The sequence below is a fragment of the Pseudomonas sp. PS1(2021) genome, assembly GCF_020405165.1.
Classification (GTDB): domain Bacteria; phylum Pseudomonadota; class Gammaproteobacteria; order Pseudomonadales; family Pseudomonadaceae; genus Pseudomonas; species Pseudomonas aeruginosa.
This window is the reverse complement of the sequence record NZ_CP084484.1, coordinates 4,922,310-5,034,073: the sequence shown is the minus strand read 5'-3', so window position 1 is coordinate 5,034,073 and position 111,764 is coordinate 4,922,310. Positions and strand designations below refer to the sequence as shown.

The window sequence follows — 111,764 nt, the reverse complement described above, 5'->3', positions numbered from 1 at the left end:
TATCTGGAGGTTCCAGGGTTTCAGCCAGAGGAGTCAGTCATGGCCAGCGGGTGGGCGAACGACGGTGCGGTGCAGGAACAGATCGACAGCACGATCGAGGATGCCATCGCTCGTGCGCGCAGCCAGTTGCCTCGTGGCGAGAGCCTGACCCATTGCGAAGAGTGCGACGCGACTATCCCCGAAGCGCGGCGCCGAGCGATTCCCGGCGTGCGCCTGTGCGTCAACTGCCAGGCCGAGCACGACAGGGAACAGGCGAAGTTCAGCGGCTACAACCGCCGCGGCAGCAAGGACAGCCAGTTGCGCTGAAGGCCTGCCTCAGTTTTCCCGATAGCGTTCCTTCACCCATTGCTCCACCGGCGACAGGGTGCGCATTCCCACGCCCAGCGGATCGTCCATGTCATGCTGGCTGGAGGCGGTCCAGCGCGGGTCGATGAAGGACCAGGCCAGGCCCGCCGGGCCCTGGTCGCGGTAGGTACCGAAAACGTCGTTGAGGCCCAGCGGCTCCGCGTTGCGCAGCCATTGCCCGTTGAAGCCGTCGCCGTTGATGGTGCGGTCCGAGATCCAGCGACCGTCGTCGTAATGGAAAGCCATCACTCGCCAGCGATGCTCGCACCAGTGGCAGGCGTCGTCGTCGACGTAGAAGGCTTCGACGAAGATTTTCTTCCCGCCGATGTCGAGGAAGGTCGAGTAATCGTCGGTATGGCGCGGGGCCAGGCTCAGTCGGCTGCCGTCGCCGAGGTCGATGAAGCGATCGGGGGCGTAGGGCGAGCGCGGCGAAAGGCTCATCAGGACCCTGGCGTAGTCGTCCCGCTGCGGCGGGTCGGCGACCAGTGCCTGGCGCTCCGCGGCGGTCAGCGCGAAGCGCTCGCTGCCTCGGCCGACCACGTCTTCCAGCTGACGCTGGTCGCGTGGCAGGGTGCCGTCGAGGCCGGCGTACAGGTTGACCGCCTGGATGAACCGGGCGACGTCGATGTCGAGCATTTCCGGATAGCCGGAATGGGCGGTCAGCGCGCCGTCCTTCAGGTCGTAGATCACCGACCAGCGCGTCCCTCCCGAACCGCCGGCGTAGGACAGGTAGCCCAGGCGCAGTTCGTCGCGGCCGTCGCCGTCGTAGTCGGCGACTTCCAGTTGGCTGAGGCTGAACAGCTGGGGGAAGGCATAATCGGTTTCGAACTGCTCGCGCGGTTTCCGCTTCGCGTCCGGATCGAAGGGGACCAACTGGATCTTCCGGTATTCCCGGAGGCTCAGCTCGACCATGTTCTTCTGGATATCCAGGAACGGGGAAAGGTTGAGCAGCGAGGAGAGGAGGCCGGGTTCGGCGATGTAGAACACCTTCACCAGCGGCAGGTTGGTCCGTCCCTGGTTCCGCTCCAGGCGCTCGATGACCTGGTCGTCCATGGCGAAGGCCTTGCCGACGAAGCGCCGATTGCCGTAGGCGACCAGGAATTTCTCGCCGAAGCCGAGCAGGTCGGCGCCCTTGATCTCCACCTCGTAGTCCGCCGGAAAGCGCGCGAGGATGGCTTGGCGCAGCATCACGTCCTTCTTGCTGATGGGAATCTCGCCGTACTGGTAGAGCTGGTAGGTCCAGTAGAGGAAGTAGCTCACCACGACGATGGCCGTTGCCTGGAAGGCCTTGGCCAGATACGGGGTGGAAGCGTTGCGGGACGATTGGCGGGAGGACATGGACGGACTGCCGGCGGCTACGGGTAGGCGCCATTGTCGCCGCTAGCGCCGACAAGCCAAGCTGTCCGAACGGAGCGGTCGACGTCCCGGCGTGGCGCCGGGACCCGTCGCGTGGGAATCAGAACAGGAAATAGCGCTGCGCCATCGGCAGCACGTCCGCCGGTTCGCACCAGAGCAACTGGCCGTCGGCGCGTACCTGGTAGTTCTGTGCGTCGACCTCGATGGTCGGCAGGTAGCCGTTGTGGATCAGGTCGGTCTTCTGCACACCGCGACAGCCGCTGACCACGCCGATGGCCTTGCGCAGGCCGAGCTGCTGCGGTACGCCGGCGGCGAAGGCGGCCTGGCTGACGAAGGTCAGGCTGGTCGCGTGACGGCTGCCGGCGTAGCTGGCGAACATCGGTCGGTAGTGCACCGGCTGCGGCGTGGGGATCGAGCCGTTGATGTCGCCCATCAGGCTGGCGGCGATGGCACCGCCCTTGAGGATCAGGCTCGGCTTGACGCCGAAGAAGGCCGGGCGCCAGAGCACCAGGTCGGCCCACTTGCCGGCTTCGACGGAGCCCACTTCATGGCTGATGCCGTGGGTGATCGCCGGGTTGATGGTGTACTTGGCGATGTAGCGCCTGGCGCGGAAGTTGTCGTTGCGCGCACCGTCGCCGTCGAGGCGGCCGCGCTGGCGCTTCATCTTGTCGGCGGTCTGCCAGGTGCGCGTGATCACTTCGCCGACCCGGCCCATGGCCTGGCTGTCGGAGCTGATCATGCTGAACGCGCCGAGGTCGTGGAGGATGTCCTCGGCGGCGATGGTCTCGCGGCGGATGCGCGACTCGGCGAAGGCCACGTCCTCGGCGATGGCCGGGTCGAGGTGGTGGCAGACCATCAGCATGTCCAGGTGCTCGTCGATGGTATTGCGGGTGAACGGCCGTGTCGGGTTGGTCGAGCTGGGCAGCACGTTGGCGAAGCCGCAGGCCTTGATGATGTCCGGTGCGTGGCCGCCACCGGCGCCCTCGGTGTGGTAGGTGTGGATGGTGCGGCCCTTGAAGGCGCCGAGGGTGGTCTCGACGAAGCCGGATTCGTTGAGGGTGTCGGTGTGGATCGCCACCTGGATGTCGTGGCGCTCGGCGACCTCCAGGCAGTTGTCGATCGCCGCCGGGGTGCTGCCCCAGTCCTCGTGCAGCTTCAGGCCGATGGCGCCGGCGAGCACCTGCTCCTCCAGCGGCAGCGGCAGGCTGGCGTTGCCCTTGCCGGTGAAGCCGATGTTCATCGGGAAGGCGTCGGCGGCCTGGAGCATCCGCGCCATGTGCCAGGGACCGGAGGTGCAGGTGGTGGCGTTGGTCCCGGCGGCGGGGCCGGTGCCGCCGCCGATCATGGTGGTGACCCCGCTCATCAGCGCCTCTTCGATCTGCTGCGGGCAGATGAAGTGGATGTGCGTGTCGATGCCGCCGGCGGTGAGGATCATGCCCTCGCCGGCGATCACCTCGGTGCCGGCGCCGATGGCGATGTTCACCCCGGGCTGGATGTCCGGGTTGCCGGCCTTGCCGATGGCCTGGATGCGCCCGTCCTTGAGACCGACGTCGGCCTTGACCACGCCCCAGTGGTCGAGGATCAGCGCATTGGTGATCACCGTGTCGACCACCTGCGCCGCGCCCAGCTGGCTCTGGCCCATGCCGTCGCGGATGACCTTGCCGCCGCCGAACTTCACTTCCTCGCCATAGACGGTGAAGTCCCGTTCCACCTCGATCCACAGGTCGGTGTCGGCCAGGCGCACGCGGTCGCCGACGGTGGGGCCGAACATGTCGGCGTAGGCTTGTCTGCTGATTTTCATCGAACGCTCCTTTGGCGATCGTCGGTGTTCGCTGTCTTTGGTCGAACCTGGCCAGTGGGGCCCTAGAGGTCCCCCATCACCCGCCCGGCAAAGCCGTATACCCGCCGTCCGCCGCCGATTTCCACCAGCTCCACCTCGCGGCTCTGCCCCGGTTCGAAGCGCACCGCGGTGCCGGCGGCGATGTTCAGGCGCATGCCACGGGTGGCCGGACGGTCGAAGGCGAGGGCGTCGTTGACCTCGAAGAAGTGGTAGTGCGAGCCGACCTGGATCGGCCGGTCGCCGGTGTTCGCCACGCTCAGGGCGAGGGTGCGGCGGCCGGCGTTGAGTTCGATATCGCCGGGCTGGATGTCGTATTCACCGGGGATCATGGGGGCTCCTTGGGGCTCAGGGCGCGCTGCGCGTCGGGTCGAGGTTCAGTTGCATGAAGGTCAGGTCGAGCCAGCGGCCGAACTTCTGGCCCACCTGCGGCATCTGCCCGCTGATCTCGAAGCCGAGGCGCCGGTGCAGGCCGATCGAGGCGGCATTGCCGCTTTCGATGGCGGCCACCATGACGTGCAGGCCCTGGGCCCGCGCACGTTCGATCAGCGCCTGCAGCAGTTGCACGCCGAGGCCTTTGCCGCGCTGGTCGTCGCGCACGTAGACGGAGTGTTCGACGGTGCCGCGGAAGCCCTCGAAGGGTCGCCAGTCGCCGTAGGAGGCGTAGCCGAGCACTTCGCCGGCGGCGTCGCTTGCCACCAGGATCGGGTAGCCCTGGCGGGCGCGGGTGTCGAACCAGGCCTGGCGGTTGGCCAGGTCCACCGGGGTTTCGTTCCAGATCGCCGTGGTATTGCCCACGGCGTCGTTGTAGATGGCGAGGATGCCGGGCAGGTCGGCGACGCCGGCGTCGCGGATCGAAGCGCTCATGGCCGGCCTCAGGCGATGGGCTGGTGGACGGTCACCAGCTTGGTGCCGTCGGGGAAGGTGGCCTCCACCTGGATGTCCGGGATCATCTCCGGCACGCCCTCCATCACCTGCTCGCGGTTCAGCAGGGTGGTGCCGTAGTGCATCAGCTCGGCGACGCTGCGGCCGTCGCGCGCGCCCTCCAGCAGGGCGGCGGAGATCAGCGCCACCGCCTCCGGGTAGTTCAGCTTGAGACCGCGTGCCAGCCGGCGCTCGGCGAGCAGGCCGGCGGTGAAGATCAGCAGCTTGTCTTTCTCGCGGGGGGACAAGTCCATCTCAGGTACTCCAGATGCGTGGGGGAACGGCCTCGCGGCCGAGCAGCGCCGGCCGCAGCAGGCGCCAGAGTTCGATCAGCCAGGCTCGCGCGTGCAGCGCCTCGTCGGCCAGGCAGCGCGCCACCAGCAGGCCGCCGGGCAACTGGCTGAGGTTGCCGCGGCCGGCGCAGGGGAGCGCGCGGCAGCGTTGCAGCAGGTCGGTGTCGATCTCGCCGCTGGCGACCAGGGTCGCCAGCACCGGATGCCCGGCGAGGCCGATCGGCGAGTCGAGCAGGCGGTCGCCGCCGTCGATGCGCTGGCGCTCGTGCCAGAGCAGGCGGTCGTCGCGACGGATGTCCAGGGCCGCGACGAAGTGGCCGCTGGCGAAGCGCTCGCCGCTGGCCGGGCGGCCGAGCGCGACCATGTCCCAGTAGAACAGGCGGGCGTCGCCGCGCAGCTGGATACGGGTTTCCAGTTCGGCCTGGGCGCCGGCGAAGACGATGCTTTCCTGCGGCAGCCATTCCAGGGTGGCGCCGGGCTCCAGGTGGATCTCCAGGGTCTGCCGCGACGGGCAGGCGGCGCGGTACCACTTGGCCGCGCCGGGGCTGGTGAGCTGGGCCCAGGCGCGTTCGCCGAGGCGCACGTCGAAGGCCAGGCTGTCGCCGCCGGCGATGCCGCCGGGCGGATGCACGAGGATGTGCTGGCAGACTTCCGGGCCTTCGGCGTAGAGGTGCTTCTGCACCCGCAGCGGTCCGGCGTGGCGCCGCGTCACCGGGCGGGTGGCGTCGCCGGCGCGGGCGTAGGCCAGCTCCAGTTGGGCGTGCCAGGCGGGGTGGAAGCTCAGGTCGGGGAGGGCGGCGGTCATCGGTCGGGTCAGGCCAGGGCCTTGCGCATGAACACGCGGCGGAATCCCTCTTCCTGGCGGCGTTCGTATTCGAGGTAGCCGACCCTGGCGTAGAGCTCGATGTTTTCCGTCATCCGCTCATTGGTGTAGAGGTACAGCGAGCGGTAGCCGAGGCTCGTTGCGTCGCGCTCGGCACGCTCCAGCAGTTGTCGGCCGATGCCCTGGCCCTTGCATTCGGGAAGCACGGCGAGGTTGTCGACGAGGAAGCCGTCGGCGGTTTCCCGCGTCACCAGCAGGCCGACCGGCTGGCCGTCGTGCTCGGCGATGAGGACCCGGTCGCTGGCGATCACCTCGTGGTAGTCCTGGGTCATCGGCCAGGGCTTGCGGCCGATCACCGCGATCCACGGGGCATAGGCGGCGGCGACGCAGAGCGCGGCGAAGCCCGCGTCGGCCTGGACGGCCGGGCGCAGAGTGACGGTCATTTCGACCTCCTGCGGAAAGACGAGGGCATAGAGATTGCCAGCGCAGGCCCCGGTTGCGCCAGCGGCAGTGTGTCCCAGTCCGTTCAAATCGCCACCAGCCCGCGCACGCCCTCGCTCTCCATGTCGCGGCCGCGGCCCTGCTGGACGATCTCGCCGCGCGCCATCACCAGGTATTGGTCGGCCAGTTCGGCGGCGAAGTCGTAGAACTGCTCGACCAGCAGGATCGCCATGTCGCCGCGCGCCGCCAGGCTGCGGACGACCGCGCCGATCTCCTTGATCACCGAAGGCTGGATGCCTTCCGTGGGTTCGTCGAGGATCAGCAGTCGCGGCTGGCTGGCCAGGGCGCGGCCGATCGCCAGTTGCTGCTGCTGGCCGCCGGAGAGGTCGCCGCCGCGGCGCTGTTTCATTTCGCGCAGGACCGGGAACAGCTCGTAGATGAAGTCCGGCACCGCCCGGGCGTCCCTGGCGCTGAAACGGGACAGTCCCATCAGCAGGTTCTCTTCCACCGTCAGCCGGGGGAAGATTTCCCGTCCCTGCGGCACGTAGGCGATCCCGGCGCGGACCCGCTGGTGCGGCCTGAGTCCGGTGAGCGAGCGGCCTTCCCAGGCGACCTGGCCCTCGCGGGCCGGGACCAGGCCCATCAGGCAGCGCAGCAGGGTGGTCTTGCCCACCCCGTTGCGACCGAGCAGGCAGGTCACCTCGCCCACCTTCGCCTCGAAGCTCAGGCCACGGAGGATATGGCTACCGCCGTAGTACTGGTGGAGCTTGTCGACTTGCAGCATGGTTCTCTTCCATTTGTCCCGTGATGGTTCTTCACTGCGATTCCCAACCTGGCTCGGCGGATAACCGCGAGCGGTCATTCGCCCTACGCGACGGGCGCCACTTGGCAGGCGCTACCCGCCGAGCGGATGGCTGGCGTCAGCGACCGAGGTAGACCTCGATCACCTGTTCGTCGGCCTGTACCTCCGCCAGCGAGCCTTCGGCCAGCACGTGGCCCTGGTGCAGCACGGTGACATGGTCGGCGATGCTGCCGACGAAACCCATGTCGTGCTCCACCACCATCAGCGAGTGCTTGCGCGCCAGGGACTTGAACAGCTCGGCGGTGAATTCGGTCTCGGCATCGGTCATGCCCGCCACCGGCTCGTCGAGCAGCAGCAACTGCGGTTCCTGCACCAGCAGCATGCCGATCTCGAGGAACTGCTTCTGGCCGTGGGACAGCAAACCCGCCGGACGCTGCCGCGACTCCAGCAGGCGGATGGTGGCGAGCACCTCCTCGATGCGTTCCCTCTGCGTGCCGTCGAGCCGCGCGCGCAGGCTGGCCCACACCGACTTGTCGGCCCTCTGCGCCAGTTCGAGGTTCTCGAACACGCTCAGGGCCTCGAACACCGTGGGCTTCTGGAACTTGCGGCCGATCCCGGCCTGGGCGATCTGCACCTCGCTCATGCGGGTCAGGTCGAGGGTGTCGCCGAAATACGCGGTACCGCTCTGCGGGCGGGTCTTGCCGGTGATCACGTCCATCAGGGTGGTCTTGCCGGCGCCGTTGGGGCCGATGATGCAGCGCAATTCGCCGACGCCGATGTACAGGGTCAGGTCGCGCAGGGCCTTGAAGCCGTCGAAGCTGACGTTGATGTCTTCCAGGCTGAGGATGGTGCCGTGGCGCGCGTCCAGCCGGCCGCTGGTGGCGGCGCCCAGGCCGATGGCGTCGCGGCCGCTGCCGGCGGTATCGAGGCCGGGGTGGAAGGCCGGTTCGAGCATCAGGTGCGGGGTGGTCCTCATTGCTCCTTCTCCTTGCGCAGCAGGCCGAGCAGGCCGCGCGGCAGGTACAGGGTGACGACGATGAACAGCGCGCCGAGGAAGAACAGCCAGTATTCCGGGAAGGCCACGGTGAACCAGCTCTTCGCGCCGTTCACCACGCCGGCGCCGAGCAGCGGGCCGAGCAGGGTGCCGCGTCCGCCGAGGGCGACCCAGACGGCGGCCTCGATGGAGTTGGTCGGCGACATCTCGCTGGGGTTGATGATCCCCACCTGCGGCACGAACAGCGCGCCGGCGAGGCCGCAGAGCACCGCGCTCAGGGTCCAGACGAAGAGCTTGTAGCCGCGCGGGTCGTAGCCGCAGAACATCAGGCGGTTCTCGGCGTCGCGCAGCGCGGTGAGGACCCGGCCGAACTTGCTTCGCGCCAGGCGCCAGCCGAGCAGCAGGCTGGCCGCGAGCAGCGCGACGGTGGCGAGGAACAGGGCGGCGCGGGTGCCCGGCGCGGTGATCGGGAAGCCGAGGATGCTGCGGAAGTCGGTGAAGCCGTTGTTGCCGCCGAAACCGGTCTCGTTGCGGAAGAACAGCAGCATGCCGGCGAAGGTCAGGGCCTGGGTCATGATCGAGAAGTACACGCCGCGGATCCGCGAGCGGAAGGCGAAGTAGCCGAAGGCGAAGGCCAGCGCGCCGGGCACCAGCACCACCAGGCACAGCGCCCAGAGGAAGTGCTGGGTGCCGGCCCAGTACCAGGGCAGTTCGTTCCAGGAAAGGAAGGTCATGAACGCCGGCAGGCTGTCGCCGGAGGCCTGGCGCATCAGGTACATGCCCATGGCGTAGCCGCCGAGGGCGAAGAACAGCCCGTGGCCGAGGGACAGCAGGCCGGCGTAGCCCCAGACCAGGTCGAGGGCGAGGGCGACGATGGCGTAGCAGAGGATCTTGCCGGTCAGGGTCAGGCTGTAGGCCGAGAGGTGCAGCGCGCTGTCCGCCGGCAGCAGGTGCAGCAGCGGCATGACCAGCAGCGTGGCGAAGGCTGCGCCGAGCGCGATAGCGGTGACGCGGCCGCCGGCCCGGCGGGCGAGGGTGACGGTGAGTGGCTGGTTCAATCGATGACCCTCCCTTTCAGGGCGAACAGTCCCTGCGGGCGTTTCTGGATGAACAGGACGATCAGCGCGAGGATCAGGATCTTGCCCAGCACCGCGCCGATCTGCGGTTCGAGGATCTTGTTCGCCACGCCGAGGCCGAAGGCGGCGAGGACGCTGCCGGCGAGCTGGCCGACGCCGCCGAGCACCACCACCAGGAAGGAGTCGATGATGTAGCCCTGGCCGAGGTCCGGGCCGACGTTGCCGACCTGCGACAGGGCTACCCCGCCGAGCCCGGCGATGCCCGAGCCGAGACCGAAGGCGAGCATGTCCACGCGCCCTGTGGGCACCCCGCAGCAGGCCGCCATGTTGCGGTTCTGGGTCACCGCGCGGACGTTCAGGCCGAGCCGCGTGCGGTTCAGCAGCAGCCAGGTGAGGAGCAGCACGAACAGGGCGAAGCCGATGATGACGATGCGGTTCCACGGCAGCACCAGGTTCGGCAGCACCTGGATGCCGCCGGACAGCCAGGCCGGGTTGGCTACCTCGACGTTCTGCGCGCCGAACAGCATCCGCACCAGTTGGATCAGCACCAGGCTGATGCCCCAGGTGGCGAGCAGGGTTTCCAGCGGCCGGCCGTAGAGATGGCGGATCACCGTGCGCTCCAGGGCCATGCCGATGGCGGCGCTGACGCAGAACGCCACCGGTAGCGCCAGCAACGGGTAGAGCGCCAGCCATTCCGGCGCCAGGCGCTGGAACAGCAGTTGCACCACGTAGGTGGAGTAGGCGCCGAGCATGAGCATTTCGCCGTGGGCCATGTTGATCACCCCGAGCAGGCCGTAGGTGATCGCCAGGCCGAGCGCCGCGAGCAGCAGGATCGAGCCCAGCGACAGGCCACTGAAGGCCTGGCCGAGCAGGTCGCCGACCAGCAGCCGGCGCTTGACCTGGGCCAGGCTGGTGGCGGCGGCGATGCGCACGCCTTCCTCCGGTTCCACCGCCGGGTCGAGCAGGTTCTCCAGGCGGGTTCGCGCCAGCGGATCGCCGGACTCGCCGAGCAGGCGCACGGCGGAAAGGCGTAGCGCCGGGTCGGGATCGCCGAGTTGCAGGTTGGCCAGGGCCAGGCCGAGGGCTTCCTTCACGCCAGCGTCGCTCTCGATCCGCAGGCGCGCTTCGAGCAGCGGCCGTTGCGCGGCCTTGGCGGTTTTCTGCAACTGCTGCGCGGCGGCCTGCCGCAGCGGCACTTCGTTGGCCACCAACTGGTGGCTGGCCAGGGCGGTGTTGAGCAGGCCGCGCAGGCGATTGTTCAGGCGCAGCGGCTTCGGCTCGCCGTCCGGCAGGGCATCGCCTTCGGCGGCCTGGAAACGCTGGTCGGCGCCGAGGATGAATGGCTGCTGGCGGCTGTCCAGCGCAATGCGGTTGTGGCGCAGCGCTTCGAGAAAGGCCAGGCGACCGGCGTCGGGCGTCGCCGCCCAGTGTTCGAGCAGGTGGGCGCGACCGCCGTTGTCGGCAGCGGCGAAGTCCTGCGCCGGTCCGGCGTAGGCCGTCACCGCGAGAAGGGCGGCCAGGACCAGGACACAGGCCTGGAGCGGGCGGGTGAGGAGGGCAAGGGGCATGCTGGGGTTCCTGGGCGACGTGCGGTATGGCCGGTCCCCCGCCCTCTCCCTGAAGGACGAGGGGGCCGTTAGGCGCGCGACCGGGGCGTTCCCGTTCCGTTCAGGGGAACGCCTGGTCAGGGGGGCAGGGTTCTTCACGGCAGAACTCAGTTGCTCTTCAGCGCATGCTCCGGCTTCTTCTCGTTGCCCGGGATGAACGGGCTCCAGGGTTGCGCGCGAAGCGGCTCGGGGGTCTTCCAGACCACTTCGAACTGGCCGTCGTCCTGGATCTCGCCGATCATCACCGGCTTGTGCAGGTGGTGGTTGCTCTTGTCCATGACCAGCGTGTAGCCGGATGGCGCCTTGAAGCTTTGCCCGGCCATCGCCTCGCGAACCTTGTCGACCTCGGTGCTGCCGGCCTTTTCCACGGCCTGCGCCCACATGTGGATGCCGACGTAGGTGGCTTCCATGGGGTCGTTGGTCACCGCGGTGCCGTAGTTCGGCAGGTTCTTCGCCTTGGCGTAGGCTTTCCAGTCGGCGACGAACTTCTCGTTGACCGGATTGCTCACCGACTCGAAGTAGTTCCATGCCGCGAGGTTGCCGACCAGCGGCTTGGTGTCGATGCCGCGCAGTTCTTCCTCGCCTACGGAGAAGGCCACCACCGGCACCTCGGTGGCTTCCAGGCCCTGGTTGGCCAGTTCCTTGTAGAAGGGCACGTTGGAGTCGCCATTGACGGTGGAGACCACCGCGGTCTTGCCGCCTGCGGCGAACTTCTTGATGTCGGCGACGATGGTCTGGTAGTCGCTGTGGCCGAACGGCGTGTAGACCTCCTGGATGTCCTTGTCGTCCACGCCCTTGCTGTGCAGGAAGGCGCGCAGGATCTTGTTGGTGGTGCGCGGGTAGACATAGTCGGTGCCGAGCAGGAAGAAGCGCCTGGCGCCGCCGCCGTCCTCGCTCATCAGGTACTCCACCGCCGGGATCGCCTGCTGGTTCGGCGCCGCGCCGGTATAGAAGACGTTCGGCGAGAGTTCCTCGCCCTCGTACTGGACCGGGTAGAACAGCAATCCGTTGAGTTCCTCGAACACCGGCAACACCGATTTGCGCGACACCGAGGTCCAGCAACCGAAGACCACCGCGACCTTGTCCTGGGTCAGCAACTGGCGGGCCTTTTCCGCGAACAGCGGCCAGTTCGACGCGGGATCGACCACCACCGCCTCCAGCTTCCTGCCGTTGACCCCGCCCTTGGCGTTGATCTCGTCGATGGTCATCAGGGCCATGTCCTTCAGCGAGGTCTCGGAGATCGCCATGGTCCCGGACAGCGAGTGGAGGATGCCGACCTTGATGGTTTCGGCGGCCTGGATGGACCAGGACAGGCCCATGGAAGCGATGGACGCGGACAGCGTGAAGGCCTTGAGCAGACTGCGACGTTTCATTGGTGTTGTTCTCCATTCACCAGCGGTCGGGGCGGCAGTTTTCAGGAGGCGTCGTGCTTGTCGTCGGGCATCCGTCCGGTGGACGGCGGGGTGCGCACTGCGGCCTGGATCTCTTCGTCGAGGCTCCAGAGCAAAGGCTGTGCCTCTTCTTGGCGCTGGCCGGTATCGGTCGGCGAAAAGGCGCCGCGAGTCGCCGGGGAAGCATGCCGAGCAGGCCTGGTTGTGCCGGGGAAGGCGGCGTTTTCAACGGGTTTTCGCCGGATATCGAGGGAGAAGGCGCCGTGGGCACCGGAAGGGGATGCGTCGCGCTGACCTCTCTCCTTGCCGTCGGCGGAGCGTCCATGGGAACGCCGTCGCTCCGTCCTGGCACCACCGCGGTGCGTCAGGGCGCGGCATCCAGGGCGTCCGCCTCAGGCTGGTGCGCTCAGCCTGGGAACAGCGAACCCTTCAGGCCGGTGACGATGATCTGCGCCGCCAGTGCGCAGACGAACAGGCCCATCAGGCGACTGACGATCTGTAGCCCCTGGTCGCCAAGCAGGCGTTCGATGCGGTCGGAAAGATAGAGCGTGGTGCCGAGGGTCAGGCAGGCGAGGAAGATCGCCACCAGGGAGATCAGCTTGGCCTCCCAGCCCTGGCCGACGCCCATCACCAGCAGCGCGCCGATGGTGCCGGGGCCGACGGTGAGAGGAATGGTCAGCGGGACGATGGTCACGTCCTGCTGCACGTTGTCGCTCTGCACCGCCGCGCGCCCCTGGGCCATGCCCAGCGCGGAGATGAACAGCACGCTGCCGGCGCCGATGCGGAAGGCGTCGGCGGTGATACCGAAGAGGATGAAGATGTAGCGGCCGAACAGGTACAGCGCGACGCTGGCGATCAGCGCCGCCAGGGCCACCCGCCAGGCCATGCGCTTGCGGTCGCGCGGGCCGAAGCCGCGGCTGAGGCTGATGAAGCAGGACAGCACGAAGAAGGGGCTATAGAGCACCAGCATCTTCAGGTAGACGCTGAACAGCAAATGCATGGAGGCGCTTCCGGTCCGGGTGTGGGCATGAGCATAGCGTGCGACGGGCCGGCGCGATGTCCGGCGGGTTGGCAATATGCCGGTTCGCGTGGCATGTGACAACGAGGCCGGATGTCGGCGGATTACGCCGTTGGCGTCATGCGCCCTACGGGAGCCGGGACCACCGGGGCGTAGGGCGAATAACCGCGTGCGGATATCCGCCGTGGCGGAAATGGCGGTGTCGGCGGATAACGCCGTTGGCGTTATCCGCCCTACGGGAGGCGGGACCACCGGGGCGTAGGGCGAATAACCGCGTGCGGTTATCCGCCGTGGCGGAGGCCGGGTGCAGCGCCGGAGCACGTCGCTGCCCTCAGGAGGGCAGGGCGTCGCCCTGGCGGCGGCGATCGCGTTCGCCGACCCAGTAGGCGATCAGCTCACGCAATTGCGACAGCTCCACCGGCTTGGCCATGTGCCCGTCCATGCCGACCAGCCGCGCGCGTTCCTTGTGTTCGCTGAGGATGTGCGCGGTGAGCGCCACCACCGGGGTATGCGGGCGCTGTTCGTGGGCTTCCCAGGCGCGGAGCTGCTCGGTGGCGGAGAAGCCGTCCAGAACCGGCATCTCGCAGTCCATCAGCACCAGGTCGTACTGGGTCGCCTTCATCGCGCTGAGCGCCTCCTGGCCGTTGCTGGCGGTGTCCGGCTGGAGGTTGAGCTTGTTCAACATGCCGCGGATGACCTTGGTGGAGATGCTGTTGTCCTCGGCGACGAGGATCCGGAAGTCGCTCGGCAGGCTCGGCGCCTGCGCTTCCTTGGCCGGTTGCAGGTAGTTGGTGACGCCGCTGACGCCGCGCTGGGCGAGTTCGTCGGCGAGGGTCGCCTTCAGCGTGTAGCCGGCCACCGGCTTGGCCAGGATGCGCTTGATCCCGGCGTTGCGGGCGATGATCTTGCTCGGCGCGTTGCTGATCCCGGTGAGCATGATCAGCAGGATGTCGTGGTTGAGGTTGGGGTCTTCCTTGATCTTCGCCGCCAGTTGCATGCCGGTCATGCCGGGCATGTCCTGGTCGAGCAGGACCACGTCGAAGTACTCGCGCAGGTGCGCCTTGGTGCGCAACTGGGCCAGCGCCTCCTTGCCGGACGACACCGCGCTGACGTTCAGGCCCCAGCCGCTGCACTGCTGCACCAGCACCTTGCGGCAGGTTTCGTTGTCGTCCACCACCAGCAGCCGGGCGCCCTGCAGCGGGCCGTCGAGGTCGGCGGTGGGGTTCTCCAGCTGCTGCGGGTCGAGCGGCAGGGTCAGCGACAGGGTGGTGCCCTGGCTGCTGCCGGACTGGATGCCGAACTCCCCGCCCATCAGCCGCACCAGTTGGCGGGCGATGATCAGGCCGAGGTGGCTGCCGAGCTTGCTGGCGGAAAGGAAGTCGCCGCTGTGCAGCTCGGCGGTGAGCAGCGCCTCGCGCTCCTTGGCGTCGAACGGGTGGCCGCTGTCCTGCACGGCGATGCGCAGGCGTGGCGTCTCGCCCTGGTCGTCGAGGGCCACCACCAGCAGGATCTCGCCTTCCTCGGTCTGCTTGAACGCGTTGTCCAGCAGGCTCAGGACCACCTGGCGCAGGCGCGTCGGATCGCCGCCGATGACCCGCGGCACCTGCGGCTGGGTGAAGCTGATCAGCTCGATGCGCTGCTGCTCGGCCTTGACCCGGAAGATATCCAGGCAGTCCTCGATCAACGCGTTGAGGTCGAACTGCACTTCGTCCAGCTCGATCTGCCCGGACTCCAGCTTGGAGATGTCGAGTATCTCGTTGATCAGCGTGAGCAGCTCGTTGCCGGCGCTGTGGATGGTCTGCACGTAGTCGCGCTGCTTCGCCGACAACGGGGTGCCGAGGAGCAGTTCGGTCATCCCCAGCACGCCGTTCATGGGCGTGCGGATCTCGTGGCTGATCTTGGCCAGGAACTCGGCCTTGGTCTGCAATTCCGCGGTGTGCGCCGCCTCGCTGGTGCGCTGTTGCAGGTTGAGCTGCTGGATCAGCCGCTGGCGTTCGGTGAGCGAGACGCTCAGGACCAGCCCGGCGAGGGTGGCGAAGCTGAACACGCCGAGCACCAGCCAGCCCGGATCGAGTTGCTTGGTGCCGAACAGTACCGGCAGGAACACCATGAAGCCGGCGTTGAACACGATCATCCCGGCAACGATCAGGCGCGCCGGCTGGTAGCCGCGATACCAGTGCCAGGCCGCGATCAGCGGGACGCTGAGCGAACTGAGGATCACCAGCAGGTAGATCAGCCAGCTGAACCAGAGTTGCTGGGTGAAGGCGATGATCGCGCCGACCGCCAGGATCAACAGCGCCTCGCCTTGCAGGAGGCGGTTCAGGCGGCTTTCCGCAGTGCCGCGGAAGAAGCTGCAGGCGAACCACAGCAGGCTCACCGCGGCGCCGAGGGCGCCGAGGTCGGCGGTCAGCGACTGGTTGAACTTGAGTCCCGGCAGCCAGAACGCCACCAGCCCCAGGTTCGCCGCGGCGCAGACCGCCAGCGCCGCGTGCACCGCCGCCAGCCACAGGCTGCTGGCGCTGCGCGAGTAGGCGAAGCGGATCAGGTTGTACATCAGCAGCAGGAGCATGCCGCCGAGCAGCATGCCGAAGGCGTAGGCGGGCTTCTCCAGGCCGACCAGGCCGGCTTCGTCGATCTGGTCGAACCAGGCCATCAGCGGATGGTTGGAGGTCATCCGCACGTACAGGGTCATCGGCTTGCCGTCGACCGGCAGCGAGAACAGGTAGGAGCGCGAGGGCAGCGGGCGCTCCTGGAACGGTCGCGACTCGCCGGTGTGCTGGTCCCGCACCAGTTGGCCGTCCTGCACCAGGTAGTAGTCCAGGTACTGCACCCGCGGGGCGAAGATCCACAGCCAGCTCGGCACCTTCTGCGCGGGAAGCTGGACCTGCAGCCAGACCGCCTGGGGGCTAGCGGGGAAGATGAAGGAGCGCTTGGCCAGCGGGCGGAACTGCTCCTTGCGCTGGAGGACGTCGGCGATCCGCAGTTGCGCGCTCTCGTCGCGCAGCAGGCGCCAGTTCTGGTTGACGCTGGGGGTGGTGGCGGTGGTTTGCAGGGGAACGCTGGAAACGCCGGCGTCGTCCGCGACCGCCGGCGACATCGGACCGAGCAGAAGCAGCAGGAAGCTGACGAGTAGTCCTATGGCGATCCGAAGCCGTACCACGGCGAAGTCCCTTCGAAGGTGAATGGCCGGATTATAGCCAAGTGGCCGTGGCAACGGCATAGGCCGCGGAAGCGCCGTGCGGCGCCCGCGGCTTCGGGCCCGGTCAGGACTCGCCGCGCTCGCGGGCGATGGCACGGTAGCCGATGTCCTTGCGGTAGAAGCAGCCGTTCCAGCGGATCTTCTCGGCCAGGCGATAGGCCTGTTGCTGGGCGGCGGACACGCTCTCGCCGATGGCGGTGGCACAGAGCACGCGGCCGCCGGAGGTGACCACCTGGCCATCCTTCAGCGCGGTGCCGGCGTGGAACACCTTGCCGTCCAGCGCGGCGGCCTCGGCCAGGCCTTCGATGACCTCGCCCTTGGCGTAGTCGCCCGGATAGCCGCCGGCGGCCAGTACCACGCCCACGGTCGGACGCGGGTCCCAGGTCGCCTCGACCTTGTCCAGCGCCTTGGCCAGGGCGGCCTCGACCAGCAGGACCAGGGAGGACTCCAGGCGGACCATGATCGGCTGGGTTTCCGGATCGCCGAAGCGGCAGTTGAATTCGATGACCTTGGGCGCGCCGCTCTTGTCGATCATCAGGCCGGCATAGAGGAAGCCGGTATAGACGTTGCCTTCCTCGGCCATGCCGCGCACGGTCGGGTAGATCACTTCGTCCAGCACCCGCTGGTGGACCTCGGCGGTGACCACCGGGGCCGGCGAGTAGGCGCCCATGCCGCCGGTGTTCGGCCCGCTGTCGCCATCGCCGACGCGCTTGTGGTCCTGGCTGGTGGCCATCGGCAGCACGTTCTGGCCGTCGACCATGACGATGAAGCTGGCCTCCTCGCCATCAAGGAACTCCTCGATCACCACGCGCGAGCCGGCGTCGCCGAAGGCATTGCCGGCGAGCATGTCGCGCACGGCGGCTTCGGCTTCGTCCAGGTTCATGGCGACGATCACGCCCTTGCCCGCGGCCAGGCCATCGGCCTTGATGACGATGGGCGCGCCCTGCTCGTGCAGGTAGGCCAGGGCCGGCTCGACCTCGGTGAAGTTGCGATAGGCGGCGGTGGGGATCCGGTGGCGGGCGAGGAAGTCCTTGGTGAAGGCCTTCGAGCCTTCCAGCTGGGCGGCGCCGGCGGTCGGGCCGAAGATATCCAGGCCGCGCTCGCGGAACAGGTCGACCACGCCTGCCACCAGCGGCGCCTCGGGACCGACGATGGTCAACTGGACGTTCTTCGCGGCGAAGTCGGCCAGTTGCTCCAGGGCCAGCACGTCGATGGCGACGTTCTCGCACTTGGCTTCGGTGGCGGTGCCGGCGTTGCCCGGGGCGACGAAGACCTTCGCCACGCGCGGGTCCTGGGCGACTTTCCAGGCCAGGGCATGTTCACGACCGCCGCTGCCGATGATGAGTACGTTCATGGGGTTCTCCTGGCGCAACGGCGGGTAACGCGCCGCGTTATCCGCCCTGCGTGAAATTCGTGGGTAGGGCGGCTGGCCGCATCGCGCTCAGCCGCCGTGATACTCAATGGCGGAAATGGCGCATGCCAGTGAACACCATCGCGATATCCGCCTCGTCGGCCGCCGCGATCACTTCGTTGTCGCGCATCGAGCCGCCCGGCTGGATCACCGCGGTGATGCCGGCCTTGGCCGCGTTGTCGATGCCGTCGCGGAACGGGAAGAAGGCGTCGGAAGCCATCACCGCGCCTTTCACTTCCAGGCCGGCGTGCTCGGCCTTGATCGCGGCGATCCGTGCGGAGTTGACCCGGCTCATCTGGCCGGCGCCGACGCCGACGGTCTGGCGGTTCCTGGCGTAGACGATGGCGTTGGACTTGACGAACTTGGCCACCTTCCAGGCGAAGATCAGGTCGTGGATCTCCTGCTCGGTGGGCGCGCGGCGAGTGACGATCTTCAGGTCCTCGGCCTTGATCATGCCGATGTCGCGGCTCTGTACCAGCAGGCCGCCGTTGACCCGCTTGAAGTCCCAGCCCGGGGCGCGCTCGGCTGGCCATTCGCCGCATTCGAGCAGGCGTACGTTGGCCTTGGCGGCGACCACCTCGCGGGCGGCGGCGGAAATCTTCGGCGCGATGATCACCTCGACGAACTGGCGCTCGACGATGGCCTTGGCGGTTTCGCCGTCCAGCTCGCGGTTGAAGGCGATGATGCCGCCGAACGCCGATTCGCTATCGGTGGCGTAGGCCAGGTCGTAGGCCTTGCGGATGCCGCCTTCGTCTTCCGGCACCACGGCGACGCCGCAGGGGTTGGCATGCTTGACGATCACGCAGGCCGGCTTGAGGAAGCTCTTCACGCATTCCAGGGCGGCGTCGGTGTCGGCGACGTTGTTGAACGACAGTTCCTTGCCCTGCAACTGGATGGCGGTGGAGACGCTGGCCTCGCCTTTCTTCGCCTCGACGTAGAACGCCGCGCTCTGGTGCGGGTTCTCGCCGTAGCGCATTTCCTGGGCCTTGACGAACTGACTGTTGAAGGTGCGCGGGAAGGCGCCGCGGTCGGCGGTGCCTAGGGTATCGCGGGTCTGGTCGATGGTACCCAGGTAGTTGGCGATCATGCCGTCGTAGGCGGAGGTGTGCTCGAACGCCTTGAGGGCCAGGTCGAAACGCTGGGCGTAGGTCAGGCCGCCGGCCTTGAGGGATTCGATCACGGCGGCGTAGTCGCCGGCATTGACCACGATGGCGACATCCTTGTGGTTCTTCGCCGCCGAACGGACCATGGTCGGCCCGCCGATATCGATGTTCTCGATGGCGGTAGGCAGGTCGCAGTCGGGCCTGGCCACCGTGGCCTCGAAGGGATACAGGTTGACCGCCACCAGGTCGATCGGCTTGATGCCGTGCTGCTCCATGACCGCGCCGTCCAGGTCGCGGCGACCGAGGATACCGCCATGCACCTTCGGGTGCAGGGTCTTCACCCGACCGTCCATCATTTCCGGGAAGCCGGTGTAGTCGGCCACTTCCACGGCAGAGATGCCGTTGTCCCGGAGCAGCTTGTAGGTGCCGCCGGTGGAAAGGATTTCCACGCCGAGGGCGACCAGCTCACGGGCGAAGTCGACGACGCCGGTCTTGTCGGAAACGCTGATCAGCGCGCGGCGGATGGGCAGGCGGGTGGTTTGGTCGGTCATTGCAAGGGTCCTGAGGGCTGGCTTCCGGCCGCGGGTGCCGGCCGGGACGCGCGCCCTTGGCCGGAGCCCGCCGCCGCTCTTAAAGAAGATCGTATTGCTTGAGTTTCTTGCGCAGGGTCCCGCGGTTCAGGCCGAGTAGCTCGGAGGCCTTGGTCTGGTTCCCCTTGACGTGGTTCATGACGGTTTCCAGCAGCGGCGCTTCGACTTCGCAGAGCACCATGTTGTAAACGTCCGTGACCGGCTGCCCTTCGAGGTGGGCGAAGTAGTTGTGCAATGCCTTCTCCACGCTGTCGCGCAGGGTCTGCCCTTCTTGCGTCGGCGTGGTGAGGTGCTGTTTCAGGTTGGCGTTGTCGCTCACGGGCGTTGTTCCACTCACTAAAGTCTCGGTCGTCATCGTTGTCATGCGGCCACCCCTGTTCCGTTGTTCTGGCGCTCGGCGAAGAACTGCCTGACGCTGGCGCACTGCGCATCCGTGTCCTGCAAACGATTGAACTGGGCGCGGAATTCCCTTGCGCCCGGCAGAGTCGCGAGATACCACCCCACATGCTTGCGGGCGATCCGCACACCCATTTCTTCCCCATAAAAAAGGTGCAGCTCCGCGAGGTGTTCGAGCAGGATGCTCTGCACTTCGGGAAGCGGCGCCGCCGGCAGGTGCTCGCCGGTCCGCAGGTAATGGTCGATCTCGCGGAAAATCCACGGTCTTCCCTGGGCGGCCCGACCGATCAGCAGGGCATCCACCCCGGTCTGCTCGATGACTTTCCTGGCCTTTTCCGGCGAATCGATGTCGCCATTGGCGAACACCGGTATCGACACGGCCTGCTTGATCGCCGCGATGGTCTCGTACTCCGCCTCCCCGGTGTACAGGTCGGCGCGGGTCCGGCCATGCACCGCAAGAGCCTGGATCCCCGCCTGTTCGGCGAGCTTCGCGACGGTGACGCCGTTACGGTTGTCCCGGTCCCAGCCGGTCCGGATCTTCAGGGTGACCGGTACGTCGACCGCCCTGACCACGGCATCGAGGATCTCGGCGACCAGCGCCTCGTCCCGCAGCAGGGCGGACCCCGCTGCCTTGTTGCATACCTTCTTCGCCGGGCAGCCCATGTTGATGTCGATGATCTGCGCACCGAGTTCCACATTGCGCTGCGCGGCCTCGGCCAGCATGGCCGGATCGCCACCGGCGATCTGCACCGAGCGCGGCTCGTCCTCGCCATCGTGGATCAGGCGCAGGCGCGACTTGCGGCTGTTCCACAGGCGGACGTCGCTGGTCACCATCTCCGATACCACCATCCCGGCGCCAAGGCGACGGCAAAGCTGACGGAACGGACGATCGGTCACCCCGGCCATCGGCGCGAGGATCAGTCTGTTGGGCAGTGTATATGGGCCGATGCGTACCACCGACATGGGGCTTCCCTGTCTTGCGGTGCTGCGAAAAAAGGGAGGGCATGATACCCGCTCTGGATGACCGGATAAAGGCTGTTTTGGATAAATTCTGAACAGCCGATTCCTTAGTTCTTACAGTTGGAAGACGAGCGGCACTTGCGCCTGGCGCTCCGCGCGAGCGGGTGGGCGTAGCGGCCCGGCGGCGACCGGCGAGGTCTTTCCGGTCACTCCGGGGAATGGAAGCTCAGGCTGTAGTTCACCGCCTTCGGACCCGGGTCGAGGATGTCCAGCGACACGTGGATCGGTACCTGCGGTGGCATTTCCGTTCGTCCGGCCAGCTCGCCGCCGAGGTACTCGCCGGGCTTGAAGCGGCGATTGGCGATGAGGTGGCCGTTGAGGTCGGCGAAGCGCAGTTCCAGCAGCGGGAACGGCTGCGAGAAGCTGGCGCGATTGTAGATGATCGCGTCGACCACCAGCGCGCCGCTGAATTCGGGATGGCTGCGGACCACCAGGTTGCTGCTCCTGATCTGCTCCACGTCGACCTTGGAGGGAAGGGTGCAGCCGATTTCCGGGCAGAGCTGGGCGAACCAGGGGCGATAGGCGTCCTGGCGCGCCAGTTCGTCGAAATGGTAGGCGATGTACTGAGCGGCGAGACCGCCCAGCGCCAGCAGGATCAGCAGCAGCCAGCCGAGACGCCGCGGCCATTGGCGCCGGGGCTTCTCCCAGGCCAGTTGCAGCGGCTCGTCGCGCAACTGGTCGAGACTCTCGACCGGCGCCTCGTCCGGTTTGCGGGCGCTGCCCAGGGGCGCGACGGACTGTTCCTCGGCGCTTTCCTCGTCGTCTTCATCCAGGGCGCTCAGGCCGTGGCGGCGCTTGCCGAGGCTGGGCTCGTCGTCATCGTCGTCATCGAGGCTGAGGCGAAGTTCCGGCGGATCCTCGGCGCGGCGCAGCGGCACGAAGGATACCCGCTCTTCCGCCAGCGGTTCGCCGAGGCTCGGTTCCTGGCGCGGATTGCCGCGCGCCGGCTGGGCCGGTTCGGCATCGGCGATCAGCGCCTCGGCCCAGCGTTCGTCATGTGGATCGCGTTCGTCGTCGCGGCGCGCCAGCAGGCTTTCCGCCGGTCGCGGGGCCTTCTCGATGCTGGAGAATTCCTGGTTCAGCTCGAATTCGTCGAGCTTGGCCAGTTCCTCGTCGAGGTTGAGGCTGTCCAGGTCGAGGTCGTCATGGATCCACAGGGTTTCGTCGCGCGGGCGCGCTGCCGGGGGCGCGGCCGAGGTGGCGGCCGCGACGCTGGGCGCGGGTGGCGGAGCGGCGGCCGGCTTCGCTTCGGCTGCCGAAGGAGCGTTCGCGCGCGGCGCGCCACCGACCTGGTGTTGCAGGGCGTTGAAGACTTTCAGGCAGGTGCCGCAGCGGACCGCGCCATTGGCGGCGCCCAGTTGCGCGTCGTTGACGCGGAAACTGGTGCTGCAATGGGGACATTGGGTGATGACGCTTTCGCTCATGCGGCGATCCGTAGGGAAAATCCGGCGGCTAGTCTACCCCAAGCTTCTTGCACGAAGGCAGTGGGGCGGGATCAGTGGTGGCTGGCGGCGCGCCATCAATCGGCGCGGCGGCGGCCGCTGATGCGGATCCAGCCTTCGCGCTCGGCGGTCGGGTCGAGATCGAAGTGTGCGGAGTAGGCCGCGCGGACCTCCGCGGCCTGCTCGGCGAGGATGCCGGACAACGCCAGCAGGCCGCCGGGACGTACCAGGCCGGTCAGTTGCGGGGCGAGGGAAACCAGCGGGCCGGCGAGGATATTGGCGACCAGCACGTCGGCCTGTCGCTGCGGCAGGTCCGCCGGCAGGTAGACCGGGAACCGCGCGGGCTCGATACCGTTGCGCGAGGCATTGTCGCGCGAGGCTTCCAGGGCCTGTGGATCGATGTCGGTGCCGACCGCCCGTTCGGCGCCGAGCAGCAGCGCGGCGATGGCGAGGATTCCCGAGCCGCAGCCGAAGTCGAGCACCTGCCGGCCGGCCAGTTCCTGGCCGTCGAGCCATTCCAGGCACAGCGCGGTGGTCGGGTGGGTGCCGGTGCCGAAGGCCAGGCCCGGATCGAGCAGCAGGTTGACCGCGTCCGGCTCGGGGGCGGCGTGCCAGCTCGGCACGATCCACAGGCGGCGGCCGAAACGCATCGGCTGGAAGTTGTCCATCCAGCTGCGTTCCCAATCCTGGTCGGCGATTTCCTCGACATGGTGCTCGGGCAGGTCGCCGCCGGTAAGCAAGGCGAGGTGGGCGAGCAGGGCGGTCTCATCGGTGTCCGCTTCGAACAGCGCCAGCAGGTGGGTGCGCGACCACAGCGGGGTGGTGCCGAGGTCCGGCTCGAAGATCGGCTGGTCTTCGGCGTCCATGAAGGTCACGGAGACGGCGCCGACTTCGAGCAGGGCGTCTTCGTAGGTTTCGGCCTGTTCCGGGGTGATGGCCAGGCGAACTTGTAACCAGGGCATGGGGCGACCTCTGTTGCGGCTGTAAACGAAACGGGCCGCCCAGGGGCGACCCGTTTTCCACCGCGCAAGCTTACTTGAGGCTAGCCGGCGCTGCCACTCTCTGCCGTGGCCTCGCCGCGCAGTTGCGCCAGGCCGCGATTGGCCAGGTGGCAGGTACCGCCGCCGAGCACCGCCGGCAGCAGCAGGTTGAGCAGCGGCACCAGCGCCAGGAGCAGTATCAGCAGGCCGAACAGCAACAGGCTGCCGCGGCGAGCACGAAGCACGGCGAGCTGCTCGCCGGCATCGGCCAGCCCGGCCAGCGTGGCGGGCAGCAGGAAGCGGATGTTCAGGTAGGCCAGCGCCAGCAGCAGGAGTACACCGTTGTAGAGCGGAACCAGCAGGCCGACCAGGATCGATCCGGAAACGCCCAGCCAGGGTGCCAGGCGGAAGCCGGTGGCACGCCACAGCGAGATCCTTTCGCCGGAGGCAGGTGCCAGTCGCGGGTAGCGTTGGCGGACCTGTTCCTTCAGTTGTCCGAGCAGGCCGATGCGTAGGCCCAGGCGGATGCCGAAGACGATGCTGGCGGCGTACAGGGCGACGAAGAACAGCGCGGCATAGCCGACGAAATAGAACGCCAGTTGCGCCAGTCCCGCCAGGCCGTTGAAGGCCGCCAGCGGATCGAAGTACGGGCCACCGCTGCCGGCCTCGATTAGCGAGCTGCTGGGGATCAGGGCGAAGTTGGCCACGCTGAATGCCGTGTACAGCGCGGCCCAGCCGCAGAGGCGGATGATCGGTTCGAAGAAATGCACGAACAGCCAGGTGCACAGCACGCTGACGAGAATGCACAGGCTCGCGGAGCGGAAGAGTGCGGCGGGTTGCAGGCTTTCCCTGAAACCCAGGGCGAAGCAGGTCGCGGCCTCGGTCGCGGCGGCCAGCGATTGGCGGTACCAGCGGCGGATGCGTTCCATGCAGGAGTCCGGTGGTGGAGGGGCGACGAGGATAGCACCGTTGGGGCGGCCGGCAGGCGGAAACGACAAGGGCCGCCCGGAGGCAGCCCTTGTGCGCAGCGACTGACGGATCAGTGCTTGTCCATACCCAGTTTCTTCTCCAGGTAATGGATGTTCACCCCGCCCTTGCAGAAGGCGGCGTCGCGCACCAGGTCCTTGTGCAGTTCGGTATTGGTCTTGATACCGTCGACGATCAACTCGTCCAGGGCATTGCGCATCCGCGCCAGCGCCTCGTCGCGGTCGGCACCGTAGGTGATGACCTTGCCGACCAGCGAGTCGTAGTTCGGCGGCACGCTGTAGCCGCTGTAGAGGTGCGAGTCGACGCGCACGCCGTTGCCGCCGGGGGCGTGGAAGTGCTTGACCTTGCCCGGGCTGGGCATGAAGGTCTTCGGGTCTTCGGCGTTGATCCGGCATTCCAGCGCATGGCCGCGGATGACCACGTCCTCCTGGCGGATCGAGAGCTTCTCGCCGGAGGCGATGCGCAGCATCTCCTTGACGATGTCGACACCGGTGACCATCTCAGATACCGGGTGCTCCACCTGCACGCGAGTGTTCATCTCGATGAAGTAGAAACGGCCGTTCTCGTAGAGGAACTCGAAGGTGCCGGCGCCGCGGTAGCCGATCTCGATGCAGGCCTGGACGCAGCGGGCGAAGACTTCCTGGCGAGCCTTCTCGTCGATGCCGGGGGCCGGCGCCTCTTCGATCACCTTCTGGTGGCGGCGCTGCAGGGAGCAGTCGCGGTCGCCGAGGTGGATGGCGTTGCCCTGGCCGTCGGAAAGCACCTGGACTTCCACGTGGCGCGGGTTGGTCAGGAACTTCTCCAGGTAGACCATCGGGTTGCCGAACGCCGCGCCGGCCTCGGTGCGGGTCAGCTTGGCCGACTTGATCAGCTCGGATTCGTCGTAGACCACGCGCATGCCGCGCCCGCCGCCGCCGCCGGCGGCCTTGATGATCACCGGGTAGCCGACCTCGCGGGCGATCGCCAGGGCGGTTTCTTCATCTTCCGGCAGCGGGCCGTCGGAGCCCGGCACGGTGGGGACGCCGGCGCGCTTCATGGCGTCCTTGGCCGAGACCTTGTCGCCCATCAGGCGGATCACCTCGGCGGTCGGGCCGACGAAGGTGAAGCCGGAGCGTTCGATCTGCTCGGCGAAGTCGGCGTTCTCGGCGAGGAAGCCGTAGCCGGGGTGGATCGCGGTGGCGCCGGTGACCTCGGCCGCGGCGATGATCGCCGGGATCTGCAGGTACGACTGGGTGGCCGGGGCCGGACCGATGCACACCGATTCGTCGGCGAGCGACAGGTGCATCAACTCGCGGTCGGCGGTGGAGTGTACCGCCACCGTCTTGATCCCCAGCTCCTTGCATGCGCGAAGGATGCGCAAGGCGATTTCGCCGCGGTTGGCGATCAGCACTTTTTCCAACATCGCAGGTTCCCCGCGGCTTAGACGATGGTGAACAGCGGCTGGTCGAACTCAACCGGCTGGCCGTTCTCCACCAGGATCGACTCGATGGTGCCGCTAACTTCGGCTTCGATGTGGTTCATCATCTTCATGGCTTCGACGATGCACAGGATGTCGCCTTTCTTCACGCTCTGGCCGACTTCGACGAAGTTGGCCGAGGTCGGCGAGGCGGCGCGGTAGAAGGTGCCGACCATCGGCGAGCGAACCACGTTGCCGTTCAGCTTCGGCGCGGCCGGGGCGCTTTCCGCGGCAGCGGCGGCCGGAGCGGCGGCTGCCGGCGCCGGCGCGGCGACCGGAGCGGCGAAGGCCGGAGCCTGTGCGTACACCGGCTGGGCGGCGGTCTTGCTGTGGCGGCTGATGCGTACCGACTCTTCGCCTTCGCGGATTTCCAGTTCGTCGATACCGGACTCTTCCAGCAGCTCGATCAGTTTCTTGACTTTACGAATGTCCATTAGCGCTAGCACTCCCAGTGAGGTCAGGGGCGTTGAAGTTGTTCAAGGGCGGATTCCAGGGCCAGGCGGTAGCCTGTGGCGCCGAGACCGCAGATCACCCCTACCGCCACGTCGGAGAAGTAGGAGTGATGCCGGAAAGGTTCACGTTTGTGCACGTTCGACAGGTGCACTTCGATGAATGGGATGCTCACCGCAAGCAGCGCGTCACGTAACGCGACGCTGGTATGGGTGAATGCCGCCGGATTGATGATGATGAAGTCCACGCCTTCGTCGCGCGCGGCATGGATCCGGTCGATCAGTTCGTATTCGGCGTTGCTTTGCAGATGCAGCAGGTGGTGGCCGGCTTCGCGGGCGCGGCGCTCGAGGTCCTGGTTGATCTGCCCGAGGGTGGTCGAACCGTAGGTGCCGGGCTCGCGGGTGCCCAGCAGGTTCAGATTCGGCCCGTGCAATACGAGGAGGGTCGCCATTGTCTTGTTGATTGTCCTGTACAGGCTGCAAACGGCAAGCGGGCACTATGCCGGAATTTCCGTATGACTGTCCAGTCACTGTTAGATTGCAGTAGATCGCCGCATGTTGACCGGCAATTGCGGCAGAAGTATGTCAGCGCATGTCACTGCCGGGTAGCGGCCCGGCGCAGTCGTTCGGCGAGCCCGGCGGCGCCGATCTCTCCGATGACGCGCAAGTCGCTCCATTCGTCACCGCCCGGGGCGAAGAACAGGATCGCCGGCGGACCGAACAGGTTGTAGCGGTCCAGCAGGCCGCGCTGGGCCGGGTTGCTTTCGGTGATGTCGAAGCGCAGCAGGCGGTAGGCCGGCAGTCGTGCCTGCACCGTGGGATCGGTGAGAACCTGGCGCTCGATGACCTTGCAACTGATGCACCAGTCCGCATACCAGTCCAGCAGCACCGGCTTGCCGGCCTGACGTGCCTCGGCCAGGGCGGCGTCCAACTGCGCCGGGGTGGTCAGGTTCTGCCATTCGCCGGGCGTGCTCGGCGGCCCGGCATGGATCGACGGCACCGAGCGGCCCAGCGGATGGATCGGGTCCGACTCGCCCTGCAGGGCGCCGATCCAGGCGGCCACCGCGTAGGTCAGGAACATCAGGCCAAGCAGTTGCAGCAGGCGGCGTGCGGCGCTCTTCGGGGTGAATTCGAGGGCGCCCAGGGCCAGGCCGGCGCCGCCGGCGAGCATGCCCCAGAGCATCAGCGCCACCGGGCCGGACACCACCCGCTCCAGCAGCCACACGGCGACCGCCAGCAACAGCACGCCGAAGGCGTTGCGCACGCCGTTCATCCAGGCTCCGCTCTTGGGCAGCAGGGCGCCGCCGCCGGCGCCGAACACCACCAGCGGCGTACCCATGCCCAGGCCGAGGGCGAACAGTTGCAGGCCGCCCCCCCAGGCATCGCCGCTGGCGCTGATATAGAGCAGCGAGGCGGCCAGCGGGGCGGAGACGCAGGGCGAGACCAGCAGGCTGGAAAGCACGCCGAGGGTGGCCGCGCCGAGGATCGAGCCGCCGCGCGCATCGCCGGCCAGGCGGTCGAGCGGTTCGCGGATGAAGCCGGGCAGGCGCAGCTCGAAGAAGCCGAACATGGCCACGGCGAACAGCGCGAAGAACGCCGCGAATGGCACCAGTACCCAGGGCGACTGCAATTGCGCCTGGAGATTGAGGCTGGCGCCGAACATGCCCATCAGCGCGCCGAGCAGGGCGAAGCAGAGCGCCATCGGCAGCACGTAGGCGAGCGACAGGACGAAGCCGCGACCACCGCCCGGCCGGCCGCGCAGGACCACTCCGGAGAGGATCGGCAGCATCGGCAGCACGCAGGGGGTGAAGGTCAGGGTCAGGCCGGCGAGGAAGAAGAACAGCAGGCTGCGCTTGCCCTTGTGCTCGAGCGGGCCCTTGCCGGCCGCGTCGCTCGCGGCTGGCGTCGCGGCACCGCCGTCGATGTCGAAGCGCCTGGTTTCCGGGGGGTAGCAGAGGCCCTTGTCGGCGCAGCCCTGGTACGTCACCACGAGGGTATAGGGCTGCCGGGCCGGGTTGTTCAGGGGAATCTTCAGGTCGACGATGTTGTAGTAGACCTCGGTATCGCCGAAGTACTCGTCGTGGTGCTGCTTGCCCGCCGGCAGCTGCACCTGGCCGAGGCTGACCTGGGCTGGCTCGACCTTGAACTGGAAGCGGTGGCGGTAGAGGTAGTAGCCCTCGGCGTTGACGAAGCGCAGCAGCACGTGCTGCGCGTCGCTGCGCTCGACGCTGGGCTTGAACGCCTGGTCGACCTTGAGGAAGCCACCGCCATCGAGGCCGCCGCCGAGGGAGGCGCCGGGACGGCTGTCGAACAGGCCCGCGCCGGCGGGCAGGGCGACCAGCAGGAGGATCAGGGTCAGCAGGCGGCGCATGGATATCTCGTCGGATCAAAAGCCGGAATGATAGCGGAAAGCCGGGCCCGATCGAGCCCCGTGCGGCTGATCAGGTCCTGCCCCGGTTCCGCTGAGCGGTATCCGACCGGTCCGAAGCCAGACGGTTCCTCTGGCGCCTTGCGGCACGTCGCCGCAGGGTCACAGGCGGAAGGCCTGCACCGTGGTGCGCAGGTCGCCGCCCAGTTGCCGCAGTTGCTCGCCCTGTTCGCGGCTATGGCCGATCAGCCGCAGGTTTTCCCCGCCCAGGGCGTGGATGCGTTCGCTGTGCGAGCGAATCTCGCCGACCGCCTGGCTCTGCTGGGTCGAGCCTTCGGCGATGCGTTCGGCCATCACGCCGATGGTATGGATCGCGGCGACCACTTCGTCCAGCGCGCCTTCCGCCGCGCCGGCCTGTTCGGCGGTGCGTTCGGCATGTTCGACCTGGCTGCGCATGGCCTCCACCGATTGCCGCGCGGCCTGTTGCAGGCGGCCGATGAGCTGCTGGATCTCCTCGGTGGCGCCGGCGGTGCGCTGGGCCAGCGAGCGGACTTCCTCGGCGACCACGGCGAAGCCGCGGCCCTGGTCGCCGGCGCGGGCGGCCTCGATGGCGGCATTGAGGGCGAGCAGGTTGGTCTGTTCGGCGATCGAGCGGATCACCGTCAGCACGCTGCCGATGGTCGCCGACTCCTCGGCCAGGCGCTCGATCGACTGGGCGTTGCCTTGCACCTCGTCGACCAGCTCGCGCAGGCCGCCCAGGCTCTCGCCGATCACCCGCTGGCCATGCTCCACTGCCTGGCTTGCGCTGCGACTGGCGTCGGCGGTCTGGCTGGCGTCTCCGGCGACCTGCTGGATCGCCGCTTCCATGTCGCCGAGGGCGTCGCGGATCTGCCCGGTATCGCCGGCCTGGCGCTCGACCCCGGCGTGCAGGCCGCTGCTGACCTCGGCCAGGGTCTGGCTGCTGCCGGCGACCTGTTCGGCGCGGCGGTGGATCGCGCCGACCAGCTCGGCGAGGAAGCTGCGCAGGCGGTTCAGCGAATCTTCCAGGTTGCGCAGGTCCTCGGTGCGGGTACGCAGGGATATGGGGCGCGAGAAGTCGCCGTCGGCCCAGGCCGAGAGCGCCGGCACCAGTTGCCCGAGGACCCGCGCCAGGCGTCTTTGCAGGCTGTCGATGGCGAGGGCGATGAGCAGGATCAGGGCGATCATCCCACCCTGGATCAGGCGTACCTGGCCTTGCAGGCGCTGGCGTTCGCCGCGCACCTGCGGTTCCAGGGTGGCCAGGGCCTGGCGCACCGCGTCCAGTCTGGCGCCGGTGTCGGCGGACAGTTGCTGGCGACGCTCGATCAGGTCGCGGGTGCGGCGCAACTCGTCCGGATAGCGTTGCAGCAGGCTGGCGAGTTCGCGCCGCAGCGCCACGCCGCGGTCTTCGGCATTGCCGGCGCCAGCCTCGGCGTCGCCGGCCAGCCCCATCATGGCGGCGAAGTCGTCGCTGGCCGAGCGTTGCTCGTCGAGCACGCCGAGCAGCGGCAAGGCCTCGATCCGCCCGGCCTGCTCGCGCAGGTTGGCCAATTCGCGCTCGACGTCGCCGGCCAGGGCCGGGTTGGCGCTTTCCACCAGCTTGGCGCGGGCCAGGCTGAGGCGGGTCAGGTGCAGGCTGGCGAGCAGCAGCGGGGTGCGGTAGGCGCCGGCCTGGGGCTGCCCCGCCGCGGCGTCCAGGTAGGCGGACCATTGTTCCAGGTTGCCGGTGAGGTCGCGCTCGGCCTGTAGCAGCAGGCCCTGCGGGTCGCCGGCGAGCTTGCCGGCGGCGAGCAGGTCGCCGGCGCTGAATTCGCGCAACTCCGCGAGGCTTGGCGCGAGGGTCCGGGCGAGGTCCGGCGGTAGCTCCGGCAAGGCCTCGGCGAGGCTTTCCAGGGCTTGCAGCGCGGCCTGCTGGCGCACGGCGTCGCCGCTGCCGAGGTACTGGCGGATGTTGCGCGCGACCTGTTCGTCGAAGCGCTGCGACAGCTCCAGGTACTGGTCGAGCAACTGGAAGGGCCGCTCCATGGCGCGTTGCGACCACCACAGGGTGATTCCCAGGGCGAGGCAGACGGTGAGCAGGAGCAGGGTGTTGAGGTTGGTGAGTTGCTTGAGGCGCATGGCGAGTCTCGTCCGACTACGGAACGGCGAGACCGCAGGTTATTTCCGTTCGGTTACCGGCTGATGACAAAAGGCCATTATCGAGCGTCGGGACGATATACCTCGATCCGGTTGCGCCCGCCGTGCTTGGCCCGGTACAGCGCTTCGTCGGCCTGCTTGGCCATGCTCTTGATATCGAGGTCCGGGGTCAGCTCGGCGATGCCGCAACTGAAGGTGCAGCGCAGGTCGGTCGGTTGCGCCGGGTAGTGGATCTCGGCGAAGCGCTGGCGAATCTCGTCGAGCACCAGGCGCGCGGCGTCCAGGTCGGTGTCCGGAAGGACCACGGCGAACTCTTCGCCGCCATAGCGGCCGATGTGGTCGGTCTTGCGCAGGCGTTGCTTGAGGAACAGCGCCAGGCCCTTGATCACCCGGTCGCCCATGGGGTGGCCGAAACGGTCGTTGACCTGCTTGAAGTGGTCGATGTCGAGCATCGCGAAGCTCAGCGGACGGCCATCGCGACGTGCGCGCAGACGGGCGTCCTCGAGCAGTTGCAGGGTATGGGTGTGGTTGTACAGGCCGGTCAGGCTGTCGCGCACCATCCGCGCCTTCAGGCTGCGCGCGCGGCTGGCGCGGGTGCGCACGGTGGCGATCAGGTGGCGCGGGCGGATCGGCTTGGTGAGGAAGTCGTCGCCGCCTTCGCTCATGGCGTCCAGCTGCTTGTCCAGGTCGTCCTCGGCGGACAGGTAGATGATCGGCACGCTGACGTGGCGCTCGTGCTGGCGGATCACCTTGGCCAATTCGGTGCCCAGGCATTCGGGCATGTACATGTCGAGGATGATCAGGTCGGGCTGGAAGTCGCTCAGCTCGGCCATCACCGACAGTGGCTCGGTGAGTGCGCGGGTGATGATCCCGGCGCTGTTGAGGACCATCTCGGTGTGCAGCGCCTGGGCCCGGGAGTCGTCGACGATCAGTACCCGGTAGGGCTCGTAGAAGCTCAGGCGGCTGAGGGTCTCGATCTTTTCCAGCACGCTGGAGGCGTCCAGGGTGCCGGTGAAGAATTCCTGGCCGCCGGCGCGGGCCGCGGCCAGGCGGGTCGGTGTGTCGGTTTCGCTGTCGCTGAAGAACAGCACCGGCAGCTTGTGTTCGAGGCCGGCCTGGGCCTCGCTGGCCAGTCGCAGGCCCATGTCGGGGCCGGCGAAGTCGACTTCCATGACGATCGCCGCCGGGTAGCGTTCGCGCATGCTGGCGCGGAAGGCGTCGGCGGTCTCGCAGCTCAGCGCCTGCAGACCGAAGAACTCCAGTTGCTGGGCCAGGCGCTCGGCGCGTTCGCGGTCCTTCAGTGCCAGGTAGACCGGTTTGCGCAACGGCGGCAGGACGGTGTGCTCGAGCTGGTCGCCATGCCGCAGGCCGGTGCGCGACAGGCGCTGCATCAACTGGTTGAGTTCGCTGATCGACTCGCTGGAAAGCCGGCCGCGGTTGGCCTCGACGACGTCCAGGGTACGGTCGATGGCACCGGCCAACTGGGCATGCTCGGCTTGCTCGAAGCGTTCGGCGTAGCGCTGCAGGCGCAGGGTGGCGTCGGCCAGTTCTTCCATGCCGTCGCTGTTCCACTCCGCGCGGGTCAGGCGTTGCCAGACCTCCAGAACCTGGCGCGCCTGGTTGATCACTCGCTGGGCGAAGTGGTGCTTCAGGCGGTCCAGGGTCGGGTCATCGTGCTCGGTCATCATGACGCGCTTCTTTCGTGGTCTTCGCGGCAGAGCGTCGCTGCGAATGATGGCTCTATGCTATCACCTATCGCCATGAAAGCCAGCGGCCGTTGGGCGGCTGACGAGAGGAGCCTTTTCTTTTCCAAATGTCATCCCCACCTGTTGGTGGGTGCCTTTGTGCGACGGACTACGGCATGCTTATGCCTGTTTCGGAAAATTCTCACTGAGCATTCCGGCACAAAACCGGCTTCCACTACGCTGAAAGCCGACGATGCCGAGGTTTTCGGCGTCCTGGAAGGGTTGGCGCTTGGCACGGAACGCGTTCGCCATGGTCCAATCCCCCATCTATCGAGCTGTTTTAAGGACCCTTGCCATGCTGGACTGGAAGAAGCGTCGTGGGACCATGCGCGATCGCGTGGACAATTCCGTGGATGATGTGCGTACCTACTTCGGCGGCCCCTGGCTGGTGCGCGTGGTGGGAGGCCTGCTGGGCATCTACCTGCTGGTGGCGATGCTGGTCGGCTGGTACTGGAGCCAGGAACCCGACCTGTTCCCCGTGCAGCAGGACGCCCAGGCCGCCGCCGAGCGCGCCGGGCGGCAGATGGTCACCGGCTACACCACGGTGGAGACCCTCAAGGAAGTAGTCGATACCCTGCTGACCAAGCCGGGCGGCTACATCTCCAACGACATCTTCCCGCCGGGCATCTGGATGGACAACATGCCCAGCTGGGAGTATGGCGTGCTGGTCCAGGTGCGCGACATCAGCCGGGCGCTGCGCAAGGATTTCGCCCGTTCGCAGTCGCAGTCCACCGAGGACGCCGACCTGGCTCGCGCCGAGCCGCGTTTCAACTTCGACAACAAGAGCTGGGCGCTGCCGGCGTCCGAGTCGGAGTACCAGGAAGGCATCAAGTCGCTGGACCGCTACCTGGCTCGCCTGTCCGACCCGAACCAGCCCAACGCGCAGTTCTATGCCCGTGCCGACAACCTGAACAACTGGCTGGGCGACGTCGCCACCCGCCTGGGCTCGCTGTCCCAGCGCCTGTCGGCGAGCGTCGGCCGGGTCAAGCTGAACACCAACATCAAGAACCCCGAAGAGGTACAGCCGGGCGAGGCGCCCAAGGTCGAGGAAGTGGTCCAGGAAACCCCCTGGCTGCAGATCGACAACGTCTTCTACGAGGCCCGGGGCCAGGCCTGGGCGCTGTCGCACCTGCTGCGCGCCATCGAGGTCGACTTCGCCGACGTGCTGGCGAAGAAGAACGCCACGGTCAGCGTGCGGCAGATCATCCGCGAACTGGAGGCCGCGCAGGAGCCGTTGTGGAGCCCGATGGTGCTGAACGGCAGCGGCTACGGCATCCTGGCCAACCACTCGCTGGTGATGGCCAACTACATTTCCCGCGCCAACGCCGCGGTGATCGACCTGCGCCAGCTGCTTTCCCAGGGCTGACCCATGGCCGCGCCGATCAGCGCCGAAGAGGTGGCCCACCGGGCCGCCTCCGACGCCGAACTCATCGCCTGGGTCGACGAGCAGGACCGCCCGCTCGGTAGCCTGCCGCGCGCGGAGCTGCGCGAGCGCGGGCTGATCGGTCGCGGCACCTTCATCCTGCTGTTCAACTCCGCCGGCGAGCTGTGCGTGCAGCGCCGGACCCTGAGCAAGGCGGTCTATCCCGGGTACTGGGACCTCGCCGCCGGCGGCATGGTCCAGGCCGGCGAGCCCTACGCCGACTCCGCCGCCCGCGAACTGGAGGAAGAGCTGGGAATCCGCGACGCGGTCCTGCGCGAACATGGTCGCTTCTTCTTCGACGAACCGGGCAACCGGCTCTGGTGCGCGGTGTTTTCCGCCGTCTCCGATGCGCCCTTGCGCCTGCAGGCGGAGGAAATCTCCGAGGCCCGCTTCATCCGTCCCGAACTGGCGCTGGAGGAGGCTCGCAGCTTGCCGTACTGCCCCGATTCCCTGCAGGCGTTGCGCCTGTACCTGGACGCCTGAGCCGCGGATGTCGCCATTTCACCGATCAATGGCGCATTTTCGCTCTTAGCATTTGCTCGCAATGCTGCTAAATTGCGCGACCTTTTCGGGCGGTCCCCATGCCGCCCCTGCGCAGCCCCTGCCTGAGTGGGGCGTCGCGGTCGGCTCCCGCCGGCCATCGTTGTTGACCTGGCCCGTCGAGGCCATTCTGGGGGAAACGCCCGGTGGTCAAAAAAGCTTCGTCCCTGTCCGCCCTCGGCGGGCTGGTGTATTCCACGGATGGCGGCCGGCATTGCCCGGACTGCCAGCAACCCAAAGACGCCTGCATCTGCGGGCAGGCCGTAGCGCCTGTCGGCGACGGGATCGCGCGCGTGCGCCGCGAGACCAAGGGCCGCGGCGGCAAGACGGTGACCACCATCAGTGGCCTGCCGCTCGCCGGCGATGCGCTCAAGGAGCTGGCCAGCGCGCTGAAGCGGCGCTGCGGCACCGGCGGCAGTCTCAAGGACGGCGTGGTGGAGATCCAGGGCGAGCATGTCGAACTGCTGATCGACGAACTCCTCAAGCGCGGTTTCAAGGCGAAGAAGTCCGGCGGCTGACCGCGTTCTCCCCTGCAGAGAGCGGGCAGGTCCGGCACCGCGAAGGCCGCACCAGCCCTTTCCCTAGATGGGAGACTGCGGATACCCGCATGAGCGGATTTCCTCGGCTTTCCTAAACTACCGCCCAGTGTGGCGGTCAACACGGCAACGTCACATCCTCCGGCTAGCCTCCACCACAGGCGTGCCGGCCCAGGGCCATCCGGAGATCCCGGCGCCCGCCCGACCCCGAACATTGAGGAGATCACCGCGCATGGCCGCTCGACGGACTCGCAAAGACGATGGCAGCAACTGGACCGTGGCCGACAGCCGCGGCGTATACGGCATCCGCCACTGGGGTGCGGGTTATTTCGCCATCAACGATGGCGGCAATGTCGAAGTGCGTCCGCAGGGTGCCGACTCGACGCCCATCGATCTCTACGAGCTGGTCGGCCAACTGCGCGAGGCGGGCCTGAGCCTGCCGCTGCTGGTGCGCTTCCCGGATATCCTGCAGGACCGCGTGCGCAAGCTCACCGGCGCCTTCGACGCGAACATCGAGCGCCTCGAATACCAGAACCGCTATACCGCGCTGTATCCGATCAAGGTCAACCAGCAGGAAGCGGTGGTGGAGAACATCATCGCCACCGAGAACGTCTCCATCGGCCTGGAGGCAGGCTCCAAGCCGGAACTCATGGCGGTGCTGGCGCTGGCCCCGAAGGGCGGCACCATCGTCTGCAACGGCTACAAGGACCGCGAGTTCATCAAGCTGGCGCTGATGGGGCAGAAGCTCGGGCACAACGTGTTCATCGTGATCGAGAAGGAATCCGAGGTGCAGCTGGTGATCGAGGAGGCCGCCAACGTCGGCGTGCAGCCCCAGGTCGGCCTGCGCGTGCGGCTGTCCTCGCTGGCTTCGTCGAAGTGGGCAGACACCGGTGGCGAGAAGGCCAAGTTCGGCCTTTCCGCCGCCCAGCTGCTGTCGGTGGTCGAGCGCTTCCGCCAGGCCGGTCTCGACCAGGGCGTGCGCCTGCTGCATTTCCACATGGGCTCGCAGATCGCCAACCTGGCCGACTACCAGCACGGCTTCAAGGAAGCCATCCGCTACTACGGCGAGCTGCGCGCGCTCGGCCTGCCGGTGGATCACATCGACGTTGGCGGCGGCCTCGGCGTCGACTACGACGGCACCCATTCGCGCAACGCCAGCTCGATCAACTACGACATCGATGACTATGCCGGCGTGGTGGTCGGCATGCTCAAGGAGTTCTGCGACGCCCAGGGCCTGCCGCATCCGCACATCTTCTCGGAGAGCGGCCGGGCGCTGACCGCGCACCATGCGGTGCTGATCACCCAGGTCACCGACGTCGAGCGGCACAACGACGACGTGCCGAAGATCGTCGATCTCGACGAGCAGCCGGAGATCGTCCGCTGGCTGGCCGAACTGCTCGGCCCGACCGATGCCGAGATGGTCACCGAGACCTACTGGCGCGCCACCCACTACATCGGCGACGCCGCCGCGCAGTATGCCGACGGCAAGATCAGCCTGGCGCAGAAAGCCCTCGCCGAGCAGTGCTACTTCGCTATCTGCCGGCGCCTGCACAACCAGCTCAAGGCCCGCCAGCGCTCCCACCGGCAGGTCCTCGACGAACTCAACGACAAGCTCGCCGACAAGTACATCTGCAACTTCTCGGTGTTCCAGAGCCTGCCGGATACCTGGGCCATCGGCCAGGTGCTGCCGATCCTGCCGCTGCACCGCCTGGGCGAGGAGCCGGATCGGCGCGCGGTACTGCAGGACCTGACCTGCGACTCCGACGGCAAGATCACCCAGTACGTCGACGAGCAGAGCATCGAGACCAGCCTGCCGGTGCACGAGGTGAAGGAGGGCGAGGACTACCTGATCGGGGTATTCCTGGTCGGCGCCTACCAGGAGATCCTCGGCGACATGCACAACCTGTTCGGCGACACCGACTCGGTGAACGTCTACCAGCGCGCAGACGGCGGCATCTATCACGCCGGCATCGAGACCCACGACACCATCGAGGACATGCTGCGCTACGTGCACCTGTCGCCGGAGGAACTGATGACCCTCTACCGCGACAAGGTCGCCGGGGCCAAGCTCACCGCCCGCGAGCGCAACCAGTACCTGGATGCGCTGCGCCTGGGGCTGACCCGCTCGGCGTACCTGTCCTGACTGGCTAGCCCGTCGGCGACGGGAAGCGAACCAGGCAATGGCCGGCGGGCGCGAGGCGCCCGCCGGCCGTTTCGTTTCCGTTGTCTGGGAGTTCCGCGCAACCCTTCATTTCTACTTCCCTGCCGGCGGTGGACGTCGGCGTGGTTGCCTGCTGTGTCCGGCGGATAACGCTTCGCATCATTCGTCCTACCCGTGGGGGGGAAGGGCCGGACGTTTCCAGCGGCTCCTGGATGCTCCGCGCCTCAGAAGTATTTCAACCAGGCGATATCCCGCCGCCGCGCCTTGAAACCGGCGAACCAGTGCACCGCCGGGTACAGCGCCACGGCCAGCAGGATGCTGCACAGCCATAGCGCCGGCACCGAGGAGAAACCGAAGTAGTCGCCCCGGTTGGCGCCCCAGATCGCCAGCGCCAGCAGGTACAGCAGCTTCAGTAGGTAGAGATGCAGCAGGTAGAAGAACATCGGCGCTCCGCCGAACGCCACCAGGGCCTTGCCGCGACCGCTCCAGTCCAGGCGTTCGAACCAGGCCAGGAGCAGCAGGCCGATTCCCAGGGTGAGGGCGAGGAACAGCAGCGACGGCGGATACTTGGTGACGTTGAAGAAGCCCATCAGGGTGATCGCCGGCGTCTCGCCGAAGGCCCAGGGTTTCTCGCCATAGCCGTTGAGCAGGCGCAGCAGGATGAAGCCGAGCAGCAGCCCGCCACCGCCCGCCAGGAGGTAGCGTCGGCGCGTGGTTGCCGGCGTGGCGCCGCTGAACCAGTTGCCTGCGGCATAGCCCAGGGCGATCACACCGATCCACGGCAGCAGGGGGTAGGAGGTGCGCAGGCGCAGGGCGTCGCCCGCTTCGATCCAGCCGCGGTCGTGGAGCACCGCCCACGGCAGGTGCCAGGCCGAGCCGGGAGCGAAATGCAGCGGATCGAGCAGGTTGTGGCCGGCCACCAGCAGCACGCCGAGCGCCGCGAGCAGAGGGCGCGGCAACCAGAGCAGGGCGGCCAGGGCGAGCATGCTCAGGCCGATCGCCCAGATCACCTGGAGGTAGATCACCGTCGGCGGCAACTGGAAGGTCCAGGCGAAGTTCACCAGGGTCAGTTCCAGCGCCACCAGGAACAACCCGCGCTTGAACAGGAACGCCGAGACCGCCCGGCGTCCCTGGTGCTTCTCGCCGTAGAGGAATGCCGACAGGCCGGTGAGGAAGACGAACACCGGCGCGCACAGGTGCGCCAGGGTGCGGCTGAGGAACAGCGCCGGCTCGGTGCTGGCGACGTCCATCGGGTCGCCGACCTGGCGGTGCAGGAAAAAGGTCTCGCGGACATGGTCGAGCAGCATGAACAGCATCACCAGGCCGCGCAGGGCGTCGATGCTGTGCAGGCGGGAGGAATTGGAGATGGAGTTGGGCATGGCTGGGCTGGTCGTCGGAAAAGAGGGATGAGTATCACAGCCTGGCGGCGAGACGCGAGATAGAGCCGGGCATTGTATTGCGAGGCCGGAATCGAACTGGTAGCGTTATAGTATATCATTTCTTTTCTGGTGCGATTTCCCATGAGAGTCAGTGTGTCGCTTGTCCTCGGTGTCGGCCTCGGTTGCAGCAGTCCGGCGCTCTGGGCGGAAACGGAAAGTCCCGCGGAGCTTGAGGTCCTCACTGTCACCGCCGAAGCGGAGCGCGCGGAGGGCCCGGTGCAGGGCTACCGGGCCAATCGGACGGCCAGCGCGACGCGCACCGACACCCGTATCGAGGACATCCCGCAAGCCATCAGCGTGGTGCCGCGCCAGGTGCTCGACGACCTTGACAGCGCTCGTATCGAACGGGCGCTGGACTTCGCCGGCGGGGTCTCGCGGCAGAACAACTTCGGCGGCCTGACGATGTTCGAGTACAACGTCCGTGGCTTCACCACTTCGGAGTTCTACCGCGACGGCTTCAGCGCCAACCGCGGCTATATGAACGCCCCGGACAGCGCCACCATCGAGCGCGTGGAAATCCTCAAGGGACCGGCCTCCAGCCTTTACGGGCGCGGCGATCCCGGCGGCACGGTGAACCTGGTGACCAAGAAGCCCCAGGCCGAGCGCTTCGCCCGCCTGCATGCCAGCGCCGGCAGTTGGGACCGCTACCGCTCGACCCTGGACCTGAACACGCCGCTGGACGAAGAGGGCGACCTGCTCTACCGGATGAACCTGGCGGTGGAGGACAGCAAGGGCTTCCGCGACTACGCCGACGGCCAGCGCCTGCTGGTGGCGCCATCGTTCAGCTGGCAACTGGACCCGGACACCTCGTTGCTGGTGGAAGCCGAGGTGGTGCGCAACCGCCAGGTCTTCGACCGCGGCACCGTGGCGCCGCACAACCACCTGGGCAGCCTGCCGCGCTCGCGGTTCTTCGGCGAACCGGACGACGGCAAGATCGACAACAACAACGAAACCCTCCAGGCCACCCTGCGCCATCACTTCAACGAGCAGTGGAGCCTGCGCCTGGCCAGCCACTACAAGCATGGCCACCTGGACGGCTACGCCTCGGAGAACTCCAGCCTCGCCGCCGACGGCTACAGCCTGCGCCGGGAGTACCGCTACCGCGACTTCGAGTGGCACGACAGCATCACCCAGCTCGACCTGCTCGGCGACCTCCATACCGGCTCGATTCGCCACCAGTTGCTGATGGGCCTCGAGTACGAGCGCTACCACAACGACGAACTGATCCTGCGTAGCATCCCGTCGCGCAACCCCTATGCCATCGACATCCGCCGGCCGGTCTACGGCCAGCCGAAACCACCCTTCGGACGCGACGACCGCAACCACGAGGAAGTCGACGCGATGGCCCTCAACCTGCAGGACCAGATTGAGTTCAGCGAGAAATGGCGCGGCCTGCTCGGCGTGCGCTTCGACCGCTACCGCCAGGACATGAACGCCACGCGCCTGAACAATGGCCGCTTCCGCGACACCAGCTCGCAGCAGACCCAGCGTGCCGCCACCCCGCGCATCGGCGTGCTGTACCAGGCGACCCCGGAGGTCGGCCTGTTCGCCAACGCCTCGAAATCCTTCAAGCCCAACGGCGGTACCGACATGGCCGGCAAGGCCTTCGACCCGGAGGAGGGGCGCGGCTACGAGGCGGGGGTGAAGCTCGACCTGCTCGATGGCCGGCTGGGCATGACCCTCGCCGCGTTCCACCTGAAAAAGAAGAACGTGCTCACCGCCGACCCGAGCAATCCCGGTTACCAGCAGACCGCCGGCGAGGCGCGCAGCCAGGGCTTCGACCTGCAGTTCAGCGGCCAGCTCACCGAGCAGTTGCGGCTGATCGGCGCCTACGCCTATATCGACGCCGAAGTGACCAAGGACGAGAACATCGCCCGTGGCAGCCGCCTGCTCAATGTGCCGAAGCACAGCGGCAGCCTGATGGGCGTCTACGAGTTCCGCGAAGGCTGGCTGCACGGCGCCGACGCCGGCGCGGCGCTCAACTATGTCGGCGAGCGCGCCGGCGACAGCAGCGACAGCGGCTTCGAACTGCCGGCCTACACCACCGTCGACCTGCTCGCGCACTATCCGCTGGCGAGCAATGCGACCCTCGGGGTGAACGTCAACAACCTCTTCGATCGTCGCTACTACGAGCGTTCCTATAACAACGTCTGGGTCGCCCCCGGCGAGCCGCGCAACCTGACCATGAGCCTGACCCTGAACTACTGAGCCCTCTACCGCCGCCAGGAAGCCATGCCATGCAAGGACGCACACCGCTGCTGGAAACCCTCCGCGAACTGGAATGCGAGATTCGCCTGCTCACCGTCTATGCCCGCGAGTGTTGCGGCTGCTACGAGATCCTCAGGCGCAAGCTCGACCGTCTGAGCGGACTGATCGGGGAGGATTGCAGCCGGGCACAGTGGCAGGCCGATTCGGACGACCCTGCATTGCAGGCGCTCGGCCTGCGCCTGCGCGACGCGGCGGTGCAGGCCCTCTGCGAACTGGAGAAGCACCTTTGCCAGGGCGTGCTGCATGAACCCGGCGAGATGGGCCGCTACCTGGGTAGCCTGCTGGAATCCATCCGCGGCGAACTCGACAGCGCCGGGATAGATGCCGATGCACGGGTCCTGTTCGTCGGCTCCGGTGCCCTGCCGACCTCGGCCCTGGTGCTGGCGCGGGAGGTCGGCGCACATTTGTGCTGCCTGGACATCGACGAGGAGGCCCTGGGCTATGCCCGCGAGATCGCCCGCTGCCAGGGGCTGGAGGCGCGCATGCAGTTTTCCTCGCTGTCGCCGGCGGAACTGGCGTTTTCCCGCGATGCCACGCATTTCCTGATCGCTTCGCTGGTGCAGCAGAAAAGCACGGTGCTGGCGCAGATCCGCCAGGTCATGCGCGCCGACGCCAAGGTCCTGCTGCGTCACGGCAGCGGCATCAAGGGACTGTTCAACTACCCGGTTGAGCCAGCCGAACTGGAGGGCTGGCGGGTTTGCGCGGAGCGGGTCAGCCAGCCGCTGTACGACACCCTGATCCTGGAGAAGGCCGGTCGATGAACGCCGCTGATGAGAGCCTGGGCAACGTCCTGCTGGTCGGTCTGGGCGCGGTGGCGATCCAGGTCGCGCTGGACCTGCGCCGCCACGGTGCCGGTCGCCTCGGCGCGCTGAACCATCCCGGCCGGCGCAGCCAGCGGATCGCCGAGGCCCTGGCGCGCGGCGCCTGCCTGCAATTGGAAGGGCAGGGGCAGCATCGCTGGCTGTCCGGCAACGCCGCGCTGGACGTCTTCCACCAGGACCCCGCTGAACTTCGCGACGATTGGCAGACCCTGGTGCTCTGCGTGCCGGCCGACAGTTACCTGGACGTGGTCCGCGGGTTGCCCTGGGAGCGACTCGGCGGGGTGCGCACGCTGCTGCTGGTGTCCGCCTTCATCGGCGCCAACCTGCTGGTGCGCAGCGCCCTGCCGGCGGGGTGCCAGGCGACCGTGCTGAGCCTGTCCAGCTACTACGCGGCGACCAAGGTGATCGACGAGACACAACCGCTGCGGGCCCTGACCAAGGCGGTCAAGCGCAGGGTCTACTTGGGTTCCAGCCGGCCGGACTGCCCGGCGCGGGAGACCTGGCGGCGAGTTCTGGCCGGCAGCGGGGTGGAGGTGGTACCTCTGGCGACGCCGGAAGCGGCGGAGGGCCGCAACGTCACCACCTACGTGCACAGTCCGTTCTTTCTCGGCGAGTTCGCCCTCGCCCGGATACTTTCCGAGCAGGGGCCGCCCGGTTTCATGTACAAGCTCTACCCGGAGGGACCTATCACCCCCGGGGCCATCGGCGCCATGCGGCGGCTGTGGTGCGAGCTGAGCGAACTGTTGCGGCGGATGGGCGCCGAGCCGCTGAACCTGCTGCGCTTCCTCAACGACGACAACTACCCGGTGCACGAGACGATGCTGCCGCGCGCGGCCATCGACGGCTTCGCCGAGGCCGGCGCCGAGCGCCAGGAATACCTGCTGTTCGTGCGCTACGCGGCGTTGCTGGTCGATCCGTTCTCTCCGGCCGACGAGCAGGGTCGCCACTTCGACTTTTCTGCCGTGCCGTTCCGCCGCGTCAGTCGCGACGAGGACGGACTCTGGCGGCTCCCGCGGGTGCCGCTGGAGGACTACCGCAAGCTGGCGCTGATCGTCGCGCTGGCCGTCCACTTCGACCTGGCCATGCCGCAGGCGCGCAGCCTGCTGGCGAACTACGAGAACGCCGTGTCCCGATTCATCGATTGCCAAGGAGCGAGCCAGTGCCATCCAAGCCTGTATCCGATCGACAGCCGTCCGGCGGCGGACGCCATCTATCGCCAGTGGTGCTCGACCTGCTGAAAAGCGGGGTGCTGCTGGCGGTGCTGGCGTCCTTCACCTTCAGCGTGATGAACGCCCTGGTCAAGGAAGCCAGCGCCACCCTGCCGGCTGCCGAGATCGTGTTCTTCCGCAGCGCCATCGGTACCCTGCTGATCTACCTGCTGATGCGCCAGGCCGGTGTCGCCCTGTCGCGCCAGGGCGTGCCGATGCTGCTGGTGCGCGGGGTGATGGGGGCGCTGTACCTGGTCTGCTATTTCTACGCCATCGCCCACATCCCGCTGGCGGACGCGAGCATCCTGGCGCACATGTCGCCGTTCTTCGTCATCCTCTTCTCCGCGCTGTTCCTCGGCGAGCGGATTCCCCGTGCGGTCTATTGGCTGTTGCTGGTGGTGGTGCTCGGCGCGCTGATGATCGTCAAGCCGTTCAGCTATTCCAGCTACTCGGTATACGCCGTGGTCGGCCTGCTCAGCGCGGTGTTCGCCGCCGGTGCCTCGGTGGCGATCCGCCAACTGAGCGCGCGGCACCATACCTACGAGATCGTCTTCTACTTCCTGGCGGTGGCCACCCTGGTGGCCATCCCGCTGATGTGGAACGACTTCGTGGTGCCGGCGACGCTGCGCGAGTGGGGGCTGCTGCTGGCCATCGGGGTAGTATCGCTGCTCGGCCAGGTGTTCCTAACCCGCGCCTTCAGTCACGAGAGCGCGACCATCGTTGCGGTGACCCGCTATATCGGCATCGTCTTCAACGCCGGCTGGGGCTGGCTGTTCTGGAGCGAGGTGCCGGACGCGCTGACCATCGCCGGCGGCGTGCTGATCGTGGTGGCGTGCATCGCGCTGTCGCGGACGAAGAAGGGCTGAGCCTCCGGCGCGACCGGCTCCCCGCTGCTTCGCGCCGGACCACGCCTAGAGTACGTAGCGCCAGATCGCCACGAAGTGGAGGAGGCTGCCGGCGATCACGAACAGGTGCCAGATGCCATGCCAGTGGCGGAAGCGGTGGTCATAGGCATAGAAGACGATCCCTACGGTATAGAGCACGCCGCCGGCCGCCAGCCAGGTGAAGCCGGCGCTGCCGAGGGCGGCGAGCAGCGGTTTCACCGCGATCAGCACGATCCAGCCCATCACCGCGTAGATCACCACCGACAGCACCCGCGCCTCGGAGCGTGGCTTGATCTCCTGGAGCATGCCGAGCACCGCCAGGCCCCAGACGATGCCGAACAGCGTCCAGCCCCAGGGACCGCGCAGCGTGACCAGGCAGAAAGGCGTGTAGCTGCCGGCGATCAGCAGGTAGATGGACAGGTGGTCGAGCTTGCGCATCACCACCTTCGCTCGCCCGCGCACGCTGTGGTAGGCGGTCGAGATGCTGTAGAGCAGCGTCAGGGTGACGCCGTAGACGCCGACCCCGACGATCTTCCATGGACTGCCGTTGAGGCTCGCCTGGATCGTCAGCCAGACGGCGCCGGTGCAGGCGGCGACCGCACCGATCAGGTGGGTCCAGGCATTGAGTCTTTCACCGTGATACATGACGCATGATCCTCCCGCGATGGACAACGCCATGGTAGGGCATGTCGGGGTGGCGTGGGTCCTGACCTTTTATTGGCGTTTTCCGTGACGGTTGCATGAAGGTTCTCCTCATCCTTCCCTGCTCGTTGGAACGGATAAAGGCTTGACGGTTTTAATTACGATCATAATATTAAGTGTGTAATATAAATAGCCGCTGTTAGCGGTCAGGCCTTTTTCCAGCGAGAACCCACATGAACGAACAGATTGGCAATGGCGTCGCCCTGGTCACCGGCGCCTCTTCCGGAATCGGCGCGACCTACGCCGAGCACTTGGCCCGCCGTGGCCACGACCTGTTGCTGGTGGCGCGCGACCGGCAACGCCTGGAAGCCCTGGCGGATCGACTTCGCCAAGCCCACGGGGTCAGGGTGGAGATCCTGCGCGCCGACCTGTCCGAGCGCGACGATAGGTTGCGGGTCGAGCGACGGTTGCGCGACGACGCCTCGATCGCGTTGCTGGTGAACAACGCCGGCGTGGCGATGAACGGTCCGCTGGCCGCTGCCGACATGGACCGGGCGGAGCGGATGATCGCCCTCAACGTGGTGGCCCTGACCCGCCTGGCTGCCGGCGCGGCGGAGGGGTTCCGCCGGCGTGGCGGCGGCGCCATCGTCAACCTTGGTTCGGTGGTGGCGCTGGCGCCGGAGTTGTTCAATGCCGTCTATAGCGCGACCAAGGCCTACGTGCTGAGCCTGAGCCAGTCGCTGCAGCACGAGCTGGCCGGCAGCGGCGTTTACGTCCAGGCGGTGCTGCCCGGCGTCACCCGTACCGAGATCTGGGAGCGCAGCGGCGCCGGAATCGCCGGGATTCCCGCGGAGATGGTGATGGAGGTCGAGGATCTGGTGGAGGCAGCGCTGGTCGGTTTCGATCGGCGTGAAGCGGTGACCATCCCGTCGTTGCCGGATGCGGCCGATTGGCAGGCGCTGATGACGGCGCGGGCCAGGCTCGCGCCCAATCTGTCGCGGCAGTGGCCGGCCGAGCGCTACCTCGGCTGAGGCCCTAGCGCTCCATCTGCTCCAGCAGCTTCTTGCGCGTCGCTTCCAGTATCCGTTGCGACAGCGCCTCATCCTGCACGCTGCGCGACAGTTGCAGCGCGCCGACCAGCGAAGCGAGCAGCAGCACGGCGCGCTCGCCTGCGTCCTCGCCCTCCAGGGCCGCTTCGATCATCGCCAGGCGCTTGCGCACGATGCTGTCGGTGGTCGGGCTCGGCGTGCCGCGCTGGCCGAGTTCCGCCGACAGGGTCGGCAACGGGCAGCCGGCGCCGGGGTTATCGCGGTGACGCGGCGACAGGTACTGCTCTATCAGCAGCGCCAGCGGTCGTTCCGCCTCCGCCAGGGGCGCGGTGATTTCGTCGAGCCGCGCCGCGGCATGCCGCAACGCGGTTTCCACCAGGTCGTCCTTGGACTTGAAGTGCGCGTAGAAGCCGCCATGGGTCAGGCCCAGGGCCTTCATCAGCGGTTGCAGCCCGGTGGCGCCGACGCCGTCCTGGCGGAACAGCCGGGCAGCCTCCTCGACGATACGCCGGCGGGTCTTCTGCTTGTGGTCTTCGGGATAACGCATGGCTTCGATACCTTGGAATGCAGGTCGTCATCTTAACGCCTGGCGGCCTTCCCTGGCGAAGCCGCGTTCATCCGGCCATGTGCAGGACCAGGCAGGTGGTCGAGCCGACGGCGTAGAGACGGTCGTCGACATCGTACAACCGGCCCTCGGCGACCGCCGTCGAGCGGCCGAGGTGCACCACCCGGCCTTCGGCGCGCACCGGGCCGACCTTGTCGGTCAGCGCGCGCAGGTAGCTGATCCGCAGGTCGGTGGTGGTATAGCCCTGGCCGGCCTGGAGCCGGGTATGGATCGCGCAGCCCATGCAGGAGTCCAGCAGCGACGCGGCGTAGCCGCCGTGCACGCTACCCAGCGGATTGTAGTGGCGGCGGTCCGGGGTGCCCTGGAACAGGAAGCGCCCTTCGGACCACTCGATGGGAACGAAGTCGACCAGTTCGCCGTAGGGCGGACAGGGCAGTTGGCCGCTGCCGATGCGGTCGAAGAACTCCTGCGGGGAGAGCGCGGCGACTTGCGCCAGCTCCAGGGTTCCGCTGGCGCCGAGGCGGGCGCGGGCGGCCCGCTCGGTGGCGATCCAGGCGTTCAGGCGATCTTCGCGGCCGGGCTGTTCCATGGTAGTGCTCCTGTCGTGGTGGGAAAGGGTTGCAGGAAAATTACGGTCATCATATAAGCTTTGCATGACGAGCGAAATACAATCGCTTTCGGTCCCTCTACGCGGCGTTTCCTCTATTTGCGCCGGCGTCGCCTACGCTGAGGGGGCCGTGGCGGGACAACCGAGGAGCAGGATGATGGAAAGCTATGACGTGATCGTGATCGGCGCCGGTCCGGGGGGCTACAACGCTGCCATTCGCGCCGGCCAGCTGGGCCTGAAGGTGGCCTGCGTGGAGGGTCGCGAAACCCTCGGCGGGACTTGCCTGAACGTCGGCTGCATGCCGTCCAAGGCCCTGTTGCACGCCTCGGAGCTATACGCCGCGGCGAGCGGCGGCGAGTTCGCCCGGCTCGGCATCCGGGTCAGCCCGGAACTGGACCTGGCGCAGATGATGAAGCAGAAGGACGAGAGCGTCGCCGCCCTGACCCGTGGCGTCGAATTCCTTTTCCGCAAGCACAAGGTGCAGTGGATCAAGGGCTGGGCGCGCTTGCAAGGCGAGGGCCGGGTCGGCGTGGCCCTTGCCGACGGCGGCCACGCGCAACTGGAGGCGCGCGACATCGTTATCGCCACCGGTTCGGAACCGGCGCCGCTGCCCGGCGTGCCTGTGGACAACCAGCGCATCCTCGACTCCACCGGCGCCCTGGAGTTGGTCGAAGTGCCTCGCCACCTGGTGGTGATCGGCGCCGGCGTGATCGGCCTGGAGCTTGGTTCGGTCTGGCGCCGGCTGGGCGCACAGGTCACGGTGCTGGAGTACCTCGAGCGGATCTGCCCGGGGCTGGATGGGGAAACCGCAAGGACCCTGCAGCGCGCCCTGACCCGCCAGGGCATGCGGTTTCGCCTCGGCACCCGCGTGGTCGCCGCGCGCAGTGGCGAGCAGGGCGTCGAACTCGACCTGCAACCGGCCGCCGGCGGCGCTACGGAATCGCTGCAGGCGGACTACGTGCTGGTGGCCATCGGCCGGCGCCCCTATACCGAAGGACTGGGGCTGGAGACGGTCGGCCTGGCCAGCGATCGTCGCGGCATGCTGGAGAACCAGGGACAGCGCAGCGCGGCGCCGGGCGTCTGGGTGATCGGCGACGTGACCTCGGGACCGATGCTGGCGCACAAGGCCGAGGAAGAGGCGATCGTCTGCATCGAGCGGATCGCCGGGCATGCGGCGGAGATGAACGCCGAGGTGATTCCGTCGGTCATCTACACCCAGCCGGAAGTGGCCAGCGTCGGCCTCGGCGAGGAGCAGCTGCAGGCGGCGAGGCGCGAGTACAAGGTCGGACGCTTCCCGTTCAGCGCCAACAGCCGGGCGAAGATCAACCACGAGAGCGAAGGCTTCATCAAGATCCTCTCCGATGCCCGCAGCGACCAGGTGCTCGGCGTGCACATGATCGGGCCGGGCGTCAGCGAGATGATCGGCGAAGCCTGCGTGGCCATGGAGTTCAGCGCCTCGGCGGAGGACCTCGCGCTGACCTGCCATCCGCATCCGACCCGCTCCGAGGCGCTGCGCCAGGCGGCGATGGACGTGCATGGCCGGGCCATGCAGAACTGAGGGCTCAGCCGCGCATGCCGAAGCCGCGCGCCATCAGCGTAGCCAGCAACGGAATGACCAGCAGCAGGAGCAGTTGCAGGCGCACCGCCAGGACCACCCGCCGGCCCCGGGCCGGCGTCACCGCCGGCACTTCGCCGGCCTTGAGGGCGCCGCGCCAGCCAAGGAAGGTAACGGTCGGCAACAGCGAGACCAGGGCCGCGAGGACGAATAGCCCGACCTTGGCGTGGAACAGACCATTGTGCAGGTAATAGTCGACGCCCTTGCCGTACCACAGCACCCGCGCCAGCCCGCTGGCCAGTACCGCCAGGGCGCAGAGGCCGTAGCCGCGGTCGATCGCCGCCAGGCTGCGGGCGCGCTCCAGGTCCAGCGGCAGGCGCAGCAGGCGGTGCTGCAACACCAGCAGGGCGAACAGCAGGAAGATCGACAGGTAGTGCAGGTAGGCGACGATTGCCTGGGCCATGGCGGCGCTCCTCGGGGTGGGATGGGCACAGTCAAGCAGACCCCGGGCCAATGTGCCTGACGGCGCTTCCGGTATTCCCCGAGAATGCGTCTAGAATCGAGCTGGCCATTTTCCGGAGCCCGCCATGACCCCGCTGACGCCCGAGCAGACCCATGCCTACCTGCACCATATCGGCATCGACGATCCCGGTCCGCCGAGTCTGGCGAATCTCGACCGACTGATCGACGCGCATCTGCGCCGGGTCGCCTTCGAGAACCTCGACGTGCTGCTCGACCGTCCCATCGAGATCGACGCCGACAAGGTTTTCGCCAAGGTCGTCGAGGGCAGCCGCGGCGGTTATTGCTTCGAACTCAACTCGCTGTTCGCCCGCCTGCTGCTGGCCCTCGGCTACGAGCTGGAATTGCTGGTGGCACGGGTACGCTGGGGACTCCCGGAGGACGCGCCGCTGACCCAGCAATCGCATCTGATGCTGCGTCTGTACCTGGCGGAGGGCGAGTTCCTGGTGGATGTCGGCTTCGGCTCGGCCAATCCGCCGCGAGCACTGCCTTTGCCGGGCGACGAGGCGGACGCCGGACAGGTGCATTGCGTGCGCCTGGTCGACCCGCACGCCGGTCTCTACGAAAGCGCCGTGCGCGGTCGCAGCGGCTGGCTGCCGCTGTACCGCTTCGACCTGCGCCCGCAGTTGTGGATCGATTACATCCCGCGCAACTGGTACACCTCTACCCACCCCCACAGCGTGTTCCGCCAGGGCCTGAAGGCCGCCATAACCGAGGGCGACCTGCGCCTGACCCTGGCCGACGGGCTGTTCGGCCAGCGCGCCGGCAACGGCGAGACGCTGCAGCGCCAACTGCGCGACGTCGAGGAACTGCTGGACATCCTGCAGACCCGTTTTCGCCTGCGCCTCGACCCGGCCTCCGAAGTGCCGGCGCTGGCGCGACGGCTGGCGGGACTGATCTCCGCCTGAGCGCTTTTGGCCGATGTCTTTTCGCCGGACTCCTGCGGGAATTTTCCGATGTTCCATAGAAGCCTGAACGAAACGGCTTTTTCGGTTGACCTCGTCTGGCAAGAGGTCTATAAAACCCCCGCCCGCAGAGCCGGGCACTTTCTTTCCCCCTACGAAGAGAGCCATGGACAGTATTCCCAGTAGTCGTCGCCCGGCCCAGCAGATGCCGGCTGGTGCGATGACCCAAACCAACGCACGACGGAACCCGCAACGGGTCGGTCGGTTGAGCGGCATCCTGGGCTGACCCACTGCTTCTCACCCGTGTCCGGCACGCCGGGTACAGGTGAGTCATGAACTTCGAGAATTCGGTATCCCCCGGCGTATCCGCCTTCGTGGCGAAGATGCGCGTGCGCGCCGCGCAGTCCCCCGGCGCGATCCTTCCCGGCCACGGCCATCCCGCGAGCCTCGCCTGGCGTGTCGACCCGGCCGGCGGTCGCCTGGAGTATCGCCGCCTGGAGACGCAGGTCGAAGAGAACCCTGTGAGCGGACGCCGCCCGATGCGCGGCTGACGCTTTCTCCTGCCTAACCCTTCGCACAAGGAGCCTGCCATGGACGAACCACCAAGTCGGCCTGCTGCGTGCCGCCTGAGCGGCCGCGCGCAGTGGGCCTTACCCGGACAAGCCGAACATTCTTCCCACCGATCGCGAACATCGCGACCCGGCACGCCTTTGCCTGTCACCTGACCGGCAACCGACTCGTGTCGCCGTCGCGCAGCTCGCGACAGGAGACCGAGTCATGAGCGTAGCGACCCAACGCAATACCCAGCTCGATACCGAGCGCCGCAACGACCGACTGTCCATGCGCGCCGCCCGCGAAGCGCAGAACAGCCTGGAAACCACCCTCACCAACGTCCGCGGTCGCCAGGACGGCCTCGACCAGGCCGAGGCCGCCGCCCGGCTGCACGCCGACGGCCCCAACGAAGTGGCCCACGACCGTCCGCCACACGTCCTGGTGCAACTGCTGCAGGCGTTCAACAACCCCTTCATCTACGTGCTGATGACGCTCTCCGCGATCAGCTTCTTCACCGACTTCTGGCTGCCGCTGCAGGACGGTGAGGAAACCGATCTCACTGGCGTCATCATCGTCCTCTGCATGGTCCTGGTCAGCGGCCTGATGCGCTTCTGGCAGGAGTACCGCTCGGGCAAGGCCGCCGAGGCGCTCAAGGCCATGGTGCGGAACACCGCCACCGTGCTGCGCCGCGACGAGCGCGGGATGCGCGGCGAGCTGCGGGAAATCCCCATGGGCGAACTGGTGGTCGGCGACATCGTGCGCCTGTCCGCCGGCGACATGATCCCCGCCGACATCCGCCTGATCGAATCGCGCGACCTGTTCATCAGCCAGGCCGTACTCACCGGCGAGGCGCTACCGGTGGAGAAATACGACACCCTCGGCGCGGTCCGCGAGAAGTCCGCCAAGCGGATCGCCGCCGACCAGCAGGACCTGCTCGAACTGCCGAACATCTGCTTCATGGGCACCAACGTGGTCAGCGGCACGGCCACCGCGGTGGTGGTCGCCACCGGTGCGCGCACCTATTTCGGTTCGCTGGCCCGTTCCATCGTCGGTTCGCGGGCGCAGACCGCCTTCGACCGTGGGGTGAACAGCGTCAGTTGGCTGCTGATCCGCTTCATGCTGGTGATGGTGCCGATCGTGTTGCTGATCAACGGCTTCACCAAGGGCGACTGGGCCGAGGCGTTCATGTTCGCTCTCGCCGTGGCGGTCGGCCTGACCCCGGAAATGCTGCCGATGATCGTCAGCGCCAACCTGGCCAAGGGCGCGGTGGCGATGTCGCGGCGCAAGGTGGTGGTCAAGCGTCTTAACGCGATCCAGAACTTCGGCGCCATGGACGTGCTCTGCACCGACAAGACCGGCACCCTGACCCAGGACCGGATCATCCTCGAGCATCACGTCGACGTTGCCGGCCGGCGCTGCGACCGGGTCCTGCAAATGGCCTGGCTGAACAGCTTCCACCAGTCCGGGATGAAGAACCTGATGGACCGCGCGGTGGTCGCCTTCGTCGAACAGAACCCGCGCATCACGCCGCCGGATGCCTGGCGCAAGGTCGACGAACTGCCCTTCGATTTCGTCCGTCGGCGTCTCTCGGTGATCCTCGAGGGCAAGGACGGCGAACACCTGCTGGTGTGCAAGGGCGCGGTCGAGGAAATGCTCGAGATCGCCACCCGCGTGCACCAGGACGGTGTCGACCTGCCGCTCGACGAGGAACGCCGCCGGGCCCTGCTGGCGCTGGCCGAGCAATACAACCGCGACGGCTTCCGCGTGCTCCTGCTCGGCACCCGCAGCCTCTCGCGCACGGAGTCCCAGGCCCAGTACGGCGCCAGCGACGAGCGCGACCTGGTGATCGCCGGCCTGCTGACCTTCCTCGATCCGCCGAAGGAAACCGCCGGCCCGGCCATCGCCGCGTTGCGCGAGAACGGCGTGGCGGTGAAGGTGCTCACCGGCGACAACCCGGTGGTCAGCGCGAAGATCTGCCGCGAGGTCGGCCTGGACGTCGGCGAGCCGCTGCTCGGTCGCGACATCGACCTGATGGACGATGCCACCCTGCAACGCCTGGCCGAGGAGCGCACGGTGTTCGCCAAGCTGACGCCGCTGCAGAAGTCGCGGGTGCTCAAGGCCCTGCAGGGCAACGGACACACTGTCGGCTTCCTCGGCGACGGCATCAACGACGCCCCGGCGCTCCGAGATGCCGATGTCGGCATCTCGGTGGACAGCGGCACCGACATCGCCAAGGAATCGGCCGACATCATCCTCCTGGAAAAAAGCCTGATGGTCCTGGAGGAAGGCGTGATCAAAGGCCGCGAGACCTTCGGCAACATCATGAAGTACCTGAACATGACTGCCAGCTCCAACTTCGGCAACGTGTTCTCGGTACTGGTGGCCAGCGCCTTCATCCCCTTCCTGCCGATGCTGGCGATCCACCTGCTGCTGCAGAACCTGATGTACGACATCTCCCAGCTGTCGCTGCCGTGGGACAAGATGGACAAGGAGTTCCTCGCCAAGCCGCGCAAGTGGGACTCGAAGAACATCGGCCGCTTCATGGTCTGGATCGGCCCGACCTCGTCGATCTTCGACATCACCACCTACGCGCTGATGTGGTTCGTGTTTGCCGCCAACAGCCCGGAAATGCAGTCGCTGTTCCAGTCCGGCTGGTTCATCGAGGGCCTGCTCTCGCAGACCCTGGTGGTGCACATGCTGCGTACCCAGAAGATTCCCTTCATCCAGAGCACCGCGGCGCTGCCGGTGATGCTGATGACCGGGCTGGTGATGGCGCTGGGCATCTACGTGCCGTTCTCGCCGCTGGGGGCGATGGTCGGCCTGCAGCCGCTGCCGTGGGAGTACTTCCCCTGGCTGGTGGGCACGCTGCTCTGCTACTGCGTCACCGCGCAGACCATGAAGACCCTCTACATCCGCCGCTTCGGCCAGTGGTTCTGAGCGATCGGCCGGGCTTCGTCCCGGCCTTTCCCGGCGCGTCGGCAAGCCTCGCCGCGCCGCGCAACGCACACCGGACCCACGCATGGAGAGACGCATCATGACCCTGCACGACCGGCGCCCGCGGGCGCCCCTTTTCCAACCGCTGCCGGCCGCGCTGCGACGCGCCCTGTCCTGGCGCCTGGGCTTCGTCGCCGCCGCGCTAGCCTGCGTCCTGCTGCTGGCGCTGCTGTCCGAGGCTCGCGCCGCGGGCGGCGCCTACCGGGTCGACGACGGCGAGATCGACCCCGTCGGCGAATGCAACCTGGACGCCTGGCACCAGCGCGAACGCCACCACGGCAACCGCTACCAGTCGGTGCTGTCGCCAGCCTGCACCTTCTCCGCCCTACCATCGGTGCAGCTCGGCGCGGCGCTGGTGCGCGAGGGCGACGCAGGCGATCGGCACAGCCGCCTCAGCCCCGAGCTGAAGACACCGCTGCTGGCCCGCGACGACCTCGGCCTGGCGTTGGCCCTGGCGCTCTCGGCGGATCTCTACCTGGACCGCCGGCACGCCTTCGAAGGCGCCGGCTTCAACCTGCCGCTGAGCTACCAGCCGTTCGAGGCCCTGCGCCTGAACGCCGGGGTCGGCCTGGGGCATGCCTACGCCGAGGGCGAGCGCCGGCATCGCTGGAACTGGGGCATGGGCATGGAATACCGCGTCGGCCAGCCGTTGACCCTGATCGCCGAACGCTTCGGCGAGTCGGCCGGCGACAGCGGCTGGCAGGCCGGACCGAGGCTGCACCTGGGCGAACGGCTGGACCTCGACCTGCTGGTCGGCGGCCACCTGCGCGGCGAGCGCGAGCGATGGCTGGTCTCGGGAGCGACCTTGCGTTTCTGAGCCCAAGGGCGTGCCGCGCTGCGGCGCGCTCCTCCACCGAGGAAGCAGCCATGAACGTCGTACGCAAATGCCTGGGCGCGTCTCGCCGCGCGCTCTGTGGCCTGGCAGCACGGCTGCTGGCGAAGGCCGCGCACCTGCTGATGGTGATCAGCGTGCGCGCATACGCCAGCGGCCGCCTGAGCCAGGTCGAAGTGAAATACCTGCTGGACTGCTCGAGCGCGCTCAACCGTGCCTCGCTCAGGCTGGCCATGGGTCAATGAGCCCGTTCCCTTCACGATCCATTCCGAACCGGGAGTTCCGCCATGCTGGGAACCATCCTCCTGATCAACCTGGCCGGTGCCGTGGCCCTCCTGTTGTGGGGCACGCACATGGTCTCCAGCGGCGTGCTGCGCGGTTTCGGCACTGTGCTGCGCAACTGGCTCGGCCGCCACCTGGGCAACCGCTGGCTGGCCCTGCTCGCCGGGCTCGGCATCACCGGCCTGCTGCAGAGCAGCACCGCCACCAGCCTGATGGCAGCGTCCTTCACTGCCAGTGGCACCCTGGGCCTGGCGCCGGCGCTGGCAGTGATGCTCGGCGCCAACGTCGGCACCACCCTGGTGGTGCAACTGCTCAGTTTCGACACCTCGTTGCTGGCGCCGCTGGCCCTGCTGTCCGGCCTGCTGCTGTTCCGCCTGGGCGACGGTCCACGCCTGGAGAGCCTTGGCCAGTGCCTGATCGGACTCGGCCTGATGCTTCTGGCGCTGGCGTTGCTCGGCCATTCCCTGCAGCAGATCGAGGCCTCGCCAGCCTTTGTCGCGGTGATCCACGGCCTCGAAGGCGATCCGCTGATCGCCCTGCTGCTCGCCGCGCTGCTGACCTGGGCCTGCCATTCCAGTGTCGCGGTGGTACTGCTGGTGGCGTCCCTGGCCCAGGCCGGACTGGTCTCGCTGCCCATCGCCCTGGCCCTGGTGCTCGGTGCCAACCTCGGCGGCGCCTTGCCGGCGCTGGGGGTGGCCGGTAGCCGGGTGGCGCGGCGCCTGCCGTTGGGCAACCTGCTGGTGCGCCTGCTCGGTTGCCTGCTGGTGCTGCCCTGGCTGACGGCGCTGGCGCAACCGGCCAACGCACTCGGCGGTGCGGCGGCGGTCTGGTTCCACAGTGCTTTCAACCTGGCCCTGGCACTGCTGGCGATCGGCTTCACCGGACCCCTTGCGGCGCTGCTCGCGCGCCTGTTGCCGGAAGAGGCACAGTCCGACGAGCCGGGCATGCCGCGCTACCTCGACGAAGCCGGGCTGGAGGTGGCCAACATCGGCCTGGCCAACGCTACTCGCGAAGTCCTGCGGCTGGCCGACATGGCCAGTCTGATGCTGCGCGCCACCAGCGGCCTGTTGCAGCGACCGGAGGCGAAGGTGGCGGCGGAAATCCGTCGCCAGGACCAGGCCCTCGACCAGTTGAGTGCGGCGATCCGCGCCTACCTGGCAGACCTCGGCCAGGACGGCCTCGGCGACAGCGACGCCGATCGTGCCCAGGAAATCCTTCTGTTCGCCATCAACATCGAGCACATCGGCGATCTCGTCGCCAACAGCCTGCTGCCCCTGGCGATGCGCTGGGCCGGGCGCAGTCGCGCCGGCAGCGAGTTCGAGCTGGGCCGCATGCTGCCGTTGCAGGCGGCGATCGAGGAGAGCCTGCACCTGGCGATCAGCGCGTTCCTTCGCGAAGACCTGGACGCCGCGCTGCGCCTGGTGGCGCGCAAGAAGTTGCTGCAGCGACTGGAGGCCGATGCCAGTCGCGAGCGCTTCCGTCGCCTGCGCGACGATCGCGGTGCCTGGGTGGAGTCCGGTGACGTGTTCCAGCGCATTCTCCGCGACTACCGACGCATCCACCATCATGTCACCGCCCTGGCCTATCCGCTGCTCGAACGCAGCGGCATCGATCCGATGGCGAAGCGGCCGGACGAGCCAGGGCAAGGGGAGGGATCGGCATGCGCCTCCTGATCTGCGCCGGACGCCATTTCAAGGACGCCGAACGCCTGCGCCTGGCGCTCGACCAGTGCCACGGCCTGCCGGACGAGGCCGAGCGCTGGTGCCGCGAGCGTGGCGCGGATTCGCGCGCCTACGATTATCCGGAGCGCAGTGGCAGCGACAACGCCCTGCGCGAGTATGGCGAGGGCGTCCTCGGCGAGGCCGCGCCGGACCTGGTGCTGGTGTTTCCCGGTGGGCGCCTGGCCAGCGAACTGGTACAGGTCGCGCACGCTGCCGACGTCCCGCTGATGCTCGCCTATCGTCCGCTGTCGGCGCCCTGAGCGGCGAACCAGCCATCGCGGCGGGTCAGGCGCCAGCCGTAGGCGGCCAGGACCAGCCCGCGCAGCAGCATGAAGGCGAGGAACGCCAGCCATAGCCCGTGGTTGCCCAGCCCCTGCAACAGCCAGCCGAGGGGCAGGCTGGCGGCCACCGCGACGAGCATCGCGTTACGCATCTCGCGGGCGCGGGTGGCGCCGATGAACAGGCCGTCGAGCAGATAGCTCCACATCCCCAGCAGCGGCAGGCAGGCCAGGTACGGCAGATAGGCGTAGGCGACTTCGCGGACGCCGGCGATGTCGCTCTGCAGGTCGATGAACAGGTGGCCGAACAAGGCGAACAGCGCGGCGAACGCCAGGCTTGCCAGCAGCGACCAACCACCGGCCACCACCAGCGCGCGGCGCAGGGCGGTTCGGTCGCGGGCGCCGATGGCGTGGCCGCAGAGCGCCTCCACCGCGTGGGCGAGACCGTCGAGGGCGTAGGACGTCAGGAGCAGGCCGTTGAGCAGCAGGGCGTTGGCGGCTACCGTGGCGTCGCCGAGGCGGGTGCCCTGTACGGTGAGCAGGAAGAACACCAGTTGCAGGGCCAGGCTACGGATGAAGATATCCCGGTTGACCATCAGCAGCGGTAGCCAGGACAGCCAGTGGCGCAGGCGTTGCCACTGCGCCCGCCCGGGGCGCCGGGCCAGGTCGCGGCGGGTCAGGGCCAGGCCGAGCAGGGCGCCGCTCCATTCCGCCAGCACCGAGGCGCGGGCCGCGCCTTGCACGCCCCAGTCGAGGCCGTGGACGAACCAGAGCACCAGGGCGATGTTGCTCAGGTTGGTGGTCAACAGGATCGCCAATGGCGCCCGTGCGTTCTGCGTGCCGAGGAACCAGCCGACCAGTGCGTAGCTGGCCAGGGCCGCCGGCAGGCCGAGCAGGCGGGTATGGAAGAAGGCGCGGGCCTCGCCGGTCAGTTCCGCCGAAGGTTGCATCAGTTGCAGGGCCCAGCCGCTCAGGGGCAGGGCCAGCGCGCCGAGCAGCAGGGCCAGGAGCAGCGCCATGCCCAGGCCCTGGGCGAGGATCAGGCGCAGCGCGCCGCCATCGTCGCGGCCGGCGGCCTGGGCGGCGAAGCCGGTGGTGCCCATGCGCAGGAAGCCGAGCACGCCGACCATCAGGGTGTACAGGCTGCCGCCCACGGCTACCGCGCCGAGCTGGTAGGCGTGCGGCAGGTGGCCGACCACCGTGCTGTCCACCAGGTGCACCAGGGGAACGGAAACGTTCGACAGAATCATCGGCCCGGCCAGCGCCCAGACCCTGTGGTGGGTCGGGGCGTGGCGCCAGGCATCGCGCAACAGGCTCATGGGGTCCTCCGGATCGGCCGGGCAGTATAGCGACGGCGGCGAGGCCTGCGGAAAACCCGTTTTTCATATCCGGTAACAGACCTCTGCCTGCCGTGTATTCCTTGTCCGACGCGGCTTCCAGGCCTGCCGCGGGGAACCCTGCGAAAACCTGTCAGGAAGCTTGCGCAGCGCTAACCGCGGGGCTTTGCGCACCTTCCTAGAATGCCGGCGTCGGTTGTTTCCAGAGGAAGCCATGCATGCTCCTGGGGCGTTTCGTCTCGGTCGGCGCCGGTGCCACCGCCGTTCATTACCTGGTGCTGACCCTCCTGGTCGAGGGCTTCGCCGTCGGCGCCGCCGTGGCCGCCGCGACGGGAGCAGGCTGCGGGGCTCTGGCTGCCTACCTGGGGCATCGCCGGAAGACTTTCCGCCACCGTGGCCCGGTGTTCCGTTCGCTGCCGCGCTTCTTCGCCGTCAGCCTGCTTTGCGTACTCGGCAACGCCGTCCTGGTGTTGCTGCTCGGCGACCTCGCCGGACTCGACTACCGCCTGGCCCAGCTCGCCGCGACCGGCGCACTGCTGTTGGCGACCTATCACCTTCATCGACTCTGGACCTTCTCATGATGATCGAACCTTCCCTGGCGTCGAAGCTCGAGGCCCCCTGCCTGCTCAGCGTGGTAGTGCCGGTGTTCAACGAGGAGGCGGTGCTGCCGGCCTTCCACCAGCGCCTGGGCGCCGTGCTAGGCGACCTTGGCGACGATTGCGAGGTGCTCTATGTCGACGACGGCAGCACCGACCGCAGCGCGACGATCCTCGCCCAGCTACAGGCCGCCGACCGCCGGGTGGGCGTGGCCCGCTTCACCCGCAACTTCGGCAAGGAACAGGCGATGAGCGCCGGGCTCAAGCTGTCGCGCGGCGCCGCGGTGATCGTCATCGATGCCGACCTGCAGGATCCCCCGGAACTGATCCCGCAGATGCTCGACGCCTGGATCGGCGGCGCCGAAATGGTCAACATGCGCCGCCGCAGCCGGGCCGGTGAAAGCTGGCTGAAGCGCGCCTCGGCGAGCGCCTTCTACCGTTTGATCAACCGCCTCAGCGAGGTGCCGATCCCGCGCGACGTCGGCGACTTCCGCCTGCTCGACCGACGGGTGGTCGATGCCCTTTGCGAGCTGCCGGAAGGCAATCGCTTCATGAAGGGGCTTTTCGCCTGGGTCGGTTTCCGCCAGGTCGATATCGCCTATAGCCGCGCCGCCCGCGTCGCCGGCCACAGCAAGTGGCGCTACTGGCGGCTGTGGAACTTCGCCCTGGAAGGCATCACCGGGTTTTCCACCGCGCCGCTGAAGGTCGCCGGCTACCTCGGCCTGCTCAGCCTGTTGGCGGCCCTGGCGACCCTGCTCGCCGGGATCTTCGGCCAGCAGGAGATCCACGAACACTGGCCGGTGATCGCCGCGCTGTTCCTGATCGGCGGCCTGCAACTGCTGGCCATCGGCGTGTGCAGCGAATACCTCGGGCGGATGACCATGGAAGCGCGGCGCCGCCCGCTCTACCTGATCGACCGCTACCTGCCGGCTCAGGTCGGCGGGGCCAATCCGTGAGGGCGCTGCGCGGCTGGCCGCTGGCCTGGTTCCTGCTCGCCCTGGCCTTCGCCATCCGCCTGCTGAGCCTGGGCAGCTATCCGCTGATGGACACCACCGAGGCCCGCTATGGCGAGGTGGCGCGGAAGATGGCCGAACTGGGCGACTGGATCACGCCCTGGTACGACGTCGGCGTGCCGTTCTGGGGCAAGCCGCCGCTGGCCTTCTGGCTCAGCGCCGGCGGCCAGCTTCTGCTCGGCGCCAACGAGTTCGCCAGCCGCCTGCCGCACTGGTTGCTGGGCGTGCTGGTGCTGTGGCTGGTATGGGACTGGCAGGCTCGCGAAGATCGTCGGCAGGCGCGGATCGCCTGCGTCCTGCTGGGCAGTTCGGCGCTGTTCTTCGTCGCCTCCGGGGCGGTGATGACCGACATGGCCCTGGCCCTGGCGCTGGTCCTGGCCATGCGCGGCTTCTGGCTGGGCCTGCATGGCGCGGAGGGAATCCGGCGCCGCGAGGGCTGGCTGATGTTCCTCGGCCTCGGCCTCGGGCTGCTGGCGAAGGGGCCGCTGACGCTGATCCTCGCCGGACTGCCGATCGGCCTGTGGGCCTTGCTGGAGTGGCGCTGGCGCGCGCTCTGGCGGGGCCTGCCATGGATCCGCGGAAGCCTGCTGATGCTCCTGGTGGCGGCGCCCTGGTACTTGCTGGCGGAGTTGAAGACGCCGGGCTTCCTCGAGTACTTCCTGCTCGGCGAGCATTGGCAGCGCTTCGTCACCGCCGGCTGGGACGGCGATCGCTACGGCAATGCCCACGCCTATCCCTACGGCAGCGTCTGGCTGTTCCTGCTGGCCGCCGCGTTTCCCTGGAGCCTCTGGCTGCCGCTGCTGCTCTGGCTGGGCTGGCGCCAGCGCGGGGAGGTGGTCGATGGCGTCGCCTCGCGCAGGCGCTACTGGCTGTTCTGGGGACTGGCGCCGTGCCTGTTCTTCACCTTCGCCGGCAACGTCCTCTGGACCTACGTGCTGCCCGGCCTGCCGGCCCTGGCGTTGCTCGCCGCCGACCTGCTGCGCGCGCCGCTGGCGCGCAGCGCCTGGCTGCGGCGTGGCGGGCTGGCCTGCCTGGCGCTGACGCCGTTGCTGTTCGCGCTGTTCCTCGGCTCCCTGCTGCTGGGCTCGCGCGCCGAGCAGAAGTCCACCGCCGCGCTGCTGGCCAGCGACGCCGGCTGGCGCGAGCGGCCGCTGGTGTTCTGGCCGAAGCGGCCGTACTCGGCAGTGTTCTACAGCGGCGGGCGGGCGCAACGGGCGGAGGACAGCGAGCTGGCCGGCTGGTTGCGTCGCGACGCCCTGCTGGCGATCCGCTCGCGTTCGTTCGGCGCCTTGCCCGACGAGGTGCGCCAGCGCTTGCGCTGCCGGCCGCCGGTGGGACAGTACCAGCTATGCCAGGGCGTGGCGCCGCCTGGCTGAGACTACCTCGGCCGGTAGGCGCAGTAGCCGGGACGCGGGCCGATGCGCGGGTGGTTGCGGCAGGTGTCCGGGCGGCGGGCATAGATGGTGCACAGGCGGGTCTTGCGGTCGAGGTACAGGCAGTCGCCGTTGGCCATGCGGGTGAGGGTGAAGATCTCGCGCTTGTGGTTGAAGTGCTCGATCACGCCATCCTTTTCCAGTCGCTTGGCGATTCGCTTGGCCGGTTCCTCGCGCTCGAACTCGTCGACCAGTCGCATGCGGATCAGGTCGTCGATGCGCACTTCCACCGGCAGCGTGCAGCAGGTCGCGTTGCACTCGCCGCACAGGCCTTCGCGGTATTTCACCCAGGTATCCAGGCGGTCGGGGTCGGCGGCGGCGAGCGGGATTTTCTTCATCGGCGGGCGGGTGCGGGGAAAACGGGCGCGCAATGATAGTGGCTGTGCGCCCGTTGCGCTCGTCCGGGCGATGAGCGTCAGTGCCGTGGGTCCTCCCGCCATACCGGCCGGTCCTGCTCGTCCAGCGCCCAGTGCGCGGTGCCGGCGCGCAGGCGTACGCCGCCGACCCAGCGTTCGGGGGCGCTGAGGTCGAGGCGGTAGCGCCGCCCGGCCAGGACCTCGCGGCCCGCAGCGGTCAGCGCCAGCGGCTGGCGTTCCCAGGGCAGTTCCGGCGCCGGCGTGCGCAGCAGCGCACCGGGCTCTTCCAGCAGCGCGCGGAGCAGGACGCGGAACATCAGGTCGCCGAGATAGGGCAGCGGCTCGCGCCGTGCGGTCAGCTCGGCGAAGGCCTGGCCGGCGCTCGGCCGCTCGCCGTCGCGGACGATCTCCAGTGTCAGCCGTTCGCTCAGCGACAGGCCGTCGCGCAGGGCCGGCAGTTCATGCAGTTGCCGACGCAGCGCCGGCCCCAGCAACGGTAGCGCCGGGGTTGGCGCGGCGGCCAGTTGCGCCCAGCGCAGTGGCACCGGATCGCGGTAGGCGTCCCAGGCCGCGCGGGCCAGCGCCAGGGCTTCGGTGTCCAGCGGGCGGCGCCGAGTCCATAGCCAGGCGAGCAGCTCAGGCGCCAGTTGGCCGATGCCGACGAAGCGCTCGACGCCTGGCACGCGGTCGATCTCGATCAGTTCCAGATGCTCCGGCGGCGTCTGCATTCCTGCCAGCACCCGGACCAGGAACAACTGGTCGTAGGCATCCGCCTCGCACCAGAGCGCCACCCGCGAGTATTCGCCGAGCCGCTCGAGCCCGGCGTATTCCTGGCGCTGGCGGGCCTGGGCGTCGGCCGGGTCGAGCTCGAAGGCGCGGCTCAGGTAGTCGCTGCGCAGGGCGAGGAACTCGGGCAACGGCAGGTTCGGCACCGGTCCCATGGTCAGCGGGTCGGCGAACATCCGGAAGTCGCCGCGAAAGCCGGCGAGCTTCAGGCCGTGGGCGATGTCGTTGCCGCAGCGCAGGTGCAGGGTCGCGGCCTCGTCGCCGCCGACCAGGTCGGGGTGGCGGCTGGCGAAGGCGATGGCGTCGACATGCGCCTTGAGTCGCGGCCAACTGGCGAAGCCCAGCTCGCGCGCCACCTGCCACTGGGCGTCGGCCAGGCGCGGCTCCTGCCCCGGAAGCCCTGTACGGCTGGCCGGGTCGCGGCGCCACTGGCGCAACAGCTCCTTGGCGCGCTTGCGTTGCTGTTCGAGATTGATCCGGCCGTCGCCGAGAGTGCGGGAAAAGGACATACGATCTCCTCTGCAGCCTTGTCCGCCATCAGGCCTGGAGTCGCATGCGCGATGCTTGGGGTGGATCGCCTGGGCGCTGCCCTTTCCGCGGACGGGAGGCGTGGAGAACGCCGAGGCCGACTATAGGCCGGCCGACGCGTCCGCGGCAAGACGCACTCAGCCCTTGCGGATCATCCAGATGCCGGCGCCGATCAGTGCCAACCCGCCCAGCTTCAGCGCGCTGATCGGTGCCTCGCGGAAGCCGGCCCAACCGAAGTGGTCGAGGCTCATGGCCATGCCCAGCTGGCCGGCGAGCACCAGCACCATGAACATCAGCGCGCCGATGCGCGGTGCGGCGAAGGCGGCGATGAAGATGAAGAACATGCCGAGGAAACCGCCGCACCAGTGCCACCAGCTCAGCCCGCGCAATGCCGCCAGGCCGGGAAACTCGCGCTGCGAGAGGGTCAGGGCGAGCAACCCGAGGGTGCCGACGAAGAACGAGATCAGTGCCGCGGCGAGGACGCTGGACACCTGCTTGGCCAACTGGCCGTTGATCCCCGCCTGCAGCGGCAGGCAGGCGCCGGCGAGCAGGGGCAGGACGAACAGCCACCAGGGTGGAGTGGGCATGCAAGACTCCTGGAACGATGACGGCGAGCGCGCCCCGCGCATGGCGAGGGACGGGCCGGAGTGGTACGGGGAGTCGCACAGTATGCACCAGGCGGGGGCGGAGGAGGAAAACGCGAGACCCCATCGCACGCCCTCGGATTCCGCCCGGCGGGTAACCGCGAGCGGTTGTTCGCTCTACGGCAGCCATACCGCCAGCGGCGTTATCCCCCTACAAGCGCGCCGCCAGCATGGCCCCCTCGCGAATCGCCCGCTTGGCATCCAGTTCCCCCGCCACCCGCGCCCCGCCGATCAGGTGGAAGCGCAGGCTTTCCGCCGCCTGGCTGATCTGCAACTCGCGCAGCGGCTCCTGGCCGGCGCAGATCACCACGTTGTCCACCTCCAGCCAGCGTTCCTCGCCGTCGACGCGGATCAACAAGCCGCGTTCGTCGATCTTCAGGTACTCCACCCCGCCGAGCATGCGCACGGCGTTGTGCCTGAGGTGCGCGCGGTGCACCCAGCCGCTGGTCTTGCCGAGCTGCGCGCCAGGGGCGCCGGGCTTGCGCTGGAGCAGCCAGACCTGGCGCGCCGGCTGCGTCGGAGCGGGTTCGCGGAGGCCGCCGGGCTGGCTGTTGTCGAGGTCCACGCCCCATTCCGCGAGCCATTCGCCGAGCGCCCGCGGCTGGCCGTCGCTGGGTGCGGCGACGAGGAAGGCGGCGACGTCGAAGCCGATGCCGCCGGCGCCGACGATGGCGACCCGCGCGCCCACCGGCGCGCCGCGCAGCACGTCCACGTAGCTGAGTACGGTCGGTCCGCCGATGCCGTCGATCCTTGGCCGGCGTGGCTGGATGCCGGTGGCCACCACCACGTCGTCGAACTGACCGTCCAGCTCGCCCTGGCGCACCCGGTGGCCGAGGCGCAGGTCGACGCCGAGGCGTTCCAGACGCACGCGGAAGTAGCGCAGGGTTTCGCGGAACTCCTCCTTGCCGGGAATCCGCTTGGCCAGGTTGAACTGCCCGCCGATTTCCCCGCTCGCCTCGAACAGGCTGACCCGATGCCCGCGCTCGGCGGCCACGCAGGCGGCGGAGAGCCCGGCGGGGCCGGCGCCGATCACCGCGATGCGCTTCTGCGTGCGCGCCTTGCGGTAGCGCAATTCGGTCTCGAAGGCCGCCCGCGGGTTGACCAGGCAGGTGGCGCGGCGGTTGGCGAAGGCATGATCGAGGCAGGCCTGGTTGCAGGCGATGCAGGTGTTGATCTCCTCGGCCCGGCCGGCACCGGCCTTGGCCACGAACTGCGGGTCGGCCAGCAGCGGCCGGGCCATCGACACCAGGTCGGCCTTGTCGGTGGCGAGCAGGGATTCGGCGACCTCGGGGGTGTTGATCCGGTTACTGGCGATCACCGGCACCTTCAGCTCGTGGCGCAGCCGTGCGCTGACCTCGGCGAAGGCCGCGCGCGGCACCGAGGTGACGATGGTCGGCACGCGCGACTCGTGCCAGCCGATGCCGGTGTTGAGCAGGGTGATTCCGGCTTCCTCCAGGGCCAGGGCGATGCGCCGCACCTCGTCCCAGGTATTGCCGCCCTCGACCAGGTCGAGCAGCGACAGGCGATAGCAGAGGATGAAGCGTTGGCCGACGATCCGCCGGATGCCGCGGACGATCTCCAGCGCCAGGCGCATGCGGTTTTCCAGCGGGCCGCCCCACTGGTCGTCGCGGCGATTGGTGCGCGGGCAGAGGAACTGGTTGAGCAGGTAGCCTTCGCTGCCCATCACCTCCACGCCGTCGTAGGCGGCGGCCTTGGCCAGCCGCGCGCAACGGACGAAGGCGCGGATGGTCTTGCGGATGCCGCGCTCGGAGAGTTCGCGCGGGGTGAACCAACTGATCGGCGACTTCAACGGCGAGGCGGACACCGCCATCGGGTGGTAGCCATAGCGCCCGGCGTGGAGGATCTGCAGCAGGATCTTGCCGCCCTCGGCATGCACCGCCTGGGTCAGGCGACGATGGGCGGGCACCTCCAGGGCGCTGGTGAGGCTGCTGCCGAAGGGCAGCAGCCAACCTTCGCGGCAGGGCGCGAAGCCGCCGGTGACGATCAGCCCGACGCCGCCCCGGGCGCGCTCGCGGTAGTAGGCAGCGAGCTTGCCGAAGTCCCACAGGCGATCCTCCAGCCCGGTGTGCATCGAACCCATCACCACGCGGTTGCGCAGACGGGTGAAGCCCAGGTCCAGCGGGGCCAGCAGGTGCGGATAGGGAGCGGCGGCGAGCGGCGGGTAGGGGTTGCGCATGGCGCGGTTCCGGTAGCCAGGGACGCTTCACCATAGGAAGTTGCGCCGCCGCCGAATGCGGCCCGCTTGCCGGAACCGCCAGGCATTTCGGTCAAGCCGGCGGACTGGCTGATCGGATAGGTGCTCGCTGCGCTGCACCGCTGTGGCCCCGGGTGACAGGCGTCGAAAGCTCTCCGACAGCACTTGCGGCGCGGCGGGCGGAATGGGAACGGCGGCGCTGTTACCCGGGGTAATGGCGTGCGCCGGGAGCCCAACTTAAGCACGGCTCGACGCCTTTGGCGGCGCTGTCAGGCTGGGGTTCCGGCCCGCTCAGCACGTGCCTTGCCAACTGCCTGTCCAATCCGAACGGAGTCTCGACGATGAACAAGAACAAGACGTTCCTCGCGGCGGCGCTGGTAGCGCTGGCCGCCAGCCTTCCCGTGCACGCTGCGACCGACTACACCCGCACGCGCTATCCCATCGTGCTGTCCCACGGTCTGTTCGGCTTCAAGAGCGTCGGCCCGGTGAACTACTGGCACGCTATCGTGCCGGCCCTGGAGAAGGACGGCGCGAAGGTCTTCGCCACCTCGCAGTCGCCGGTGAACAGCAACGAGGTGCGCGGCGAACAGCTACTGGCGCAGGTGGAGGAAGTCCTGGCCCTGACCGGCGCGGAGAAAGTCAACCTGATCGGCCACAGCCAGGGCGGCATGACCGTGCGCTACGTCGCCGGGGTGGCGCCGCAACTGGTGGCCTCGGTCACCACCATGGGCACGCCGCACAAGGGCACGCCGGTAGCCGACGCGGTGACCGGCTTCAGCGAGTTCCTCGGGCCGATCGGCACCGAGGTGATCGCCTCGGCGGTGGAGGCGCTGTTCTCGGTGGTCGACATCGTCGACGGCGGCGAGTGGGTCAAGGGCGACGCGCTGGCTGCCCTGAACAGTCTCAACACTCCCGGCACCGCGCGGTTCAACCAGCGCTTCCCGCAGGCGATCCCGGCCAGCGCCTGTGGCCAGGGCGCGGAGACGGTAGCCGGGGTGCGCTACTACTCGATGAGCGGCACCGGCTCCCTGACCAATGCGCTCGACCCGAGCTCCGCCGGCCTGGCGGTGACCGGGCTGCTGTTCGGCGAGGCCAACGACGGTCTGGTCGGCCAATGCTCCAGCCACCTGGGCAGCGTGGTGAAGGACAACTACCGGATGGACCATCTGGACGAAGTCAACCAGTTGCTCGGCCTGGTCAGCCTGTTCGAGAGCGACCCGACCCAGGTCTATCGGCAGCATGCCAATCGCCTCAGGAATGTCGGACTCTGATCCGCTCGCCGGGTCGCCGCAGCCCTAGGCGACCCGGCATTAGTCTTTGGTCTAATGGCACCTGGATATCACCTCCTGTTCGCGCGCCTCGCGGCGTTCGGACCTGTCCCGATTCCGCGCACCTTGCTGGACAAGGTTTGCGCCGCCGTGTAATGACTCCGGTCAAGGCAGAAAAACCCAGCGTTCGTGTAGGGTTCGCTGCCCCGTAGCCATGCCCGGCTGGCGTACCTCGCCAGGCTGGCTATCTTTTAACCAGAGACATCCGGCCATGTCCCGGGTGTCCTTTGCCTGATGCAGGAGATGCACGATGGATATGAACCGTCGGCAATTCTTCAAGGTCTGCGGTATAGGCCTTGGAGGATCGAGCCTTGCGGCGCTCGGGATGGCCCCCACGGAGGCCTTCGCCGACCAGGTCCGCCACTTCAAGCTGGCGCACACGGTCGAGACCCGCAACACCTGTACCTACTGTTCGGTCGGTTGCGGCCTGATCATGTACAGCCAGGGCGACGGCGCCAAGAACGTCGCGCAGAACATCATCCATATCGAGGGCGACGCCGACCATCCGGTCAACCGCGGCACCCTCTGCCCGAAAGGCGCCGGCCTGCTGGACTACATCCACAGCCCGAACCGCCTGAAGTATCCGGAAGTGCGCGAGGCCGGCTCCAGCGAGTGGAAGCGCATCGAGTGGGACGAAGCCCTCGAGCGCATCGCCAAGCTGATGAAGGAAGACCGCGACGCCAACTTCGTCGAGAAGAACGAGCAGGGCCAGACCGTCAACCGCTGGTTGACCACCGGCTTCCTCGCCGCGTCCGCCTCGTCCAACGAAGCCGGCTACATCACCCACAAGGTGGTGCGTTCCCTCGGCATTCTGGGATTCGACAACCAAGCGCGTGTCTGACACGGCCCGACGGTGGCAAGTCTTGCCCCGACGTTTGGCCGTGGAGCCATGACCAACCACTGGACCGACATCAAGAATGCCGATCTGGTGCTGATCATGGGCGGCAACGCCGCCGAAGCCCACCCATGCGGATTCAAATGGGTCACCGAAGCCAAGGCGCACAACAAGGCGCGGCTGCTGGTGGTCGATCCGCGTTTCACCCGTTCCGCCTCGGTCGCCGACTACTACGCGCCGATCCGGACCGGCACCGACATCGCCTTCCTCGGCGGCCTGATCAACTATCTGCTGGAAAACGACAAGATCCAGCACGAATACGTGCGCAACTACACCGATGTCTCGTTCATCGTGAAGGAAGGCTTCAGCTTCGAGGACGGCCTGTTCAACGGCTACGACGCCGAGAAGCGGACCTACCCGGACAAGTCCTCCTGGGGCTACGAGATCGGTGAGGACGGCTATGCCAAGGTCGACCCGACCCTGACCCACCCGCGCTGCGTGTTCAACCTGCTCAAGCAGCACTACAGCCGCTACACCCCGGACGTGGTGAGCAACATCTGCGGTACGCCGAAGGACATGATGCTCAAGGTCTGGGCGGAAATCGCCGAGACCTCCAAGCCGGGCAAGGTCATGACCATCATGTACGCCCTGGGCTGGACCCAGCACTCGGTAGGCGCGCAGATGATCCGCACCGGCGCGATGGTCCAGCTGCTGCTGGGCAACATCGGCATGCCCGGCGGCGGCATGAACGCCCTGCGCGGCCACTCCAACATCCAGGGCCTGACCGACCTCGGCCTGCTGTCCAACTCGCTGCCGGGCTACCTGACCCTGGCGATGGACGCCGAGCAGGACTACGACGCCTACATCGCCAAGCGCACGGCCAAGCCGCTGCGCCCGGGACAGCTGTCCTACTGGCAGAACTACGGCAAGTTCCACGTCAGCCTGATGAAGGCCTGGTTCGGCAAGTCGGCGACCAAGGAAAACAACTGGTGCTACGACTGGCTGCCCAAGCTCGACATGCCGGGCGCCGGCTACGACGTGCTGCGCTACTTCGACATGATGTACCAGGGCAAGGTCAACGGTTACTTCTGCCAGGGCTTCAACCCCATCGCCTCGTTCCCCAACAAGGCCAAAGTCGGCGCCGCGCTGGCGCGCCTGAAGTGGATGGTGGTGATGGACCCGCTGGTGACCGAGACCTCGGAGTTCTGGCGCAACGTCGGCGAGTACAACGACGTCGACACCGCCAGCATCAAGACCACGGTGTTCCGCCTGCCCACCTCCTGCTTCGCCGAGGAAGACGGCTCGATCGTCAACAGCGGCCGCTGGTTGCAGTGGCACTGGAAGGGCGCCGAGCCGCCGGGCCAGGCGCGTCCGGACATCGCCATCATGGCCGGGCTGTTCCACCGCCTGCGCGAGATGTACCGCAAGGACGGCGGGGCCTTCCCCGACCCGATCCTCGGCCTCGACTGGTCCTACCTCAAGCCCGACGAACCGGGCCCGGACGAACTGGCCCGGGAGTTCAACGGCAAGGCCCTGAGCGACCTGGTCGACCCGGCCAACGGCATGATCCTGGCCAAGGCCGGCGAGCAGTTGCCGGGCTTTGCCCTGCTGCGCGACGACGGCAGCACGGCGAGCGGCTGCTGGATCTTCGCCGGCTCCTGGACCCAGCAGGGCAACCAGATGGGGCGCCGCGACAACAGCGACCCCTACGGCATGGGCCAGACCCTCGGCTGGGCCTGGGCCTGGCCGGCGAACCGGCGGATTCTCTACAACCGCGCCTCGGCCGACGTCAGCGGCAAGCCGTGGGACCCGGAGAAGAAGCGCCTGGTGTGGTGGAACGGCAAGTCCTGGGGCGGCACCGACGTGCCCGACTACAAGGCCGACGTACCGCCGGAAGCCGGGATGAACCCGTTCATCATGAACCCCGAAGGGGTGGCCCGCCTGTTCGCCGTCGACAAGATGGCCGAAGGCCCGTTCCCCGAGCACTACGAGCCGTTCGAGACGCCGATCGGGGTGAACCCCTTGCACCGCGACAACCGCAAGGCGATCAGCAACCCGGCGGCACGGGTGTTCAAGAACGACATGGAACTGTTCGGCACGGCCGACGAGTTCCCCTACGCGGCGACCACCTACCGGCTCACCGAGCACTTCCACTACTGGACCAAGCACTGCCGGCTGAATGCGATCACCCAGCCCGAGCAGTTCGTCGAGATCGGCGAGGCGCTGGCCAAGGAGCTGGGCATCAATGCCGGCGACAAGGTCAGGGTCTCCTCCAACCGCGGCTACATCAAGGCGGTGGCGGTGGTGACCAAGCGCATCCGCCCGCTGCAGGTGGACGGCAAGACCGTGCACCACGTCGGCATCCCGATCCACTGGGGCTTCGCCGGCATGGCGCGCAACGGCTTCCTGGCCAACACCCTGACCCCCTTCGTGGGCGACGGGAATACCCAGACGCCGGAGTTCAAGTCGTTCCTGGTCAACGTGGAAAAGGCGTGAGGTGAAACATGAGTAGTCAGGACATCCACGCCCGCTCCGCGACCACCACGCCGATGCCCTCGGTGCGGAACCAGGAGGAAGTGGCGAAACTGATCGACGTGTCCAAGTGCATCGGTTGCAAGGCCTGCCAGGTCGCCTGCTCGGAATGGAACGAGCTGCGCGACGAGGTCGGCCACAACCACGGCACCTACGACAACCCCATGGACCTGACGGCCGATTCGTGGACGGTGATGCGTTTCACCGAGCACGAGAACGAGGCCGGCAACCTCGAGTGGCTGATCCGCAAGGATGGCTGCATGCACTGCGCCGAGCCGGGCTGCCTGAAGGCCTGCCCGAGCCCGGGAGCGATCGTGAAGTACGCCAACGGCATCGTCGACTTCAACCAGGACAAGTGCATCGGTTGCGGCTACTGCATCACCGGTTGCCCGTTCGACATCCCACGGATCTCGCAGAAGGACCACAAGGCCTACAAGTGCAGCCTGTGTTCCGACCGCGTCTCGGTGGGCATGGAGCCGGCCTGCGTGAAGACCTGCCCGACCGGCGCCATCGTCTTCGGCAGCAAGGAGGACATGAAGGAACACGCCGCCGAACGCATCGTCGACCTGAAGAGCCGCGGTTACGAGAACGCCGGCCTGTACGACCCCGAAGGGGTGGGCGGCACCCACGTGATGTACGTGCTGCACCACGCCGACAAGCCGTCGCTCTATGCCGGCCTGGCCGACCAGCCGAGCGTCAGCCCGCTGGTCAGCCTGTGGAAGGGCGTGACCAAGCCGCTGGCGCTGCTGGCCATGGGCGCCACGGTGCTCGCCGGGTTCTTCCACTATGTGCGCGTCGGTCCCAACCGCGCGGACGACGAGGAAGACCACGGGCAAGCCGAGGCACCGGTGCACCAGGTCGATCCGTCGGTACACACCTTTGACCCGCACGAGCGTCGTTGAGCCTGCGCGCGGGCGTTGCCGCCGGTCCTCCGCGACCCGGCGGCAGCGGCGGCGCTCTCGAGGAGTCGGAAATGAAAAATGAAATCCAGCGCTACAACGCCAACGAGCGCAGCAACCACTGGGCCGTGGCGATCCTGTTCTTCATGGCCGGGTTGTCCGGGCTGGCGCTGTTCCACCCGGCGCTGTTCTGGCTGACCAACCTGTTCGGCGGCGGTCCCTGGACGCGTATCCTGCACCCCTTCCTGGGGCTGGCGATGTTCGTCTTCTTCCTCGGCCTGGTGGTGCGCTTCGCCCACCACAACCGGGTGCAGAAGAGCGATATCCAGTGGCTCAAGCAGTGGCGCGACGTGGTCAGCAACCGCGAGGAGAACCTCCCGGAAGTCGGCCGCTACAACGCCGGGCAGAAGCTGTTGTTCTGGGTGCTGCTGCTGAGCATGCTGACCCTGCTGGTCACCGGCATCGTGATCTGGCGCCAGTACTTCAGTGCCTGGTTCGGCATCGAGGCGATCCGCCTGTCGGCGCTCCTGCACGCCTTCGCCGCCTTCGTCCTGATCGCCAGCATCATCGTGCACATCTACGCCGGCATCTGGGTCAAGGGCTCGATGGGCGCGATGCTCTACGGCAAGGTCAGCCGCGCCTGGGCGCGCAAGCACCATAACGGCTGGCTGAAGGAAGTCGGCAAGGGCGAGGAGCACTGACGCGTATAGTGTCGCCATCGCCCGACCGGAGGCCCCAGCGATGGGGCCTTTGCATTCATTCCGCGCCCCTCCGGGCGCCCGATCGTTGCGGCGCGGCCCACCGGCCCGCCGGCGCAGACCCGAGGAGTTCCCGTGTCACGCACCATTCTTCAGCCGGGGCAGATCGAAGCCGCCGCCAACATTCCCCCGCACCTGCACCAGCCGTCGCGCGACCTGTTCGCCCGCCGCGGCGAGCGCCTGCTGCAACTGGCCGAGGGGCACCCGATGGGCGACTACCTGCGGCTGGTCGCCGGTCTCTGCCGGCTCCAGCAGGCGCTGCTGGACAACCCGCCGGCGCTGGCCCCGCTTGACCCCGAGCGCCTGCGCAAGAGCCGCGAGCACGGCATGCCGCCGCTGGCCTACGACCTGCTGGTGCGCGAAGGCGCCTGGCTGCCCTGGCTGGATGCCCTGCTCGCCGGCTACCCGGCGCCGGCCAACGCCGCCGTCGGCGCGGCACTCGAACAATTGCGCGAAGCCGACGAAGGCCAGCGCAAGGCCTGGGCCATCGCCCTGCTCAGCGGTCAGTTCGACCTCCTGCCGGCGGCCCTGGTGCCGTTCCTCGGCGCCGCCCTGCAAGTAGCCTGGAGCCATTGGCTGCTGGGACTGGAGGAGGGCGCGGTGGTCGAGACCGAGAGCCGGACCTTGTGCCCCGCCTGCGGCTCGCCGCCGATGGCCGGGATGATCCGCCAGGGCGGCAAGGAAACCGGCCTGCGCTACCTGAGCTGCTCGCTGTGCGCCTGCGAATGGCACTACGTGCGAATCAAGTGCAGCCACTGCGAGGAAAGCAAGCACCTGGCCTACCTGTCCCTGGAGCATGACGGGCAGCCGGCGGAAAAAGCCGTGCTGCGCGCCGAGACCTGCCCCAGTTGCCAGGGCTACCTGAAGCAGTTCTACCTTGAGTTCGACCGCCACGCCGATGCCCTTGCCGACGACCTGGCCAGCCTGGCGCTGGACATGCGCCTGGCCGAGGACGGCTACCTGCGGCGTTCGCCGAACCTGTTGCTGGCCCCCGGCGGCGAATAGCCGAAGACGCTGCGGGCATGCGCCGACGCGTCTATGATGGGCGTGTCGGTGACCCTACCCTGTGGATAAGGTTTCTCCATGAGTTCCGTTCGCTTGCCTTCGGTCGACCGCCTGCTGCGCAGCGCGGCGGCCGCTCCCCTGCACCAGCGCTATGGCCGCGAGGCGTTGCTGGCGACCCTCCGCGACCTGCTCGACGAACTGCGCGAGCCGGCCCGACACGGTGCCCTCGCCGAGATCGAACTGAGCGAGGCGGTGCTCGCCGGGCGCGCCGGCGAACGCCTCGCCGCGCAGCATGCCAGCCGCGTGCGGCGGGTGTTCAACCTGACCGGCACGGTGTTGCATACCAACCTCGGCCGCGCCCTGCTGCCGGACGAAGCCATCGAGGCGATCACCCTGGCCGCGCGCTACCCGCTGAACCTGGAGTTCGACCTGGCCAGCGGCAAGCGCGGCGACCGCGACGACCTGATCGCCGGGCTGATCCGCGAACTCACCGGCGCCGAGGCGGTCACCGTGGTCAACAACAACGCGGCGGCGGTGCTGCTGGCGCTGAACAGCCTGGGGGCGCGCAAGGAAGGGATCATCTCGCGCGGCGAGCTGATCGAGATCGGCGGCGCCTTCCGCATTCCCGACATCATGGCCCGCGCCGGCGTGCGCTTGCACGAGGTGGGCACCACCAACCGCACCCACGCCAAGGACTACGAAGCCGCCATCGGCCCGCGCAGCGGCCTGCTGATGCGCGTGCACACCAGCAACTACAGCGTCCAGGGCTTCACCGCCAGCGTGCCCACCGCGCAACTGGCGGCCATCGCCCATGGCCACGGCCTGCCGCTGCTGGAAGACCTCGGCAGCGGCACCCTGGTGGACCTGACCCGCTGGGGCTTGCCCAAGGAACCGACGGTGCAGGAAGCCCTGGCCGACGGCGCCGACATCGTTACCTTCAGCGGCGACAAATTGCTCGGCGGGCCCCAGGCCGGGCTGATCCTCGGCAACCGCGAACTGATCGGGCGGATCAAGAAGAACCCGCTCAAGCGCGCCCTGCGCGTCGACAAGCTGACCCTCGCCGCCCTCGAGGCGGTGCTCGGCCTGTACCGCGATCCGGACCGCCTCGCCGAACGCCTGACCACCCTGCGCCTGCTCAGCCGCCCGGCGGCGGAGATCCGCGCCCAGGCCGAGCGTCTGGCGCCGGCGCTGGGCGAGGCGCTCGGCGAGGGCTGGGAGGTCGCTGTGGTCGACGCCCTGGGCATGATCGGCAGCGGCGCGCAGCCGGTGGCGCGGCTGGCCAGCGCCGCGCTGTGCCTGCGTCCGCGGCAGCCCAGGCGCCTGCGCGGACGCGCCCTGCGCAACCTCGAGGAAGCCCTGCGCGGGCTGCCGCTGCCGGTGATCGGTCGGCTCGACGACGACGCCCTCTGGCTCGATCTGCGCCAGCTCGACGACGAGCCGGCGTTCCTCGCCCAGTTGCCGCGACTGCGGAGCGAGCTGTCGTGATCGTCGGCACCGCCGGGCACATCGACCACGGCAAGACCTCGCTGCTGCGCGCCCTCACCGGCATCGAGGGCGACCGCCGCCCGGCCGAGCGCCAACGCGGGATCACCATCGACCTGGGCTATCTCTACGCCGACCTTGGCGACGGCAGCCCCACCGGCTTCATCGACGTGCCCGGCCACGAGCGCTTCGTCCACAACATGCTGGCCGGCGCCAGCGGCATCGATTGCGTGCTGCTGGTGGTGGCCGCCGACGACGGCTTGATGCCGCAGACCCGCGAGCACCTGGCGATCGTCGAACTGCTCGGTATCCGCCGGGCGCTGGTGGCGCTGACCAAGATCGACCGGGTCGAGCCGCAGCGGGTGCAGCAGGTGCGGACCCAGGTCGAACACCTGCTGGCCTCCGGCCCGCTGGCGCGCTCGCCGATCTTCCCGCTCTCCAGCAGCACCGGGGAGGGCGTCGAGGCGTTGCGCGAAGCACTCGGCGGGCTCGCCGGCGAAGTCCGCGAGCGTAGCCGCGAGGGATACTTCCGCCTGGCGGTGGACCGGGCCTTCAGCGTCGCCGGCAGCGGCATCGTGGTCACCGGTACGGCCTTCTCCGGACAGGTCGCGGTGGGCGACGAACTGCTCCTCGGCAACGCCGGACGGCCGGTGCGGGTGCGCGGCCTGCACGCGCAGAACCGGCCCGCGCAACAGGCCTGGGCCGGCCAGCGCGTGGCCTTGAACATCGCCGGCGAGCGCCTCGCGCTGGAACAGATCCAGCGCGGCGACTGGCTGCTGCAGGCCGCGCTGCACGCGCCGACCACGCGGGTCGACATCGACTTCCGCCTGTTGCCCGACGAACTCCGCGACTTCACCCACTGGACCCCGGTGCACCTGCACCTGGGCACCCAGGACGTCACCGGGCGCCTGGCCCTGCTCGAAGGCGAACAACTGGAGCCTGGCCACCGCGCCTTCGCCCAACTGGTGCTGAACGCGCCGATCCAGGCCCTGCATGGCGACCGCCTGGTGCTGCGCGACCAGTCGGCGCAGCGCACCCTTGGCGGCGGGCGGGTGCTCGACGGCGCCGCGCCGGCGCGCAACCGACGAACGCCGGCACGTCTGGCACAGCTTCAGGCGCTGCGCCAGGAAAGCCTGGAGGAGGCGCTGCCGACCTTGCTCGGCGCGGCCGAGAACGGCCTCGACCCGCAACGCCTGGTGCAATCCTTCAACCGCCCGCGCGAGCACTGGCGGCTGCCGGAAGAGGTGGTCGAGGTGCAGACCCGCCTCGGCCCCCGGTTGTTCGCCGGGGAGCGCTGGTTCGCCCTGGTCGAGCAACTGCTCGCCGGCCTGCGGCGCTTCCACGAAGAGCTACCGGACGAACTCGGTCCCGACCGCGACCGCCTGCGTCGCTACGCCCTGCCGCAGCTGGAGCGGCCGGTGTTCATCGCCCTGCTCGACGCCGCCCTGGCCGGCGGCGATGTGCACAGCAGCGGGCCCTGGCTGCACCTGCCCGGCCACGAAGTGCGCCTGAGCGATAGCGAGGAGCAACTGCGCGCGCGCCTCTGGCCGCTGCTCGAAGCCGGCCGCTACGACCCGCCCTGGGTCCGCGACCTGGCCCGCGAGCTGCGCCAGGATGAAGCCGTCATGCGCAACCTGCTGCGCAAGCTGGCACGCCTGGGCCAGTTGCAGCAGGTGGTGCGCGACCTGTTCTACCCGGAAGCCACCCTGCGTCAATTGGCCGAGATCGCCGTGCAGGTGCGCGACCCCGCCGGGCTGATCCGCCCGGCGGAATTCCGCGACCGCCTGGGCATCGGCCGCAAGCGCAGCATCCAGATCCTCGAGCACTTCGACCGCATCGGCCTGACCCGCCGCATCGGCAACGACCGTCGCCTGCGCGAGGGCTCGGCGCTGGCCGAACAGTTGCTCGGCGGCGTCTCGCCCTGAGTCTCAGGGGCCGACGCGCTGCCCCTGGCTCAGGCACTCGATGAACAGCGCGAACAGTTCCGACTGCGAGCCGACTTCCAGCTTGGTGTAGAGATTCTTCCGGTGCATGCGCACGGTCTCCGGGGAGATGTCCATCAGCCGCGCGCTGGATTTCGCCGAGTGGCCGCTGAGCAGCAGGTGGCAGGCCTCGCGTTCGCGGTCGGTGAGCACGTCGCGACCGAAGCCGCGCAGCACTTCCTGAAGGCGCGGGGCGAGGTCGGCCTGCGGGTTCGGCGAGAGGTCGGCGCGCCCGGCGCAGAACTGCCGGGCCAGCTCCAGCACCGGCGGCGCCAGGCCGGCGAGGGCGGCGACCTGGGCGTCGCTGTAGCGGCTCGCCGAAAGGCCGTTGTAGAGACAGATCGAGAGCTTCTCGGTAGGGCCGAGGTCGAGGATGTAGTAGACGTCCTCCACCGCTCCGGCGCCGAGGTAGTAGGTCTGGTAGTAGGCGCTCTGGAAGAAGTCGTCGGGGGCGATCTCGCCGAGGGTGTAGAAGCCTTCCGGAAGGCCTTCCTCCACCGCCAGGCAGAAAGGGTCGAGCAGGTAGCCGCGGGAGAAGTAGCGGCGGATGATCGCCTCGCGGAAGCGCTCGGCGATGCCGCGCTCGTAGAGCAGGGTGGGCGCGTGGCCCTTGCGTTCCAGGCTGATCATGCTCGACTCGATCGGCACCAACTGGTGGATGGCGTCGACCAGCGCGGCGAGGAAGTCGGGTTGGCGCAGGCGCCGGATCGCCAGCGCCAGGTGTTCGTGCCAGCGGTCGAGCGCGTTCGGGGCGATGGCCTGCATGGACGGTACGGCTCGTTCTTGTCGTTGTCGCCGCAGGATAGCAAGCCGCGTCGGCCGCACCCAGCGCTTACCCCAAAATGGGGTATGGCCCGCCGCGCGGTGCTCTTGCACCCTCGGAGCATCCATCCGAGAAGAGCGACAGCCCGATGAACGCAAGACTGCACGCCACGTCCCCCCTCGGCGACGCCGACCTGGTCCGTGCCGACCAGGCCCACTACATGCACGGCTACCACGTGTTCGACGACCACCGCGTCAACGGCTCGCTGAACATCGCCGCCGGCGACGGCGCCTATATCTACGACACCGCCGGCAACCGCTACCTCGACGCGGTGGGCGGCATGTGGTGCACCAACATCGGCCTGGGGCGCGAGGAAATGGCTCGCACCGTGGCCGAGCAGACCCGCCTGCTGGCCTATTCCAATCCCTTTTGCGACATGGCCAACCCGCGTGCCATCGAACTCTGCCGCAAGCTCGCCGAGCTGGCCCCCGGCGACCTCGACCACGTGTTCCTCACCACCGGCGGTTCCACCGCCGTGGACACCGCGATCCGCCTCATGCACTACTACCAGAACTGCCGCGGCAAGCGCGCCAAGAAGCACGTCATCACGCGGATCAACGCCTACCACGGCTCGACCTTCCTCGGCATGTCGCTGGGCGGCAAGAGCGCCGACCGGCCGGCCGAGTTCGACTTCCTCGACGAGCGCATCCACCACCTTGCCTGTCCCTACTACTACCGCGCTCCGGAAGGAGTGGGCGAGGCCGAGTTCCTCGATGGCCTGGTGGAGGAGTTCGAACGCAAGATCCTCGAACTGGGCGCCGACCGGGTGGGGGCGTTCATCTCCGAGCCGGTGTTCGGCTCCGGCGGCGTGATCGTCCCGCCCGCGGGCTACCACCGGCGGATGTGGGAGCTGTGCCAGCGCTACGACGTGCTGTACATCTCCGACGAAGTGGTGACCTCCTTCGGCCGCCTCGGCCACTTCTTCGCCAGCCAGGCGGTGTTCGGCGTACAGCCGGACATCATCCTCACCGCCAAGGGCCTCACCTCCGGCTACCAGCCGCTGGGCGCGTGCATCTTCTCCCGGCGCATCTGGGAGGTGATCGCCGAGCCGGACAAGGGCCGCTGCTTCAGCCATGGTTTCACCTACTCCGGCCACCCGGTGGCCTGCGCGGCGGCGCTGAAGAACATCGAGATCATCGAGCGCGAGGGCTTGCTCGCCCACGCCGACGAGGTCGGCCGCTACTTCGAGGAGCGCCTGCAAAGTCTCCGCGACCTGCCCATCGTCGGCGACGTGCGCGGGATGCGCTTCATGGCCTGTGTCGAGTTCGTCGCCGACAAGGCGAGCAAGGCGCTGTTTCCGGAAAGCCTGAACATCGGCGAGTGGGTCCACCTGCGGGCGCAGAAGCGCGGCCTGCTGGTTCGTCCGATCGTCCACCTGAACGTGATGTCGCCGCCGCTGATCCTCACCCGCGAACAGGTCGATACCGTGGTCCGGGTGCTGCGCGAGAGCATCGAGGAAACCGTGGAGGATCTTGTCCGCGCCGGTCACCGGTAAGCGCCGGGGCGCCGCCGGCGCCCCACCCGAACATTCAGGAGAACCCCAATGGACGACAACAAGAACAAGGTCCTGCGGTTGCGCGATGTGGTGCTCTACACGGTCTCGGCGATGCTCTTCATGGACCAGATCGCCCTGGCTTCCTCCCTCGGTCCGTCGAGCCTGTTCTGGTGGCTCTACGTGCTGGTCCTGCTGTTCCTGCCGATGGCCATGATGACCTCCGAGCTGGGCACCGCCTTCCCCGCCAACGGCGGCGTCTACCACTGGGTGCGCAGCGCCTTCGGCTTCCGCTGGGGGGCCCGGGTGTCATGGATGTACTGGGTCAACAACGCACTGTGGATGCCTTCGGTCTACACCCTGTTCGGCAGCATGCTCGGCGCCTTCTATTTCCCCGAACTGAGCCTCTGGGGCAAGATCGCCATCGGCATCGCCCTGGCGCTGCTCACCGCGGCGTTCAACGTGGTCGCGCTGCGCCTGGGCAAGTGGCTGCCGAACCTCGGCGCGCTGCTCAAGCTGCTCGCGGTGCTCGCCCTGGGCGTCGGCGGCCTGCACTCCGGCTGGAACCATGGCTTCGCCAACGACTTCAGCCTGGACTCCATCGTCCCGTCCTCGCCGGGCCAGATGGCCGCGCTGGGAGTGATGGTCTATGGCATCATGGGGACCGAGCTGGCCTGTTGCAGCGCCGCGGAGATGCGCAACGCGCGCCGCGACATCCCGCGCGCGGTGCTGATCTCCGGGCTGATCGTCGGCGCCTTCAACATCTTCGGCACCCTCGGCGTGCTGGCCGCGGTACCGGCCGAGGAAACCGACGTCACCCGGATCTTCGCCCATACCCTCTACAACATCTACGGCCACGACGGCGCCGGCGGGATGCTCGCCGACCTGGTCGGCGCCTTCGTCCTGTTCACCCTCTTCACCAACATGGTCACCTGGAGCATGGGCACCAACCGTGCCGCGGTGGAAGCGGCCAAGGCCGGCGAGCTGCCGGCGCTGTTCGGCGTGGTCCATTCGCGCCACGGCACGCCGATCGGCTCGGCGGTGCTGGCCTCGGCGGTGAGCATCGTCCTGCTGCTGCTCTACGGCCTGGTGGCGCACACTGCCGAGGAACTGTTCTGGACCCTGCTGTCGATCTTCGCCATGGTTTTCATGATGCCCTATGTGCTGATGTGCCTGGCCTTCGTCCGCCTGCGCCGCGCCGACCCGCGTCCACGGCCCTACCGGATGCCGCTGGGCGACCGCCTGGCCAGTCTCTGGGCGCTGTTCGTCGCGCTGCATGTGCTGGCCGGCATCTGCCTGTTCGTCGTCACCCCCGGCGCGCCGATGGACTGGGCCTACGCCGGCAAGATCGTCGGCGGCGTGGCGCTGGCCCTGGCCGTGGGCGAACTGCTGATCCGCCAGGCGGCGCGAAGGCGCGGCGTGATGTCGCTGCGCGGTGCCTACGGTTGAGGAGCGGCCCTGTCGCAACACCGCCTATGGCGTTAATGTGCCGTTAACGCCCTTGGTGGGTAATGGGTCGCAGCGCAACACGGAGAAGGTCGTCATGTCCGAACGAGAGCACTGGCAACGGGTATACGAGAGCAAGCCGTCCGACGCGGTGAGCTGGTTCCAGGCCGAGGCCACGCTGTCCCTCGACCTGATCCGACGCATCGGCGCGCCCCGCGAGGCGGCGATCATCGATGTCGGCGGCGGCGCCTCGACCCTGGTCGACGGCCTGCTCGCCGAAGGCTTCGGCGACCTGACGGTGCTCGACCTTTCCGACGCCGCCCTGCGCGTCGCCCGCAACCGCCTCGGCGCGCGCGGCGAAGAGGTGCGCTGGATCGCCGGCGACATTACCGGCGTCGACCTGCCGGAAGCCACCTATGATGTCTGGCACGACCGCGCCGTGTTCCACTTCCTTACCACTGCCGAAGCCCGCCGCGCCTACGTGCGCCAGGTGATGAAGGCGGTCCGCCACGGCGGCCACGTGATCGTCGCCACCTTCGCCGCCGACGGCCCGACCGAATGCAGCGGCCTGCCAGTCATGCGCTACGACGCCGACGAACTGCACGCCGAGTTCGGCTCCGCCTTCCAGCTCACCGAGCACCGCGACGAACACCACGTCACTCCCGCCGGCCGGGTCCAGCACTTCGTCTACTGCCATTGCCTGAAACGCCTGTGAAGTGCTCCGAGGCTGGGCTACGCTCTGCTCGCCCGGCCATGCGAACGACTTTCCATGACATCCGGCATTTCTTCTTCGGACCCCGGCCTGATAAGCTCCCGTCTCGAGGAAAACCTCTTGCAAATCAAAGAGGAAGGCAATCACGCCCGGTGGCGTGGCCGGACTTCAAATCCGGTGGGGGACGGCAGCCGTTCCTGGGTGGGTTCGACTCCCACTGCCTTCCGCCAATTCTCCGCTCGCTTTCGGCGGCCATCGTGTCTCACAGGATCAAGCGTCTATCTCGGTCCGTTCCAGCAGAAGCAGCCTCTCACCCGTCCCCGTCGTCTCCCTGACCAGCGCTCCCCGCTCATTCCAAAACGCACTCCTGCCCGCCGCCTTCCAGCCACCCGTCGGCCCGCCATGGTTGGCCAGCAGCACGCCCATTCCGTGCTCGCGGGCATAACCGGCCAGTAGGGCCGAGTCGGCCGGGTAGCCGTTTTCTCCGATCAGCGCGCTGGCGATGTAGAGGCGAGCGCCGGCACGGGCGGCGTGGGCCGGGTGGCTGGGTTGGCTGAAGTCGGCGCAGACCGCCAACGCCATCGGCAGGCCGTCGATCTCCAGCAGGGGGCCGCCGTCGCCGGCTGAGAAGTGGCGTTCCTCGCCCGCGTGCAGGTGCTGCTTGGCATAGACGCCGAGGCTGCCGTCGGCGCCGAGGATCAGGGCGGCGATCAGCGGCTTGGCATGCTTCGGCGAGCGCAGCGGCAGGCCGACCACCGTGGTCATCCGTGCCTGCTCGGCGAGCTGGCGCAGCGGTTGCAGCAGGGGCGTGTCCGCCGGCTGGGCGAGGGCGGCGGCAGCGCTGGGTTCGTAGCCGGTGAGCGACAGTTCGGGAAACACCTGCAGGCGCACGCCCCGTGCCTGGGCGATACGCATCAGGCGCAGGTGGTCGTCGAGGTTGCGTGGCAGGTCGGCGGGGTGGGCGCAGCTCTGGGCGGCGGCGATCAGCGTCATGGGGCTGTCTCGGGTATGGATGGCACAAATTCGCCAGTAGAGCCGAAGGCAGCATTTCCGGGAAGAGGCGATTAGCGGCTGCGCTACGTTTGGCTGGGGAGGGCGCTTTCGTCGCCGCGAAGCCGTAAGATAACGCGCTTCATGGCGCGCCCGACGGACGGGTGCGCACGCTTGCCTCGGGAGAACAGGGATGGCCGAGATCAATCCGCTTTCAACGGACCTGCAACAGCAACTGGCGGAGCTGCAGGCACAGGGGCTCGCCTTGCTTGGCGTCGCCGCGGACGAGACGCCGGCGCAGATCGTCGCCGCCGTCACCGACTACGTGCGCGATGCGAGGGAGCAGGGGCGCAGCCTCGACGACGAGGCGGTCTTCGCCCTCGGCGCGCTGATCGGCGCGCAGTACGTGCGTGGCCTCGGCTGGCACTGGGGCGACGTGACCTGGGACGGCGACCCGGACAGCGCCGCCGTCGGCGTGCTCAGCCCCGACGAATCGCTGTTCAACAACCCCATCGGCTGGGTAGGCCAGATCGCCGAAAGCGGCGGCGGGGTGCCGTTCATGCTCAGCTACAACATGATCCTGGCCAACCAGGTGCCGCTGTTCGAGCGGGGCAGCGCCACCGGTCTCTATTGAGCATGCAGGCGGATCGCCGCGACGCGCCGGCGCATCCCGCCAGGCGGGGCCGACAACCTGAACGGCCGGCGTCAGGCGCCGCGACCCGCCGAGCAGCGCCAACCGGCGAACGAGGTGCGGGTGACCGTGGTGGAACAGACGCTGCCTCTGAGAAACCGCGCCTGCGGCGCTTTCCAGGAAGGCAGCCTGGAACGACGCGACTGCCGAGCCCATATCGGGCTGCAATTCCGCGATTGAGTGGGCTGCGGGTTCGCGACTCGGCTGGCCTTCCTGGGAACACTTCTGAGGTTTTCGCATGACGGATCTTGAACACGCGGTGGAAAGCAACCGACGCGCCTGGGACGCGTCCGCCGACAGTCACCTGCGTGGCAGTGGCTGGCAGGAATTGTCGCTGGCGGTACAGGAAACCGGCTTCAGTTGCCTGGACGAGACCCTGGCTGGCGTGCTGCGCAATCTGGACCTGGCCGGCAAGGCGGCGGTCCAGGTCGGCTGCAACAACGGCCGGGAAGTGCTTTCGCTGTACGCCTTCGGCGTCGCGCGGGCGGTGGGGATCGACCAGTCCGCCGCCTTCCTCGCCCAGGCGCGGCAACTGGCCGAGCGCTCGCCGCATCAGCCGCGTTTCGTCGAAGCCAATGCCTACGAGCTGCCGGTCGAGCTGAACGGTCAGTTCGACCTGCTGCTGATCACCATCGGTGTGCTCAACTGGATGCCCGACATCGCGCGCTTCTTCGCCTCGGTGAGCGGTCTGCTGAAGCCGGGCGGGCAATTGGCGATCTATGAGACCCACCCGTTCCTGGAGATGCTCGAACCCGAGTCGGAGCGACCGTTCGAACTGCGCAACGACTACTTCACCGACACGCCCCACGTATCCCGGGAGGCCATCGTCTACGAAGGCAGCGGCAGCGATACCGGCATCGCCAGCTACTGGTACGTCCACCCGCTCGGCGACATCCTCGGCGGGTTGCTCGGCGCCGGCCTGCGCCTGAGTCACTTCAAGGAGTACCCGCACTCGAACCGCGAGGAACTCTACGACCTCTACGAGGACGGACCGCTGGCGATCCCGATGTGCTACACGCTGGTCGCGGTCAAGGCATGACCTGCGTCGAGGCCGGGCGAGGCGCGCCGCTGCGTGTGGTGGTGGTCGGCACCAGCGGGGCCGGGAAGTCGACCTTCTCCGCCGCGCTGGCCGCCAGGCTGGGTTGTACGCATGTCGAACTCGACCGACTCTACTGGGGCCCCGGCTGGCAAGCCGTGCCCCACGAACGCTTCGAGCACGCCGTGGAGCGGGCGACGACGGCGCCGCGCTGGGTCGCCGACGGCAACTACAGCGCCGTCCGCGAGTTGCTCTGGGGCCGCGCCACCCACGTGGTATGGCTGAATTTCGGGCGCTGGACGGTGTTCTCCCGGGTCCTTCGCCGCACCCTGGCCCGGGGCCTGCTGCGCACCCGCCTGTCCCACGGCAACCGTGAATCGCTGCGGATGGCGTTCTGCTCCAGGGATTCGATCCTGCTCTGGTCATGGACCACCTTCGCAGGCAACCGCCGCAAATACACCGGCCTGCGCGAGGATCCGCGGTTCGCGCATTTGCGCTGGGTGGAGGTTGGCGAGCCGGGGAGGGTGGGGGAGGTGATCGAGAGGTTGGTGGAAGCCGTGCTCGCACAGTCGCAGTAGTGAGCGAAGCACGCTATCCGCCTCAGTCCTGGGGCTTGCTTACCCGGCTGCGCAGCGACTCGAAATAGGCTGTATCGGCGGGGCCGCCTGGCGTCGATTCCGCGCCGGCGACCAGCGTTTCACGCAGTTCCCTGGCGTGCATTTCGCGTTCTCCCCTTACCAGGCCACTCTGTATCATTGGGTGCCGCGTCGCCGCCAGCGCCCGGCCGAGAATCCTTGCGACGACCTCGTCCTTGCCACGGGTATAGGCCTCGCGGTCGGTGGGGTAGCGGCGGGCCAGGGCGTGCTTGGTTTCGGCGTAGAGGCGGGCGTCGTCGGGGTGGTTGCGCAGCCAGTCGCGGAACAGCAGGTAGCGGTCGGCCTGGGCCAGGGGCATGACATGGACATGGTGGGTGCGGCCATGTCCGAAGGGCGGCATGCCTTTGACGAAGAACATCCGCTGGGTGTTCGGGTTCTCGCGCCAGAACTGGTAGCCGAGGCCCTCCAGCGGGGCTACCAGCCGCTGCGGATCGTGGCCGGGCGGCGGCAGCAGGAGGATGTCGATGATCGGCTTGGCGTCGAGCCCGGGCACCGCGGTGCTGCCGACATGCTCGATGCCCAGCCCGGGCAGCGCCAGCGCCGTGCGGATGGCCTCGGCTTCGGCGGCGAAGTGTTGTGGCCAGGCGGGGTCGGCAGGCAGCACCTCGATGCGGTCGTCGTCGGCGTTGCTCCAGCGTTGGCCGTCGAAGCGGGGCGGTTGGGGTGAGGACATGGCGGACTCCGGGGATATGCGGGAGATTGGCGGCGATGGAGAGCTGGGGTAGGGCGAATAACGCCAGCGGCGTTATCCGCCTTCCGCGAGCGGGGTGCGGGTAAAACCCGGGAGTCTCAGAAGTCCAGTGCCTGCACCCCTGGATGCTGCGGATCGAACCCATCCAGGCGCATGCGCTCGGCGAATGCCTCCCGCGCCGCGTCTCCCTGGAGAAACGCGCTCCGCGCCGAGGCCCAGTCGTCCGGTTGCAGCCGTACCATCCAGCCCTCGCCGTAGCAATCCCGGTTGATCAGCGCCGGGCGCTTGACCACCGCCGGGTTGCTCGCCAGCAGGGTCCCGGCCAACGGGCTGCGGGCCGAGGAGGCAGCCTTGGCGAACTCGACCACGCCGAAGCTGCGGTCGCGTTCGATGTGCCAGCCGTCGCGCTTGGGGGTGAAGGCGAAGATTTCGCCATACAGCGCGCAGCCGTAGGCGCTCAGGCCCAGGGTCAGGCTGCCGTCGACTTCCTCGCGCAACCACAGGTTGTAGTCCGGGGCGTAGAACAGCCCGTCGGGGAACTCCAGGCCGTGCAGGTTCGCGCTCATAGGGTCAGCACCCGCTCGGATTCGAGGATCAGCCGTGCCAGTTCGCCGCCGCTGGAGATTTCGTCGAGTTCCTCGATCAGTTCGCTTTCGTCGATGTTCACCCCGGGTTGGCGGCACATCAGCAGGCGCGCGCCGGCCTCGCGGGCCTGGCGGATGAAGTGGCGCAGCGGCTCGCCGCCGTCCAGCGCGCGCAACTGGTCGGCGACGGCGCGGCGGGCCAACTGCACGCCTTCGCCGCTGAGGAACAGGGTCACCTCGGCGTCCATGCAGGCCAGCAGGGTGGCGGTGTGGAAGGGCGCGGCGCAGCGGGCCGGGGTGCTCGGGCCGCTGGAGACGATGATGAGGACGCGCTGGGCGTGGGTGTCAGGGTTCAAGGGGCTTGTCCATCTGGATCAGCGCCACGCGCCGGCCGTCCGGATCGTGGCGTTCGGCGATGGCGCGCGGCTGGTAGCCGAGCTGGGTATAGAGCAGCAGCCCGGCGGCGTTGGCGTTGAAGCAGGAAATCTTCATCAGGCGCGCTTTGTACTGTTCGCGGGCGAGGTTTTCCATGACCCCGATCAGGTAGCGGGCCACGCCCAGACCGCGCGCGGCGGGCGCCACCATCATGTTGCCGAGGGCGCAGAAGTCGCCGTGCTGCCACTGGTAGAAGTTGGCGAAGCCGAGCACCTGTCCGTCGTGCACGGCCACGGTGCTGCCGCGGCGTTCGGCGATGGCGGCGGCCAGCTGGGCGACGCTGAACGGCCAGATCGCCTTGGGGTAGCAATAGAAGAGTTCGTCGCGGTCCTGGGGGAAGCCGGCGACCGTCTCCAGGTCACCGGTCTCCGCCGGGCGGTGGCTGAGCTGCATGTCAGCGCGGCGGGTATTGCGACATGACTTTCTGCACCGTCTCGCGGATCGCCTGCTCGCGCTCGGCCGGGCTCGGCGGGCTGGTGCGCATGATCTGCTCGCCGCTGCCGCGCCAGACCAGCTTGCCGTCCTTGCCGTCGAACAGGTCGACCTGGAGGGTGGCAACCTTGTAATTCACGGTGCGCGTCTCGGCCATCGCCGGGCCGCCCCAGTATCCTCCCCAGTAGCCGCCCCAGTAACCGCCGCCGTAGTTGGTGGTGATCTGGTCCTGGCGATCGTCGACGATCAGGTAGGCGCGCACCGTGACGTCGCCCCTGGCGTTGCCCTGGGCCGGACGCAGGCCGCGCTGGTCGAGCTGCTGGGCGACGGCTTCGCGGATGCGTTGCTCGGTGAGGTCGCTCTTGATGCGTGGGTCGTCGGGGCGGTATTCGAAGGCGGGTTGCGACCAGCTCCAGCTACGGTAGGCGGCGAAGTCGCGGGAGCTGTCGAAGTCGCGGTCGAGCTGGGTGGTTTCGCAGGCTGCGAGGCTGAGGAGCAGGCCGAGCAGCAGGATTCGGCGGATCATGGTTTTTCTCCAGTCAGAGTTCACATCCAAGCTCAGCGCCGGATGAAAGGCAAGAGGAAACGCGGGTTTGAAGCGTCTCCACAAGTAACGTTGGCGAGCACCCGCCCTATAGGGCGCGACGGGAGAATGAAATGAATCGAAGTATTGCGATCCTGCTGCTGGGCCTGTCGCTGACCGGCTGCGTCGAGGCACGCTCGGTGGTACCGGCGGATGGCCCGGGCCCGCTGCTGGTGGCCCATCGCGCCGGCACCGCGGACTACCCGGAGAACACCCTGCTGGCGATCCGCAAGGCGCTGGACAACGGCGCCGACGCGCTATGGTTGTCGGTGCAGTTGAGCGCCGATGGCCATCCGGTGCTCTATCGCCCCGCTGACCTGGCGGTCCTGACCCAGGGCGCCGGCGCGGTCGGCCAGTCGAGCCTGGCCGAGCTGGCGCGCTTGAACGCCGGCTATATGTTCAAGGCCGAGGACGGCAGCTATCCCTACCGCCAGAAGCCGCTGCGGATTCCTACGCTGCGCCAGGCGCTGCGGGCGATCCCGCCGCAGGTGCCGGTGTTCCTCGACATGAAGTCGCTGCCGGTGGAGCCGCTGGTCGATGCCGTGGCCGGCGAGCTGGAGCGGCAGAAGGCCTGGTCGCGGGTGCGTTTCTATTCCACCGAGAAGGCCGCCAACGACTACCTGACGCAGCGCTACGCGGACCGCGCGCGACAGTTCGAAAGCCGCGATGCGACGCGCAACCGCCTGGTCGGCCTGGCCTTCGGCGAGCGCTGCGAGGCACCGCCGGCCGGCGGCACCTGGATGGGCATCGAGCTGCGCCGCGAACTGACGGTGACCGAGCGCTTCACCCTTGGCGAGTCTTCCTACAAGGTGCCGGCGGCGCAGTTGTGGACGCGCAAAGCGATGGACTGCGTGCGCCGCGAGCCGGTGAAGGTGGTGATGTTCGGCATCGAGACCGCCGAGGACTACCGCACCGCGCGCGCCCTGGGCGCCGACGCGGTGATGAGCAACTCGCCCAGGAAGATGGAGGCGATCCGCCGCCGGGTGCTCGCCGATCAGCCCGGCGGGTAGCTCGACAGCGCCCGTTTCACCGCTTCGCGCAGGGCCTTGGCCTGTTCGCTGGCGGAGTCGCCGGAGTCGAACTCGGCGCTGTTGCCCCACACCGGCTGGCCGCTGCGGGCGTCGTTCAGCTCGACGCGGACCACGGTGACCTGCACGGTGTAGCTGCGGGTCACCGGGTAGCTGGCGCCATAGCCGTACCAGGGATCGCGCCAGCCGCCGTAGTTGCCGTAGTAGCCGCCGTAGTAGTCGGTGACCTGGCGGGTGCGCAGTTCGTTGCGCAGGAACGCGCTGACCTGCAGGTCGGCCGCGCTGCCCGGCCGCGCCGGGCGCAGGCCGCGCTGGTCGAGCTGCTGGCTGACGGCGTCGCGCAACTGGTTGTCGTCCAGGCCCTGGGGAAAGCCGCTGACCCCGGCGGCGGCCCAGCTCCAGCTACGGTAGCGGGCGTAGTCGCGCGGCGCCGCCGGATAGGCCCCGGGATCGAGGCCGGGATTGGCCGCGGCGGCCGGCTGCGGCGGGTAGGGCAGGGAGCTGGCACGGTAGGGATTGTCGCCCTGGCAGGCACCGAGGGCGGCCAGGCTGGCGAGTAACGGCAGGATCAACAGTCGCGATTGCATGCTCGACGCTCCGTGGCCGCGCTACGTCGGCGGCCCTTGCAGGCTCAGACTGCATTCTGCGCCTTTCATTGCGGGCGGCACAGCCAGTGCAGGTAGCGGCCAAGCCCGGCAAAGGCCGGGTGGCGGCGGTAGGCCAGTTCCATTTCCACCAGGTCGAGCCGTTCGGCCTTGGCCTGGAACTCGCTCGGCATGTAGTCGTGGAACACCCGCACGCCGCTGCGCGCCTCGATGCGCCAACGCGCTGCCAGCGCCTGTTCCAGCTCGCGCGGGTCGAGCGGGCGCTGCGGGGTCAGGCTCTGCCCCTCGCCAGCGAAGCGTTCCTTGCGCAGCTTGCGGAAGTGGCCCTTGAGCAGGTTGCGGTAGATCAGCGCGTCGCGATTGTAGAAGGCCAGCGACAGCCAGCCGCCGGGTGCGCAGAGTTGGTGCAGCACCGGCAGGATCGCATGGGGTTCGGCCAGCCACTCGAGCACGGCGTGGCAGAGCACCAGGTCGTAGGGCTCGGTGAGCTGGCCGAGCAGTTCCTGCCAGGGCGCCTGGATGAATTCGGCGGCCTGCCCGGCTTCGGCGAAGCGCTGGCGGGCGCCGTCGAGCATGGGTTGCGCTGGCTCGGCGAGGGTTACGCGGTGGCCGCGAGCGGCCAGCCAGAGCGACATGTGGCCGAGCCCGGCGCCGATGTCGAGGACCCGCAGAGGTCGCTCCGGGAGGGCCTCGGCGAGGTCGGCCTGGAGTACCGCGAGGCGGATCGCACCCTTGGCGCCGCCATAGATCTTTTCGGCGAAGCGCGTCGCCAGTTCGTCGAAATGGCGGTCGCTCATGGCAGGAAGCGCCGTTCGCAGTCGGCCAGCTTGGCGCGCACCACCTGTTCCAGGTCGAGGCCGGTTTCCCCGCAGAACAGCAGCAGATAAAGGACGATGTCGCCAACTTCCTGGCCAGCGTGTTCGAGCTGCTCGGCCGACAGCGTGCGCGACTGGTCTTCCGTCAGCCACTGGAAGATCTCCACCAGTTCGGCCATCTCGACGCTGGCGGCCATGGCCAGGTTCTTCGGGCTGTGGAATTGGCGCCAGTCGTTGCGGTCGCGGATGGCGTGCAGGCGCGCGGTGAGTTCGTGCAGGTCCATGGGGGATTCTTCGCGGTGGCGGTAAGCAGCCGCATAGCTTCGGGCTTTGCGCCCGAAGCTTCAAGGCATGGCGGACCGGCGTCAGCCCTGTAGCCGGCTCCAATGCCCGGCCATATGCGGCAGGTCGTCCTTGCCGCGCAGGCTGAACTGGCCGTCCGCCGCCGCCGCGCTGGCCAGCAGGGTGAGGCTGGCCGGCAGCAGCACCGGCTTCTGGAAGCGCACCTCGACCCGATAGCCCGAGGCCGGCAGCCGCTCGCCGAGGGCGGCCAGGCTGCGAGCCTTGTTCCACAGGCCGTGGGCGATGGCGCGGGGAAAGCCGAACAGCTTGGCGCTGGGCGCCGACAGGTGGATCGGGTTGTAGTCGCCGGCGGCACGGGCATAGCGCCGGCCGATGTCGGCGGGCGCCTTCCAGTTGTCGATCGGCTCCAGCGGCAGCGGCTCCTGCTCGGCTTTCGGCGGAATTTCGCCGGGCACCTTGACGCCGCGGCAGAGCACCTTGCTGTCGCCGACCCAGAGCAGGCCAAGCTGGTCTTCCAGGCGGGTGACGATGCTGAAGGTGGCGCCCTTGTCGTGCGGTTGCAGGTTTTCCACCGCGACGCTCACGGTGAACGGGCCGAGGCCGCCGAGCGCGCGCAGCACGTCGATGCGGTTCTCCAGGTGGACCAGGCCGAGCAGCGGGAAGGGGAAGCGCTTGTCGGTGAGCAGCGCCATCTGCAGCGGGAAGGCGAGGATGTGCGGGTAGGTCGGCGGCAGCAGGCCGTCGTCGCGGAAGCCGCAGACCTGGCGGTAGCGCTCGAGGTGCTTCGGGTCCACCGTGACCTCGCTGCGCAGGCCGCGCTCGGGCAGGGCCTTGCCGCGGATGCCGCGGCGCAGTGCGGCGCGCAGGAACAGGCCGGGCAGGGCGGGTGGGGCGGGCAGGTCGAGCCAGGCGGTGGGCATTGGACATCTCCTCGAAATAGGTGGCTGTCAGCTTAGTCGAGCACCCGCAGCAGGCATTGGCCGCCTGGCCGACGCCGCTGGCAGGGCGGTCAATCGGCTCCGGGATGCGTCTGCATCGAGATTTTCGACCACGCCGGCGGCTAGTCGATCTGAGGGTTTTTCCGTCATGCGGGATGGGTTATTTCTATGGCCTCTCCTTGAGAGGGGATGGCAAAGCTGCCTAAGATGGGCCCGCCCCATGGATAACTAGAAAAAACACCATGCGTGATCTGACCGACGATGTAGCGCTGATGCGCCCGGTGATCGACGCCCTGCGCGCCAGCGGCTGCGATCCGGACCGGGTCCTGGTCCGTGTCGGGCTGCCGCCGGGTGGCCTGCCGGCCGGCCGTTTCCCCCATTCCGCACAGAACCTGTTCTGGAAGGCCGCCGCCGACGAGTGCGGCGAAGAGCATGTCGGCCTGCACCTGGCCGAGCACCTGCCGGCGTTCCACGGCCTGCTCCTGGAATACCTGTTCCTCTCCAGCGATACCTTCGGCGCCGGCCTGCGCCATTCCCTGCGCTACGTACGCCTGCTGTCCGACACCCTGCAGGCGCAACTGGAGGTGGAGGGCGAGCGCGCGGTGCTGTCGCTGGGCGAATCGCCGGCGATCAACCGCCACTTCCCGGAAATGCTCGCCGGCGCGGTGATCCGCCTGTTCGGCGCGCTCACCGAGGGCGAGTTCAAGCCGCTGGAAGTGCAACTGATGAACGAAACCGGCGCGCCGATGGAGCGCTACCGTGCGGTCTACGGCTGCCCGACGATCCTCGGCATGCCGCGCTACGCGCTGGTATTCGATGCCGCGGTGCTGGACAAACCCTCGCGCCACGCCGCCCCGGAACTGCTGCGCATGCACGAGTCGCTGGCGCGCCGGCAACTGGCCGAGGTGGAGCGCCTGGACCTGGTGCGCCAGGTCCGCGAACTGATCGGCGAGTTGCTGGTGGACGGAGGCGCCACCCTGGAGCAGGTCGCCGCGCGCCTCGGCATGCCGGCCCGACGTCTGCGCGAACGCCTGGCGATGGCCGGGGTGCGCTTCAACGACCTGGTCACCGACTACCGCTGCCGACTGGCCAAGGAACTGCTGCTGAAGACCGACGAGCGCATCGAAGTGATCGTCGAACGCACCGGGTTTTCCGAGCCGAGCACCTTCTATCGCGCGTTCAAGCGCTGGGTCGGCGAGACGCCGGTGGAGTTCCGCCGGCGCGGGCAGCAGGGGCGCGGGTAGGGCCTGTCCGAAGGGGCTACCGGTGGTTTCCCGGTGCAGGGCCAGATAACGCCGTTGGCGTTATCCGCCCTACCGGGTCGGCGTCCTGTTGCCGGGGAGTCAGGGGCCGCCTCAGGCCCCCAGCAGGCTCTGCCCGCACACCCTCAGCACCTGGCCGCTGACCGCGCCGGACGACGGCTGGGCGAACCAGGCCACCGTTTCGGCGACGTCCTGCGGCAGGCCGCCCTGGCTCATGGAGTTCATCCGCCGGCCGGCCTCGCGGATGGTCAGCGGAATGGCGGCGGTCATCTGCGTCTCGATGAAGCCCGGCGCCACCGCGTTGATGGTGATGCCGCGCTTGCCCAGCGCCGGCGCCCAGGCCTGGGCCAGGCCGATCAGGCCGGCCTTGCTCACCGCGTAGTTGCTCTGCCCGAGGTTGCCGGCGATGCCGCTGATCGACGCCAGCAACACCACCCGGCCGTTGTCATGCAGCTTGCCGCCGTCGAGCAGGGCCTGGGTCAGCACCTGCGGGGCATTGAGGTTGACGTTGATCACCGAGTTCCAGAAGTCGCTGCTCATCTTCGCCAGGGTCTTGTCGCGGGTGATCCCGGCGTTGTGCACGACGATATCGACGCCCTCAGGCAGCACGTCCACCAGTTGCTGCCCGGCGTCCGCGGCGCAGATGTCGAGGGCCACGGCACGGCCGCCGAGGCGCGCGGCGAGGCCTTCGAGGGCCTCCCTGGCCGGCGGCACGTCGAGCAGCACCACTTCCGCGCCGTCGCGCGCCAGGGTTTCCGCGATGGCCGCGCCAATGCCGCGGGCGGCGCCGGTGACCAGTGCGCGCTGGCCGGCCAGCGGCTTGCTCCAGTCGTGGACCTGGGCGCTGTTGGCGGCAAGACGGATCACCTGGCCGGAGACGTAGGCGCTCTTCGGCGAGAGGAAGAAGCGCAGTGCGCCTTCCAGTTGGTCCTCGGCGCCCTTGCCGACGTACAGCAACTGCACGTTGCCGCCGCGACGGATTTCCTTGCCCAGGGAGCGGGTGAAACCTTCCAGGCTGCGTTGCACGCTGGCGGCGACCGGGTCCTTGAGAGACTCGGGGGGGCGTCCGAGGACCACCACCTTCGGGCACTTGTCGAGGCCCTTGAGCACCGGCTGGAAGAAGTCGCGCAGCGCCACCAACTGCTCGAAGCGGGTCAGGCCGCTGGCGTCGAACAGCACCGCCTTGGCCCGCGGGCTGTGCTCGGCGGTCCAGCGCGGCAGCTCGAACTGTCCCTCGACGGCGGCGAACACCGCGTCGGTCAGCTTGCCGGAGAAGGGCAGCACGGCCTCGGCCAGCGCGCCGCTCCCGCCGATCACCAGCGGGCCGTCCACCGGCCGTACCCGGCCGGCCTGCCAGCGCTCCAGGCGCAGCGGGGAGGGAAGGCCGACGGCGCCAACCAGGCGGCGGCCGACGGGGGAGTTGGCGAAGGCGATGTAACGATCGGTCATGGAACGGGCTCCCGGTGGAAAGGCTCCAAGGCTGAAGGTGGATTCCGCCGGCCAACGATGCCGAGGGAACGCGGGTAACAGTGTGGACAACTCTACGCAGCCACCTGTTCGCCGCAATTGACCGCGCTGACCGGGATAACGGCAGGGCGGCCAATGCGACGCGACCGGCTAAGGTTAGCCTGTGCGCCACTGACCGCTCAGTTAACGGGTCGAGCCTCGGCTCGGCGTAAACGATTCCAGCAAGGAGTTCTTCCATGACCCAGCTGCGCCGGGTCGCCATTGTCGGCGGCAACCGTATTCCCTTCGCCCGCTCGAACACCGTGTACGCCACGGCGAGCAACCAGGAGATGCTCACTTCCGCCCTGGAAGGCCTGGTGGAGCGCTACAACCTGCACGGAGAGCGCCTTGGCGAGGTGGTGGCCGGCGCCGTGCTGAAGCATTCGCGCGACTTCAACCTGACCCGCGAATGCGTGCTCGGTTCGCGCCTGGCCCCGGAAACCCCGGCCTACGATATCCAGCAGGCCTGCGGTACCGGCCTGGAGGCGGCGATCCTGGTGGCCAACAAGATCGCCCTCGGGCAGATCGACAGCGGCATCGCCGGCGGCGTCGATACCACTTCCGACGCGCCGATCGGGGTCAACGAGGGCCTGCGCAAGATTCTCCTCGAGGCCAACCGCGGCAAGAGCAACCTGGACAAGCTCAAGAGCCTGCTGAAGATCCGCCCGCGCCACGTGGTCCCGGCCATCCCGCGCAACGGCGAGCCGCGCACCGGGCTGTCGATGGGGGAGTCCTGCGAACTGATGGCGCAGACCTGGCAGATTCCCCGCGACGAGCAGGACAGGCTGGCCTTCGAGAGCCACCACAAGCTGGCCGCGGCCTATGAGGAGGGCTGGCAGAACGACTTGATGACGCCGTTCCGCGGCCTGACCCGCGACCAGAACCTGCGCCCGGATATCGACCTGGAGAAGATCGGCACCCTCAAGCCGGTGTTCGAGCGCGGTTCGCGCGGCACCCTCACGGCGGCCAACTCGACGCCGCTGACCGACGGCGCCTCGGTGGTACTGCTGGCCAGCGAGGAGTGGGCGAAGGCGCGCGGCCTGCCGATCCTGGCCTATTTCAAGGACGGCGAGGCGGCGGCGGTGAACTTCGTCGATCGCCAGGAGGGCCTGCTGATGGCGCCGGTCTACGCGGTGCCGCGGCTGCTGGCACGCAACGGCCTGAGTCTGCAGGACTTCGACTACTACGAGATCCACGAGGCCTTCGCCGCCCAGGTGCTCTGCACCCTGAAGGCCTGGGAAGACCCCGAGTACTGCAAGACCCGCCTCGGCCTCGACCAGCCGCTGGGCTCCATCGACCGCAGCAAGCTCAACGTCAAGGGCAGCTCACTGGCCGCCGGCCACCCGTTCGCCGCCACGGGAGGACGGATCGTCGCCAACCTGGCCAAGCTGCTCTCGCTGGCGGAGCAGGGACGCGGGCTGATTTCCATCTGCGCCGCCGGTGGGCAGGGTGTGACCGCGATCATCGAGCGGTAATCCAATAGGGCGAGCGGCCTTGTCGCTCGACGATGTAAGCAACTCCGTGACTTGGGCGGTGCCGTGCGAACGGGACCGCCTTTTTTTTTGCTGGCGCCCTACGGTTCGGGTTCGTCGGCGGCGTTGGAGACAGCGAATTCGACGCTTGTACGGAGAATCCCCTCTCTCTTCAGGGAGAGAGTTGGGGTGAGGGCGGCTCCGCTATCGGCCGGGAGTGCCGCTGCGGCGGATAACGCCGTTGGCGTTATGCGCCCTACCGTTCGGGTTCGTGGCGGCGATGAAGTACGGATCCCGACGCCTGCCGGATAACCCCGGCGTAGGGCTCACGCCGCACATCCGCCATTGCCGTCCTGCCCCCGCAGGCTTGCCGGCTGGCGGTCGGCGAAGGGGGTGGAGAGGATCATCGAGGTCTTGCTGATGCCGAACTTCATCAGCCGGTCGATCAGGTCCTGCAGCTCCGGCATCGAAGCCACGGCGGCCTTCATCAGCACGCAGGCGTCGCCGGTGATCCGGTGGCAGAGGGTCAGTTGGGGGATCCGGGCCAGTTCGTCGAGCACTGACTGGCAATCCTTCTCGGTGATCCGCAGTTCGATCACGCACTCGATGGGCAGGCCGAGCTTGGCCAGGTTCACCGAGGCGTGGTAGCCGGTGATCACCCCTTCGGCCTCCAGCTTGGCCACCCGGTCGGCTACCGCCGGGGGCGACAGGTTGATGCGCCGGGCCAGTTCGGCGAAGGTCAGGCGGCCGTTGTCGATCAGGGCGGCGAGGAGCGCACGGTCGTATTTGTCCATGATGGATCCCGGTTGTCGAATCGACGGAAAGCATGGCCGATTTCCATGGAAAGAAAAGTGTTACGTCCCGATAACCAGCGGCTGTGCCTTAACCGGCGGGTAGCGACCTCATAAAATGAAGTCTTTCTCCCGCCTGCCCTGTCGAGTGCTTTCCATGCCTGCCCGTCGCCTTCCGCTGTTGCTTTTCGGTGCGTTCTTCGCCCTGTACTTCATCTGGGGCTCCACTTACCTGGCGATCCGCTTCGGCGTCGAGTCCTGGCCTCCGATGCTGATGGCCGGGGTGCGCTTCGTCATCGCCGGCGGCCTGATGTTCGCCTGGTTGCGCTGGCGCGGCGCGCCGTTGCCGACCTGGCGCGAGTGGCGCGGCGCGGGGGTCGTCGGAATCCTCCTGCTCAGTTGCGGCAACGGCGGGGTGACGGTGGCCGAGCACTGGGGCGTGTCTTCCGGGGTGGCGGCCCTCGCGGTGGCTACGGTGCCGCTGTTCACCCTGCTGTTCAGCCAGTTGTTCGGCCAGCGCAACACCACCCTGGAATGGGGCGGCATCGTGCTCGGGCTGTTCGGCATCGTCCTGCTCAACCTCGGTTCGAACCTCCAGGCCAGCCCTGCCGGCGCCGGCCTGATCCTGTTCGCCGCCGCGTCCTGGGCCTTCGGCTCGGTGTGGAGCCGGCGCCTGTCGCTGCCGGCCGGACCGATGGCCAGCGCCGCGGAAATGCTGGTCGGCGGCGCGGTGCTGCTGGTCGGCAGCCTGGCCAGCGGCGAGCGCCTGGAGCATTGGCCGAGCACCAGCGGCTGGCTGGCGCTGGTGTACCTGATCCTGTTCGGCTCGATCATCGCCTTCAGCGCCTACCAGTACCTGCTGCGCAACGTACGGCCGGCGGCGGCCACCAGCTATGCCTACGTCAATCCGGCGGTGGCGGTGTTGCTCGGCACCCTGTTCGCCGGCGAGCGGATCGGCGGTATCGAGGGGCTGGCGATGGCGGTGATCATCAGCGCCGTGGTGCTCATCGGCCTGCCCCAGTGGCGCGCCAGCCGCGCCGCCGCCTGAATGCCTTAAGCGATCCCTAAGGCGGGCTGCGCCATGCTGCGGCGCAGCGCCCGGATGGGCCGGGCTGACGGGGGTACGAAGATGAAAGCGCTGGTCATCGGTGTGGTCCTGGTGTTCCTTGGCGGTTGCGCCAGTCACGTGAGCCCCGGCGGCAAGGCCATCGAGTCGCCGATCAAGGAGTATTTCGGCCAGGACCCCATCGAGCGCCGGGCCTTCGGCGAGAGCGAGAACGGCGCCGAGGCCGAGGATTCGCCACTGCGTTTCCGCCTGACGCCCTGAACGGTCGCCCCGGGCGCCTGACCGGACGTGCAGAAGTCGTCTCCAGCGTCTTCAATACGGAATGACGGTCGCCGCCAGGCGGCCCCGTAGCGAAGGCCGGAGGGGCGATGGAGAGCATGCTGGACAGGCCCGAGCAGGAACTCGTGCTGGTGGTGGACGACACCCCGGACAACCTGCTGCTGATGCGCGAGCTGCTCGAGGAGCAGTACCGCGTGCGCACCGCCGGCAGCGGCCCGGCCGGGCTGCGGGCGGCCGTCGAAGAGCCGCGCCCGGACCTGATCCTGCTCGATGTGAACATGCCGGGCATGGACGGCTACGAGGTCTGCCGACGGCTCAAGGCCGATCCGCTGACCCGCGACATCCCGTTGATGTTCCTCACTGCCCGCGCCGATCGCGACGACGAGCAACAGGGCCTGGCCCTGGGCGCGGTGGATTACCTGGGCAAGCCGGTGAGCCCGCCGATCGTCCTGGCGCGGGTGCGTACCCATCTGCAATTGAAGGCCAATGCCGATTTCCTGCGCGACAAGAGCGAATACCTGGAACTCGAAGTGCGCCGTCGCACGCGCCAGCTGCAACAGTTGCAGGACGCCGTCATCGAAGCCCTGGCGACCCTTGGCGATCTTCGCGACAACCCGCGCAGCCGCCATCTTCCGCGTATCGAGCGCTATGTCAGGCTGCTCGCCGAGCGCCTGGCGGCGCAGCGGGCGTTCGCCGACGAGCTGACTCCGGAGGCTGTCGACCTGCTGAGCAAGTCGGCGCTTTTGCATGACATCGGCAAGGTCGCGGTGCCCGACCGGGTCCTGCTCAACCCCGGGCAACTGTACGCTGCCGACACCGCCCTGCTACAGGGCCATACCCGCGCCGGGCGCGACGCCCTGGCCAGCGCCGAGCGGCGGCTCGGCCAGCCTTCCGGATTCCTCCGCTTCGCCCGGCAGATCGCCTACAGTCATCACGAACGCTGGGATGGCCGGGGCTTTCCGGAAGGCCTTGCGGGCGAGCGGATTCCCCTGGCGGCGCGGATCGTCGCCCTGGCCGACCGCTACGATGAACTGACCAGCCGGCACGCCTACCGGCCGCCGCTGGCGCATGCCGAGGCGGTGCTGCTGATCCAGGCCGGCGCCGGCAGTGAATTCGACCCACGGCTGGTGGAGGCCTTCGTCGCCGTGGCCGACGCTTTCGCCGAGGTTGCCCGGCGCTACGCCGACAGCGCCGAGGCGCTGGACGTGGAGATGCAGCGGCTGGAACAGGCGGTGGCGGAAAGCATCGAACTCACCGCGCCACCGGCCTAGTACGCCGATCGGTGCGCAGTCCGGCGGAAAGCCGGCGCGTCCGGCTGTGCTCGGCACGGCGTTTGCCGTATAACGTCAGACCCTTTGCCTTACACATTGGCCTCGAGGAACCGCGTAGCACCGATGAAGACACCCAGACGCCTGGAACCATTGATCGAAGACGGTCTGATCGACGAGGTCGTGCGCCCGCTGATGAGCGGCAAGGAAGCCTCGGTCTATGTGGTGCGTTGCGGCGACAGCCTGCGTTGCGCCAAGGTCTACAAGGAAGCCAACAAGCGCAGCTTCCGCCAGGCCGCCGAGTACCAGGAGGGCCGCAAGGTCCGCAACAGCCGCCAGGCGCGGGCCATGGCCAAGGGCTCGAAGTATGGCCGCCGCGAACAGGAGGAAGCCTGGCAGAATGCCGAAGTGGCGGCCCTGTTCCGTCTCGCCGGGGCCGGTGTGCGGGTGCCGAAGCCCTATGATTTCCTCGATGGCGTGTTGCTGATGGAACTGGTGGCGGACGCCGACGGCGATGCTGCGCCGCGTCTCAACGACGTGACGCTGGAGCCCGACGAGGCACGGCGCCACCACGCTTTCCTGATCCGCCAGATCGTCGCCATGCTCTGCGCCGGCCTGGTGCACGGCGACCTCTCCGAGTTCAACGTCCTGCTCGGTCCGGATGGCCCGGTGATCATCGACTTGCCGCAGGCGGTCGACGCGGCCGGCAACAACCATGCGTTCAGCATGCTCGAACGCGACGTCGGCAACATGGCCGCCTACTTCGGCCGCTTCGCCCCGGAACTCAGGCAGACCCGCTATGCCAAGGAAATGTGGGCGCTCTACGAAGCCGGCGAGCTGACAGCGGAAACCCCGCTCAGCGGCACCTTCGTCGAAGCCGAAGAGGCCGCCGACGTGCGCGCGGTGCTCCGCGAGATCGAGGCCGCGCAGCGCGAGGAGGCGCGTCGCCAGGCGCTGCGCCAGGCCGACGACGCGCCGCGTGGCGAGCGCGAGGAACCGCCGCCGCCCTGGTTGCAGTGAGCGGCTGGCGGATGTTTTTTCCCGCCAACTGTATCGCGACCCTTGCGCACGCAACTGCTAGCGTGGCCTGAAGTTTTCCGGAGGCCGCCATGCCTGTTGCACATATCCTGCTCGCCCTGCTGGTGACCCTGATCTGGGGTCTGAACTTCGTCGTGATCAAGGTCGGCCTCGGCGACTTCCCGCCGCTGCTGTTCTGCGCCCTGCGCTTCGCCCTGGCGGCGCTGCCGCTGCTGGTCCTGCGCGGGCCGATGCCGGCGCCGTTCGGACGCATCCTGCTGATCGGCGTGCTCCTCGGGGTGGTCAAGTTCGGCCTGCTGTTCGTCGGCATGGCCCAGGGCATGCCGGCCGGGCTGTCGTCGCTGGTGCTGCAGAGCCAGGTATTCTTCACCATCCTCATCGCCGCCCTATGGCTGGGCGAGCGGCCGTCGCCGCGCGGGTTGTTCGGCCTCCTGCTGGCGGCGGCGGGGCTGGTCCTGATCGGCCTGGAACGGCCGCTGGGAGACAGCCTGCTGGCATTCCTGCTGGTGGTCGCCGCAGCGCTGGCCTGGTCCTTCGCCAATATCGCCACCAAGCGTTCCGGGGCCACCGACATGCTGCGCCTGATCTGCTGGGTCAGCCTGGTCCCGCCGTTGCCGCTGCTGGCGCTTTCCTATCTATTCGAAGGTCCGCAAGCCATCGAGCGCGCAGTGCTGAACATGAGCTGGGGCGGCTTCGGCGCGCTGCTCTACATCGCCTTCGGCGCGACCACGGTGGGCTTCGCCATCTGGAGTTTCCTCCTGCGCCACTACCCGGCCAGCCTGGTGACCCCGTTCGCCCTGGCGGTGCCGGTGTCGGGCATGCTCGCCGGCTGGCTGCTGCTCGGCGAACGCCTCGACCTGGACAGCCTGCTGGCCTGCGCGCTGGTGTTCGTCGGGCTGGCCATCACCCTGTTGCCGGCCAGCCTGCTGCGACGCTTCGCCTGGCCGGTGCGGCGGTTGGGATGAAAACGGCGGAAGACATCCTCGCGCTGATCGCCGCCGATTCCTCGCGCCTGCATCTGCTCCGCGTGCTGCGCGAGGTCGGCCCGGAGGGCGCCTGGATCGGCGCCGGCTTCGTGCGCAACGCGGTATGGGACCATCTGCATGGCTACGGCGAAGCCACGCCGCTGGCGGACATCGACGTACTTCATTTCGCCCCGCGGGCCCTCGACCCGCAGGCCGACGCCGACTTCGAGGCCGCGTTGCGCCGTCGCTGCGAGGCACCCTGGTCGGTGAAGAACCAGGCGCGCATGCACCTGCGCAACGGCGACCGGCCCTACCGGGATTGCGCCGATGCGCTGTGCCACTGGGCGGAAACGTGCACGGCGGTGGCGCTGCGGCTCGTCGGCGAACGCCTGGAGCTACTGGCACCGCTGGGCGTCGACGACCTGCTGGCGCTGAAGGTGCGGCCCACCGCGCATTTCGCCGGCAAGCCGGAGGTCTACCGGCGGCGCCTGCGGGAGAAGAACTGGACGGCGCGCTGGCCGCTGCTAGATATCAGTGGCAGCAGCCAGACGCCAGGTCCTTGAGGATCGGGCAGTCGGGGCGGTGGTCGCCCTGGCAGTGCTCGACCAGGTCCTGCAGGGTGTCGCGCAGGGTGCTGAGCTCCTCGATCTTGCGATTCAGCTCGCGCACGTGCTGCGCCGCCAGGGCCTTGACGTCGGCACTGGCACGCTGGCGATCCTGCCAGAGGGTGAGCAGCTTGCCGACTTCGTCGAGGGAGAAACCGAGGTCCCGCGAACGGCGGATGAACGCCAGGGTATGCAGGTCGTTCTCGTTGTAGTGGCGGTAGCCGCTGGCGCTGCGTCCGGCTGGGCGGAGCAGCTCGATGGACTCGTAGTAACGGATCATCTTCGGCGTCAGTCCGCTTTTCTTCGCCGCTTCACCGATGTTCATCCGGGTCTCCTGGGAGGTTGCGAAGCCGCTAGCCTATCCCTTTCCCGGCCAATGCGCAGGCTATCAGATATGTGACCGCCCGCTGTCCGGACCTCTGGCCGGCGGCCGCGTCGCGTCCGGCTGGGTCTTCGGCAGGAACACCTGCACTTCCAGCCCTTTGCCCTCCAGTCCCTTGCCCAGGCCGATACTGCCGAAGTGCAGTTCGACGATGCGCTTGACGATCGGCAGGCCCAGGCCGCTGCCCTCGCCGCTGCTGGTGGCGGGGCTGCGGTAGAAGCGGGTGAAGATCGCCTGCTGCTCTTCCAGGGCGACCCCGGGGCCGTTGTCGCGCACCCGCAGCACGGCGTGCTGGGCGCGATTCTCGACGCGGATCTCGACCTGGCCCCCGGCCGGTGTGTAGCGCAGGGCGTTGCCCACCAGGTTGCCGACCATCGCCTTCAGCCACAGGTCGATGCCCATCACGTGCACGGTCTCCTGGTGCAACGACAGCTCGATGTCCTTGTCGATGGCCTGGCGCGCCAGTTCGGAGAGTACGTCTTCGGCCAGGGTGGCGAGGTTGACCGGGTGGAATTGCTCCAGCAGGGCGTCGCCGTCGAGGCGGGCGAGAAGCAGGATCTGCTCCATCAAGGTGCTGATCCGCTCGACGCTGCGACTGACTTGCAGCAGGCCGCGGGCGTGGGCCTTGGGGTCTTCCGAACGCAACGCGACCTGGGCATGGGTGCGCAGGCTGGCCAGCGGCGTGCGGATCTCATGGGCGGCGTCGCTGGTCAGTCGGCGTTCGGCCTCGAGGGCGGTGCGCAGGCGCTCCAGCAGGAGGTTGAGTTCGTCGATGAGGCCGCGGATCTCCAGCGGCACCGCCTCCACCGCGATCGGCTGCAGGTGTCGCGCGGAGCGCTGCTGGACCTCGGCCTGCACTTCGCGTAGCGGCGCCAGGCCGCGGGCAACGCCGAACCAGACCAGGCCGCCGAGCAACGGCAGCGCCAGCAGCAGCGGGAACAGCGAATAGAACAGCAGCAGGTTCATGGTGTGCTGGCGGTAGATCAGGTTTTCGCTGATCCAGATCTGGAAGCCGTCGATGTTCAGCTGGAGCACCCGCCAGTGGGTGCCCTGGGCTTCCACGGTGCTGAAGCCGGGGCCCTGGGCCGTGATCTCCGGCGGCAGGTTGAGGCTCGACAGCAGCGGCTGGCCGTCGCGCCACAGGGCGTAGCCGAGGGCGCTTTCGCGGCGCAGCAGGGGCAGACCCTGGATCGCTTCGCGGCTGCGTTCGATGATCTCGGTGATGGAGCCGTCCTCGCCGGCCTGGTCTTCGGTGGCAAGGTCGAGCAGGCGCAGGGCGGCTTCGCCGAAGTCCACCATGTCGTCGTCGAACAGGCGGTTCACCTGCTTCAGCGAGAGGTGGTAGGTCAGCGCCGCCACGCTCAGCCAGCACAGCACGAAGCCGACCAGCAGGTTGACCAGCAGGCGCCGGCGGACGGAGGGGACGGCGGCACGGGACATCGGGGGACTCCGGTAGGCGGTTTTCAGGGCGCCGGCTGGTCGATGCCGTAGCCGATGCCGCGGACGGTGCGGATCAACTGGTTGCCGAGCTTGCGCCGCAGGTGGTGGACGTGGACTTCGATGGCGTTGCTCTCGACGTCGCCGCTCCAGCCGTAGAGGCTCTGCTCCAGTTGGTTGCGCGAGAGCACCTTGCCGCTGTTCTCCAGCAGCAGGCGCAGCAGTGCGTATTCGCGCGGCGCCAGTTCCACCGCCTGCCCGGACAGGGTCACTTGGTGGGTCGCCGGGTCCAGGCGCAGCTCGCCGTGCACCAGTTGCGGCAGGGCGCGACCGGTGGTGCGGCGGGTCAGGGCGCGCACCCGTGCCTGCAGTTCGTCGAGATCGAAGGGCTTGGTCAGGTAGTCGTCGGCACCGCTGTCGAGCCCGGCGACCCGGTCGGCCACCTTGTCCCGCGCGGTGAGCAGCAGCACCGGGGTGAGCCGGCCCTGGTGGCGCAGGTTACGCAGGATGTCCAGGCCGCTGCGGCGCGGCAGTCCGATGTCGAGCACCAGCAGGTCGAACTCGTCGGTGACCAGCGCGTTCTCCGCGGCCACGCCGTCGGTCACCCATTCCACGGTATCGCCTTCCAGGCGCAGCCCGGCGCGGATGCCGTCGCCGAGCAGCAGGTCGTCCTCGGCCAGCAGTATTCTCATGGCAGCCTCGTTTCAGTGATTCCACAATTCCCACAGGCTCAGGCCGGCCTCCAGCAGGAGGATGGCGACGATCAGCCATTCGACCCGCAGTTCGCCCCGGAAGTAGCGGTATTCGCCGAGGCGGTCGGCGGCCAGTTCGTAGAGGTCCTGCAGCACTTCGATGCGGTCGTCCAGGGTCGCCAGGCGATCGTGCACTTCGGCCTGCATGGCCAGTTCGTTGTAGAGCCGGCGCACAGCGCCGTTCAGTTGCAGCGGCGGCTTCTCCAGGTGCGACTCCAGGCGGGCATAGGCCATGCGCCAGAGTGTAGTGCGTCGCACCTGCCGGTTCACATGTTCCTGGCGCCGCAGGGCGGCACGGCGCGGTAGCTGGGTCAGTTCGACATCGGCCTGGGCCGGTTCCCAGGCCGCCGCGGTCTCGCCTTCCAGGCGGCGCAGGTGACCTTCGTGCCAGGCGAAGACGGCCAGGCCTTCGAGCAGCTCCCGGCAGCGCTCGGGGTTGCCGATGACCAGCGCGCGGCCGGGGCGCCACAGCACCCGCTCGCCGAACGAGGGCGCTTCCAGGGTCGGCTGGCGCTCGTCCTCGCCGGCGGCCATCCAGGCTTCCAGGCGCTGGCGCCAGGCGTGCCCGGTCTGTAGCCCGGCGTTGGCGAAGATCACCAGCAGCTCGTCGTCGACGGCGGTCTCCGGCAGTTCCGCGTCTTCGCTCAGCTCGATGCGTTGCGCCAGGACGGCCAGCGCCGGCTGCGGATCGCGCAGGGTGGCCAGTAGCGGCAGGCCGCCGCCGTCCGCGGCGGAGCGGAAGCGTACCCGGTGCAGCAGGCAGGGCGCGCCGTTGACGGCCAGCGGTACGCTGGCCAGGGGAGCGGCGGACATCTTCAGGTCCTCGCCAGGGCCGGCAATTGTGCCGGGCCGAACTCGATCTCCTCGATATCCGGCGGTGCGACGAAGGGTACGCCGTCTTCCAGTACCGGTCCCGGTTGGGCGAGCAGGAAGCGGGTTTCCCGGTCCATCACGAAGCAGGCCTTGAGGTAGTCGCCGTCGAGGTGGTCGAGCCACAGCGGGCCGAGCTTGCGTTCGATGCGTCGGTCGATGTCCTCGGCCTGCCAGTGGTTCGTGTCGAGCCAGTCGGAAGCCAGCAGGAAGCCCCAGGAGGAGAGGAACGAGGGCACCGTGGCGCGGTAGCTGTGGACCTGGGAGAAGACACTGCGCAGGGTGCGGGCGAGGGCCGCGTGGGGCTTGTCGTCGCTGTGGGAGAACTCCAGCCCCTGCACCGCGACCACCCCGCCCGGTCGCAGGCGCGAATGCAGCAGCTCGTAGAACTGGCGGGTATAGAGAGCCTGGGCCGGGCCGTTGTCGAGCATGTCGACGACGTCGATGATGACCACGTCATAGAGCGACGGGTCGCGCTCGAGATAGGCCCGGCCGTCCTCGGCGAGCAGTTCGCAGCGTGGGTCGTCGAAGGCGCCCTGGTGCCACTGGAACAGGTGTTCGCGACACAGTTCCACCAACTCCCGGTCGAGATCGACCATCACCGCCCGCCGCACGCTGGCATGGGACAGCACCTCGCGCAGGGTGGCGCCTTCGCCGCCGCCGATGATCAGTACGTCGCGCGGCTCGTCGTGGGCGAGCATGGCCGGCTGCACCAGCAGCTCGTGGTACAGCGACTCATCGCTCTCGGCGCTCTGGATCGCGCCGTCGAGCATCAGCACGCGGTCGTAGTTGTAGGTGTCGGCGATCAGCACGTTCTGCCAGCGCGTGCGGCCCTGGTAGAGCACCCGGCGCAGGCGGTAGACGTACTGGTCGAAGGGGTCGCTGTCCTCGATCGCGGTGATCGCGCCGTCGCCTTCCAGCAGCGGGTCCGGCGGATAGAAATAGAAGTGGTTCGGCGGCAGCGGCGGCAGCCCGGCGGCGACCTCCGCCGGCACCAGGCCGGTGAGGTCGACGGCGTAACGGGCCTGGCTCAGGTCGGGAGCCAGCGGGGCGCGTTCGATCGGCGTATCCATCAGGCCACCCCCGTGCCCTGGCCCAGCGCCCAGCGCAGGGTCGGGCTGTCTTCGTCGACCGGGCCATTGCCGGCCAGGCTGCGGCTGAGCAGCCCCAGGCGATGGCCGCCGAGGCCGCGGTCCATGCTCGAGATCAGGTGCCGACGGCTGCCCAGGCGTTCGCTGAGCACGCGCACGGCCTGGGCGCCATCGAGCACGTCGCCGCAGGTGAACACGTCGACCGCGGCATAGCCGTACTCCGGCCAGGTATGGATCGCCAGGTGCGATTCGGCGATCACCACCACGCCGGAGATGCCGATCGGGCTGAACTTGTGGAACGCCGAGGTGATGATGGTGGCGTTGGCCTGGCGGGCGGCCTCGAGCATGCTTTCCTCGATCCACTGGATATCGTCGAAGCGCTGGTCGACGCAGTCGAACAGCTCGATGACCAGTTGCTTGCCGAGCACGGTGATCGGATCGAGTCGCAACGGTTGAATTGCCATGAAGGCCTCCTGCTTCCGTTTCGGCGAGGGATGTCCTCGCGGTGGAAGGCACGATAGGCGCGGCTGACTTAAGAGGTGCTTAACGACGGATTTTTTGCCCGACCCGGCGCGGGCCGACGACGCCGGAGCAGCCATTTCGCCTGACGTAGGGCGAATAGCGCCAGCGGCGCTATCCGCCGCTTCTGCGGAGCATGGCCCGGCGGATAACCGCGAGTGGTTATTCGCCCTACCGAGGCGCGCCCTTCGCCTGCGTCACCCGGTCCACCAGGTAGACCACCCCGCGGTAGTCGATCCCGCCGTGCTCGCTGAGGCCGATCTCGCAGGTACGGCTGGTGGATACGCCTTCCTCGCAGAACTGCACGGCATCCTTCAGGTTGCGCAGGGAGTGAGCGTTCAGTTCCGGCGTGGTGAAGCCCTTGTCGCCGGCGAAGCCGCAGCAGTGAATGCCTTCCGGGATCACCACCTCGCGGGTGCAGCGGCCGACCAGGTCGATCAGCGCCTGGCTCTCGCCGAGGTGCTGGGTGCTGCAGGTGACGTGCACCGCTACCGGTTTGTCCTGCGGGATGAACTCCAGGCGATCGAGCAGGTGACTGCGGATGAATTTCACCGGGTCGTGGATCTGCAGCCGCGGATCGTCCAGACCCTGGACCAGGCGCAGGGTGCAGGGGCTGGTGTCGCAGTAGATCGGGTCGAGGCCGCCGCGGCTGGCCTGGAGCAGGGCGGCGAGCAGCTCGTCGCGCTTGTCGTCGGCCTGCTTCGCATACCCCTTGGACGCGAACGGCTGGCCGCAGCAGAGGTTGTCCAGGTTATCCGGGAACACCACCTGGTAGCCGGCCTTTTCCAGTAGACGGCGGGTCTTGTCCAGCAGCGGCTCGCGCTCTTCGTCGCCGAAGGCCGGGCCCATGGCACGCGAGACGCAGGCGGCGAGATAGACCACCCTCGGCCGCTCGTCGTCGAGCGGGGCGGGCGGCGGCGCCAGGCGTACCGGCTGCGGCAGCGCCGGCGTACATTGCGGCACGCGGCCGCCGCTGGCCTGGCTGAGGCCGCGGCTGGCCCTGGCCAGCAGGGGCGCGCCAAGCAGGCGCCGGGCGCCGTCGGCAGCGAGCAGGGCGAAGCGCGCAGCGCGCATGGCTCCGGCAAAGTTGCGCGCCAGCCAGGTGGCGCCACCAGCGTGGCGGGCGTCGGCGCCGCGCAGCTTGCGGATCAGCTCGCCGGTGTTGATGTTCACAGGACAGCGCTGGGCGCATAGGCCGGTGGCGGCGCAGGTGTCGATGCCCTGGTAGCGGTAGTCGCGCTCCAGCTCGGTGGTGTCGACGCCGGCGCGCTTCTTCGCCTGGATGTCGCGCCACAGGACGATGCGCTGGCGTGGCGTGAGGGTCAGTCCGCGCGACGGGCAGACCGGTTCGCAGAAGCCGCACTCGATGCACTTGTCGACGATCTCGTCGGCGGCCGGCAGCGGCTTGAGGTTCTTCATGTGGCTCTGCGGGTCGTCGCTGAGGACCACACCCGGGTTGAGGATGCCGCGCGGGTCGAGCAGGCGCTTGAGCTGCCACATCAAGCGATAGGCGTCCTCGCCCCACTCCAGTTCGACGAACGGCGCCATGTTGCGCCCGGTGCCATGCTCGGCTTTCAGCGAGCCGCCGTACTCCACCGCCACCAGGTGCGCCACGTCGTCCATGAACGCCGAGTAGCGGGCGATCTGCTCGGGCGAGTCGAAGCCCTGGGTGAAGACGAAGTGCAGGTTGCCCTCCAGCGCGTGGCCGAAGAGGATCGCCTCATCGTAGCGGTGCTTGTCGAACAGCTCGATCAGGCGGTTGACTCCCTCGGCCAGTCGTTCGACGGGGAAGGTGACGTCCTCGATGATCACCGTGGTGCCGGTCTCGCGCACCGCGCCGACAGCCGGGAAGGTGTCCTTGCGGATGCGCCAGAGCTGGTTGTAGACCGCCGGGTCTTCGCTGAAGTCGACCTGCTTCTCCAGCGGATATTCGGCGATGGAGGCCATGATCCGCCCGAGCTGTTCGTGCAGCAGCGTGCGGCTCGCCGCGCGGGACTCGATGAGCAGGGCGCAGGCACCGGCGGAAAGGCTCTTCACCCATTCCGGCATGCCCTGCATGTTCTCCACCGAGCGCAGGCTGCGCCGATCGAGCAGTTCCACCGCCGAGACCGGCTGGCGCTTGAGCACCGCGACCGCCGTGCAGCAGGTTTCCACCGTGGGGAAAACCAGCAGCGCCGAGGCCTTGTGCGGGTGTTCCGGGACGGTGTCGTAGGTCACCGCGCTGATGAAGCCGAGGGTGCCCTCGGAGCCGACCATCAGGTGGGTGAGGATGTCCAGCGGCTCGTCGTAGTCGACCAGCGCGTTCAGCGACAGGCCGGTGGTGTTCTTCAGCCGGTACTTGTGGCGGATCTTCGCGGCCAGTTCGGCGTTGGCGCGGGTCTCGCGGCCGAGTTCGGCGAGCCGTTCCAGCAGCTCGCCGTGGCTGGCGCGGAAGGCCGCGACGCTGGCCGGGTCCTCGCTGTCCAGGCGGGTGCCGTCGGCCAGCAGCAGGCGCAGGCCGGCAAGGGTGTGGTAGCTGTTCTGCGCGGTGCCGCAGCACATGCCGCTGGCGTTGTTGGCGACGATGCCGCCGATCTTGCAGGCGTTGATCGAGGCCGGGTCGGGACCGATCTTGCGGCCGAACGGCGCCAGCCAGGCGTTCGCCTGGGCGCCGATGACACCCGGCTGCAGGCGGATCTGCGCGCCGTCGGCGCGGATTTCCCGGCCGTTCCAGTTGTCGCCGAGGACGAGCAGCACCGAGTCGCTGATGGCCTGGCCGGAGAGGCTGGTGCCGGCGGCGCGGAAGGTCACCGGGACCTGCTCGCGGTAGGCGGCGGATAGGATCGCGGCGACCTCGTCCTCGCTTTCGACGCGCAGCACCAGCTTGGGAATCAACCGGTAGAAACTGGCGTCGGTGCCGAAGGCCAGGGTCGACAGCGGGTCGTCGAAGCGGCGTTCGCGCGGTATCAGCCGCTCGACGGTCTCGAGAAAGGGAATCGGCAGGCTCATCGGCTTTCCTCGGCCCTGGGACGACGGTCACGCCCCGGGCGTTTTCAGGCTTTTCTGGCGGGCGTCTCAGGCGCCCAGTTCGCGGACCAGCGAGTCGGCGCTGATCTCGCCGATCGACTTGGCCCCGGTGAGGACCATGGCCACGCGCATTTCCTTTTCGATCAGTTCGAGCAGGTTGCGCACCCCGGCCTCGCCGGCGGCGGCCAGGGCGTAGACGAAGGCGCGGCCGAGCAGCACGCTGTCGGCGCCGAGGGCGATCATCCGCACCACGTCGAGACCGGTGCGGATGCCGGAGTCGGCAAGGATCGCCAGTTCGCCCTTCACCGCGTCGGCGATCGCCGGCAGCGCGCGGGCGCTGGACAGCACGCCATCGAGCTGGCGGCCGCCGTGGTTGGAGACGACGATGCCGTCGGCGCCGAACTTCACCGCATCCCTGGCATCCTCGGGGTCGAGGATGCCCTTGATCACCATCGGGCCGTCCCAGAACTCGCGGATCCACTCCAGGTCCTTCCAGGAAATCGACGGGTCGAAGTTGGCGCCCAGCCAGCCGATGTAGTCCTCCAGTCCGGTCGGGTTGCCGCGGTAGGCGGAAATGTTGCCGAGGTCGTGGGGCTTGCCCAGCAGGCCGACGTCCCAGGCCCAGGCCGGGTGGGTCATGGCTTGCAGGATGCGGCGCGGCGCGGCGTAGGGGCCGCTCATGCCGGAATGGGCGTCGCGGTAGCGGGCGCCGGGGACCGGCATGTCGACGGTGAACACCAGGGTGGTGACGCCGGCGGCCTTGGCCCGCTCCAGGGCGTTGCGCATGAAGCCGCGGTCCTTCAGCACGTAGAGCTGGAACCACATCGGCCGGTCGATGGCCGGGGCGACCTCCTCGATCGGGCACACCGATACCGTCGACAGGGTGAAGGGCACGCCCTTCGCCGCCGCCGCGCGTGCCGCCTGGACTTCACCGCGGCGGGCGTACATGCCGGTGAGACCGACCGGGGCGAGCGCCACCGGCATCGCCAGGGTCTCGTTGAACAGGCGGGTTTCCAGGCTCAGCTCGGACATGTTCTTCAGCACCCGCTGACGCAGGGCGATGGCCGACAGGTCCTCGACGTTGCGACGCAAGGTGTACTCGGCGTAGGCGCCGCCGTCGATGTAGTGGAAGAGGAACGGCGGCAGCTTGCGTTGGGCGGCGGCGCGGTAGTCGGTGGAAGCGGAAATGATCATTGGGCTCTTCCGTTGTGTCGAAAGGTTTTGCATCGAGCGCAGTGGAGCGGGACACGGCGGAAATGGCCAAGGGAGCCGGGCCTACGATCGTAGGCGAGTCTCCCCCGGGCCATTTCCTGCGCAGTATCGCCGACGCGCGGCCGATCAGGGCGCGGTCAGTGCACCAGCATGCCGGTGAATAGGTATGCCTGGGCCAGGGTGATCAGTCCGACCAGCGCGGCGAAGATCAGGCTGTGCTTCAGGGTGAAGCGGAACAGGTCGGATTCCTTGCCGACCATCCCGGTCGCGGCACAGGCCACGGCGATGGATTGCGGGGAGATCATCTTGCCGGTCACGCCGCCGCTGGTATTGGCGGCCACCAGCAGGGTGTCGCTGACTCCGATCTGGTGCGCGGTGGTCGACTGCAGGGAGCTGAACAGGGCGTTGGAGGACGTATCCGAACCGGTCAGGAATACCCCCAGCCAGCCGAGGAACGGCGAGAAGAACGGGAACGCCGCGCCGGTACCGGCCAGGACCAGGGCCAGGGTGGTGGACATGCCCGAGTAGTTGGTGACGAAGGCGAAGGCCAGGACCATGCCGATGGACAGGATCGGCCACTTCAGCTCCACCAGGACTTCCTTGAAAGTGGTAATACCAATTTTCGCTCCGATGCGCAGAATGAACATCGATACCAGCGCCGAGAGGAAGATCGCCGTGCCGGTGGCGGAGATCGGGTCGAACTTGAATACCGCCGCGATCGGCGTGGCGCTGGTGGCGATCGGCGCGCCCTTGACCACCAGTTGGTCGAGGTGCGGGATGGCGAAGTTGAACACCAGCCAGTAGAGCTCGCCGCCCGGGGCGAACAGGGCCTTGAAAGGTTTCAGGGTCCAGATGGTCACCAGTACGGTGAGCACCAGGAACGGCGACCAGGCCTTGAGGATCTCGCCGAAGCTGTAGGCGGACGGTTCGACGCTGCGTTGCCCGCCGAAGCCGCCACCGGCCACGGCCGCGCCTCCGCCTGCGGCGAGCGCTTCGCTGGCGCCCTGCGGCTGCCAGACCTTGAGGAACAGGGTCAGGGAGACCAGGCTGACCAGTGCCGAGGTGATGTCCGGCAACTCCGGGCCGATGAAGTTGGACGTCAGGTACTGGGTGATGGCGAAGCTGCCGCCGGCGACGATGGCGGCCGGCCAGGTTTCGCGGATGCCGCGCCAGCCGTCCATCATGAACACCAGCCAGAACGGTACCAGGATCGACAGGAACGGCAGTTGGCGGCCGGTCATGGCGCCGATCTTGAAGGCGTCGATGCCGGTCACCTGGCCGGCGACGATGATCGGGATGCCCAGTGCGCCGAAGGCCACCGGCGCAGTGTTGGCGATCAGGCACAGGCCGGCGGCGTAGAGCGGATTGAAGCCAAGGCCGACGAGCAGGGCGGCGGTGATCGCCACCGGCGCGCCGAAACCGGCGGCGCCTTCGAGGAAGGCGCCGAAGGAGAAGCCGATCAGCAGTACCTGCAGGCGCTGGTCGCCGGTAATCGACAGCACCGAGCTGCGGATCACCTCGAACTGGCCGCTCTTCACCGTCAGTTTGTAGAGGAAGACCGCGGCGACGATGATCCAGGCGATCGGCCAGAGACCGTAGAGGAAGCCGTAGCCGGCGGCGGCGAAGGCCATGTCGGCGGGCATGTGGAAGGCGAAGATGGCCACCGCGATGGCCAGCGCCAGGGTGATGCTGCCGGCGATGTGGCCCTTGAGGCGGAATACCGCCAGGGCGAGGAAGAAGAACACGATCGGGATGACGGCCGCGGCGGCCGACAGGCCGAGACTGCCCAGGGGGGTATAGAGTTGTTGCCAGGCTTGCATGGGGGTTGGCTCCCTAATTGTTGTTGGGTTTGCCTGTGACCAGATCGGATACGCGCCAAGACCTGTGTGTGCAAGGGCGCTGGGCAGCCGAACCTGGCAAAGCTCGCATAATTGGTAAGACCAATTTACAAAAGCGAGCGCTCAGGTTAAGAGTCGAGCGTTCGGCGTGTCAATTTGCCCGTCTACGACTTTTGTCTAAGGATGCTCGTGCGGGGCTCGTGGCGCCTCGCTTGTGGTGCGGGGAGCGGCTCGGTACGCTTCCTCTCTTTTTCGCGCTGGGCGCATGGCAGAGGCTTTGCGACGAAACTTCGGGTAAGGGTGTCGGGATATGGAATTTGGTCAGGTCAGGCAGCGCCGTCTGTCGGATGACATCGTTGCGCAACTGGAGGCGATGATCCTGGAGGGCACGCTGAAGTCCGGCGAGCGGCTGCCCGCCGAGCGCGTGC

General features: G+C 68.2%; 103 protein-coding genes, 1 tRNA gene and 1 pseudogene (1 of these 105 only partly in view). 45 read left to right on the top strand and 60 right to left on the bottom strand.

Annotated features, from left to right (window positions below; all coding sequences use genetic code 11):
• The first annotated feature begins 39 nt into the window (after window positions 1–39).
• Window positions 40–306: a DksA/TraR family C4-type zinc finger protein gene (locus LE197_RS24170; protein ID WP_003099395.1), complete on the top strand. Its 267-nt coding sequence runs from the start codon at window positions 40–42 to the stop codon at window positions 304–306.
• A gap of 9 nt (window positions 307–315) precedes the next feature.
• Here LE197_RS24170 and LE197_RS24165 read toward each other — a convergent pair whose 3' ends face one another.
• The 28 genes and pseudogenes from LE197_RS24165 to LE197_RS36945 all read right to left on the bottom strand — a co-directional run bounded on the left by LE197_RS24165 (window position 316) and on the right by LE197_RS36945 (window position 32,459).
• Entirely contained in the window at window positions 316–1,683 is a 1,368-nt protein-coding gene (locus LE197_RS24165; protein ID WP_023087852.1) for a hypothetical protein, read from the bottom strand.
• 118 nt (window positions 1,684–1,801) lie between these two features.
• On the bottom strand, window positions 1,802–3,502 hold the full coding sequence (gene ureC / locus LE197_RS24160) for an urease subunit alpha (RefSeq protein ID WP_003099392.1): 1,701 nt from the start codon (window positions 3,500–3,502) through the stop codon (window positions 1,802–1,804).
• A gap of 62 nt (window positions 3,503–3,564) precedes the next feature.
• Complete coding sequence (locus LE197_RS24155) at window positions 3,565–3,870, bottom strand: urease subunit beta (RefSeq protein ID WP_003095450.1); 306 nt, start codon at window positions 3,868–3,870, stop codon at window positions 3,565–3,567.
• Between the two features lie 16 nt (window positions 3,871–3,886).
• Window positions 3,887–4,405: an L-methionine sulfoximine N-acetyltransferase gene (locus tag LE197_RS24150; RefSeq protein WP_003099390.1), complete on the bottom strand. Its 519-nt coding sequence runs from the start codon at window positions 4,403–4,405 to the stop codon at window positions 3,887–3,889.
• 8 nt (window positions 4,406–4,413) lie between these two features.
• A complete protein-coding gene (locus tag LE197_RS24145; RefSeq protein WP_003099389.1) occupies window positions 4,414–4,716 on the bottom strand; it encodes an urease subunit gamma in 303 nt (100 codons plus the stop codon).
• A gap of 1 nt (window position 4,717) precedes the next feature.
• The gene (locus LE197_RS24140; RefSeq protein WP_003116109.1) at window positions 4,718–5,560 is read right to left on the bottom strand and encodes an urease accessory protein UreD; all 843 of its coding nucleotides are present in this window, start codon (window positions 5,558–5,560) and stop codon (window positions 4,718–4,720) included.
• Between the two features lie 8 nt (window positions 5,561–5,568).
• Window positions 5,569–6,021: a GNAT family N-acetyltransferase gene (locus LE197_RS24135; protein ID WP_003121119.1), complete on the bottom strand. Its 453-nt coding sequence runs from the start codon at window positions 6,019–6,021 to the stop codon at window positions 5,569–5,571.
• 83 nt (window positions 6,022–6,104) lie between these two features.
• Entirely contained in the window at window positions 6,105–6,803 is a 699-nt protein-coding gene (gene urtE / locus LE197_RS24130) for an urea ABC transporter ATP-binding subunit UrtE (RefSeq protein ID WP_003112317.1), read from the bottom strand.
• Window positions 6,804–6,939: 136 nt separating this feature from the next.
• Complete coding sequence (gene urtD, locus LE197_RS24125; RefSeq protein WP_003105136.1) at window positions 6,940–7,797, bottom strand: urea ABC transporter ATP-binding protein UrtD; 858 nt, start codon at window positions 7,795–7,797, stop codon at window positions 6,940–6,942.
• A complete protein-coding gene (gene urtC / locus LE197_RS24120) occupies window positions 7,794–8,873 on the bottom strand; it encodes an urea ABC transporter permease subunit UrtC (RefSeq protein ID WP_003112319.1) in 1,080 nt (359 codons plus the stop codon). The genes urtD and urtC overlap by 4 nt, the downstream gene beginning before the upstream one ends.
• A complete protein-coding gene (gene urtB, locus LE197_RS24115) occupies window positions 8,870–10,459 on the bottom strand; it encodes an urea ABC transporter permease subunit UrtB (RefSeq protein ID WP_010792251.1) in 1,590 nt (529 codons plus the stop codon). The genes urtC and urtB overlap by 4 nt, the downstream gene beginning before the upstream one ends.
• 146 nt (window positions 10,460–10,605) lie before the next feature.
• Window positions 10,606–11,871 carry an urea ABC transporter substrate-binding protein gene (urtA, locus tag LE197_RS24110; protein WP_003105144.1) on the bottom strand — a complete coding sequence of 422 codons (1,266 nt, stop codon included), beginning with the start codon at window positions 11,869–11,871 and terminating at the stop codon, window positions 10,606–10,608.
• A gap of 424 nt (window positions 11,872–12,295) precedes the next feature.
• Window positions 12,296–12,889 (bottom strand): MarC family protein, encoded by a 594-nt coding sequence (locus LE197_RS24105; protein WP_003095417.1) that lies wholly within the window; start codon window positions 12,887–12,889, stop codon window positions 12,296–12,298.
• Between the two features lie 349 nt (window positions 12,890–13,238).
• Complete coding sequence (retS, locus tag LE197_RS24100; RefSeq protein WP_003095412.1) at window positions 13,239–16,067, bottom strand: hybrid sensor histidine kinase/response regulator RetS; 2,829 nt, start codon at window positions 16,065–16,067, stop codon at window positions 13,239–13,241.
• Between the two features lie 103 nt (window positions 16,068–16,170).
• Window positions 16,171–17,460, bottom strand: a complete 1,290-nt coding sequence (gene purD / locus LE197_RS24095; RefSeq protein ID WP_003105150.1) for a phosphoribosylamine--glycine ligase — start codon at window positions 17,458–17,460, stop codon at window positions 16,171–16,173.
• Between the two features lie 103 nt (window positions 17,461–17,563).
• The gene (purH, locus tag LE197_RS24090; protein ID WP_003105151.1) at window positions 17,564–19,171 is read right to left on the bottom strand and encodes a bifunctional phosphoribosylaminoimidazolecarboxamide formyltransferase/IMP cyclohydrolase; all 1,608 of its coding nucleotides are present in this window, start codon (window positions 19,169–19,171) and stop codon (window positions 17,564–17,566) included.
• A 79-nt stretch (window positions 19,172–19,250) separates the two neighbouring features.
• The gene (fis, locus tag LE197_RS24085; protein WP_003121116.1) at window positions 19,251–19,574 is read right to left on the bottom strand and encodes a DNA-binding transcriptional regulator Fis; all 324 of its coding nucleotides are present in this window, start codon (window positions 19,572–19,574) and stop codon (window positions 19,251–19,253) included.
• Window positions 19,571–20,569, bottom strand: coding sequence for a tRNA dihydrouridine synthase DusB (dusB, locus tag LE197_RS24080; protein ID WP_003095402.1), 999 nt, complete (start codon window positions 20,567–20,569; stop codon window positions 19,571–19,573). Before dusB ends, fis begins: the two co-directional genes overlap by 4 nt.
• 203 nt (window positions 20,570–20,772) lie before the next feature.
• Complete coding sequence (locus LE197_RS24075) at window positions 20,773–22,050, bottom strand: DUF3426 domain-containing protein (RefSeq protein ID WP_003161322.1); 1,278 nt, start codon at window positions 22,048–22,050, stop codon at window positions 20,773–20,775.
• Between the two features lie 95 nt (window positions 22,051–22,145).
• Window positions 22,146–23,030, bottom strand: a complete 885-nt coding sequence (prmA, locus tag LE197_RS24070; RefSeq protein WP_003107506.1) for a 50S ribosomal protein L11 methyltransferase — start codon at window positions 23,028–23,030, stop codon at window positions 22,146–22,148.
• Between the two features lie 80 nt (window positions 23,031–23,110).
• Window positions 23,111–23,977: an EI24 domain-containing protein gene (locus LE197_RS24065; RefSeq protein WP_023108817.1), complete on the bottom strand. Its 867-nt coding sequence runs from the start codon at window positions 23,975–23,977 to the stop codon at window positions 23,111–23,113.
• A gap of 110 nt (window positions 23,978–24,087) precedes the next feature.
• Window positions 24,088–25,437: an acetyl-CoA carboxylase biotin carboxylase subunit gene (gene accC / locus LE197_RS24060; protein ID WP_003095391.1), complete on the bottom strand. Its 1,350-nt coding sequence runs from the start codon at window positions 25,435–25,437 to the stop codon at window positions 24,088–24,090.
• 17 nt (window positions 25,438–25,454) lie between these two features.
• Complete coding sequence (gene accB / locus LE197_RS24055; protein ID WP_003110495.1) at window positions 25,455–25,925, bottom strand: acetyl-CoA carboxylase biotin carboxyl carrier protein; 471 nt, start codon at window positions 25,923–25,925, stop codon at window positions 25,455–25,457.
• A 23-nt stretch (window positions 25,926–25,948) separates the two neighbouring features.
• Complete coding sequence (gene aroQ, locus LE197_RS24050; RefSeq protein ID WP_003095385.1) at window positions 25,949–26,392, bottom strand: type II 3-dehydroquinate dehydratase; 444 nt, start codon at window positions 26,390–26,392, stop codon at window positions 25,949–25,951.
• Window positions 26,393–26,535: 143 nt separating this feature from the next.
• Window positions 26,536–28,311 carry a protein-disulfide reductase DsbD gene (gene dsbD / locus LE197_RS24045; protein WP_023108816.1) on the bottom strand — a complete coding sequence of 592 codons (1,776 nt, stop codon included), beginning with the start codon at window positions 28,309–28,311 and terminating at the stop codon, window positions 26,536–26,538.
• A 159-nt stretch (window positions 28,312–28,470) separates the two neighbouring features.
• A pseudogene (gene ctpL, locus LE197_RS37350) lies at window positions 28,471–28,986 on the bottom strand (methyl-accepting chemotaxis protein CtpL); the annotation flags it as partial.
• A gap of 1,535 nt (window positions 28,987–30,521) precedes the next feature.
• Window positions 30,522–32,150 carry a diguanylate cyclase GcbA gene (gcbA, locus tag LE197_RS24035; protein ID WP_003106227.1) on the bottom strand — a complete coding sequence of 543 codons (1,629 nt, stop codon included), beginning with the start codon at window positions 32,148–32,150 and terminating at the stop codon, window positions 30,522–30,524.
• Window positions 32,151–32,327: 177 nt separating this feature from the next.
• Complete coding sequence (locus tag LE197_RS36945) at window positions 32,328–32,459, bottom strand: hypothetical protein (RefSeq protein ID WP_009314310.1); 132 nt, start codon at window positions 32,457–32,459, stop codon at window positions 32,328–32,330.
• A gap of 43 nt (window positions 32,460–32,502) precedes the next feature.
• On the opposite strand from LE197_RS36945, the gene LE197_RS24030 reads away from it, so the two are divergent.
• The 4 genes from LE197_RS24030 to speA all read left to right on the top strand — a co-directional run bounded on the left by LE197_RS24030 (window position 32,503) and on the right by speA (window position 36,849).
• Window positions 32,503–33,573 carry a DUF2333 family protein gene (locus LE197_RS24030; RefSeq protein WP_003106226.1) on the top strand — a complete coding sequence of 357 codons (1,071 nt, stop codon included), beginning with the start codon at window positions 32,503–32,505 and terminating at the stop codon, window positions 33,571–33,573.
• A gap of 3 nt (window positions 33,574–33,576) precedes the next feature.
• Complete coding sequence (locus LE197_RS24025; RefSeq protein WP_003095369.1) at window positions 33,577–34,113, top strand: NUDIX hydrolase; 537 nt, start codon at window positions 33,577–33,579, stop codon at window positions 34,111–34,113.
• A gap of 203 nt (window positions 34,114–34,316) precedes the next feature.
• A complete protein-coding gene (locus LE197_RS24020) occupies window positions 34,317–34,688 on the top strand; it encodes a translation initiation factor Sui1 (RefSeq protein WP_003106225.1) in 372 nt (123 codons plus the stop codon).
• A 250-nt stretch (window positions 34,689–34,938) separates the two neighbouring features.
• Window positions 34,939–36,849 (top strand): arginine decarboxylase, encoded by a 1,911-nt coding sequence (gene speA, locus LE197_RS24015; protein ID WP_003121112.1) that lies wholly within the window; start codon window positions 34,939–34,941, stop codon window positions 36,847–36,849.
• A 242-nt stretch (window positions 36,850–37,091) separates the two neighbouring features.
• On the opposite strand, the gene LE197_RS24010 is transcribed toward speA, so the two are convergent.
• Window positions 37,092–38,246, bottom strand: coding sequence for a DUF1624 domain-containing protein (locus LE197_RS24010; protein ID WP_003112330.1), 1,155 nt, complete (start codon window positions 38,244–38,246; stop codon window positions 37,092–37,094).
• A gap of 141 nt (window positions 38,247–38,387) precedes the next feature.
• Here LE197_RS24010 and cntO point away from each other — a divergent pair, with 141 nt between their 5' ends.
• The 4 genes from cntO to cntI are packed head-to-tail and all read left to right on the top strand — an operon-like array spanning window position 38,388 to window position 43,469.
• Window positions 38,388–40,514 (top strand): pseudopaline transport outer membrane protein CntO, encoded by a 2,127-nt coding sequence (gene cntO / locus LE197_RS24005; protein ID WP_023108813.1) that lies wholly within the window; start codon window positions 38,388–38,390, stop codon window positions 40,512–40,514.
• A gap of 29 nt (window positions 40,515–40,543) precedes the next feature.
• The gene (cntL, locus tag LE197_RS24000) at window positions 40,544–41,335 is read left to right on the top strand and encodes a pseudopaline biosynthesis protein CntL (RefSeq protein ID WP_023108812.1); all 792 of its coding nucleotides are present in this window, start codon (window positions 40,544–40,546) and stop codon (window positions 41,333–41,335) included.
• Window positions 41,332–42,633, top strand: a complete 1,302-nt coding sequence (gene cntM, locus LE197_RS23995) for a pseudopaline biosynthesis dehydrogenase CntM (RefSeq protein ID WP_023108811.1) — start codon at window positions 41,332–41,334, stop codon at window positions 42,631–42,633. Before cntL ends, cntM begins: the two co-directional genes overlap by 4 nt.
• A complete protein-coding gene (gene cntI, locus LE197_RS23990; RefSeq protein ID WP_003104336.1) occupies window positions 42,615–43,469 on the top strand; it encodes a pseudopaline transport inner membrane protein CntI in 855 nt (284 codons plus the stop codon). Before cntM ends, cntI begins: the two co-directional genes overlap by 19 nt.
• A 45-nt stretch (window positions 43,470–43,514) precedes the next feature.
• Here the strand turns inward: cntI and trhA are convergent, their stop codons facing one another.
• Window positions 43,515–44,132: a PAQR family membrane homeostasis protein TrhA gene (gene trhA / locus LE197_RS23985; protein WP_023108810.1), complete on the bottom strand. Its 618-nt coding sequence runs from the start codon at window positions 44,130–44,132 to the stop codon at window positions 43,515–43,517.
• A gap of 230 nt (window positions 44,133–44,362) precedes the next feature.
• Here trhA and LE197_RS23980 point away from each other — a divergent pair, with 230 nt between their 5' ends.
• Window positions 44,363–45,160 carry an SDR family NAD(P)-dependent oxidoreductase gene (locus LE197_RS23980; RefSeq protein ID WP_023108809.1) on the top strand — a complete coding sequence of 266 codons (798 nt, stop codon included), beginning with the start codon at window positions 44,363–44,365 and terminating at the stop codon, window positions 45,158–45,160.
• Between the two features lie 4 nt (window positions 45,161–45,164).
• Here LE197_RS23980 and LE197_RS23975 read toward each other — a convergent pair whose 3' ends face one another.
• Complete coding sequence (locus LE197_RS23975) at window positions 45,165–45,725, bottom strand: TetR/AcrR family transcriptional regulator (protein WP_023108808.1); 561 nt, start codon at window positions 45,723–45,725, stop codon at window positions 45,165–45,167.
• Between the two features lie 67 nt (window positions 45,726–45,792).
• Entirely contained in the window at window positions 45,793–46,332 is a 540-nt protein-coding gene (locus LE197_RS23970; RefSeq protein ID WP_003095346.1) for a PaaI family thioesterase, read from the bottom strand.
• A gap of 172 nt (window positions 46,333–46,504) precedes the next feature.
• Between LE197_RS23970 and lpdA the strand changes: the two genes are divergently transcribed.
• Window positions 46,505–47,908: a dihydrolipoyl dehydrogenase gene (gene lpdA, locus LE197_RS23965; protein ID WP_003095344.1), complete on the top strand. Its 1,404-nt coding sequence runs from the start codon at window positions 46,505–46,507 to the stop codon at window positions 47,906–47,908.
• Window positions 47,909–47,912: 4 nt separating this feature from the next.
• On the opposite strand, the gene LE197_RS23960 is transcribed toward lpdA, so the two are convergent.
• The gene (locus tag LE197_RS23960) at window positions 47,913–48,368 is read right to left on the bottom strand and encodes a DUF2214 family protein (protein WP_003104329.1); all 456 of its coding nucleotides are present in this window, start codon (window positions 48,366–48,368) and stop codon (window positions 47,913–47,915) included.
• A gap of 124 nt (window positions 48,369–48,492) precedes the next feature.
• Between LE197_RS23960 and LE197_RS23955 the strand changes: the two genes are divergently transcribed.
• The 7 genes from LE197_RS23955 (at window position 48,493) to LE197_RS23925 (ending at window position 55,970) form a co-directional block, all read left to right on the top strand.
• Complete coding sequence (locus LE197_RS23955; RefSeq protein ID WP_003110506.1) at window positions 48,493–49,332, top strand: arylamine N-acetyltransferase family protein; 840 nt, start codon at window positions 48,493–48,495, stop codon at window positions 49,330–49,332.
• 329 nt (window positions 49,333–49,661) lie between these two features.
• Complete coding sequence (locus LE197_RS23950) at window positions 49,662–49,880, top strand: hypothetical protein (RefSeq protein WP_015503722.1); 219 nt, start codon at window positions 49,662–49,664, stop codon at window positions 49,878–49,880.
• Window positions 49,881–50,106: 226 nt separating this feature from the next.
• Window positions 50,107–52,818 carry a magnesium-translocating P-type ATPase gene (mgtA, locus tag LE197_RS23945; RefSeq protein WP_023108807.1) on the top strand — a complete coding sequence of 904 codons (2,712 nt, stop codon included), beginning with the start codon at window positions 50,107–50,109 and terminating at the stop codon, window positions 52,816–52,818.
• 97 nt (window positions 52,819–52,915) lie between these two features.
• Window positions 52,916–53,692 (top strand): hypothetical protein, encoded by a 777-nt coding sequence (locus tag LE197_RS23940; RefSeq protein ID WP_003135296.1) that lies wholly within the window; start codon window positions 52,916–52,918, stop codon window positions 53,690–53,692.
• A 50-nt stretch (window positions 53,693–53,742) separates the two neighbouring features.
• The gene (locus LE197_RS23935) at window positions 53,743–53,952 is read left to right on the top strand and encodes a hypothetical protein (protein ID WP_003121106.1); all 210 of its coding nucleotides are present in this window, start codon (window positions 53,743–53,745) and stop codon (window positions 53,950–53,952) included.
• Window positions 53,953–53,994: 42 nt separating this feature from the next.
• A complete protein-coding gene (locus LE197_RS23930) occupies window positions 53,995–55,662 on the top strand; it encodes a Na/Pi cotransporter family protein (RefSeq protein ID WP_003104322.1) in 1,668 nt (555 codons plus the stop codon).
• Window positions 55,650–55,970 (top strand): hypothetical protein, encoded by a 321-nt coding sequence (locus LE197_RS23925; protein ID WP_023108806.1) that lies wholly within the window; start codon window positions 55,650–55,652, stop codon window positions 55,968–55,970. The genes LE197_RS23930 and LE197_RS23925 overlap by 13 nt, the downstream gene beginning before the upstream one ends.
• Here LE197_RS23925 and LE197_RS23920 read toward each other — a convergent pair.
• A complete protein-coding gene (locus LE197_RS23920; RefSeq protein WP_003111808.1) occupies window positions 55,946–57,307 on the bottom strand; it encodes an MATE family efflux transporter in 1,362 nt (453 codons plus the stop codon). The genes LE197_RS23925 and LE197_RS23920 overlap by 25 nt on opposite strands.
• Before the next feature lie 236 nt (window positions 57,308–57,543).
• Between LE197_RS23920 and LE197_RS23915 the strand changes: the two genes are divergently transcribed.
• The 3 genes from LE197_RS23915 to LE197_RS23905 are packed head-to-tail and all read left to right on the top strand — an operon-like array spanning window position 57,544 to window position 60,310.
• Window positions 57,544–57,906, top strand: coding sequence for a GtrA family protein (locus LE197_RS23915; RefSeq protein WP_003095326.1), 363 nt, complete (start codon window positions 57,544–57,546; stop codon window positions 57,904–57,906).
• Window positions 57,903–58,877: a glycosyltransferase family 2 protein gene (locus LE197_RS23910; protein ID WP_003107470.1), complete on the top strand. Its 975-nt coding sequence runs from the start codon at window positions 57,903–57,905 to the stop codon at window positions 58,875–58,877. The genes LE197_RS23915 and LE197_RS23910 overlap by 4 nt, the downstream gene beginning before the upstream one ends.
• Window positions 58,874–60,310: an ArnT family glycosyltransferase gene (locus LE197_RS23905; protein ID WP_003095324.1), complete on the top strand. Its 1,437-nt coding sequence runs from the start codon at window positions 58,874–58,876 to the stop codon at window positions 60,308–60,310. The genes LE197_RS23910 and LE197_RS23905 overlap by 4 nt, the downstream gene beginning before the upstream one ends.
• Before the next feature lie 2 nt (window positions 60,311–60,312).
• Here the strand turns inward: LE197_RS23905 and LE197_RS23900 are convergent, their stop codons facing one another.
• The 4 genes from LE197_RS23900 to LE197_RS23885 all read right to left on the bottom strand — a co-directional run bounded on the left by LE197_RS23900 (window position 60,313) and on the right by LE197_RS23885 (window position 64,878).
• Entirely contained in the window at window positions 60,313–60,807 is a 495-nt protein-coding gene (locus LE197_RS23900; protein ID WP_016852173.1) for a YkgJ family cysteine cluster protein, read from the bottom strand.
• Entirely contained in the window at window positions 60,783–62,018 is a 1,236-nt protein-coding gene (locus LE197_RS23895) for a DUF1835 domain-containing protein (RefSeq protein ID WP_023108804.1), read from the bottom strand. The genes LE197_RS23900 and LE197_RS23895 overlap by 25 nt, the downstream gene beginning before the upstream one ends.
• A 156-nt stretch (window positions 62,019–62,174) precedes the next feature.
• Complete coding sequence (locus LE197_RS23890; RefSeq protein WP_003095321.1) at window positions 62,175–62,624, bottom strand: DMT family transporter; 450 nt, start codon at window positions 62,622–62,624, stop codon at window positions 62,175–62,177.
• A gap of 208 nt (window positions 62,625–62,832) precedes the next feature.
• Complete coding sequence (locus LE197_RS23885) at window positions 62,833–64,878, bottom strand: NADPH-dependent 2,4-dienoyl-CoA reductase (RefSeq protein ID WP_023104770.1); 2,046 nt, start codon at window positions 64,876–64,878, stop codon at window positions 62,833–62,835.
• 359 nt (window positions 64,879–65,237) lie between these two features.
• Here LE197_RS23885 and lipC point away from each other — a divergent pair, with 359 nt between their 5' ends.
• The 7 genes from lipC (at window position 65,238) to selB (ending at window position 75,660) form a co-directional block, all read left to right on the top strand.
• Window positions 65,238–66,167, top strand: a complete 930-nt coding sequence (lipC, locus tag LE197_RS23880) for a lipase LipC (protein WP_226033713.1) — start codon at window positions 65,238–65,240, stop codon at window positions 66,165–66,167.
• Window positions 66,168–66,474: 307 nt separating this feature from the next.
• Window positions 66,475–69,555 (top strand): formate dehydrogenase-N subunit alpha, encoded by a 3,081-nt coding sequence (gene fdnG, locus LE197_RS23875; RefSeq protein WP_079280284.1) that lies wholly within the window; start codon window positions 66,475–66,477, stop codon window positions 69,553–69,555.
• Window positions 69,556–69,563: 8 nt separating this feature from the next.
• Entirely contained in the window at window positions 69,564–70,493 is a 930-nt protein-coding gene (gene fdxH / locus LE197_RS23870; protein ID WP_003106793.1) for a formate dehydrogenase subunit beta, read from the top strand.
• A gap of 71 nt (window positions 70,494–70,564) precedes the next feature.
• Window positions 70,565–71,191 (top strand): formate dehydrogenase subunit gamma, encoded by a 627-nt coding sequence (locus tag LE197_RS23865; protein ID WP_003095316.1) that lies wholly within the window; start codon window positions 70,565–70,567, stop codon window positions 71,189–71,191.
• Window positions 71,192–71,323: 132 nt separating this feature from the next.
• Window positions 71,324–72,253: a formate dehydrogenase accessory protein FdhE gene (gene fdhE, locus LE197_RS23860; RefSeq protein ID WP_003116089.1), complete on the top strand. Its 930-nt coding sequence runs from the start codon at window positions 71,324–71,326 to the stop codon at window positions 72,251–72,253.
• Window positions 72,254–72,331: 78 nt separating this feature from the next.
• Complete coding sequence (selA, locus tag LE197_RS23855; RefSeq protein WP_003148232.1) at window positions 72,332–73,738, top strand: L-seryl-tRNA(Sec) selenium transferase; 1,407 nt, start codon at window positions 72,332–72,334, stop codon at window positions 73,736–73,738.
• On the top strand, window positions 73,735–75,660 hold the full coding sequence (gene selB / locus LE197_RS23850) for a selenocysteine-specific translation elongation factor (RefSeq protein ID WP_003102294.1): 1,926 nt from the start codon (window positions 73,735–73,737) through the stop codon (window positions 75,658–75,660). The genes selA and selB overlap by 4 nt, the downstream gene beginning before the upstream one ends.
• A gap of 3 nt (window positions 75,661–75,663) precedes the next feature.
• Here selB and LE197_RS23845 read toward each other — a convergent pair whose 3' ends face one another.
• Complete coding sequence (locus LE197_RS23845; RefSeq protein ID WP_003123516.1) at window positions 75,664–76,347, bottom strand: helix-turn-helix transcriptional regulator; 684 nt, start codon at window positions 76,345–76,347, stop codon at window positions 75,664–75,666.
• Window positions 76,348–76,628: 281 nt separating this feature from the next.
• Here LE197_RS23845 and LE197_RS23840 point away from each other — a divergent pair, with 281 nt between their 5' ends.
• The 4 genes from LE197_RS23840 (at window position 76,629) to LE197_RS23825 (ending at window position 80,420) form a co-directional block, all read left to right on the top strand.
• Complete coding sequence (locus LE197_RS23840; protein ID WP_003111398.1) at window positions 76,629–78,035, top strand: aminotransferase; 1,407 nt, start codon at window positions 76,629–76,631, stop codon at window positions 78,033–78,035.
• 48 nt (window positions 78,036–78,083) lie between these two features.
• Window positions 78,084–79,481, top strand: a complete 1,398-nt coding sequence (locus tag LE197_RS23835) for an APC family permease (protein WP_226033712.1) — start codon at window positions 78,084–78,086, stop codon at window positions 79,479–79,481.
• A 94-nt stretch (window positions 79,482–79,575) separates the two neighbouring features.
• On the top strand, window positions 79,576–80,193 hold the full coding sequence (locus LE197_RS23830) for a class I SAM-dependent methyltransferase (RefSeq protein WP_003095305.1): 618 nt from the start codon (window positions 79,576–79,578) through the stop codon (window positions 80,191–80,193).
• A 131-nt stretch (window positions 80,194–80,324) separates the two neighbouring features.
• A tRNA-Sec gene (locus LE197_RS23825) sits at window positions 80,325–80,420 on the top strand.
• Window positions 80,421–80,460: 40 nt separating this feature from the next.
• Here the strand turns inward: LE197_RS23825 and LE197_RS23820 are convergent.
• Entirely contained in the window at window positions 80,461–81,183 is a 723-nt protein-coding gene (locus LE197_RS23820; protein ID WP_023108803.1) for a carbon-nitrogen hydrolase family protein, read from the bottom strand.
• A gap of 262 nt (window positions 81,184–81,445) precedes the next feature.
• Here LE197_RS23820 and LE197_RS23815 point away from each other — a divergent pair, with 262 nt between their 5' ends.
• From LE197_RS23815 to LE197_RS23805, 3 genes are all read left to right on the top strand, one after another.
• Complete coding sequence (locus LE197_RS23815; RefSeq protein WP_003114628.1) at window positions 81,446–81,814, top strand: hypothetical protein; 369 nt, start codon at window positions 81,446–81,448, stop codon at window positions 81,812–81,814.
• Between the two features lie 295 nt (window positions 81,815–82,109).
• The gene (locus tag LE197_RS23810; protein ID WP_003457217.1) at window positions 82,110–82,910 is read left to right on the top strand and encodes a class I SAM-dependent methyltransferase; all 801 of its coding nucleotides are present in this window, start codon (window positions 82,110–82,112) and stop codon (window positions 82,908–82,910) included.
• Complete coding sequence (locus tag LE197_RS23805) at window positions 82,880–83,485, top strand: AAA family ATPase (protein ID WP_196496113.1); 606 nt, start codon at window positions 82,880–82,882, stop codon at window positions 83,483–83,485. The genes LE197_RS23810 and LE197_RS23805 overlap by 31 nt, the downstream gene beginning before the upstream one ends.
• Window positions 83,486–83,507: 22 nt before the next feature.
• Here LE197_RS23805 and LE197_RS23800 read toward each other — a convergent pair whose 3' ends face one another.
• From LE197_RS23800 to LE197_RS23780, 5 genes are all read right to left on the bottom strand, one after another.
• Window positions 83,508–84,236, bottom strand: coding sequence for a GrpB family protein (locus LE197_RS23800; protein ID WP_003114631.1), 729 nt, complete (start codon window positions 84,234–84,236; stop codon window positions 83,508–83,510).
• 116 nt (window positions 84,237–84,352) lie between these two features.
• Window positions 84,353–84,820, bottom strand: a complete 468-nt coding sequence (locus LE197_RS23795) for a glycine cleavage system protein H (protein ID WP_003102267.1) — start codon at window positions 84,818–84,820, stop codon at window positions 84,353–84,355.
• Window positions 84,817–85,194 carry a DsrE family protein gene (locus LE197_RS23790; RefSeq protein ID WP_003095286.1) on the bottom strand — a complete coding sequence of 126 codons (378 nt, stop codon included), beginning with the start codon at window positions 85,192–85,194 and terminating at the stop codon, window positions 84,817–84,819. The genes LE197_RS23795 and LE197_RS23790 overlap by 4 nt, the downstream gene beginning before the upstream one ends.
• The gene (locus LE197_RS23785; protein WP_003111411.1) at window positions 85,184–85,666 is read right to left on the bottom strand and encodes a GNAT family N-acetyltransferase; all 483 of its coding nucleotides are present in this window, start codon (window positions 85,664–85,666) and stop codon (window positions 85,184–85,186) included. Before LE197_RS23785 ends, LE197_RS23790 begins: the two co-directional genes overlap by 11 nt.
• Window position 85,667: 1 nt before the next feature.
• Window positions 85,668–86,231 carry a DUF4136 domain-containing protein gene (locus tag LE197_RS23780; RefSeq protein ID WP_003095282.1) on the bottom strand — a complete coding sequence of 188 codons (564 nt, stop codon included), beginning with the start codon at window positions 86,229–86,231 and terminating at the stop codon, window positions 85,668–85,670.
• A 131-nt stretch (window positions 86,232–86,362) separates the two neighbouring features.
• Here LE197_RS23780 and LE197_RS23775 point away from each other — a divergent pair, with 131 nt between their 5' ends.
• The gene (locus LE197_RS23775; RefSeq protein ID WP_003102260.1) at window positions 86,363–87,298 is read left to right on the top strand and encodes a glycerophosphodiester phosphodiesterase family protein; all 936 of its coding nucleotides are present in this window, start codon (window positions 86,363–86,365) and stop codon (window positions 87,296–87,298) included.
• Here the strand turns inward: LE197_RS23775 and LE197_RS23770 are convergent.
• The 4 genes from LE197_RS23770 to LE197_RS23755 form a co-directional block, all read right to left on the bottom strand.
• Window positions 87,283–87,903, bottom strand: a complete 621-nt coding sequence (locus tag LE197_RS23770) for a DUF4136 domain-containing protein (RefSeq protein WP_019726931.1) — start codon at window positions 87,901–87,903, stop codon at window positions 87,283–87,285. The genes LE197_RS23775 and LE197_RS23770 overlap by 16 nt on opposite strands.
• Window positions 87,904–87,968: 65 nt before the next feature.
• Window positions 87,969–88,718 carry a methyltransferase domain-containing protein gene (locus LE197_RS23765; RefSeq protein WP_003111303.1) on the bottom strand — a complete coding sequence of 250 codons (750 nt, stop codon included), beginning with the start codon at window positions 88,716–88,718 and terminating at the stop codon, window positions 87,969–87,971.
• Entirely contained in the window at window positions 88,715–89,020 is a 306-nt protein-coding gene (locus tag LE197_RS23760; RefSeq protein ID WP_003102255.1) for a nucleotide pyrophosphohydrolase, read from the bottom strand. Before LE197_RS23760 ends, LE197_RS23765 begins: the two co-directional genes overlap by 4 nt.
• Before the next feature lie 81 nt (window positions 89,021–89,101).
• Entirely contained in the window at window positions 89,102–89,959 is an 858-nt protein-coding gene (locus tag LE197_RS23755) for a MaoC family dehydratase (protein WP_010793737.1), read from the bottom strand.
• A gap of 260 nt (window positions 89,960–90,219) precedes the next feature.
• On the opposite strand from LE197_RS23755, the gene LE197_RS23750 reads away from it, so the two are divergent.
• Window positions 90,220–91,221, top strand: a complete 1,002-nt coding sequence (locus tag LE197_RS23750; RefSeq protein WP_003095270.1) for an AraC family transcriptional regulator — start codon at window positions 90,220–90,222, stop codon at window positions 91,219–91,221.
• A 111-nt stretch (window positions 91,222–91,332) separates the two neighbouring features.
• On the opposite strand, the gene LE197_RS23745 is transcribed toward LE197_RS23750, so the two are convergent.
• Window positions 91,333–92,688, bottom strand: a complete 1,356-nt coding sequence (locus LE197_RS23745) for a 3-oxoacyl-ACP reductase (RefSeq protein ID WP_023108802.1) — start codon at window positions 92,686–92,688, stop codon at window positions 91,333–91,335.
• Window positions 92,689–92,942: 254 nt separating this feature from the next.
• Here LE197_RS23745 and LE197_RS23740 point away from each other — a divergent pair, with 254 nt between their 5' ends.
• Window positions 92,943–94,220: an acetyl-CoA C-acetyltransferase gene (locus LE197_RS23740; protein WP_003102247.1), complete on the top strand. Its 1,278-nt coding sequence runs from the start codon at window positions 92,943–92,945 to the stop codon at window positions 94,218–94,220.
• Window positions 94,221–94,543: 323 nt separating this feature from the next.
• Here the strand turns inward: LE197_RS23740 and LE197_RS23735 are convergent, their stop codons facing one another.
• Window positions 94,544–95,011: an Lrp/AsnC family transcriptional regulator gene (locus tag LE197_RS23735; protein ID WP_003095262.1), complete on the bottom strand. Its 468-nt coding sequence runs from the start codon at window positions 95,009–95,011 to the stop codon at window positions 94,544–94,546.
• Window positions 95,012–95,165: 154 nt separating this feature from the next.
• Between LE197_RS23735 and yedA the strand changes: the two genes are divergently transcribed.
• From yedA to LE197_RS23705, 6 genes are all read left to right on the top strand, one after another.
• Window positions 95,166–96,056 (top strand): drug/metabolite exporter YedA, encoded by an 891-nt coding sequence (gene yedA, locus LE197_RS23730; RefSeq protein ID WP_003161350.1) that lies wholly within the window; start codon window positions 95,166–95,168, stop codon window positions 96,054–96,056.
• 33 nt (window positions 96,057–96,089) lie between these two features.
• Window positions 96,090–96,335, top strand: coding sequence for a hypothetical protein (locus tag LE197_RS23725; protein WP_003102243.1), 246 nt, complete (start codon window positions 96,090–96,092; stop codon window positions 96,333–96,335).
• Between the two features lie 107 nt (window positions 96,336–96,442).
• Window positions 96,443–97,624: a cyclic di-GMP phosphodiesterase gene (locus LE197_RS23720; protein ID WP_196752249.1), complete on the top strand. Its 1,182-nt coding sequence runs from the start codon at window positions 96,443–96,445 to the stop codon at window positions 97,622–97,624.
• A 123-nt stretch (window positions 97,625–97,747) separates the two neighbouring features.
• The gene (locus LE197_RS23715; protein WP_003095255.1) at window positions 97,748–98,641 is read left to right on the top strand and encodes a PA4780 family RIO1-like protein kinase; all 894 of its coding nucleotides are present in this window, start codon (window positions 97,748–97,750) and stop codon (window positions 98,639–98,641) included.
• Window positions 98,642–98,730: 89 nt separating this feature from the next.
• Window positions 98,731–99,624, top strand: a complete 894-nt coding sequence (locus LE197_RS23710) for an EamA family transporter (protein ID WP_003161352.1) — start codon at window positions 98,731–98,733, stop codon at window positions 99,622–99,624.
• Window positions 99,621–100,187, top strand: a complete 567-nt coding sequence (locus tag LE197_RS23705; protein ID WP_003102238.1) for a nucleotidyltransferase family protein — start codon at window positions 99,621–99,623, stop codon at window positions 100,185–100,187. Before LE197_RS23710 ends, LE197_RS23705 begins: the two co-directional genes overlap by 4 nt.
• On the opposite strand, the gene cueR is transcribed toward LE197_RS23705, so the two are convergent.
• The 9 genes from cueR to LE197_RS23660 all read right to left on the bottom strand — a co-directional run bounded on the left by cueR (window position 100,156) and on the right by LE197_RS23660 (window position 111,318).
• Window positions 100,156–100,554 (bottom strand): Cu(I)-responsive transcriptional regulator, encoded by a 399-nt coding sequence (gene cueR / locus LE197_RS23700; protein WP_003095248.1) that lies wholly within the window; start codon window positions 100,552–100,554, stop codon window positions 100,156–100,158. The two genes, LE197_RS23705 and cueR, sit on opposite strands and share 32 nt — an antisense overlap.
• A 63-nt stretch (window positions 100,555–100,617) precedes the next feature.
• Window positions 100,618–102,051 (bottom strand): two-component system sensor histidine kinase PmrB, encoded by a 1,434-nt coding sequence (gene pmrB, locus LE197_RS23695; RefSeq protein WP_003102237.1) that lies wholly within the window; start codon window positions 102,049–102,051, stop codon window positions 100,618–100,620.
• A gap of 23 nt (window positions 102,052–102,074) precedes the next feature.
• Complete coding sequence (gene pmrA / locus LE197_RS23690; protein ID WP_003095244.1) at window positions 102,075–102,740, bottom strand: two-component system response regulator PrmA; 666 nt, start codon at window positions 102,738–102,740, stop codon at window positions 102,075–102,077.
• A 12-nt stretch (window positions 102,741–102,752) separates the two neighbouring features.
• Window positions 102,753–103,613 carry a hypothetical protein gene (locus tag LE197_RS23685; protein WP_003102235.1) on the bottom strand — a complete coding sequence of 287 codons (861 nt, stop codon included), beginning with the start codon at window positions 103,611–103,613 and terminating at the stop codon, window positions 102,753–102,755.
• Between the two features lie 2 nt (window positions 103,614–103,615).
• A complete protein-coding gene (locus LE197_RS23680; RefSeq protein WP_003102234.1) occupies window positions 103,616–104,743 on the bottom strand; it encodes a fused MFS/spermidine synthase in 1,128 nt (375 codons plus the stop codon).
• A complete protein-coding gene (gene speD, locus LE197_RS23675; protein ID WP_003095236.1) occupies window positions 104,743–105,225 on the bottom strand; it encodes an adenosylmethionine decarboxylase in 483 nt (160 codons plus the stop codon). The genes LE197_RS23680 and speD overlap by 1 nt, the downstream gene beginning before the upstream one ends.
• A 226-nt stretch (window positions 105,226–105,451) precedes the next feature.
• Window positions 105,452–108,268 (bottom strand): FAD-binding and (Fe-S)-binding domain-containing protein, encoded by a 2,817-nt coding sequence (locus LE197_RS23670; protein WP_023108800.1) that lies wholly within the window; start codon window positions 108,266–108,268, stop codon window positions 105,452–105,454.
• A gap of 66 nt (window positions 108,269–108,334) precedes the next feature.
• Window positions 108,335–109,480, bottom strand: a complete 1,146-nt coding sequence (gene lldD, locus LE197_RS23665) for an FMN-dependent L-lactate dehydrogenase LldD (protein ID WP_003095228.1) — start codon at window positions 109,478–109,480, stop codon at window positions 108,335–108,337.
• 155 nt (window positions 109,481–109,635) lie between these two features.
• Entirely contained in the window at window positions 109,636–111,318 is a 1,683-nt protein-coding gene (locus LE197_RS23660) for a lactate permease LctP family transporter (RefSeq protein ID WP_015647996.1), read from the bottom strand.
• A gap of 328 nt (window positions 111,319–111,646) precedes the next feature.
• On the opposite strand from LE197_RS23660, the gene LE197_RS23655 reads away from it, so the two are divergent.
• A protein-coding gene (locus LE197_RS23655) for an FCD domain-containing protein (RefSeq protein ID WP_003095221.1) crosses the window boundary here: on the top strand, window positions 111,647–111,764 show its beginning. The gene runs 656 nt beyond the window's last position; 118 of the gene's 774 nt are visible here — the first part of the coding sequence; the start codon lies at window positions 111,647–111,649; its stop codon lies beyond the right edge, outside the window.

What these genes read in the sequence shown, in the direction of transcription:
- LE197_RS24170 (WP_003099395.1), top strand. Translation starts at nt 40, where the DNA reads ATGGCCAGCGGGTGGGCGAACGACGGTGCGGTGCAGGAACAGATCGAC.
- LE197_RS24165 (WP_023087852.1), bottom strand. Translation starts at nt 1,683, where the DNA reads ATGTCCTCCCGCCAATCGTCCCGCAACGCTTCCACCCCGTATCTGGCC.
- ureC (WP_003099392.1), bottom strand. Translation starts at nt 3,502, where the DNA reads ATGAAAATCAGCAGACAAGCCTACGCCGACATGTTCGGCCCCACCGTC.
- LE197_RS24155 (WP_003095450.1), bottom strand. Translation starts at nt 3,870, where the DNA reads ATGATCCCCGGTGAATACGACATCCAGCCCGGCGATATCGAACTCAAC.
- LE197_RS24150 (WP_003099390.1), bottom strand. Translation starts at nt 4,405, where the DNA reads ATGAGCGCTTCGATCCGCGACGCCGGCGTCGCCGACCTGCCCGGCATC.
- LE197_RS24145 (WP_003099389.1), bottom strand. Translation starts at nt 4,716, where the DNA reads ATGGACTTGTCCCCCCGCGAGAAAGACAAGCTGCTGATCTTCACCGCC.
- LE197_RS24140 (WP_003116109.1), bottom strand. Translation starts at nt 5,560, where the DNA reads ATGACCGCCGCCCTCCCCGACCTGAGCTTCCACCCCGCCTGGCACGCC.
- LE197_RS24135 (WP_003121119.1), bottom strand. Translation starts at nt 6,021, where the DNA reads ATGACCGTCACTCTGCGCCCGGCCGTCCAGGCCGACGCGGGCTTCGCC.
- urtE (WP_003112317.1), bottom strand. Translation starts at nt 6,803, where the DNA reads ATGCTGCAAGTCGACAAGCTCCACCAGTACTACGGCGGTAGCCATATC.
- urtD (WP_003105136.1), bottom strand. Translation starts at nt 7,797, where the DNA reads ATGAGGACCACCCCGCACCTGATGCTCGAACCGGCCTTCCACCCCGGC.
- urtB (WP_010792251.1), bottom strand. Translation starts at nt 10,459, where the DNA reads ATGCCCCTTGCCCTCCTCACCCGCCCGCTCCAGGCCTGTGTCCTGGTC.
- urtA (WP_003105144.1), bottom strand. Translation starts at nt 11,871, where the DNA reads ATGAAACGTCGCAGTCTGCTCAAGGCCTTCACGCTGTCCGCGTCCATC.
- LE197_RS24105 (WP_003095417.1), bottom strand. Translation starts at nt 12,889, where the DNA reads ATGCATTTGCTGTTCAGCGTCTACCTGAAGATGCTGGTGCTCTATAGC.
- purD (WP_003105150.1), bottom strand. Translation starts at nt 17,460, where the DNA reads ATGAACGTACTCATCATCGGCAGCGGCGGTCGTGAACATGCCCTGGCC.
- purH (WP_003105151.1), bottom strand. Translation starts at nt 19,171, where the DNA reads ATGACCGACCAAACCACCCGCCTGCCCATCCGCCGCGCGCTGATCAGC.
- fis (WP_003121116.1), bottom strand. Translation starts at nt 19,574, where the DNA reads ATGACAACGATGACGACCGAGACTTTAGTGAGTGGAACAACGCCCGTG.
- dusB (WP_003095402.1), bottom strand. Translation starts at nt 20,569, where the DNA reads ATGTCGGTGGTACGCATCGGCCCATATACACTGCCCAACAGACTGATC.
- LE197_RS24075 (WP_003161322.1), bottom strand. Translation starts at nt 22,050, where the DNA reads ATGAGCGAAAGCGTCATCACCCAATGTCCCCATTGCAGCACCAGTTTC.
- prmA (WP_003107506.1), bottom strand. Translation starts at nt 23,030, where the DNA reads ATGCCCTGGTTACAAGTTCGCCTGGCCATCACCCCGGAACAGGCCGAA.
- LE197_RS24065 (WP_023108817.1), bottom strand. Translation starts at nt 23,977, where the DNA reads ATGGAACGCATCCGCCGCTGGTACCGCCAATCGCTGGCCGCCGCGACC.
- accC (WP_003095391.1), bottom strand. Translation starts at nt 25,437, where the DNA reads ATGTTGGAAAAAGTGCTGATCGCCAACCGCGGCGAAATCGCCTTGCGC.
- accB (WP_003110495.1), bottom strand. Translation starts at nt 25,925, where the DNA reads ATGGACATTCGTAAAGTCAAGAAACTGATCGAGCTGCTGGAAGAGTCC.
- aroQ (WP_003095385.1), bottom strand. Translation starts at nt 26,392, where the DNA reads ATGGCGACCCTCCTCGTATTGCACGGGCCGAATCTGAACCTGCTGGGC.
- dsbD (WP_023108816.1), bottom strand. Translation starts at nt 28,311, where the DNA reads ATGCGCCGCCTGCTGACCCTGATCCTCCTGCTGGTCGCCCTGCCCGCC.
- gcbA (WP_003106227.1), bottom strand. Translation starts at nt 32,150, where the DNA reads ATGATGACCGAGCACGATGACCCGACCCTGGACCGCCTGAAGCACCAC.
- LE197_RS36945 (WP_009314310.1), bottom strand. Translation starts at nt 32,459, where the DNA reads ATGGCGAACGCGTTCCGTGCCAAGCGCCAACCCTTCCAGGACGCCGAA.
- LE197_RS24030 (WP_003106226.1), top strand. Translation starts at nt 32,503, where the DNA reads ATGCTGGACTGGAAGAAGCGTCGTGGGACCATGCGCGATCGCGTGGAC.
- LE197_RS24025 (WP_003095369.1), top strand. Translation starts at nt 33,577, where the DNA reads ATGGCCGCGCCGATCAGCGCCGAAGAGGTGGCCCACCGGGCCGCCTCC.
- speA (WP_003121112.1), top strand. Translation starts at nt 34,939, where the DNA reads ATGGCCGCTCGACGGACTCGCAAAGACGATGGCAGCAACTGGACCGTG.
- LE197_RS24010 (WP_003112330.1), bottom strand. Translation starts at nt 38,246, where the DNA reads ATGCCCAACTCCATCTCCAATTCCTCCCGCCTGCACAGCATCGACGCC.
- cntO (WP_023108813.1), top strand. Translation starts at nt 38,388, where the DNA reads ATGAGAGTCAGTGTGTCGCTTGTCCTCGGTGTCGGCCTCGGTTGCAGC.
- cntL (WP_023108812.1), top strand. Translation starts at nt 40,544, where the DNA reads ATGCAAGGACGCACACCGCTGCTGGAAACCCTCCGCGAACTGGAATGC.
- cntM (WP_023108811.1), top strand. Translation starts at nt 41,332, where the DNA reads ATGAACGCCGCTGATGAGAGCCTGGGCAACGTCCTGCTGGTCGGTCTG.
- trhA (WP_023108810.1), bottom strand. Translation starts at nt 44,132, where the DNA reads ATGTATCACGGTGAAAGACTCAATGCCTGGACCCACCTGATCGGTGCG.
- LE197_RS23980 (WP_023108809.1), top strand. Translation starts at nt 44,363, where the DNA reads ATGAACGAACAGATTGGCAATGGCGTCGCCCTGGTCACCGGCGCCTCT.
- LE197_RS23975 (WP_023108808.1), bottom strand. Translation starts at nt 45,725, where the DNA reads ATGCGTTATCCCGAAGACCACAAGCAGAAGACCCGCCGGCGTATCGTC.
- LE197_RS23970 (WP_003095346.1), bottom strand. Translation starts at nt 46,332, where the DNA reads ATGGAACAGCCCGGCCGCGAAGATCGCCTGAACGCCTGGATCGCCACC.
- lpdA (WP_003095344.1), top strand. Translation starts at nt 46,505, where the DNA reads ATGATGGAAAGCTATGACGTGATCGTGATCGGCGCCGGTCCGGGGGGC.
- LE197_RS23960 (WP_003104329.1), bottom strand. Translation starts at nt 48,368, where the DNA reads ATGGCCCAGGCAATCGTCGCCTACCTGCACTACCTGTCGATCTTCCTG.
- LE197_RS23955 (WP_003110506.1), top strand. Translation starts at nt 48,493, where the DNA reads ATGACCCCGCTGACGCCCGAGCAGACCCATGCCTACCTGCACCATATC.
- LE197_RS23950 (WP_015503722.1), top strand. Translation starts at nt 49,662, where the DNA reads ATGAACTTCGAGAATTCGGTATCCCCCGGCGTATCCGCCTTCGTGGCG.
- mgtA (WP_023108807.1), top strand. Translation starts at nt 50,107, where the DNA reads ATGAGCGTAGCGACCCAACGCAATACCCAGCTCGATACCGAGCGCCGC.
- LE197_RS23940 (WP_003135296.1), top strand. Translation starts at nt 52,916, where the DNA reads ATGACCCTGCACGACCGGCGCCCGCGGGCGCCCCTTTTCCAACCGCTG.
- LE197_RS23935 (WP_003121106.1), top strand. Translation starts at nt 53,743, where the DNA reads ATGAACGTCGTACGCAAATGCCTGGGCGCGTCTCGCCGCGCGCTCTGT.
- LE197_RS23930 (WP_003104322.1), top strand. Translation starts at nt 53,995, where the DNA reads ATGCTGGGAACCATCCTCCTGATCAACCTGGCCGGTGCCGTGGCCCTC.
- LE197_RS23925 (WP_023108806.1), top strand. Translation starts at nt 55,650, where the DNA reads ATGCGCCTCCTGATCTGCGCCGGACGCCATTTCAAGGACGCCGAACGC.
- LE197_RS23920 (WP_003111808.1), bottom strand. Translation starts at nt 57,307, where the DNA reads ATGAGCCTGTTGCGCGATGCCTGGCGCCACGCCCCGACCCACCACAGG.
- LE197_RS23915 (WP_003095326.1), top strand. Translation starts at nt 57,544, where the DNA reads ATGCTCCTGGGGCGTTTCGTCTCGGTCGGCGCCGGTGCCACCGCCGTT.
- LE197_RS23910 (WP_003107470.1), top strand. Translation starts at nt 57,903, where the DNA reads ATGATGATCGAACCTTCCCTGGCGTCGAAGCTCGAGGCCCCCTGCCTG.
- LE197_RS23900 (WP_016852173.1), bottom strand. Translation starts at nt 60,807, where the DNA reads ATGGCGGGAGGACCCACGGCACTGACGCTCATCGCCCGGACGAGCGCA.
- LE197_RS23895 (WP_023108804.1), bottom strand. Translation starts at nt 62,018, where the DNA reads ATGTCCTTTTCCCGCACTCTCGGCGACGGCCGGATCAATCTCGAACAG.
- LE197_RS23890 (WP_003095321.1), bottom strand. Translation starts at nt 62,624, where the DNA reads ATGCCCACTCCACCCTGGTGGCTGTTCGTCCTGCCCCTGCTCGCCGGC.
- LE197_RS23885 (WP_023104770.1), bottom strand. Translation starts at nt 64,878, where the DNA reads ATGCGCAACCCCTACCCGCCGCTCGCCGCCGCTCCCTATCCGCACCTG.
- lipC (WP_226033713.1), top strand. Translation starts at nt 65,238, where the DNA reads ATGAACAAGAACAAGACGTTCCTCGCGGCGGCGCTGGTAGCGCTGGCC.
- fdxH (WP_003106793.1), top strand. Translation starts at nt 69,564, where the DNA reads ATGAGTAGTCAGGACATCCACGCCCGCTCCGCGACCACCACGCCGATG.
- LE197_RS23865 (WP_003095316.1), top strand. Translation starts at nt 70,565, where the DNA reads ATGAAAAATGAAATCCAGCGCTACAACGCCAACGAGCGCAGCAACCAC.
- selA (WP_003148232.1), top strand. Translation starts at nt 72,332, where the DNA reads ATGAGTTCCGTTCGCTTGCCTTCGGTCGACCGCCTGCTGCGCAGCGCG.
- LE197_RS23845 (WP_003123516.1), bottom strand. Translation starts at nt 76,347, where the DNA reads ATGATCAGCCTGGAACGCAAGGGCCACGCGCCCACCCTGCTCTACGAG.
- LE197_RS23840 (WP_003111398.1), top strand. Translation starts at nt 76,629, where the DNA reads ATGAACGCAAGACTGCACGCCACGTCCCCCCTCGGCGACGCCGACCTG.
- LE197_RS23835 (WP_226033712.1), top strand. Translation starts at nt 78,084, where the DNA reads ATGGACGACAACAAGAACAAGGTCCTGCGGTTGCGCGATGTGGTGCTC.
- LE197_RS23830 (WP_003095305.1), top strand. Translation starts at nt 79,576, where the DNA reads ATGTCCGAACGAGAGCACTGGCAACGGGTATACGAGAGCAAGCCGTCC.
- LE197_RS23820 (WP_023108803.1), bottom strand. Translation starts at nt 81,183, where the DNA reads ATGACGCTGATCGCCGCCGCCCAGAGCTGCGCCCACCCCGCCGACCTG.
- LE197_RS23810 (WP_003457217.1), top strand. Translation starts at nt 82,110, where the DNA reads ATGACGGATCTTGAACACGCGGTGGAAAGCAACCGACGCGCCTGGGAC.
- LE197_RS23800 (WP_003114631.1), bottom strand. Translation starts at nt 84,236, where the DNA reads ATGTCCTCACCCCAACCGCCCCGCTTCGACGGCCAACGCTGGAGCAAC.
- LE197_RS23795 (WP_003102267.1), bottom strand. Translation starts at nt 84,820, where the DNA reads ATGAGCGCGAACCTGCACGGCCTGGAGTTCCCCGACGGGCTGTTCTAC.
- LE197_RS23785 (WP_003111411.1), bottom strand. Translation starts at nt 85,666, where the DNA reads ATGCAGCTCAGCCACCGCCCGGCGGAGACCGGTGACCTGGAGACGGTC.
- LE197_RS23780 (WP_003095282.1), bottom strand. Translation starts at nt 86,231, where the DNA reads ATGATCCGCCGAATCCTGCTGCTCGGCCTGCTCCTCAGCCTCGCAGCC.
- LE197_RS23775 (WP_003102260.1), top strand. Translation starts at nt 86,363, where the DNA reads ATGAATCGAAGTATTGCGATCCTGCTGCTGGGCCTGTCGCTGACCGGC.
- LE197_RS23770 (WP_019726931.1), bottom strand. Translation starts at nt 87,903, where the DNA reads ATGCAATCGCGACTGTTGATCCTGCCGTTACTCGCCAGCCTGGCCGCC.
- LE197_RS23765 (WP_003111303.1), bottom strand. Translation starts at nt 88,718, where the DNA reads ATGAGCGACCGCCATTTCGACGAACTGGCGACGCGCTTCGCCGAAAAG.
- LE197_RS23760 (WP_003102255.1), bottom strand. Translation starts at nt 89,020, where the DNA reads ATGGACCTGCACGAACTCACCGCGCGCCTGCACGCCATCCGCGACCGC.
- LE197_RS23755 (WP_010793737.1), bottom strand. Translation starts at nt 89,959, where the DNA reads ATGCCCACCGCCTGGCTCGACCTGCCCGCCCCACCCGCCCTGCCCGGC.
- LE197_RS23750 (WP_003095270.1), top strand. Translation starts at nt 90,220, where the DNA reads ATGCGTGATCTGACCGACGATGTAGCGCTGATGCGCCCGGTGATCGAC.
- LE197_RS23745 (WP_023108802.1), bottom strand. Translation starts at nt 92,688, where the DNA reads ATGACCGATCGTTACATCGCCTTCGCCAACTCCCCCGTCGGCCGCCGC.
- LE197_RS23740 (WP_003102247.1), top strand. Translation starts at nt 92,943, where the DNA reads ATGACCCAGCTGCGCCGGGTCGCCATTGTCGGCGGCAACCGTATTCCC.
- LE197_RS23735 (WP_003095262.1), bottom strand. Translation starts at nt 95,011, where the DNA reads ATGGACAAATACGACCGTGCGCTCCTCGCCGCCCTGATCGACAACGGC.
- yedA (WP_003161350.1), top strand. Translation starts at nt 95,166, where the DNA reads ATGCCTGCCCGTCGCCTTCCGCTGTTGCTTTTCGGTGCGTTCTTCGCC.
- LE197_RS23725 (WP_003102243.1), top strand. Translation starts at nt 96,090, where the DNA reads ATGCTGCGGCGCAGCGCCCGGATGGGCCGGGCTGACGGGGGTACGAAG.
- LE197_RS23720 (WP_196752249.1), top strand. Translation starts at nt 96,443, where the DNA reads ATGGAGAGCATGCTGGACAGGCCCGAGCAGGAACTCGTGCTGGTGGTG.
- LE197_RS23715 (WP_003095255.1), top strand. Translation starts at nt 97,748, where the DNA reads ATGAAGACACCCAGACGCCTGGAACCATTGATCGAAGACGGTCTGATC.
- LE197_RS23710 (WP_003161352.1), top strand. Translation starts at nt 98,731, where the DNA reads ATGCCTGTTGCACATATCCTGCTCGCCCTGCTGGTGACCCTGATCTGG.
- LE197_RS23705 (WP_003102238.1), top strand. Translation starts at nt 99,621, where the DNA reads ATGAAAACGGCGGAAGACATCCTCGCGCTGATCGCCGCCGATTCCTCG.
- cueR (WP_003095248.1), bottom strand. Translation starts at nt 100,554, where the DNA reads ATGAACATCGGTGAAGCGGCGAAGAAAAGCGGACTGACGCCGAAGATG.
- pmrB (WP_003102237.1), bottom strand. Translation starts at nt 102,051, where the DNA reads ATGTCCCGTGCCGCCGTCCCCTCCGTCCGCCGGCGCCTGCTGGTCAAC.
- pmrA (WP_003095244.1), bottom strand. Translation starts at nt 102,740, where the DNA reads ATGAGAATACTGCTGGCCGAGGACGACCTGCTGCTCGGCGACGGCATC.
- LE197_RS23685 (WP_003102235.1), bottom strand. Translation starts at nt 103,613, where the DNA reads ATGTCCGCCGCTCCCCTGGCCAGCGTACCGCTGGCCGTCAACGGCGCG.
- LE197_RS23680 (WP_003102234.1), bottom strand. Translation starts at nt 104,743, where the DNA reads ATGGATACGCCGATCGAACGCGCCCCGCTGGCTCCCGACCTGAGCCAG.
- speD (WP_003095236.1), bottom strand. Translation starts at nt 105,225, where the DNA reads ATGGCAATTCAACCGTTGCGACTCGATCCGATCACCGTGCTCGGCAAG.
- LE197_RS23670 (WP_023108800.1), bottom strand. Translation starts at nt 108,268, where the DNA reads ATGAGCCTGCCGATTCCCTTTCTCGAGACCGTCGAGCGGCTGATACCG.
- lldD (WP_003095228.1), bottom strand. Translation starts at nt 109,480, where the DNA reads ATGATCATTTCCGCTTCCACCGACTACCGCGCCGCCGCCCAACGCAAG.
- LE197_RS23660 (WP_015647996.1), bottom strand. Translation starts at nt 111,318, where the DNA reads ATGCAAGCCTGGCAACAACTCTATACCCCCCTGGGCAGTCTCGGCCTG.